The organism is Peribacillus asahii (assembly GCF_004006295.1).
Classification (GTDB): Bacteria; Bacillota; Bacilli; order Bacillales; family DSM-1321; genus Peribacillus; species Peribacillus asahii_A.
The window spans coordinates 4,285,858-4,401,200 of the sequence record NZ_CP026095.1 but is presented as its reverse complement, the minus strand read 5'-3'; the positions used below and the strand labels follow the sequence as shown (position 1 = coordinate 4,401,200).

118 protein-coding genes, 1 tRNA gene, 1 other RNA gene, 3 pseudogenes and 1 riboswitch (2 of these 124 only partly in view) are annotated in these 115,343 nt (G+C 39.0%); of the genes and pseudogenes, 101 read left to right on the top strand and 22 right to left on the bottom strand.

Annotated features, from left to right (window positions below; all coding sequences use genetic code 11):
* The 4 genes from BAOM_RS21760 to hpf all read left to right on the top strand — a co-directional run.
* On the top strand, nucleotides 1–226 hold the 3' end of the coding sequence (locus BAOM_RS21760; protein WP_127762084.1) for a flagellar hook-associated protein 2. The gene continues 1,319 nt to the left of window position 1, outside the view; only the last 226 of its 1,545 coding nucleotides appear in the window; its start codon lies off the left edge, out of view; it ends in the stop codon at nucleotides 224–226.
* A gap of 26 nt (nucleotides 227–252) precedes the next feature.
* Nucleotides 253–654: a flagellar export chaperone FliS gene (gene fliS / locus BAOM_RS21755; RefSeq protein WP_127762684.1), complete on the top strand. Its 402-nt coding sequence runs from the start codon at nucleotides 253–255 to the stop codon at nucleotides 652–654.
* Complete coding sequence (locus tag BAOM_RS21750; protein ID WP_127762083.1) at nucleotides 654–998, top strand: flagellar protein FliT; 345 nt, start codon at nucleotides 654–656, stop codon at nucleotides 996–998. Before fliS ends, BAOM_RS21750 begins: the two co-directional genes overlap by 1 nt.
* 248 nt (nucleotides 999–1,246) lie before the next feature.
* On the top strand, nucleotides 1,247–1,792 hold the full coding sequence (gene hpf / locus BAOM_RS21745; protein WP_127762082.1) for a ribosome hibernation-promoting factor, HPF/YfiA family: 546 nt from the start codon (nucleotides 1,247–1,249) through the stop codon (nucleotides 1,790–1,792).
* Nucleotides 1,793–1,905: 113 nt separating this feature from the next.
* Here the strand turns inward: hpf and BAOM_RS21740 are convergent, their stop codons facing one another.
* On the bottom strand, nucleotides 1,906–2,403 hold the full coding sequence (locus BAOM_RS21740) for a L,D-transpeptidase family protein (protein WP_127762081.1): 498 nt from the start codon (nucleotides 2,401–2,403) through the stop codon (nucleotides 1,906–1,908).
* Between the two features lie 406 nt (nucleotides 2,404–2,809).
* On the opposite strand from BAOM_RS21740, the gene BAOM_RS21735 reads away from it, so the two are divergent.
* Nucleotides 2,810–2,935 carry an anti-repressor SinI family protein gene (locus tag BAOM_RS21735; protein ID WP_127762080.1) on the top strand — a complete coding sequence of 42 codons (126 nt, stop codon included), beginning with the start codon at nucleotides 2,810–2,812 and terminating at the stop codon, nucleotides 2,933–2,935.
* A gap of 67 nt (nucleotides 2,936–3,002) precedes the next feature.
* Here BAOM_RS21735 and BAOM_RS21730 read toward each other — a convergent pair whose 3' ends face one another.
* Entirely contained in the window at nucleotides 3,003–3,326 is a 324-nt protein-coding gene (locus tag BAOM_RS21730) for a helix-turn-helix domain-containing protein (protein ID WP_127762683.1), read from the bottom strand.
* A gap of 290 nt (nucleotides 3,327–3,616) precedes the next feature.
* On the opposite strand from BAOM_RS21730, the gene secA reads away from it, so the two are divergent.
* The 22 genes and pseudogenes from secA to BAOM_RS21620 all read left to right on the top strand — a co-directional run bounded on the left by secA (nucleotide 3,617) and on the right by BAOM_RS21620 (nucleotide 29,009).
* Complete coding sequence (secA, locus tag BAOM_RS21725) at nucleotides 3,617–6,127, top strand: preprotein translocase subunit SecA (protein WP_127762079.1); 2,511 nt, start codon at nucleotides 3,617–3,619, stop codon at nucleotides 6,125–6,127.
* Nucleotides 6,128–6,374: 247 nt separating this feature from the next.
* A protein-coding gene (gene prfB / locus BAOM_RS21720; protein WP_127762078.1) for a peptide chain release factor 2 occupies nucleotides 6,375–7,473 on the top strand; the annotation gives its coding sequence in 2 pieces (ribosomal slippage) (nucleotides 6,375–6,446 and nucleotides 6,448–7,473; 1,098 coding nt in all).
* 244 nt (nucleotides 7,474–7,717) lie between these two features.
* The gene (locus tag BAOM_RS21715; RefSeq protein ID WP_127762077.1) at nucleotides 7,718–8,581 is read left to right on the top strand and encodes a YitT family protein; all 864 of its coding nucleotides are present in this window, start codon (nucleotides 7,718–7,720) and stop codon (nucleotides 8,579–8,581) included.
* A 50-nt stretch (nucleotides 8,582–8,631) separates the two neighbouring features.
* Nucleotides 8,632–8,952 carry a cytochrome c551 gene (cccB, locus tag BAOM_RS21710; RefSeq protein ID WP_127762076.1) on the top strand — a complete coding sequence of 107 codons (321 nt, stop codon included), beginning with the start codon at nucleotides 8,632–8,634 and terminating at the stop codon, nucleotides 8,950–8,952.
* A 209-nt stretch (nucleotides 8,953–9,161) separates the two neighbouring features.
* Nucleotides 9,162–9,848: a cell division ATP-binding protein FtsE gene (ftsE, locus tag BAOM_RS21705; RefSeq protein ID WP_127762075.1), complete on the top strand. Its 687-nt coding sequence runs from the start codon at nucleotides 9,162–9,164 to the stop codon at nucleotides 9,846–9,848.
* Entirely contained in the window at nucleotides 9,838–10,731 is an 894-nt protein-coding gene (gene ftsX, locus BAOM_RS21700) for a permease-like cell division protein FtsX (RefSeq protein WP_127762074.1), read from the top strand. The genes ftsE and ftsX overlap by 11 nt, the downstream gene beginning before the upstream one ends.
* A 61-nt stretch (nucleotides 10,732–10,792) precedes the next feature.
* Nucleotides 10,793–12,097, top strand: coding sequence for a murein hydrolase activator EnvC family protein (locus BAOM_RS21695; protein WP_127762073.1), 1,305 nt, complete (start codon nucleotides 10,793–10,795; stop codon nucleotides 12,095–12,097).
* A 169-nt stretch (nucleotides 12,098–12,266) separates the two neighbouring features.
* On the top strand, nucleotides 12,267–13,172 hold the full coding sequence (locus BAOM_RS21690; protein ID WP_127762072.1) for a nuclease-related domain-containing protein: 906 nt from the start codon (nucleotides 12,267–12,269) through the stop codon (nucleotides 13,170–13,172).
* A 530-nt stretch (nucleotides 13,173–13,702) separates the two neighbouring features.
* Complete coding sequence (locus BAOM_RS21685) at nucleotides 13,703–15,148, top strand: S41 family peptidase (RefSeq protein WP_127762071.1); 1,446 nt, start codon at nucleotides 13,703–13,705, stop codon at nucleotides 15,146–15,148.
* Between the two features lie 205 nt (nucleotides 15,149–15,353).
* Entirely contained in the window at nucleotides 15,354–16,541 is a 1,188-nt protein-coding gene (locus BAOM_RS21680; protein ID WP_127762070.1) for a PDZ domain-containing protein, read from the top strand.
* Nucleotides 16,542–16,700: 159 nt separating this feature from the next.
* Complete coding sequence (locus BAOM_RS21675) at nucleotides 16,701–16,970, top strand: iron-sulfur cluster biosynthesis family protein (protein WP_127762069.1); 270 nt, start codon at nucleotides 16,701–16,703, stop codon at nucleotides 16,968–16,970.
* A gap of 200 nt (nucleotides 16,971–17,170) precedes the next feature.
* Complete coding sequence (locus tag BAOM_RS21670) at nucleotides 17,171–17,971, top strand: IclR family transcriptional regulator (RefSeq protein ID WP_127762068.1); 801 nt, start codon at nucleotides 17,171–17,173, stop codon at nucleotides 17,969–17,971.
* Nucleotides 17,972–18,001: 30 nt separating this feature from the next.
* Nucleotides 18,002–18,886 (top strand): acetaldehyde dehydrogenase (acetylating), encoded by an 885-nt coding sequence (locus BAOM_RS21665; RefSeq protein ID WP_127762067.1) that lies wholly within the window; start codon nucleotides 18,002–18,004, stop codon nucleotides 18,884–18,886.
* A gap of 25 nt (nucleotides 18,887–18,911) precedes the next feature.
* A complete protein-coding gene (gene dmpG / locus BAOM_RS21660) occupies nucleotides 18,912–19,934 on the top strand; it encodes a 4-hydroxy-2-oxovalerate aldolase (RefSeq protein WP_127762066.1) in 1,023 nt (340 codons plus the stop codon).
* Nucleotides 19,935–20,181: 247 nt separating this feature from the next.
* Nucleotides 20,182–22,038 (top strand): V4R domain-containing protein, encoded by a 1,857-nt coding sequence (locus tag BAOM_RS21655; RefSeq protein WP_127762065.1) that lies wholly within the window; start codon nucleotides 20,182–20,184, stop codon nucleotides 22,036–22,038.
* A gap of 289 nt (nucleotides 22,039–22,327) precedes the next feature.
* Nucleotides 22,328–23,515 carry an acyl-CoA dehydrogenase family protein gene (locus BAOM_RS21650; protein ID WP_127762064.1) on the top strand — a complete coding sequence of 396 codons (1,188 nt, stop codon included), beginning with the start codon at nucleotides 22,328–22,330 and terminating at the stop codon, nucleotides 23,513–23,515.
* A gap of 42 nt (nucleotides 23,516–23,557) precedes the next feature.
* Entirely contained in the window at nucleotides 23,558–24,031 is a 474-nt protein-coding gene (locus tag BAOM_RS21645) for a flavin reductase family protein (RefSeq protein ID WP_127762063.1), read from the top strand.
* A 43-nt stretch (nucleotides 24,032–24,074) separates the two neighbouring features.
* Nucleotides 24,075–24,902 carry an FAD synthetase family protein gene (locus BAOM_RS21640; protein WP_127762062.1) on the top strand — a complete coding sequence of 276 codons (828 nt, stop codon included), beginning with the start codon at nucleotides 24,075–24,077 and terminating at the stop codon, nucleotides 24,900–24,902.
* 39 nt (nucleotides 24,903–24,941) lie between these two features.
* Entirely contained in the window at nucleotides 24,942–25,874 is a 933-nt protein-coding gene (locus BAOM_RS21635) for a DODA-type extradiol aromatic ring-opening family dioxygenase (protein WP_127762061.1), read from the top strand.
* A 17-nt stretch (nucleotides 25,875–25,891) separates the two neighbouring features.
* Nucleotides 25,892–26,743 (top strand): alpha/beta fold hydrolase, encoded by an 852-nt coding sequence (locus BAOM_RS21630; RefSeq protein WP_127762060.1) that lies wholly within the window; start codon nucleotides 25,892–25,894, stop codon nucleotides 26,741–26,743.
* 59 nt (nucleotides 26,744–26,802) lie between these two features.
* Nucleotides 26,803–27,582, top strand: a pseudogene (locus tag BAOM_RS21625) (2-keto-4-pentenoate hydratase).
* Between the two features lie 125 nt (nucleotides 27,583–27,707).
* The gene (locus tag BAOM_RS21620; protein WP_164853307.1) at nucleotides 27,708–29,009 is read left to right on the top strand and encodes an MFS transporter; all 1,302 of its coding nucleotides are present in this window, start codon (nucleotides 27,708–27,710) and stop codon (nucleotides 29,007–29,009) included.
* 184 nt (nucleotides 29,010–29,193) lie between these two features.
* On the opposite strand, the gene BAOM_RS21615 is transcribed toward BAOM_RS21620, so the two are convergent.
* Nucleotides 29,194–30,855: an N-acetylmuramoyl-L-alanine amidase family protein gene (locus BAOM_RS21615; protein WP_127762058.1), complete on the bottom strand. Its 1,662-nt coding sequence runs from the start codon at nucleotides 30,853–30,855 to the stop codon at nucleotides 29,194–29,196.
* A gap of 536 nt (nucleotides 30,856–31,391) precedes the next feature.
* Here BAOM_RS21615 and BAOM_RS21610 point away from each other — a divergent pair.
* The 10 genes from BAOM_RS21610 (at nucleotide 31,392) to BAOM_RS21565 (ending at nucleotide 42,841) form a co-directional block, all read left to right on the top strand.
* Nucleotides 31,392–31,625, top strand: coding sequence for a CsbA family protein (locus BAOM_RS21610; RefSeq protein WP_127762057.1), 234 nt, complete (start codon nucleotides 31,392–31,394; stop codon nucleotides 31,623–31,625).
* Between the two features lie 121 nt (nucleotides 31,626–31,746).
* Entirely contained in the window at nucleotides 31,747–32,385 is a 639-nt protein-coding gene (locus BAOM_RS21605; protein ID WP_127762056.1) for a DUF6944 family repetitive protein, read from the top strand.
* Between the two features lie 203 nt (nucleotides 32,386–32,588).
* Nucleotides 32,589–34,574: an excinuclease ABC subunit UvrB gene (gene uvrB, locus BAOM_RS21600; RefSeq protein WP_127762055.1), complete on the top strand. Its 1,986-nt coding sequence runs from the start codon at nucleotides 32,589–32,591 to the stop codon at nucleotides 34,572–34,574.
* A gap of 7 nt (nucleotides 34,575–34,581) precedes the next feature.
* On the top strand, nucleotides 34,582–37,452 hold the full coding sequence (uvrA, locus tag BAOM_RS21595; RefSeq protein ID WP_127762054.1) for an excinuclease ABC subunit UvrA: 2,871 nt from the start codon (nucleotides 34,582–34,584) through the stop codon (nucleotides 37,450–37,452).
* 148 nt (nucleotides 37,453–37,600) lie between these two features.
* Nucleotides 37,601–38,707, top strand: a complete 1,107-nt coding sequence (locus BAOM_RS21590; protein WP_127762053.1) for a DUF4097 family beta strand repeat-containing protein — start codon at nucleotides 37,601–37,603, stop codon at nucleotides 38,705–38,707.
* Nucleotides 38,708–38,952: 245 nt separating this feature from the next.
* Nucleotides 38,953–39,888 carry an HPr(Ser) kinase/phosphatase gene (hprK, locus tag BAOM_RS21585; protein WP_127762052.1) on the top strand — a complete coding sequence of 312 codons (936 nt, stop codon included), beginning with the start codon at nucleotides 38,953–38,955 and terminating at the stop codon, nucleotides 39,886–39,888.
* Nucleotides 39,889–39,907: 19 nt separating this feature from the next.
* Nucleotides 39,908–40,720, top strand: coding sequence for a prolipoprotein diacylglyceryl transferase (lgt, locus tag BAOM_RS21580; RefSeq protein ID WP_127762051.1), 813 nt, complete (start codon nucleotides 39,908–39,910; stop codon nucleotides 40,718–40,720).
* A gap of 24 nt (nucleotides 40,721–40,744) precedes the next feature.
* Nucleotides 40,745–41,692, top strand: a complete 948-nt coding sequence (locus BAOM_RS21575) for a nucleoside recognition domain-containing protein (RefSeq protein ID WP_127762050.1) — start codon at nucleotides 40,745–40,747, stop codon at nucleotides 41,690–41,692.
* Nucleotides 41,682–42,335, top strand: coding sequence for a pyrophosphatase PpaX (gene ppaX / locus BAOM_RS21570; RefSeq protein ID WP_127762049.1), 654 nt, complete (start codon nucleotides 41,682–41,684; stop codon nucleotides 42,333–42,335). Before BAOM_RS21575 ends, ppaX begins: the two co-directional genes overlap by 11 nt.
* Nucleotides 42,332–42,841: an acyltransferase gene (locus BAOM_RS21565; RefSeq protein WP_127762048.1), complete on the top strand. Its 510-nt coding sequence runs from the start codon at nucleotides 42,332–42,334 to the stop codon at nucleotides 42,839–42,841. The genes ppaX and BAOM_RS21565 overlap by 4 nt, the downstream gene beginning before the upstream one ends.
* A 45-nt stretch (nucleotides 42,842–42,886) precedes the next feature.
* On the opposite strand, the gene BAOM_RS24660 is transcribed toward BAOM_RS21565, so the two are convergent.
* The 3 genes from BAOM_RS24660 to BAOM_RS21555 all read right to left on the bottom strand — a co-directional run bounded on the left by BAOM_RS24660 (nucleotide 42,887) and on the right by BAOM_RS21555 (nucleotide 44,769).
* A complete protein-coding gene (locus BAOM_RS24660; RefSeq protein WP_164853306.1) occupies nucleotides 42,887–43,030 on the bottom strand; it encodes a hypothetical protein in 144 nt (47 codons plus the stop codon).
* A 101-nt stretch (nucleotides 43,031–43,131) separates the two neighbouring features.
* Nucleotides 43,132–43,752, bottom strand: coding sequence for a class D sortase (locus tag BAOM_RS21560; protein ID WP_127762047.1), 621 nt, complete (start codon nucleotides 43,750–43,752; stop codon nucleotides 43,132–43,134).
* Nucleotides 43,753–43,755: 3 nt separating this feature from the next.
* A complete protein-coding gene (locus BAOM_RS21555) occupies nucleotides 43,756–44,769 on the bottom strand; it encodes a processed acidic surface protein (RefSeq protein WP_127762046.1) in 1,014 nt (337 codons plus the stop codon).
* A gap of 377 nt (nucleotides 44,770–45,146) precedes the next feature.
* On the opposite strand from BAOM_RS21555, the gene BAOM_RS21550 reads away from it, so the two are divergent.
* The 15 genes from BAOM_RS21550 to BAOM_RS21480 all read left to right on the top strand — a co-directional run bounded on the left by BAOM_RS21550 (nucleotide 45,147) and on the right by BAOM_RS21480 (nucleotide 58,906).
* Entirely contained in the window at nucleotides 45,147–46,331 is a 1,185-nt protein-coding gene (locus BAOM_RS21550; protein WP_127762045.1) for an ATP phosphoribosyltransferase regulatory subunit, read from the top strand.
* Nucleotides 46,324–46,950 (top strand): ATP phosphoribosyltransferase, encoded by a 627-nt coding sequence (gene hisG, locus BAOM_RS21545; RefSeq protein ID WP_119117679.1) that lies wholly within the window; start codon nucleotides 46,324–46,326, stop codon nucleotides 46,948–46,950. Before BAOM_RS21550 ends, hisG begins: the two co-directional genes overlap by 8 nt.
* A 30-nt stretch (nucleotides 46,951–46,980) precedes the next feature.
* A complete protein-coding gene (hisD, locus tag BAOM_RS21540) occupies nucleotides 46,981–48,246 on the top strand; it encodes a histidinol dehydrogenase (RefSeq protein ID WP_127762044.1) in 1,266 nt (421 codons plus the stop codon).
* 103 nt (nucleotides 48,247–48,349) lie between these two features.
* Nucleotides 48,350–48,937, top strand: coding sequence for an imidazoleglycerol-phosphate dehydratase HisB (gene hisB, locus BAOM_RS21535; protein ID WP_119117681.1), 588 nt, complete (start codon nucleotides 48,350–48,352; stop codon nucleotides 48,935–48,937).
* Nucleotides 48,938–49,567 (top strand): imidazole glycerol phosphate synthase subunit HisH, encoded by a 630-nt coding sequence (gene hisH / locus BAOM_RS21530; protein ID WP_127762043.1) that lies wholly within the window; start codon nucleotides 48,938–48,940, stop codon nucleotides 49,565–49,567. It begins immediately after the preceding gene.
* Complete coding sequence (gene hisA, locus BAOM_RS21525; protein ID WP_127762042.1) at nucleotides 49,564–50,298, top strand: 1-(5-phosphoribosyl)-5-[(5-phosphoribosylamino)methylideneamino]imidazole-4-carboxamide isomerase; 735 nt, start codon at nucleotides 49,564–49,566, stop codon at nucleotides 50,296–50,298. Before hisH ends, hisA begins: the two co-directional genes overlap by 4 nt.
* A 1-nt stretch (nucleotide 50,299) precedes the next feature.
* The gene (gene hisF / locus BAOM_RS21520) at nucleotides 50,300–51,058 is read left to right on the top strand and encodes an imidazole glycerol phosphate synthase subunit HisF (RefSeq protein WP_127762041.1); all 759 of its coding nucleotides are present in this window, start codon (nucleotides 50,300–50,302) and stop codon (nucleotides 51,056–51,058) included.
* Complete coding sequence (hisIE, locus tag BAOM_RS21515) at nucleotides 51,055–51,699, top strand: bifunctional phosphoribosyl-AMP cyclohydrolase/phosphoribosyl-ATP diphosphatase HisIE (protein ID WP_127762040.1); 645 nt, start codon at nucleotides 51,055–51,057, stop codon at nucleotides 51,697–51,699. The genes hisF and hisIE overlap by 4 nt, the downstream gene beginning before the upstream one ends.
* A gap of 302 nt (nucleotides 51,700–52,001) precedes the next feature.
* Nucleotides 52,002–53,504 (top strand): tetratricopeptide repeat protein, encoded by a 1,503-nt coding sequence (locus tag BAOM_RS21510; RefSeq protein ID WP_127762039.1) that lies wholly within the window; start codon nucleotides 52,002–52,004, stop codon nucleotides 53,502–53,504.
* Between the two features lie 97 nt (nucleotides 53,505–53,601).
* The gene (gene trxB / locus BAOM_RS21505; RefSeq protein ID WP_127762038.1) at nucleotides 53,602–54,552 is read left to right on the top strand and encodes a thioredoxin-disulfide reductase; all 951 of its coding nucleotides are present in this window, start codon (nucleotides 53,602–53,604) and stop codon (nucleotides 54,550–54,552) included.
* 599 nt (nucleotides 54,553–55,151) lie between these two features.
* Nucleotides 55,152–55,610 carry an NUDIX hydrolase gene (locus BAOM_RS21500; RefSeq protein WP_127762037.1) on the top strand — a complete coding sequence of 153 codons (459 nt, stop codon included), beginning with the start codon at nucleotides 55,152–55,154 and terminating at the stop codon, nucleotides 55,608–55,610.
* Between the two features lie 34 nt (nucleotides 55,611–55,644).
* Nucleotides 55,645–56,556, top strand: coding sequence for an RNase adapter RapZ (gene rapZ, locus BAOM_RS21495; RefSeq protein ID WP_257467475.1), 912 nt, complete (start codon nucleotides 55,645–55,647; stop codon nucleotides 56,554–56,556).
* Nucleotides 56,531–57,496, top strand: coding sequence for a gluconeogenesis factor YvcK family protein (locus tag BAOM_RS21490; RefSeq protein WP_127762036.1), 966 nt, complete (start codon nucleotides 56,531–56,533; stop codon nucleotides 57,494–57,496). The genes rapZ and BAOM_RS21490 overlap by 26 nt, the downstream gene beginning before the upstream one ends.
* A 177-nt stretch (nucleotides 57,497–57,673) precedes the next feature.
* The gene (whiA, locus tag BAOM_RS21485) at nucleotides 57,674–58,627 is read left to right on the top strand and encodes a DNA-binding protein WhiA (protein ID WP_127762035.1); all 954 of its coding nucleotides are present in this window, start codon (nucleotides 57,674–57,676) and stop codon (nucleotides 58,625–58,627) included.
* A gap of 21 nt (nucleotides 58,628–58,648) precedes the next feature.
* Nucleotides 58,649–58,906: an HPr family phosphocarrier protein gene (locus tag BAOM_RS21480; protein WP_127762034.1), complete on the top strand. Its 258-nt coding sequence runs from the start codon at nucleotides 58,649–58,651 to the stop codon at nucleotides 58,904–58,906.
* Between the two features lie 110 nt (nucleotides 58,907–59,016).
* On the opposite strand, the gene clpP is transcribed toward BAOM_RS21480, so the two are convergent.
* Nucleotides 59,017–59,622, bottom strand: coding sequence for an ATP-dependent Clp endopeptidase proteolytic subunit ClpP (gene clpP / locus BAOM_RS21475; protein WP_127762033.1), 606 nt, complete (start codon nucleotides 59,620–59,622; stop codon nucleotides 59,017–59,019).
* A 292-nt stretch (nucleotides 59,623–59,914) separates the two neighbouring features.
* Here clpP and BAOM_RS21470 point away from each other — a divergent pair.
* The 3 genes from BAOM_RS21470 (at nucleotide 59,915) to BAOM_RS21460 (ending at nucleotide 62,077) form a co-directional block, all read left to right on the top strand.
* Nucleotides 59,915–59,986 (top strand) — tRNA-Arg (locus tag BAOM_RS21470).
* 144 nt (nucleotides 59,987–60,130) lie between these two features.
* Nucleotides 60,131–61,096, top strand: coding sequence for a tyrosine-type recombinase/integrase (locus tag BAOM_RS21465; protein WP_127762032.1), 966 nt, complete (start codon nucleotides 60,131–60,133; stop codon nucleotides 61,094–61,096).
* A 177-nt stretch (nucleotides 61,097–61,273) separates the two neighbouring features.
* Nucleotides 61,274–62,077 (top strand): helix-turn-helix domain-containing protein, encoded by an 804-nt coding sequence (locus BAOM_RS21460; protein ID WP_127762031.1) that lies wholly within the window; start codon nucleotides 61,274–61,276, stop codon nucleotides 62,075–62,077.
* A 153-nt stretch (nucleotides 62,078–62,230) separates the two neighbouring features.
* Here the strand turns inward: BAOM_RS21460 and BAOM_RS21455 are convergent, their stop codons facing one another.
* From BAOM_RS21455 to BAOM_RS21445, 4 genes are all read right to left on the bottom strand, one after another.
* Nucleotides 62,231–62,746 (bottom strand): hypothetical protein, encoded by a 516-nt coding sequence (locus BAOM_RS21455; protein ID WP_127762030.1) that lies wholly within the window; start codon nucleotides 62,744–62,746, stop codon nucleotides 62,231–62,233.
* Between the two features lie 4 nt (nucleotides 62,747–62,750).
* The gene (locus BAOM_RS24655; RefSeq protein WP_164853106.1) at nucleotides 62,751–62,909 is read right to left on the bottom strand and encodes a hypothetical protein; all 159 of its coding nucleotides are present in this window, start codon (nucleotides 62,907–62,909) and stop codon (nucleotides 62,751–62,753) included.
* Nucleotides 62,910–63,025: 116 nt separating this feature from the next.
* A complete protein-coding gene (locus BAOM_RS21450; protein WP_127762029.1) occupies nucleotides 63,026–63,307 on the bottom strand; it encodes a hypothetical protein in 282 nt (93 codons plus the stop codon).
* Between the two features lie 1,069 nt (nucleotides 63,308–64,376).
* Complete coding sequence (locus tag BAOM_RS21445) at nucleotides 64,377–64,607, bottom strand: helix-turn-helix domain-containing protein (protein ID WP_127762028.1); 231 nt, start codon at nucleotides 64,605–64,607, stop codon at nucleotides 64,377–64,379.
* A gap of 436 nt (nucleotides 64,608–65,043) precedes the next feature.
* Between BAOM_RS21445 and BAOM_RS21440 the strand changes: the two genes are divergently transcribed.
* The 3 genes from BAOM_RS21440 to BAOM_RS21430 are packed head-to-tail and all read left to right on the top strand — an operon-like array spanning nucleotide 65,044 to nucleotide 67,123.
* Nucleotides 65,044–66,177, top strand: coding sequence for an FtsK/SpoIIIE domain-containing protein (locus BAOM_RS21440; RefSeq protein ID WP_306821281.1), 1,134 nt, complete (start codon nucleotides 65,044–65,046; stop codon nucleotides 66,175–66,177).
* A complete protein-coding gene (locus BAOM_RS21435) occupies nucleotides 66,104–66,694 on the top strand; it encodes a replication-relaxation family protein (protein ID WP_127762026.1) in 591 nt (196 codons plus the stop codon). Before BAOM_RS21440 ends, BAOM_RS21435 begins: the two co-directional genes overlap by 74 nt.
* 15 nt (nucleotides 66,695–66,709) lie before the next feature.
* A complete protein-coding gene (locus BAOM_RS21430; protein ID WP_127762025.1) occupies nucleotides 66,710–67,123 on the top strand; it encodes a hypothetical protein in 414 nt (137 codons plus the stop codon).
* 19 nt (nucleotides 67,124–67,142) lie between these two features.
* Here the strand turns inward: BAOM_RS21430 and BAOM_RS21425 are convergent, their stop codons facing one another.
* Nucleotides 67,143–67,358: a helix-turn-helix domain-containing protein gene (locus BAOM_RS21425; protein ID WP_127762024.1), complete on the bottom strand. Its 216-nt coding sequence runs from the start codon at nucleotides 67,356–67,358 to the stop codon at nucleotides 67,143–67,145.
* 160 nt (nucleotides 67,359–67,518) lie between these two features.
* On the opposite strand from BAOM_RS21425, the gene BAOM_RS21420 reads away from it, so the two are divergent.
* From BAOM_RS21420 to BAOM_RS21360, 14 genes are all read left to right on the top strand, one after another.
* Nucleotides 67,519–67,713 (top strand): hypothetical protein, encoded by a 195-nt coding sequence (locus BAOM_RS21420; protein WP_257467474.1) that lies wholly within the window; start codon nucleotides 67,519–67,521, stop codon nucleotides 67,711–67,713.
* Nucleotides 67,710–68,000, top strand: a complete 291-nt coding sequence (locus BAOM_RS21415; RefSeq protein ID WP_127762023.1) for a hypothetical protein — start codon at nucleotides 67,710–67,712, stop codon at nucleotides 67,998–68,000. Before BAOM_RS21420 ends, BAOM_RS21415 begins: the two co-directional genes overlap by 4 nt.
* A gap of 573 nt (nucleotides 68,001–68,573) precedes the next feature.
* The gene (locus BAOM_RS21410) at nucleotides 68,574–69,425 is read left to right on the top strand and encodes a ParB/RepB/Spo0J family partition protein (protein ID WP_257467720.1); all 852 of its coding nucleotides are present in this window, start codon (nucleotides 68,574–68,576) and stop codon (nucleotides 69,423–69,425) included.
* Between the two features lie 9 nt (nucleotides 69,426–69,434).
* The gene (locus BAOM_RS21405; protein ID WP_127762021.1) at nucleotides 69,435–69,872 is read left to right on the top strand and encodes a helix-turn-helix domain-containing protein; all 438 of its coding nucleotides are present in this window, start codon (nucleotides 69,435–69,437) and stop codon (nucleotides 69,870–69,872) included.
* A gap of 230 nt (nucleotides 69,873–70,102) precedes the next feature.
* Nucleotides 70,103–70,957, top strand: coding sequence for a hypothetical protein (locus BAOM_RS21400; protein ID WP_127762020.1), 855 nt, complete (start codon nucleotides 70,103–70,105; stop codon nucleotides 70,955–70,957).
* A gap of 66 nt (nucleotides 70,958–71,023) precedes the next feature.
* Nucleotides 71,024–71,242: a helix-turn-helix domain-containing protein gene (locus BAOM_RS21395; protein ID WP_127762019.1), complete on the top strand. Its 219-nt coding sequence runs from the start codon at nucleotides 71,024–71,026 to the stop codon at nucleotides 71,240–71,242.
* A gap of 92 nt (nucleotides 71,243–71,334) precedes the next feature.
* Nucleotides 71,335–71,481: a hypothetical protein gene (locus BAOM_RS24650; RefSeq protein WP_164853304.1), complete on the top strand. Its 147-nt coding sequence runs from the start codon at nucleotides 71,335–71,337 to the stop codon at nucleotides 71,479–71,481.
* A gap of 205 nt (nucleotides 71,482–71,686) precedes the next feature.
* Complete coding sequence (locus tag BAOM_RS21390; RefSeq protein WP_164853303.1) at nucleotides 71,687–72,076, top strand: HNH endonuclease; 390 nt, start codon at nucleotides 71,687–71,689, stop codon at nucleotides 72,074–72,076.
* Between the two features lie 59 nt (nucleotides 72,077–72,135).
* Entirely contained in the window at nucleotides 72,136–72,582 is a 447-nt protein-coding gene (locus BAOM_RS21385; RefSeq protein WP_127762017.1) for a hypothetical protein, read from the top strand.
* Nucleotides 72,566–73,189 carry a hypothetical protein gene (locus BAOM_RS21380; RefSeq protein WP_127762016.1) on the top strand — a complete coding sequence of 208 codons (624 nt, stop codon included), beginning with the start codon at nucleotides 72,566–72,568 and terminating at the stop codon, nucleotides 73,187–73,189. The genes BAOM_RS21385 and BAOM_RS21380 overlap by 17 nt, the downstream gene beginning before the upstream one ends.
* Complete coding sequence (locus BAOM_RS21375; protein ID WP_127762015.1) at nucleotides 73,182–73,637, top strand: hypothetical protein; 456 nt, start codon at nucleotides 73,182–73,184, stop codon at nucleotides 73,635–73,637. Before BAOM_RS21380 ends, BAOM_RS21375 begins: the two co-directional genes overlap by 8 nt.
* A 14-nt stretch (nucleotides 73,638–73,651) precedes the next feature.
* Nucleotides 73,652–74,044 (top strand): hypothetical protein, encoded by a 393-nt coding sequence (locus BAOM_RS21370; RefSeq protein WP_127762014.1) that lies wholly within the window; start codon nucleotides 73,652–73,654, stop codon nucleotides 74,042–74,044.
* Nucleotides 74,031–74,561 carry a hypothetical protein gene (locus BAOM_RS21365; RefSeq protein WP_127762013.1) on the top strand — a complete coding sequence of 177 codons (531 nt, stop codon included), beginning with the start codon at nucleotides 74,031–74,033 and terminating at the stop codon, nucleotides 74,559–74,561. The genes BAOM_RS21370 and BAOM_RS21365 overlap by 14 nt, the downstream gene beginning before the upstream one ends.
* The gene (locus BAOM_RS21360) at nucleotides 74,540–74,983 is read left to right on the top strand and encodes a phBC6A51 family helix-turn-helix protein (protein WP_127762012.1); all 444 of its coding nucleotides are present in this window, start codon (nucleotides 74,540–74,542) and stop codon (nucleotides 74,981–74,983) included. The genes BAOM_RS21365 and BAOM_RS21360 overlap by 22 nt, the downstream gene beginning before the upstream one ends.
* A gap of 223 nt (nucleotides 74,984–75,206) precedes the next feature.
* Here the strand turns inward: BAOM_RS21360 and BAOM_RS21355 are convergent, their stop codons facing one another.
* Nucleotides 75,207–75,887: a hypothetical protein gene (locus BAOM_RS21355; RefSeq protein WP_127762011.1), complete on the bottom strand. Its 681-nt coding sequence runs from the start codon at nucleotides 75,885–75,887 to the stop codon at nucleotides 75,207–75,209.
* A gap of 455 nt (nucleotides 75,888–76,342) precedes the next feature.
* On the opposite strand from BAOM_RS21355, the gene BAOM_RS21350 reads away from it, so the two are divergent.
* From BAOM_RS21350 to BAOM_RS21295, 11 genes are all read left to right on the top strand, one after another.
* Nucleotides 76,343–76,960: a hypothetical protein gene (locus BAOM_RS21350; protein ID WP_127762010.1), complete on the top strand. Its 618-nt coding sequence runs from the start codon at nucleotides 76,343–76,345 to the stop codon at nucleotides 76,958–76,960.
* A gap of 815 nt (nucleotides 76,961–77,775) precedes the next feature.
* The gene (rpoN, locus tag BAOM_RS21340) at nucleotides 77,776–79,098 is read left to right on the top strand and encodes an RNA polymerase factor sigma-54 (protein ID WP_252283593.1); all 1,323 of its coding nucleotides are present in this window, start codon (nucleotides 77,776–77,778) and stop codon (nucleotides 79,096–79,098) included.
* Between the two features lie 21 nt (nucleotides 79,099–79,119).
* Nucleotides 79,120–79,356, top strand: a complete 237-nt coding sequence (locus BAOM_RS21335) for a glutaredoxin family protein (protein WP_127762680.1) — start codon at nucleotides 79,120–79,122, stop codon at nucleotides 79,354–79,356.
* A gap of 141 nt (nucleotides 79,357–79,497) precedes the next feature.
* On the top strand, nucleotides 79,498–80,520 hold the full coding sequence (locus tag BAOM_RS21330) for a sugar-binding transcriptional regulator (RefSeq protein ID WP_127762008.1): 1,023 nt from the start codon (nucleotides 79,498–79,500) through the stop codon (nucleotides 80,518–80,520).
* A 35-nt stretch (nucleotides 80,521–80,555) separates the two neighbouring features.
* Nucleotides 80,556–81,563: a type I glyceraldehyde-3-phosphate dehydrogenase gene (gene gap, locus BAOM_RS21325; protein ID WP_127762007.1), complete on the top strand. Its 1,008-nt coding sequence runs from the start codon at nucleotides 80,556–80,558 to the stop codon at nucleotides 81,561–81,563.
* A gap of 347 nt (nucleotides 81,564–81,910) precedes the next feature.
* A complete protein-coding gene (locus BAOM_RS21320) occupies nucleotides 81,911–83,095 on the top strand; it encodes a phosphoglycerate kinase (protein WP_127762006.1) in 1,185 nt (394 codons plus the stop codon).
* A 33-nt stretch (nucleotides 83,096–83,128) separates the two neighbouring features.
* Nucleotides 83,129–83,890: a triose-phosphate isomerase gene (gene tpiA / locus BAOM_RS21315; RefSeq protein ID WP_127762005.1), complete on the top strand. Its 762-nt coding sequence runs from the start codon at nucleotides 83,129–83,131 to the stop codon at nucleotides 83,888–83,890.
* Complete coding sequence (gpmI, locus tag BAOM_RS21310; protein WP_127762004.1) at nucleotides 83,883–85,418, top strand: 2,3-bisphosphoglycerate-independent phosphoglycerate mutase; 1,536 nt, start codon at nucleotides 83,883–83,885, stop codon at nucleotides 85,416–85,418. The genes tpiA and gpmI overlap by 8 nt, the downstream gene beginning before the upstream one ends.
* Nucleotides 85,419–85,445: 27 nt before the next feature.
* Nucleotides 85,446–86,741, top strand: coding sequence for a phosphopyruvate hydratase (gene eno, locus BAOM_RS21305; protein WP_127762003.1), 1,296 nt, complete (start codon nucleotides 85,446–85,448; stop codon nucleotides 86,739–86,741).
* Between the two features lie 371 nt (nucleotides 86,742–87,112).
* On the top strand, nucleotides 87,113–87,376 hold the full coding sequence (locus tag BAOM_RS21300) for a CD3324 family protein (protein WP_127762002.1): 264 nt from the start codon (nucleotides 87,113–87,115) through the stop codon (nucleotides 87,374–87,376).
* A 158-nt stretch (nucleotides 87,377–87,534) separates the two neighbouring features.
* Nucleotides 87,535–88,185 (top strand): FusB/FusC family EF-G-binding protein, encoded by a 651-nt coding sequence (locus BAOM_RS21295; RefSeq protein WP_127762001.1) that lies wholly within the window; start codon nucleotides 87,535–87,537, stop codon nucleotides 88,183–88,185.
* Nucleotides 88,186–88,226: 41 nt separating this feature from the next.
* On the opposite strand, the gene BAOM_RS21290 is transcribed toward BAOM_RS21295, so the two are convergent.
* The 3 genes from BAOM_RS21290 to BAOM_RS21280 all read right to left on the bottom strand — a co-directional run bounded on the left by BAOM_RS21290 (nucleotide 88,227) and on the right by BAOM_RS21280 (nucleotide 91,217).
* Nucleotides 88,227–89,678 carry a DHA2 family efflux MFS transporter permease subunit gene (locus BAOM_RS21290; RefSeq protein WP_127762000.1) on the bottom strand — a complete coding sequence of 484 codons (1,452 nt, stop codon included), beginning with the start codon at nucleotides 89,676–89,678 and terminating at the stop codon, nucleotides 88,227–88,229.
* A gap of 160 nt (nucleotides 89,679–89,838) precedes the next feature.
* Nucleotides 89,839–90,645 (bottom strand): M15 family metallopeptidase, encoded by an 807-nt coding sequence (locus BAOM_RS21285; RefSeq protein WP_127761999.1) that lies wholly within the window; start codon nucleotides 90,643–90,645, stop codon nucleotides 89,839–89,841.
* A 23-nt stretch (nucleotides 90,646–90,668) separates the two neighbouring features.
* Entirely contained in the window at nucleotides 90,669–91,217 is a 549-nt protein-coding gene (locus BAOM_RS21280) for a hypothetical protein (protein ID WP_127761998.1), read from the bottom strand.
* A gap of 316 nt (nucleotides 91,218–91,533) precedes the next feature.
* Here BAOM_RS21280 and secG point away from each other — a divergent pair, with 316 nt between their 5' ends.
* The 5 genes from secG to ssrA all read left to right on the top strand — a co-directional run bounded on the left by secG (nucleotide 91,534) and on the right by ssrA (nucleotide 96,152).
* Complete coding sequence (secG, locus tag BAOM_RS21275) at nucleotides 91,534–91,764, top strand: preprotein translocase subunit SecG (RefSeq protein ID WP_127761997.1); 231 nt, start codon at nucleotides 91,534–91,536, stop codon at nucleotides 91,762–91,764.
* Nucleotides 91,765–92,023: 259 nt separating this feature from the next.
* A complete protein-coding gene (locus BAOM_RS21270) occupies nucleotides 92,024–92,770 on the top strand; it encodes an alpha/beta hydrolase (protein ID WP_127761996.1) in 747 nt (248 codons plus the stop codon).
* Between the two features lie 32 nt (nucleotides 92,771–92,802).
* Nucleotides 92,803–95,160 (top strand): ribonuclease R, encoded by a 2,358-nt coding sequence (gene rnr, locus BAOM_RS21265; RefSeq protein WP_127761995.1) that lies wholly within the window; start codon nucleotides 92,803–92,805, stop codon nucleotides 95,158–95,160.
* 50 nt (nucleotides 95,161–95,210) lie between these two features.
* Entirely contained in the window at nucleotides 95,211–95,678 is a 468-nt protein-coding gene (smpB, locus tag BAOM_RS21260; RefSeq protein WP_127761994.1) for an SsrA-binding protein SmpB, read from the top strand.
* 135 nt (nucleotides 95,679–95,813) lie between these two features.
* Nucleotides 95,814–96,152: a transfer-messenger RNA gene (ssrA, locus tag BAOM_RS21255) on the top strand.
* Nucleotides 96,153–96,604: 452 nt separating this feature from the next.
* Here the strand turns inward: ssrA and BAOM_RS21250 are convergent.
* A complete protein-coding gene (locus BAOM_RS21250; protein ID WP_127761993.1) occupies nucleotides 96,605–97,012 on the bottom strand; it encodes an LAGLIDADG family homing endonuclease in 408 nt (135 codons plus the stop codon).
* 720 nt (nucleotides 97,013–97,732) lie between these two features.
* On the opposite strand from BAOM_RS21250, the gene BAOM_RS21245 reads away from it, so the two are divergent.
* Nucleotides 97,733–98,119 carry a sporulation protein gene (locus tag BAOM_RS21245; protein WP_252282704.1) on the top strand — a complete coding sequence of 129 codons (387 nt, stop codon included), beginning with the start codon at nucleotides 97,733–97,735 and terminating at the stop codon, nucleotides 98,117–98,119.
* 63 nt (nucleotides 98,120–98,182) lie between these two features.
* Here the strand turns inward: BAOM_RS21245 and BAOM_RS21240 are convergent, their stop codons facing one another.
* Nucleotides 98,183–98,953, bottom strand: a complete 771-nt coding sequence (locus BAOM_RS21240; RefSeq protein ID WP_252282703.1) for a serine/threonine-protein kinase — start codon at nucleotides 98,951–98,953, stop codon at nucleotides 98,183–98,185.
* 304 nt (nucleotides 98,954–99,257) lie between these two features.
* Entirely contained in the window at nucleotides 99,258–101,141 is a 1,884-nt protein-coding gene (locus BAOM_RS21230; RefSeq protein ID WP_127761992.1) for an N-acetylmuramoyl-L-alanine amidase, read from the bottom strand.
* A 307-nt stretch (nucleotides 101,142–101,448) separates the two neighbouring features.
* Between BAOM_RS21230 and BAOM_RS21225 the strand changes: the two genes are divergently transcribed.
* The 7 genes from BAOM_RS21225 to BAOM_RS21195 all read left to right on the top strand — a co-directional run bounded on the left by BAOM_RS21225 (nucleotide 101,449) and on the right by BAOM_RS21195 (nucleotide 108,021).
* Complete coding sequence (locus BAOM_RS21225; protein WP_127761991.1) at nucleotides 101,449–101,904, top strand: hypothetical protein; 456 nt, start codon at nucleotides 101,449–101,451, stop codon at nucleotides 101,902–101,904.
* 23 nt (nucleotides 101,905–101,927) lie between these two features.
* Nucleotides 101,928–102,224, top strand: a complete 297-nt coding sequence (locus tag BAOM_RS21220) for a hypothetical protein (protein WP_127761990.1) — start codon at nucleotides 101,928–101,930, stop codon at nucleotides 102,222–102,224.
* Nucleotides 102,225–103,508 carry a glutathionylspermidine synthase family protein gene (locus BAOM_RS21215; protein ID WP_127761989.1) on the top strand — a complete coding sequence of 428 codons (1,284 nt, stop codon included), beginning with the start codon at nucleotides 102,225–102,227 and terminating at the stop codon, nucleotides 103,506–103,508. It begins immediately after the preceding gene.
* A gap of 2 nt (nucleotides 103,509–103,510) precedes the next feature.
* Nucleotides 103,511–103,924: a DUF350 domain-containing protein gene (locus BAOM_RS21210; RefSeq protein WP_127761988.1), complete on the top strand. Its 414-nt coding sequence runs from the start codon at nucleotides 103,511–103,513 to the stop codon at nucleotides 103,922–103,924.
* A 666-nt stretch (nucleotides 103,925–104,590) separates the two neighbouring features.
* Entirely contained in the window at nucleotides 104,591–105,022 is a 432-nt protein-coding gene (locus tag BAOM_RS21205) for a helical membrane plugin domain-containing protein (protein ID WP_127761987.1), read from the top strand.
* 42 nt (nucleotides 105,023–105,064) lie between these two features.
* Nucleotides 105,065–106,246 (top strand): NAD(P)/FAD-dependent oxidoreductase, encoded by a 1,182-nt coding sequence (locus tag BAOM_RS21200; RefSeq protein ID WP_127761986.1) that lies wholly within the window; start codon nucleotides 105,065–105,067, stop codon nucleotides 106,244–106,246.
* Between the two features lie 371 nt (nucleotides 106,247–106,617).
* Nucleotides 106,618–108,021 (top strand): polysaccharide deacetylase family protein, encoded by a 1,404-nt coding sequence (locus tag BAOM_RS21195; protein WP_127761985.1) that lies wholly within the window; start codon nucleotides 106,618–106,620, stop codon nucleotides 108,019–108,021.
* A 185-nt stretch (nucleotides 108,022–108,206) separates the two neighbouring features.
* On the opposite strand, the gene BAOM_RS21190 is transcribed toward BAOM_RS21195, so the two are convergent.
* The 3 genes and pseudogenes from BAOM_RS21190 to BAOM_RS21180 form a co-directional block, all read right to left on the bottom strand.
* Nucleotides 108,207–108,632: a MarR family winged helix-turn-helix transcriptional regulator gene (locus tag BAOM_RS21190; protein ID WP_127761984.1), complete on the bottom strand. Its 426-nt coding sequence runs from the start codon at nucleotides 108,630–108,632 to the stop codon at nucleotides 108,207–108,209.
* A 199-nt stretch (nucleotides 108,633–108,831) separates the two neighbouring features.
* Nucleotides 108,832–109,565 (bottom strand): annotated as a pseudogene (locus tag BAOM_RS21185) (SDR family NAD(P)-dependent oxidoreductase).
* A 13-nt stretch (nucleotides 109,566–109,578) separates the two neighbouring features.
* Nucleotides 109,579–110,091, bottom strand: a pseudogene (locus BAOM_RS21180) (SDR family NAD(P)-dependent oxidoreductase); the annotation flags it as partial.
* Between the two features lie 74 nt (nucleotides 110,092–110,165).
* A riboswitch (cobalamin riboswitch) is annotated at nucleotides 110,166–110,377 on the top strand.
* Nucleotides 110,378–110,556: 179 nt separating this feature from the next.
* Here BAOM_RS21180 and BAOM_RS21175 point away from each other — a divergent pair.
* The 5 genes in view from BAOM_RS21175 to BAOM_RS21155 are tightly spaced (at most 14 nt apart) and all read left to right on the top strand, a layout consistent with a single transcriptional unit that may run on beyond the window.
* On the top strand, nucleotides 110,557–112,116 hold the full coding sequence (locus tag BAOM_RS21175; RefSeq protein ID WP_127761983.1) for an ABC transporter substrate-binding protein: 1,560 nt from the start codon (nucleotides 110,557–110,559) through the stop codon (nucleotides 112,114–112,116).
* 5 nt (nucleotides 112,117–112,121) lie between these two features.
* Entirely contained in the window at nucleotides 112,122–113,051 is a 930-nt protein-coding gene (gene nikB, locus BAOM_RS21170) for a nickel ABC transporter permease (RefSeq protein WP_127761982.1), read from the top strand.
* Between the two features lie 14 nt (nucleotides 113,052–113,065).
* Entirely contained in the window at nucleotides 113,066–113,893 is an 828-nt protein-coding gene (nikC, locus tag BAOM_RS21165; RefSeq protein ID WP_127761981.1) for a nickel transporter permease, read from the top strand.
* A gap of 1 nt (nucleotide 113,894) precedes the next feature.
* Entirely contained in the window at nucleotides 113,895–114,611 is a 717-nt protein-coding gene (locus BAOM_RS21160) for an ATP-binding cassette domain-containing protein (RefSeq protein ID WP_127761980.1), read from the top strand.
* Nucleotides 114,608–115,343, top strand: partial view of an ABC transporter ATP-binding protein gene (locus tag BAOM_RS21155; protein ID WP_127761979.1) — the 5' portion only. Its footprint extends 50 nt past the window's final position; only the first 736 of its 786 coding nucleotides appear in the window; it begins with the start codon at nucleotides 114,608–114,610; the stop codon falls past the right edge of the window. The genes BAOM_RS21160 and BAOM_RS21155 overlap by 4 nt, the downstream gene beginning before the upstream one ends.

Here is a 115,343-nt window from a genome sequence, read left to right as displayed (position 1 = left end):
TAGTGCTGGAATGAAAACTATTAGTGAAAAGGCCGGAAGTGCTTCATCAGTTAATAGTTCTTTTACATTAGGAAAATTGTTAAATGAATATGATAAAAAGATTGATAGTTTTAATGATCGTCTAACTGCACTTGAAACACGATACTATAAACAATTTACAGCAATGGAGACAGCTATTAATAAAGCCAACAGCCAAAGTGCTTCATTAATGCAATATTTTAGTTAAGGAAAGTAAGAAAGGATGAAATGATGATGGCTATGAATAATCCATATCAATCGTATCAACAAAATGCAGTGAACACAGCATCGCCAGGAGAGCTGACATTAATGCTTTATAATGGATGCTTAAAGTTCATTATATTGGCCAAAAAGGCAATCGGTGATGGAAATGTAGAAGTGAAAAATACAAATTTAATCAAGGCGCAAAATATCATTCATGAATTGATGGTTACGTTAAATATGGACGTGAACGTTTCGAAGCAGCTAATGGTGATGTATGATTACTTGCATCGTCAACTAGTTGAAGCGAATATTAAAAGTGATTTGGCTATTTTAGAGGAAGTAGAAGGCTTTGTTACAGAATTTCGTGATACATGGAAGGAAGCGATTCAATTGAATCGTCAAAGTCAATTTACGACGAGCGGACAAGCTTAATGGAAGCTCTTCAAACGTTTTATGAAGCAACAAATGAGTTAATCCAAGTGTTGCAGCAAGGTGAAGGAGATCGGGATGTTCGAATTGAACAGATACAGGCTTTACTCAATCAGCGAGACGAACTGTTAAAGTCTATTCAACCGCCATTTTCTGAACCCGAACAAGCATTAGGTAAGCAGCTTGTCCAACTGAATCAACAAGTAGAACAGTTGCTGCAAAAGCAGAAACGAGAGATTCAACAAGATATGAAGAAGCTTAGTCTTCAGAAGAAATCGAATCAGAAATATACGAATCCCTATGAATCTCTTGCAACAGATGGCGTGTTTTACGATAAACGAAATTAATAAGGTAGATTATGACCGCTTGAACTCCAAGCGGTCTTCTTTCAAAAAAAACAATCGTTCACAGTCTTTTCATTATTACTTTTCAGAAAATTCTGCTATAATAAAGATAGAGAAAGATACAACTCTTTCTCACCGGTTCCGATTCACTTTCCACTCATTCGATGTAAATTTTTCTCGAATTTTAGAGGAATTTGGAAGCGGTCCATAGAATGTTAATGTATAGTCTTAATTTAAGGAGGACTCACTTTATGAATTACAACGTACGCGGTGAAAACATTGAGGTAACTCCAGCAATTCGAGAATACGTAGAGAAGAAAGTTGGCAAGCTAGAGCGTTATTTTAATAGCACTCCAGATGCTAATGTATCGGTCAATTTAAGAGTGAATCCAGATCATACATCTAAAGTAGAAGTGACAATTCCAATGTCGAATTTGGTTCTTCGGGCCGAAGAAGAAAATGCTGATATGTATGCAGCCATTGATTTAATTAATGATAAGCTTGAACGCCAAATTCGTAAACATAAAACAAAAGTAAACCGTAGATTCCGTTCAAATGGATCACCAGCAGAACTATTTGCTGTAGGGCTTGAATCAACTGTTGCAACGGAAGAGGAAGAAATCGAAGTTGTACGTAATAAACGTTTTGACTTGAAACCGATGGACAGTGAAGAAGCGATTTTGCAAATGAATTTGCTAGGTCACAATTTCTTCGTTTATACAAACGCTGATACAAATGCAACAAATGTTGTGTATCGTCGTAAAGATGGCCGTTACGGATTGATTGAAACGAAATAAATAGACTTGACGAAAAAAGCCGCTGACATTCAGCGGTTTTTTTATGTCGTTTTAAAAAAAGTCACAGCGACTTTTCGAGTTGTGGATATTATGTGTATAAATCTGTTGATAACTTAACTTTGAATCATCACTCTAGTTCCGTTTGGGATTTGTCTGGCTAGTTCGAGTACGTCTTTGTTATGCATCCGAATGCATCCTTTTGATACGGCTTTTCCAATGGAGGAGGGATCATTGGTACCGTGAATGCCATAGCCTGCTTTGGACAAGGAAAGCCACATGACTCCATATGGGCCGCCTGGATTGGGCTCGCGGTTCACAACGACAAATTGGCCGACGGGTGTTGCCGATAGCATTTTGCCAACTGCAATCGGGTAGGTTTTGATAAGTTGATTTTGACGAAATAGTTGTAGTGTGCGTTTATTTTTTGACACAACTAGGTGAAAAGGAATCGTATTAGGATCTGGCAGGCCGGGGATAAGGATGCGCTGTCCTGGCATGATGAGATTCATATTTGTGATTTGCGGATTAGCCGCCACTAGCTGGGCAAAAGGAACACGATAATCCCTGACGATGGATGCCAGCGTTTCACCATATTTTACGATATGGAACATAATCGGTCATTCCTTCCTTCTTTTTTTATCATATATATTAAGGAGAATGCCTATTTGTGTAGAAAGTCCTTAATACTGTGAAAATAGGAAAAAGGTGATTTTTATTCTTAAAAAAGAACAAAAGTCGCCTTTTTATTGCATGAAATGAAGATATCCCCTTTTTTTCTTATGATAAACGGCGCGGAAATTGGTAAAAGAATAGGAAAGTTGCAAAGAGTGTCGATGAAAAATTGGTAATTTTCGCAGATTAGCGACAGCAAATGGCTCGATGAAAAAGAATGAATCTATTATAATAGGCTTATTCGATTATCCTTTAGTAGTTAAACAGGTCTACTTGTTAAAATCAATATAGTTTAGTAGTTAGATCCTAAAACCTAATATACAAGAAGTAGTTTAGGAGGGTGCCATGAGTGAGCGAACGCTAGATCTAGAATGGGTGGAATTAATAATGGAGGCCCTTAATAAAGGCATAACGAAAGAAGACATTCTCCTTTTTTTAACGAGTTATAAAGAACAAGAAGCGATTGAATAGACGGACCCGGACGCAAATGGATTTGGAAATGAACGATTTATGCTCCGGGTTTTTTCTATAAAGCCAATTATTTTTCTTGTTTACTTCTCCATTGATTAAACTCAATGAATTCTCTAAATTGTTGTTTAGATACACCTGACTTCATCGCTTCTTCAACGATTTTGAGCCATTCGGAATCAAGGCTTTCTCTGTTCGGTTTATCAAAAAGGAGCGCATCAATGGGGACATCGAGAACGGCAGCGATTTTTTCGAGAAATTGAATAGAGGGGTTCGTTTGTAAATTTCTTTCGAGCGAGCTTAAGTAGGATTTCGCAACTCCCGCTTTTTCTGCCAGTTCAGTCATTGATATTTTCTTTTCCTGACGAAGTTTTTTCACTCGTGCACCGATTATCATTTAACCACATCCTGAGACATTTTCTACTTTATTAGTAAGTATATCCATACATTAGTTGAATAGGTGTTTTAGCATCGCGTCTGTTTCTATGTATAACTATTTACTTTCCATTTTACAGGGTCTAGTTCGTTTAGCCAATGTTTTTGTGAGAAATATGAGAGTTCCTTGTTATAGTGGTATGAAGTTGTACGAGTAGGGTAGAAGTGGTAAGATAAATGAGAATATTCTTTTTGATGATGAGTTTCTTCCTACTATATATATTTTTATAACAAGAGGAGCGTTTTTGAATGCTTAATATATTGAATAAAGTATTTGATCCGAATAAGCGTGAAGTGAAGCGTTTAGAGAAAACGGCTGATCAAATTGAGGCGTTAGCCGATCAGATGGCAGCCCTGACGGATGAGCAGTTGCGCGGGAAAACGGACGAATTTAAAGAGCGTTACCAAAAGGGTGAAGCAGTCGATGATTTGCTTGTTGAGGCCTTTGCTGCCATTCGTGAAGGTGCGAAGCGAGCTTTAGGCATGTTTCCTTTCCGCGTTCAGTTAATGGGGGGAGCAGCCCTTCATGATGGAAACATCTCTGAGATGAAGACAGGGGAAGGGAAAACGTTAACCTCCACATTGCCGGTTTACTTAAATGCGCTGACAGGGAAAGGTGTTCATGTTGTCACAGTCAATGAATACTTGGCAGAGCGTGATGCGACGGAAATGGGAAAGCTATTTGAATTTATGGGCTTAACGGTCGGTTTGAACTTAAATAGCCTGTCTAAAGAAGAGAAACGAGCTGCTTATGATGCAGATATTACGTATAGTACGAACAATGAATTAGGCTTTGATTATTTACGAGATAACATGGTTCTTTATAAGGAACAAATGGTACAGCGACCATTGCATTATGCGGTAATTGATGAGGTCGATTCGATTTTAATTGATGAAGCACGAACACCGTTAATTATTTCAGGTTCGGCTCAGAAATCGACACAATTATATATGCAAGCCAATGCTTTTGTTCGAACGCTGCAACAGGACTTACATTACACATATGATGAAAAAACAAAAGGTGTTCAGTTAACGGAAGAAGGAATTAACCGTGCGGAAAAAGGATTTAATATTGATAACTTATTCGATATTAACCATGTAGCGCTGAATCACCATATTAATCAAGCATTAAAAGCACATGCGTCGATGCATAACGATGTGGATTATGTTGTTCAAGACGGTGAAGTTGTCATCGTTGACCAATTCACAGGACGTTTAATGAAAGGGCGTCGTTATAGCGATGGACTTCACCAAGCGATTGAGGCGAAGGAAGGGCTGGAGATTCAAAATGAAAGCATGACGCTTGCGACGATTACGTTCCAAAACTACTTCCGTATGTATGAAAAGCTATCAGGTATGACAGGTACAGCGAAAACGGAAGAAGAGGAATTCCGCAATATTTATAATATGAATGTTATTGCGATTCCAACGAATCGTGACGTCATTCGAGATGACCGTGCGGATTTAATTTATGCGTCGATGGATGGAAAATTCCGAGCAGTTGTTGAAGATATCGCAGAACGTAATCAAAAAGGACAGCCTGTTCTTGTTGGTACGGTAGCGATTGAAACGTCTGAGATTATTTCGAAATATTTGGCAAAAAAAGGCATTCATCATGATGTGCTAAATGCGAAAAATCATGAGCGTGAAGCGGAAATTATTGCGAATGCAGGTAATCGAGGCGCGGTGACGATCGCCACGAATATGGCAGGACGCGGAACAGACATTAAGCTTGGTGAGGGCGTGAAGGAGCTTGGCGGTCTTGCGGTTATTGGTACGGAACGTCATGAAAGCCGCCGGATTGATAATCAGCTGCGTGGACGTTCTGGTCGTCAAGGAGATCCAGGTGTGACTCAATTTTATCTTTCTATGGAAGATGAATTGATGCGTCGTTTCGGCTCCGATAATATGAAAAATATGATGGCACGTCTTGGTATGGATGATTCACAGCCGATTCAAAGTAAAATGGTTTCAAAAGCTGTTGAGTCTGCGCAAAAACGAGTAGAAGGAAATAACTTTGATGCACGTAAGCAATTATTGCAATATGATGATGTGTTACGTCAGCAACGTGAAATCATTTATAAGCAACGTTTCGATGTGTTAGAAAGTGAAAACCTTCGTGAAATTGTTGAACAAATGATGGAGGCTTCTATTAAGCGAACTATCTCGTCATTTGCGCCAATGGGTGACGAGGAAGGCTTTAATACGTCAGGTTTAATCGATTATGTGAACGGCAACCTTTTAAATGAAGGTACTGTAACGATTGATGATGTAAGCGGCAAAGATGAAGAAGAGTTATTTGAGCTTATTTTTAATAAAGTAAAAGAGCGCTATAATGAGAAAGAAGAAGAGCTTTCTTCTGAGCAAATGCGTGAGTTTGAAAAAGTTATCGTGCTTCGTGCAGTAGATAGTAAATGGATGGATCACATTGATGCGATGGATCAATTGCGCCAAGGCATTCATTTACGTGCTTATGGACAAAATGATCCGCTCCGTGAATATCAGCACGAAGGGTTTGCGATGTTTGAGAATATGGTTGCTGCGATGGAAGATGAAGTGGCAAAATATATTATGAAAGCGGAAATTCGCAATAACCTAGAGCGTAAAGAAGTGATGAAAGGGCAAGCGGTGAATCCGAAAGAGGAAGGCGGCAAGGCGAAGAAGCAGCCCGCTCGTAAGCAGGATGAAGTAGGACGCAATACACCATGCCCGTGTGGTAGTGGAAAGAAATATAAAAACTGTCATGGCACTTTAGGCTAAGATAGATAGAAAAGGGGGAACGAATATCGGTTCCTCTTTTCATGTTTTGTTGTCTAGCTCCAGCGCCTAGCCCCTCGAGTCGCTTCAATCCAGCCGATGAAGTCAAAGAGCGACTTCACCTTCTGGCTTTCCAGCGCTTGTCGGGGCTGACCAAGGCGCTTGCGCTTTTCTCATGTTTTGTTTGCTTATAGAACATTTTTTGCATATAGTTTAGAAGGATGATTAACATATTTATGAGGTGAAAGAAATGGAATTAGCGGAAATTAGAAATACCCTTGAAAAAACAGCTCAGCGATTAGCGGACTTTAGGGGGTCTCTTTGACTTAGATGAAAAAGAGGCACGAATCGCACAGCTAGAAAATGAAATGACGCATCCTGATTTTTGGAATGATCAGCAGAAAGCGCAAACGGTTATCAATGAAGCGAATGCTTTGAAAGATTCTGTAAATCAGTTAACGGAAATGACAGAAACATATGAAAACCTTGATTTAACGTATGAGTTAGTGAAGGAAGAAAGCGATGCGGAATTACAGGCAGAGCTGGAAGAAGAGATTGTTGCTCTTTCTCAAAAAATGAATGATTTTGAACTTCAGCTTTTATTAAGCGAAGAATATGATAAAAACAATGCTATTCTTGAATTGCATCCTGGTGCGGGTGGTACAGAGTCACAAGATTGGGGCTCTATGCTGCTTCGTATGTACACAAGATGGGCTGAGAAAAAAGGCTTTAAAGTAGAAACGTTAGATTATTTACCAGGTGATGAAGCGGGCATTAAGAGTGTCACGTTGCTCATTAAAGGTCATAATGCCTATGGCTATTTAAAAGCAGAAAAAGGGGTACATCGTTTAGTTCGAATTTCTCCATTCGATTCATCAGGTCGTCGCCATACCTCTTTCGTTTCTTGTGAAGTAATGCCGGAATTCGATGAGAATATTGAAATTGAAGTTCGTACAGAAGATTTGAAAATTGATACGTACCGTGCAACAGGTGCTGGTGGTCAGCACATTAATACGACGGACTCAGCGGTGCGGATTACGCATATCCCAACCGGTGTAGTTGTAACGTGTCAATCAGAGCGTTCACAAATCAAAAACCGTGCTCAAGCGATGAATATGTTGAAAGCGAAGTTATACCAACGTGAATTAGAGCAGCAACAAGCTGAATTAGATGAAATTCGTGGGGAACAAAAGGAAATTGGCTGGGGAAGCCAAATTCGTTCTTACGTCTTCCATCCATATTCAATGGTTAAAGACCACCGTACGTCAACGGAAACAGGAAATGTTCAAGCGGTTATGGACGGAGAACTTGACTTGTTTATTGATTCTTACTTACGTTCAAAATTATAATTTTTGTGAAGAGTGTCCAATTTGGATGCTCTTTTTTTATTTAGCGAGATTAGGTCTTGAATTGGTGAGATTATCTTTAAAATTGGCGAGATTATTGTAAAGGCACCGAGGTAGCTCCACTCTTTAACACTTTATCACGCTGTCATTTACCGAGAGGAGAGCGGATGTTATACTACTTTCGGTCAAATACTAACTTATAATGAAAATTATAGCTAAAGGTTGGTAGTATAAGGAGGAATTTGTTGTGAGAAAGCGACGTCGAGAGCCGCAGCATCCGGTCATCGAAAAGGTTTTAGAATACATATTTATTTTAATTGGTTCGGCGTTAATTGCGATTGCTTTTAATGTGTTTTTGTTACCGAATCAAATTGCATCAGGTGGAGTTAGTGGGATTAGTACCATTTTTGCAGCGACGTTTGGGTTTGAGCCCGCGTATGTGCAATGGGCGTTCAATATCCCGTTGTTTATTGCTGGATTAATTTTTTTAGGGATGCAATTTGGTGTAAAAACACTGATTGGTACGCTTTTTTTGCCGTTTATTGTGTTTATGACACGAAACTGGGAGCCGTGGACGAATGATGCTTTGCTCGGTTCTATTTGTGGAGGAATTCTTGTTGGGTGCGGTTTAGGTATTGTTTTTCTTGGCAAGGCCTCAACAGGAGGAACGGACGTAGCTGCGCAAATTGTTCATAAATATACGCATTTATCGTTAGGGATGTGTGTCGCCATCATAGATGGACTGATTGTACTAAGTGCTGCATTTGTGTTCGATATTGAAAAGGGTTTGTATGCGTTAATTAGCTTGTATGCGACGGGCAAAACGATTGACCTTGTACAAATTGGCTTTAATCGCTCTAAGCTTGCCTTGATTATTACGAATAGAGAACCTGAAGTGAGGAAGGCTATATTACATGAGTTGGACCGTGGTGTTACAAGGCTTTCTGGTCAAGGTGGATATACGGATGATGCACGACCGATTTTAATGTGTGTCGTCGATCAGTCCGAATTCACGAAACTGAAACAATTGGTCAAACTAGTTGATGCTAAAGCGTTTGTCATTGTAACGGATGCTTCTGAAGTACTTGGCGAGGGTTTTAAACGTGTATAAAGTTGCTATAATAGGATTTGGGTAAAATATACTCGGGAGGGGGATTATTCATGAAAAAGAAAATACTCGCTTTATTAATGGGAACATCACTCGTACTAGCTGCTTGCGGAGGTGGAAATGATGAAGGCGCTGAAACAACAGATACAGCAGGTACTGGAGACGCTGCTAAGTTGTATGAAAATAAATGTTCTGCTTGTCATGGGGGTGATTTAGTAAGCGGTTCAGGCCCGGACTTAGATAGAATTGGTTCTAAATTATCACAAGAAGATATTGAGAAAGTGATTTTAGAAGGGCAGGGAGCTATGCCGAAAGGCTTATTAGATGAAAATGACGCAGCTAAAGTAGCGGAATGGTTAGCGGAGAAAAAGTAAGAACAACGATTATTTTTAAAAAAATAGTTCAAAAGCACCTGTTTGAGGTGCTTTTTTTGTGTTCCAAATGAAACCAAATTGTAATATATTTATTCTTAAATTGTCAAAGTTTGATGTTATAATGGTGTCTGTGAGTAAAAAGAAGGTAGTTTCTTGTTGTTTTTTGTCGAAGGAAGATAGAATTTAAAAACTAATTAGGTGGTTTTTATATGATAGAAATGAAAGATGTGTCTAAGACATATCCCAATGGCGTAGTAGCTGCCAATGGAATTAATGTGAAAATTGCAAAAGGTGAGTTTGTTTATGTAGTCGGTCCAAGTGGAGCCGGTAAATCAACATTTATTAAAATGATGTACTGCGAAGAGAAGCCTTCAAAAGGGAATATTATCGTTAATGGGATTAGCCTTCCAAGTATTCGCAACTCGAAAGTCCCTCTATTTCGCCGTAATATCGGCATGGTATTCCAAGATTTTAAATTATTAGAGAAGTATACGGTTTATGAGAATGTAGCTTTCGCTATGGAAGTAATCGAAACCAATCCTGCTGACATTAAACCAAGAGTAATGGAAGTATTGGACCTTGTTGGACTGAAGCATAAGGCCAGAATGAAGCCAACCGAACTTTCAGGTGGAGAACAGCAGCGTGTCGCGATTGCCCGTTCGATTGTGAATGATCCTAAAGTGGTTATTGCCGATGAACCGACAGGAAATCTAGATCCAGAAACATCATGGGATATTATGAACATATTTGAAGAGATTAATCGACGTGGTACGACGCTTGTCATGGCGACACATAATAAAGACATCGTGAACAATATCAAACATCGCGTTATTGCGATTGAAGGCGGCCGCATTGTTCGAGATGAGCAGCGAGGAGAGTACGGATATGAGAATTAGTACGTTAGGTCGTCATTTCCGTGAAAGCTTTAAAAACATTGCGCGTAATGGCTGGATGACCTTTGCATCGATTAGTGCTGTAACGGTCACGTTGTTATTAGTCGGTGTTTTCTTAGTGATTATGATGAATTTAAATCATATTGCGGACAATGTGCAGAATGATGTTGAAATTAAAGCGTTTTTGGACAATGCAGCGGACGATGCTGATCGAGTTTCGATTGAAAAGGATTTGAAAAAGATTTCTGGTGTGGATACGGTCGTGTTTTCTCCGAGGGATAAAGAGTTAGATAATTTAATTGATGATCTCGGTGAAAACGGTGATGTGTTTAAACCGTTTGAACAAGATAACCCGCTTCGTGATGCGTATATTATTAAAACGAAAACGCCAGAAGATGTGGTTAAAGTCGCGAAAAAAATTGAAAAAATTGAGCTTGTTCAAAGCGTGAACTATGGTCAAGGTTTTGTAGAAAATTTATTTAGCTTTGTAGATATTGCTCGAAATATAGGGATTGTATTAATTGCTGGATTGCTATTCACAGCTATGTTCTTAATCTCTAATACCATTAAGATTACGATTGTTGCGAGAAGTAAAGAAATTGAGATTATGAGACTCGTAGGAGCAACGAATTCATTTATTCGTTGGCCGTTCTTCCTTGAAGGATTATGGTTAGGTGTTTTCGGTTCTATTGTACCGATAGCGTTAATTTCCATTTTTTATTCTCAATTATATACATGGGCTATGCCGCAATTTACGATTAAATATTTAGAAATGCTGCCGACTGGTACATTTATTCTCCAAGTTTCTACGGTTTTACTGTTACTCGGAGCGATAATTGGTATGTGGGGAAGCTTAATGTCTGTTAGAAAGTTTTTGAAAGTATAAGCAAATGATTAACCTTCTCCTTGAAGCTCAGATTTTTGGAGAAGAAAGGAGAATGTAAGAAATGAAGAAGAAAATGATAGCATTGAACGCAGCTCTTGTATTGGGAGTGAGCAGTATATTTACAGCTCCAGCAGCTTATGCTGAATCTCTTTCGGATTTACATGAAAAGAAAAAGAGCATTCAAGATGAGCGTTCTGATATAAAAGTAGATATTAAGGATACGGAAGCAGAAATTGATAAATTGGAAGCTCAGCAGCTAACCGTTGAGGAACAGCTGGAAGACCTTGTGAAAAACTTAGAAGAAACAGCAAGTAAAATTGAGCAAAAAAATAATCAAATTGCTGAAACAAAAGCAGAAATCGAAGCGTTAAAAGCAGAGATTATTGTGTTGAAAGATCGAATTGCAAAACGAAATGAAGTATTGAAAGACCGAGCTGTTTCTTTCCAAGAATCAGGCGGCGATGTGAATTATTTAGAAGTAATCTTTGGTTCATCTAGCTTTAGTGACTTCCTTGATCGTGTGAATGCGGTAGCCACAATTGCTGAAGCAGACCGCGATATTTTAATACAACATGAGCAGGATAAAAAAGAGTTAGAAACAAAGCAAAAAGCAGTAGAAGACAAATTAGCCAGCTTAGAATCGATGAAGGCTGAGTTAGTAAAATTGGAAGAGAAGCAAAAGAAGCAAAAGCAGCAAAAAGAAGCACTTCAGAAAAAGCTGAAGCACAAACATGAAGAAGCAGAAGAGTATAAAGTAGGTCTTGAGGAAGAAGCAGCGAACCTTGCTGCACAGGAATCGGCGATTAAAAAGGCGATTGAACTAGAAAAGTCACGTTTAGCAGAAGCTGAATCGGCTCGTAAAAGAGCAGCAGAAGAAGCGAAGCAGCAAGCAAGTAGTTCATCAGCAGCATCATCGTCACCATCTTCGTCTTCATCATCAGCTGCTGTAAAAGAGGCTCCTGTTTCATCAGGCAGTTTCACGCGACCATCTGCAGGTGTTGTCACATCTCAAATGGGGCCGCGCTGGAACAAGCAGCATGCTGGAATTGATATTGCCGCAAGTGGAAATGTTTCAATTGTTGCAGCCGCAGATGGAGTCGTGAGCCGCTCTTATTACTCAGATTCTTATGGAAATGTTATCTTTATTTCTCATTCGATTGGCGGCCAGTTATATACGACGGTTTATGCGCATCTAAACTCTCGTCAAGCAAGTGCTGGACAAGTTGTATCAAAGGGTCAACAAATTGGTATTATGGGGAATACGGGTCATTCTTACGGACAGCATTTACACTTTGAGGTACATAAAGGACCATGGAATGTGTCAAAATCCAATGCCGTTAATCCATTAAACTATGTTTCTTATTAATTGATAAAAAACGGAGCTGTCTCATAAGCTCCTAAAATAAAGCAGGTGGAGGAAAACCCTCCACCTGCTTTTTTATGTTTTCCGTTAGTTCTTTTTTAAACTTATGACTTTTAACAAAATATTCATTAAAATAAATGTAGAATTTCAAAACCAAGAAAGGATGTGGGTTATGGCGTATAAATCTCGTACTAAGTCATCTCGATTACTAATTCTGAAGTCGTTAAATATTCGTATGAATCTTTCTGACAATGAGAGTCAGCAATATTTCAACCTTGAAAAGGGCTATGAAGGGGAGGGGATTTTTGATACATTCACAGAAAAGCTGCAGTGCGAATGCTTGATATTAAATGATCTGCTGCTCAAAATGAATGGCAGCCTATTTCAAATTGACTCACTTATTATTACGTCAGAAGCCATTTACTTTTACGAAGTGAAAAATTATGAAGGGGACTATTATTATGAATCTGACCGAATATATAAGAACCCGAAATTTGAAATTATTAATCCAATCAACCAATTGAGTAGAAGCGAATCCTTGTTACGCCAGTTACTCCACAATCTTGGATTTAATCTCCCTATTAATGCTTCAGTTGTTTTTATCAATCCGGAATTTACCCTATACCAATCACCTCTCAACAAGCCATTTATTTTCCCGACACAGGTTAATCGTTATTTAAACAAACTAAATAAGATATCTTTAAAACTAAATGAAAAGCACAAAATGCTAGCCGACAAATTAGTTGAGCTGCATATTGAAGATTCCCCTTTTCAACAGCTACCACCTTATGATTATGATCAGTTACGAAAGGGAATGACATGTGTAAAGTGTGATTCATTTGCAATTTATGTCCAGGGACACAAATGTATTTGTAAAGGATGTGGCCATAAAGAATTGGCTGAAACAACTATAATGCAAAGTGTGGAGGAACTTAAGCTTCTTTTTCCTAAACAAAAAATTACCACAAATCTAATCTATGATTGGTGTAAAGTAGTGAAGTCTAAAAAGAGGATAAGGAGGATTCTAGAGAAAAACTATAAAAAAGTGGGAGTTCATCAGTGGTCCTTTTATCAATAAAAGTAGAATGATAATTATCTACTTTCTAAATTAAAACTTTATTGGGGGATATTCTTTAATGTCCCCCTAGATAGTGTCCTTCATGACTTGGATGAAGGGCTTTTTGTTTGTTTAAATGCAGGATGATGTCCTTCAAAGCTCGGATGAAGGCCATTTGGTGTGTGGAAAGGCAGGGAAAAGTCCTTCATAACGCAGATGAAGGCCATTTGGTGTGTGGGAATGGAGGGAAAAGTCCTTCATGCCCCGAATGAAGGCCATTTCGCGTGTGGAAATGCAGGGAAAAGTCCTTCATGAAGCAGATGAAGGCCATTTGGTGTGTGGGAAGGCAGGAAAAAGTCCTTCATCCCCCGGTTGAAGGCCAGTTTGTCCACCTAAACGGAGAGGCTGTCCCGAAATTCATTCTTCATGAGCCTTCTTTTTGTAATAGATAGGTAATCAGCTTCAGAGCTTTCGCTTTTCTAAATATCATCATATTTCTCCTAATTTACTCATATAGTGAAGTACATTACAGAGTAGAAAAGGTGAATAGGATGACTAAAAAATGGGTGCTTCCGTTAGTGATTGTCGTCTCGCTATTGATGGGGTTTTCTGGTGGTTTATATTGGACAAGTTTTCAAAAGGATAGCGGGCAGCAGAGCAAGCGAATGGGAAATGAAGTAGAGGAATGGGATAAAATCGAACAAGCTTATCACTTAATTTTGAATCAATATGTGGAGAAAGTAGAGAGTGATCAATTAATTGAAGGTGCGATTCAAGGGATGGTTTCCACCTTAAAGGATCCGTATTCCGTTTATATGAACAAAGAGATGTCCCAACAATTCAATGAAACGCTCGATTCATCCTTTGAGGGAATTGGTACAGAAATTGGAATGGAAGAGGGGAGAATTATTATTGTCTCTCCTTATAAAGATTCCCCAGCCGAAAAAGCAGGTTTAAAGCCAAAAGATGAAATTGTAAAAGTAGATGGAGAAAGCGTAGAAGGGTTAGATTTATATGAAACTCGTTTGAAGATTCGTGGAGAAAAAGGCACCGTTGTGAAACTTGAAGTTAAACGTGAGGGGATTAATAAACCGATTGAATTTAGTATTGAACGGGCAGAAATTCCGCTGGATACGGTTTTTTCCTCTATAAAAGAAGAAGCAGGCAAGAAAGTCGGTTATATTGAATTAACGACCTTCTCGGAAAATACGGCAAAGGATTTTAAAGAGCAATTGAGCAAGTTAGAGCAAGCAGGGATGGAAGGACTTGTCATTGATGTACGCGGTAATCCAGGCGGCTTGCTTTCTAGTGTTCAAGCCATTTTAGAAGAATTTATTACAAAAGAAAAACCTTTCCTGCAAATTGCCGAGCGATCTGGAAACACAGAATCTTTTTACACAAAGCTAACAAAGGAAAAGGGTTATCCGATTGTCGTATTAACGGATGGAGGAAGTGCTTCAGCATCGGAAATTTTAGCAGGAGCTCTGAAAGAGGCTGGAGGCTATCCGCTGGTTGGAGAGAAAACATTTGGTAAGGGAACAGTTCAGCAAGCAGTGAAGATGGGAGATGGCAGCAATCTTAAGCTGACCCTATACAAATGGTTAACACCAGAAGGAAACTGGATTCACAAAAAAGGAATTGAGCCGACCATTCAAGTACAGCAGCCTCGCTTTTTCAATGTCCATCCTTTAACGGTTGAAAAAACATTGGAACGGGATATGACGGATGAACAAATTCAATATGCTCAAGCGATGTTAAAAGGGCTAGGCTTTGAAACAGGACGAGAAGACGGCTATTTTGATGTACAAACAGAAGTGGCCATTAAAGCCTTTCAGAAAGTGAAAAAATTGAACGTAACTGGAAAGCTTGACCGCGAAACTGCCTCAAAGTTAGAATCCAGTATTTTGGAAAAGATTCAAGATGAAAAGAATGATGTGCAGCTAAGGACAGCGGTTAAATATGTAGTCAGTCCATCGTTTAGCCGAATTAATGAGTAGCTACTATGTCATGTATCTAAAGACTTTGAAAGGTAATACAACTTCTGACTCAGGCGTGCGTGACCACGGTCTCGCACGCCTTTTAACAGTGTCTTATTATCTAAAAAAGAGATTCTTCATCTAATCTTTCAATTAATGAATCCGACCCTCCACCGGCTACTGTATTTTTGGTAGAATAAGAGATAGCAAAGGTGGTGGAGATTTAATGACAGACTGGCTGATTGCGTGCTTAGTTGGATTAGGAGAACTCTTTTTAAATCCATTGTTTTATTTGTCTCTGATATTATGCTGGTGGATTGGATCTCAACGTGTGAAGCAAGAACGGCGCAATTTTAATACGAAAATTTTGGATAGCTCTCATGAATGGCAGGGCTTGTTGCCGCAAGGACTTCTATGGGGTCTGATTCTTTCGATTATTACGCTTGGGACAGGGCTGGCCATCCCAATAGCAGCTATGATTATTCTAACAGCTGTTACGCTAGTACTGGCGTTGACGTTCCAGTTCCGTTTCTTATCGCCAGCTTACACGCTTTCGTTGACATTTTTTATCGTATTTTTCATTTATCAACAAAACGTGCAGCTTCCGGTATGGAATGAGTATTTTGAACAGCTAGAGAAGGCTATCTATCCAACATTGGCTATTTTGCTTGGGCTTTTGTTAATTGCTGAAGGGTTTATTATTCAGCGAAATGGTGCCAAAGTTATGACACCGCAGTTCACTGTTTCTAAGCGGGGACAAACAATTGGATTATATGCATCACGCAGAATTTGGTTGCTTCCGATGTTTGTTTTTATTCCCGGCGGGGAACTTTCTGCACCGTTTACGTGGTATCCAATCTTTTCAATTGGTGAAGCACAGATTGCGCCAATTGTCCTTCCAGTCATCATTGGTTTTACCCAGAACGTGCAAGGAACGATTCCAGAACAAGCGGTCAGGGCTCATGGAAAGCAAGTTGTCTCTTTAGGTTTCTTTATGACAGTACTTGCGCTTCTAAGCTATTGGTATCCAGTGCTCGCAATTGTGACGGCCATCCTTGCGTTAGCAGGGCGTGAACTAATCTATTATCTACAGAAAACGGCTGATGACAAACGTCCATTTTACTTCTCGCAAAGTGCAAAGGGTGTTAAGATTCTTGGAGTTATCCCGCACACTCCAGCGGACAAAATGGGTCTTGAAAAAGGAGAAATCATCTCCAAAATTAATGGTGTTGTCGTAAAAACAGAAGCGCAGCTCTACCAAGCTCTGCAAAAGAATCGGGCTCACTGTAAGCTTGAAGTGATTGGGAACAATGGAGAGATGCGTCTTGTACAACGAGCGTTATTTGAAGGAGAGCATTATGAACTTGGGTTGTTGTTTGTTGAAAGTCAACTGAAGGACCTTCAAGTAATGTGATTGTGATTTTTCATAATGGATTAGAATAGGTCGTTTTAAAAAATGGTTTTGTTAATGAATATTGTTGATTTAGAAAATTTTTGGCTTAGGCGTTTGAAAATGTGGTTTCACACGCCTTTTAGCTCTGCTGAAAGGTAAAATGAGCATAGGGGTGATTTCGTGTTTACTATAACACAATCAGCAAAAACAGAACTGCAGAACAGGTTAAAATTAACAGATTCAAATAAACTAATTCGGCTCCAAATGCGTAAGAGTTGTTTCATGAAACTGAAATTGACTTTTGAAGAATCTATCCAGACAAATGATACTGAATTTGTTATGAATGGAATGCATTTTATTATAGACAAAGGTGAGCACCATTATTTCAATAATAAACAAATAGATTTTATACCAGATCAGACTGGTTTTAAACAATTTGAAGTTATATAATATTGGATCAAAAATCATTTTTGGCTTATATCTGTTATGATATAGGCCTTTTTATCGTTTATAAGGCTTCGGATAGTTAATATATAGTATAAATTATCAGAATATATTGACACGAGTTATAAATAAGGGTTACTATAATAACATCCAATGGGTAAATTACGAACGTCATTCGACAATGACGAACATAGAGGGGGATGAGAGTGGCTGAACGTCTTATTCAATCGATTGAAAGGGCTGCTGATGTCCTAGAATTGTTCATGGTTTCAAATCCAGAACTAAGTATTAAAGAAATAAGTCAAAAACTAAACTTATCAAAAAGTACGGTTCATGGGATTATCAAGACTTTAGAACATAGGGGTTACCTTCAACAAAACCCAGATGATTTGAAGTATAAGTTGGGGATCAAACTCTTCGAATTGGGGAATTTTGTGGGGGAACAGCTTGATATTGGAAAAGTTGCTAGACCAATTATTGGGAATCTAGTGGATGAACTTAATGAAACCGTTCATTTAGTTATACGACAGCAAGACGAAGTGATTTATATTGAAAAAGTGGAAGGAGCGAGAGCCCTTACCATCTATTCACATGTAGGAAAAAGAGCTCCGGTTCATTGTACAGGTGTTGGTAAGGTGATTCTGGCTTACCAAAGCGAAAATGAAATAGATAGGGTTTTATCATCTGCTGCGTTGGAAGCGTATACAAAGTATACAATGACGAATATAACGGATATAAAAAATCATTTACAGTCAATACGGGAGAAGGGCTATGCCATTGATGATGAAGAGATCGAATTAGGGCTCAAATGTGTAGCCGCTCCAATATTTAATCATCAAGGAAAAGTAATCGCTTCCATTAGTTGTGCCGCACCTAAAATGAGGTTTGACGAAGTGCGGATGCCAGAAGTAATAATGAAAATTAAAAGAGCTGCATCTGAAATTTCAAGTTGTTTAGGTTATAGGGAAGGAAATAATCCAATAGAAACGGGTTTAGAGAGTTTTTAAAATATATTTATAGTTTAGGGGGAGAATATTTTGTCAAAAGTAAAGGTTGCTATTCTTGGCTCAGGAAATATAGGTACAGATCTTATGATAAAACTAGGACGCTCTGAAGTTTTAGAGCTGACGACTGTTATTGGGATTGATCCACATTCGGACGGGTTACGTCGTGCGAGAGAATTAGGTTATGTGGCTATTGATAAGGGAATCGATGGATTTCTCGAAACACCAGAATTGGCTGATATTATCTTTGATGCAACATCCGCCAAGGCTCATCTCTACAATGCAAAAGTGTTAAAAGAAGCAGGGAAAAAAGTGATTGATATGACTCCTGCTGCTGTAGGTCCATATGTGTGTGCAGCAGTGAACATTGAAGAGCATTTAGATAAGGATAATATCAATTTAATTACTTGTGGCGGTCAAGCGACAATCCCGATGGTCCATGCAGTAAACCGAGTAAGTCCAGTTGAATATGCTGAGATCGTTGCAACAATCTCAAGTCTTAGCGCAGGACCTGGAACTCGTGCAAATATCGATGAGTTTACTGAAACTACTTCACGTGCGATTGAAGTAGTTGGAGGTGCTAAAAAAGGAAAGGCAATTATTATCTTGAATCCTGCAGAACCACCGATTCTTATGCGTGATACAGTTTATACTCTTGTAGAAGAAGGAAAAATGGACGAAGAAGCAATTAAGCAATCAATTGAAGAAATGACGAAAGTTGTTCAATCATATGTTCCTGGCTATCGTGTTCGTACAGAGCCAATCTTTGACGGAAATAAAGTAACGATTTTCCTTGAAGTAGAAGGTGCCGGAGATTACTTACCTAAATATTCAGGAAATCTTGATATTATGACAGCGGCGGGCGTGAAAATAGCAGAAGAATTCGCAAAAAACTTATTAACGAAAGAAACAGTTTGAGCTGTAGAAAGGGGTATAACACACAATGACAACTAAAAAAGATATCCTTATCACTGAGGTAGCGTTGCGAGATGGAAGCCATGCGATTTCTCATCAATACACGGTAGAGCAAGTACGTAAAGTTGCAAAAGCATTGAATGACGCAAATGTCCCTTATATCGAAGTATCACACGGAGATGGATTAGCTGGATCGTCTTTACAGTACGGTTTATCAAGGACAAACGAAATGGAATTAATCGAAGCAGCAGTTTCTGTTGCTGATAAATCAAAAATTGCTGTTTTATTATTACCAGGTATCGGTACCCTGCATGAATTAAAAGAGGCAGCCAATTTAGGTGCAAAAATGGCTCGTATTGCAACTCATGTAACCGAGGCAGATGTCGCTCCACAACATATTGCTTATGCAAAAGAACTCGGAATGGAAACGGTCGGATTTTTAATGATGGCCCATATGGCACCGGTCGAAAAATTAGTAGAGCAGGCAAAATTAATGGAAAGCTATGGAGCAGATAATGTATATGTTGTTGATTCAGCGGGTTATCTCCTTCCAGACCAAGTTCGTGAACGTATTCGTGCGCTTAAACAATCTGTAGGCATTAACATAGGTTTCCATGGTCATAATAATTTATCTCTTGCAATGGCAAACACACTTGCTGCAATCGAAGAAGGAGCTACTCGTATTGATGGCAGTGTTCGCTGCTTAGGAGCAGGTGCTGGTAATACACAAACAGAAGTACTTGTAGCCGTTCTTGAACGGATGGGAATTCAAACAGGGGTAGATTTATATAAAATGATGGATTTGGCAGAAGACATTGTGGCTCCGATTTTGCAAACGCCTCAAGAAATTACAAAAGATAGTCTTACTCTAGGGTATGCTGGGGTATACTCAAGCTTTGCTCTTCATGCGAAACGCGCAGCTGAAAGATTTAATATCGATTCACGCGATATTTTAATTGAATTAGGAAAACGTAAAGTAGTTGGCGGCCAAGAGGATATGATCTTGGATGTAGCAGCAGAAATTGCTCAAGCGAAGCGTACTTTAGTATAATAAAATAGCTGACATTGGAATGAGAGAGTCACTCTTCTCTCATTCTTTTCTTTATTTTAAAGGATAGGAAAATATAAATTTTTGGTACTTAGCTTTTTGTCTAGTTTCGTACGCTATCGACTCTAATGCTAAACAACAGCCTTCCAGCTGTCTCGTCTTATGCTTGTCGCCGATAGGCAGGCGCCTTGTGCTTTTATTAGTAAGCGCTTTCTTTTATAATGCTAATTAATGAGAGGGAGAGATTCATATGAAAATCCAGATTGCCGAACAGGGTAATAGTTTTGAGATAGTAGAGTGTGAGCGTAAAATTGTTTATCCATCATCAGCATTTGGCATCATTCGTGAGCATCTCGTCCGAAATATTGGCACCAAACGTGCAAAGAGCTTTTTGTTTCATTTTGGTTGGGAGATGGGGGCGCATGATGGCAAAGAAGCAATGAAAAGTGATGCACCGTTAAAAGAGTTAATAAAAAGTGGTCCACTGCTGCATATTGAAAACGGCCATATTCGTGGATTCCGCCATGAGTGTCAAGTTGATTTTGATGAATCGCAAAAGGTGAAAAATGTATTAGGACAAGGAGCTTGGCTCGGCTCTTATGAAGGTGAAGAGCATCTTAAGCAATCTGGTGTTTCTGATAAACCGGTTTGTCATACGTTAATTGGCTATGCAAGCGGGTTTATGTCGACGATCTTTGGCCAGCCGCTTCTTGCAAAAGAATTGACTTGCATTGCACAAGGGCATGACGAATGTCAATGGGTGGTAAAAACGAAAGAAGAATGGGCCCATGACATGCCGGAAGAACTTGAACTTTACAATGAAACGCCTATTGTAAACGAACTGAAATACACGTACGACCAGTTGTTAGAGCAAAAAAACTTCATAACACAACTGTCGGATTTTCAAAAGAATATGACTGAAGAAGTAATCAATGGTCAGTATTTGCAAAAGATTGTAGACATGATGTATGAAACAATGCAGATTCCAGTGATTGTAGAAAGTATAGACGCTCGCACTATCGTGCATTCTGGATTGTCTGAAGAACAGTATTTGGAATTAAAAGAAGATATGGATCAATATATAGATCAGTATATGTCCAAAGAGCTTCTACAATTTCGCAAAAAGATGATTCAAACTAATCGACAAAAGCGGCTTTTGACACCTGTACTTGTTCAAAGAGAAATATTAGGATGGTGCTCGCTAATCTATGAAGCAGAGGACGGTTACAGTCGTCAGGAAAAAGATTATCTGTTTTTAGATCGTTTTGCCAATGCTGTTTCGCTTGTTTTGTTAAATGAAAAAACAAAATTTGAATCATTTGAACGCATGAAAGGTAACTTTTTAGAAGAGATTTTAGAAGGGAAATTTACAGCAGATGAAATCATAAAAAGAGGTCGCTACGCTGGACTTAATCTTGCTCAACCTTACTATATAGTAGTGCTGTCATATAAAAAAAAGAACTGTTCAATTGAGGAAGATTATTTATTTCAAGAGCAATTTTATGAAGCATCGTTCAGTTATTTCCACGACAAAAAGCAAACGATATTGGCAGGACATCGTGACCAGAAAATTGTTTGTTTTATCCCAAAAAAAGCAGTCTCATCATCCATTGAAGAAGAGATGAATGACTTCTATCATTTTTTAAATAAAAAATACCCACAAGAACATTTTAAAATTGGCATCAGCAATCTTGCTGATAACCCATCAAATGCATTCAAGTCTTATGAAGAGGCGCTTGTTGCTTTACGTTTAACAACGAAAAAACCGGTTGTACCGTTTCGCTCACTCGGTATTATTGGTATTCTAATCAATTCTCAAAATATCAACAGTATTCGTTCTGTAGCCAAACAGGAGCTTGGTTCATTATATAATATAGAAGATCCGAAAGCGGTTGAACTGCTAAAAACCCTCTATTTTTTTCTACTGAATGGTGGGAAATTAGAACAGACGATGAGTGATTTGGCTTTGTCGATGAGTGGATTGCGACATCGTATTCAAAAGATTGAAGGGATTCTTGACAAAGACCTTCGAGATTCAAACGAAGCTCATCAATTGTTATTGCTTATTAAATCGTTAATTGTCACTGACGAATTGCCAATTCTATAGCAAGCGAGATCAGCTATCATTAGCTGGTCTTTTTTATATGAAAAAGTTTAATTTTGATGGTTCTGGTTATAGGCCATAGAGGATCTTTGATGTATACAGAGCAATAAATGTCTGAATAAATTCAATTTAAGGACAATTATTGCTCTAGTTTGAATGTTGTTTCTTAACTACAATTAAATTAGATAAATGAGGAGGGGAAAACTCCTTAAATAGGAAATGAAAGCGATAACAAAATTGATACACTCATTCTTCTAGTTTTAAAAAATACGTAAAAAGAGGTGCAAATAACATGGGATCTCAAACATTAGATAATAAAAATATGACGTTTGAACAGCTTTTAGAAGGGGCAGAAAAAATCGGTCGTTTAGCAGAACAGGAAGCTAAAACAGCAGAAGAAAATGCAACTATTTCTGAAAACGTTATCAATTTGATGAAAGAAACGCAAATTTCAAAGTTAATGCTTCCAAAAAAATATGGCTTTCCACAAGTTGATTTCGCTGAATTTTCAAAAATTATTCGCAAGGTTGCCAATTACAATATTTCTGCAGCTTGGCTAACATTTCTTTACCCATTACACAATTCGCTGCCAGCTTATCTTCCAGAAGTTGAAGGAGAAAAAATTATACAAGATGGCGGTTTAATCTGTGACGTCTTCGCAGCAGTTGGAAAAGCGGAGCCTGATGGTGATGGTGGTGTTCGCGTAAATGGAAAATGGAATTTTGCAAGTGGAGTTCTTTACAGTGATTGGATCGGCCTAGGCGTTATGATGGAATTCCCTGATAGCACAAAACCTGAAATCTGCATGCCAATGTTCCATAAATCAGAAGTGGGAATTGTGAAAAACTGGGATACATTCGGATTACGTGGATCAGGTAGTAACCAAGTAGTTGTCGATAATGTGTACATTCCATTCGAACGGATTATTCGTTTAGAACAAATTGATAAAGTGAGCCGTCCACCGATGGAAGAGTATGATCACGATTATCCATACTATGATGTTCCTTACTTCCCAGCTTTCTATGTTGGCTTCCCAAGCATTGCGCTCGGCGGTGCGGAACGAATCTTACAAGAATTTAAGACGCAAACAGAAAAGCGTATCCGACTTGTCGATGGTGTACGTGAAAGCGAATCACCAAGAAGCCAACGTGTTATCGCTGAAATGACAACAGAATTTCATGTAGCTGAAGCGTTGATGGATAAATATATTCAGTTACTTGATGATAGTAAGAAATTAGGTATAGAGGTACCACGTTCAGAATTCTTCGCTATTCGGACAAAAATTATTAAAACCTGTACAGATATCGCTTATCGTTCTCTTTTAACTTTAGGCGGAGGTGCACTGTACAAAGGTGGTGCAATGGAATTGTTCTTCCGTGACCTTATGGCAGTAGCGACACATAAAACGTCTCTATATGAAGATTCTGTTGCAGCCTATGGTAAAGAATTATTTGGATTTGAAGGCGGCGTTCGAGGATAATAGCCGCTTAACTATAAACAATTTTTATGGAGGTATAAAATCATGGATGATCGTCAATTTCGTACAGCAATGGGTAGATTCGCCACAGGAGTAACGGTAATAGCCACGGAAGTAGAAGGGGAAGCTCACGGCATGACAGCCAATGCCTTTATGTCTGTTTCGCTTGATCCGAAGCTTGTTGTCATCTCCATTGGTGAAAAAGCCAAAATTTTAAATAAAATCAAAGAAAGCGGCATCTTTACTGTCAATATTTTAGCTGCTGACCAACAAGAAATGTCGATGATTTTTGCAGGACAGATTAAAGATCGTCAAGTAGAATTCGGTCGATTAGACAATAAACCAGTTTTACCTGGTGCTATTGCACAAGTTGCTTGTGAAGTATCAGCGGAACATGTTGAAGGGGATCATACCCTGTTTATCGGGAAAGTAACGGATATTCACTTAGAAGAAAAGGAACCTCTTATTTTCTTCAATGGAAAATACCGTTCTCTTGAAGAACAGCCAGCTGTTTTATAAGAAAGTAAAAGAAAGTAAAAGAAAGTAAAAGAAAGGAGATCGTATGGAGACTATTCATATTAACCGGAAAAATTTGCACAATTGGCAAAAGCAATCAGTACCTACAGTAGTGGCTCTTGGATATTTTGATGGACTTCATAAAGGACATTGTCACGTGATAGAAACCGCTCGTTTAAAAGCGAAAGAATATGGATTACCACTATCGGTAATGAGCTTTAGTCCTCATCCCAAAATCGTGCTGTCAAATGGAAAAGAACAAGTACATTGTCTAATGCCGCTCAGTGAAAAAGAAGAAAAGATGAAGACGCTAGGCGCTGATAACTTCTATCTTGTGAAATTTGACAAGGAATTTGCATCACTTTCTCCTGAAAGATTTGTTGAAGAGTATCTGGTTAATCTTGGGGTTGTCCATGCGGTAGCCGGCTTTGACTTTTCCTACGGATCTTTTGGAGCAGGAAATTTAGACAGATTAAAGCAAGATTCAAAAGGGAAAATTGACGTAACAAAAGTGCAGAAAGTCAGTTGTAGAGGAGAGAAAATTAGCTCTACTTGTATTCGAAAACGTATCTTAGCTGGAAACGTCGAAGAATTGCCTGACTTCCTAGGCCATTTATATGAAGTGAAATGTAACTGGAACGGTTTTTTACTTCAGCCTCAGCCGCATTATACAATACCGGCCCCGGGGATTTATGAAGTCATATTAAAAAGGGAAACTAAAGAACTGATCGGACAGTTATACGTAACAGATGACGGTTTGTTGCAATTTGCCCAAAATATTCCGAATCAAATGAAGGGCACTTTGACAATTGTATGGAAGAAACGTATTTCAGTAACACCTTCCTATAAATTAGAAAAAGTGATGAACAATTAATAGACATTATCAAAGTTAATTGAGAAGGAGAGGACCGACATGGCAGAAATTATAGCAGGTGTGGCAATGTCACACAGTCCGATGATTATGACAAATCCGGAAGCAGGCGGCGAGAAAGGAAAACGTTTCATCTCAACTGCAAATGAAATGAACAAATGGCTGAAAGAAAAGGGCGCAGATGTCTTAATTCTTGTGTCCGATGATCACTTCAACAGCTATTTTTATGATCATATGCCTTCCTTCACAATCGGAATCGGTGAATGTGAAGGGTGGGGAGACTGGAAGCTTCCAAAATATAAAATGCCAGTTCAGACAGATTTGGCCAAACATATTCTTAATACAGGTTTAGAAAATAATTTAGATTTTGCTTTCTCGATGAAAATGAAGGTTGACCATGGTCATACACAGTCTATTTACTTCTTAAATGAGGACCTAGAAGTGCCTGTTGTTCCAATCGCAGTGAACACAGCTGCACCGCCGCTACCGACAATGGACCGTTGCTTCCAATTGGGAGAGGTGTTACGTAAAGCGATTGACTCATGGGATTCAGATAAGAAGGTAGCTCTTGTAGCTTCAGGTGGAATTTCCCACTGGGTTCCAATTCCAAAAATCGAGAGCGAAAAGCCAGAAGATCAGCAATTGATTCATGTGTTGAAAAACGGACGTCAAGAAATCGAGCAGTTGGATGAGTATTTGACAGCCCGTGAAACTCGAGTGACCAGCCTTGTATCCGGTCCGGTAAATGAAGAATGGGATCGTGAGTTTTTAAGACTCGTAGAATCGGGCGACTCTTCTGCACTTCGTAACTGGAACTCGGATTTTATTGAAGAAAACGGTGGCAACGGTGGTCACGAAATTCGAAACTGGCTTGTTTTACTTGGTGCATTGCAAGACTTTAAAACAAATGTTGCTTTCTATGAACCGATTCCGGAATGGGTAACCGGGATGGCGATTGTACAATTTCAACGATAATTAAGGAGGAAACATTGATGACAATTTGGACTGAATTTCAAGATGTTGAATTTAAACTTTACTATTTAGATGCAGCGGGTATTAAAACACGTGTATTAGAAGCAGGTGAAGGAGAGCCGTTAGTTTTACTTCATGGTACAGGCGGTCACATTGAGGCTTATGCACGGAACATCCGCGGACTTAGCAAACATTTCCGAGTCATTTGTATTGACATGCTAGGACATGGTTACACAGAGAAACCAGATCACCCATATGGCATTGATTCTTACAGCGACCACTTACTTGGTGTTCTTCAAGCACTTAATTTAAAGAAAGCACATATTTCCGGTGAATCACTTGGTGGATGGGTTGCAGCGTGGTTTGCGGCATATCATCCAGAATATGTCCTTTCTCTAGTATTGAATACTCCTGGGAACGTAAATAATAAACCTGAAGTAATGGCGCGTTTGAAAGAATCAACAATCAAAGCGGTGATTGAAGCGAACTATGAAAATGTAAAAACACGTTTGGAATGGCTCATGTACGATAAGAGTCAAGTGACGGATGAGTTAATCGAAGCTCGTTACAAAATTTATACACAGCCAGAATATCAAAAATCAGTTTATAACATCGTATATCTGCAGGATCCGGAAGCACGTCAACAATACACGTGGGATCCATCATGGTGTGGAAAAATTAATGTACCGACATTGTTAGCTTGGACAGACCATGATCCAACATCAACTGTCGAAGAGGCAAAACCAATTCAAGATATGATTCCGAATAGCGAATTAACGGTAATTGAAGGAGCAGGACATTGGCCTCAATGGGAGAAAGTTGAAGATTTTAACAATACAATCATCAATTTTATCCTTCAAACGGTAAAGTAACTTGAACAAGAGAGGCATCGTATTTTTTACAGAAAGGGGTTTTGTCATTGAGTAGTCAGATAGCAAACCGTATTGATGAAGCGTACAAGCATTTGCTTAAAGCTGAAACAGAACAGCAGTCGGTTGCACCTTTAACTCAATCATATCCAGATTTGACCATTGATGAAGCATATCGTGTTCAATTAAAAATGATTGATCAAAAAGTGCGCAGCGGTCAACGAATTGTTGGAAAGAAAATTGGCCTAACATCTGTGGCGATGCAAGAGCTGCTTGGAGTAGACTAACCAGATTATGGTCATTTATTGGATAGTATGGATATGACTGGAAATGAAAGTATTCCAATGACGGGGCTATTTGAACCTAAAGTAGAAGGTGAAATTGCTTTTGTATTAAAAAAAGATTTGCAGGGTCCATCAGTAACGATTGAAGACGTATTAGCTGCAACCGATTATGTTGTTCCTTCCTTGGAAGTGGTTGATAGCAGAATTAGCAACTGGAAAATCAAACTGACAGATACAGTGGCTGACAATGCATCAAGTGGACTATTTGTATTAGGTAAAGAACATTTTTCAATTAAAGATGTGGATTTAACGAAAGTGGAAATGTGTCTTTATAAAAATGGCGAACTAATCAATAAAGGAACCGGTTTAGATGTACTTGGGCATCCTGCAGCATGTGTTGCTTGGTTGGCTAATAAATTGTATGAATATGGCGTGACGTTAAAAGCAAATGAAGTAATCCTATCGGGAGCTTTATCCGCAGCGGTTATTGCCGAAGCTGGAGACCGTTTCAAAGCAGAGTTTACAAACTTAGGGACAGTTGAAGCATCCTTCTCTTAAAGTAACGAAAGAATAAGGAATAAAGCAAGTTTCTTCCTTATTCTTTCGCGTCTTTTTCCTTGTTTTGCAAGCGTTTTCAAAGGTAATTAGTAAAATAATCATTTCATTTGGATGGAGGGAGTAAAGTGAATCAAAAGGAAGTGAAGAATCAGAGAATTTCTAAAAAAGCATGGGTAATCATTCTTTTATTATTTTTGCTCACTGTTATCAGTAATGCCGATAAAGCGATTATTGGTTTCGCATCAGTTCCGATTATGGACGAGTTGGGTCTATCAGCAGAACAATGGGGGATGGTCGGCAGTGTGTTTTTCTTACTTTACTCCGTTTCAGCAATCCTAGTCGGTGGTTTAGCGGATCGGTTTGGCACACGAATAGTGATTGCCTGTATGGCTGCTGTTTGGGCGATTGTGCAGTTCTCAACCATTTTTGTTAGCAGCTTTGCGTTTCTATTAATCACACGGATTATTTTAGGTGCAGGTGAGGGTCCGGCTTACTCACTGGCAATGACCGCTGCTTCAAAATGGCTGCCTAAAGAAAGACTTGGTATTGGTTTAACGTTAGTATCCGTTGGAGGACCACTTGGAGTAGCAATATCAGCCCCTATTTTAATGCATCTTATTAATAATTATGGCTGGCGCTCTGCTTTTATTGCGACTGGAATTGTTGGTGCCATTTGGATCGTATTTTGGTTATTCACAGTAACAAAGAAAGATGATGTAAAATCAGCAGAGACAATAAAGGTTGCTAATGCATCTTCAAGTTTACCAGCAACTAAATTCTCATCTGCATTGCTATCTAAAAATTTTATCTTAATCGCTCTATGTGGATTTGCCACTTATTGGTCATTTACCATTGGTCTTAACTGGCTCCCTAACTATTTGGAAAATATCCGTCAATTAAGTGAAGATCAATTAAAGATTGTAGTAGCTTTACCTTGGATTCTTATCACAATATCTCAGATTGTATTTTCTAGCCTTTCTGATCGTATTTACTATAAAACCAAAAATGTGGTCAAGGGACGAGTGTTTATTCTTGGACCTGTCATGGTGGCAGGAGCAGTTAGTTACTTTTTGGGAACCATAGTTAGCTCTAATTTCATGGCAATTGTTCTACTATCCCTTGGATTAACGTTTGGATGTATCACATTAGTTCTTGGACCTACAATTCTAGTAGATATAGTGTCCAAACAACACCAAGGTAAAATTCAAGGCTGGTTTATGGCATTCACTTCATTGGGTGGTATCGCTGGACCATACGTAACAGGTTATCTTATTGAAAACGCATCAAATCCAGCTTCAGGGTTTCATTATTCTTTCCAAATGTGTGCGTTAGTTCTTCTTATTTCTGGAGGGCTATTGTGGATTGCTGTACGCCCAAAGAAATTTGCATCAAATGAGTTATCAACTAATAAGGTAAATGTTCAGTAAGGTGTTGACTTTACTTTGAAAGAAATAAGGCGTTTGAAGACTCTAAACCAGGAGTAACGATTAAGCCTATTCTAAAAATTAATTAAATGATTTTATTTCTTTAGTTTTCAGGAATGAAAAAAAGCTTTGGGAGAGTCATCCAAAGCTTTTTATAGTTATCAGTCCAAAATCAACAGTATAGTCTTTAAAATAAATCAAAGTATGCTTTTAGTCCATTTGTGATTCCAACAGCGGCATCATTTTGAAATTCAGTTGTTGAAATAATCTCTTCTTCATTTGGATTAGAAATGAATCCTAGTTCTACTAAAAGCGATGCGCCGTCATTTGTACGTACGACTTGGAAGTTTCCTGTTTTTGAACCGCGATTTTTTAAACCTGTACTTTTAATTAATTCCTCTTGAACGATTTCAGCTAATTCTTTTTCATTCATGTACGTCGTCCAATAGAACGTATCAATGCCGTTGGCTGTTTTGTCGGCGCTTGAGTTAAAGTGAATGCTAATGAATACATCTGCATTATTCTTTTTACTAATTTGTACTCGTTCTGATAGAGTTGGATAGGTATCTCCCGTTCTTGTCATCACGACTTTAGCTCCAGCTGCTTCTAGTTTTGCTTGGACCTTTTTCGCAGTAGCGAGTGTTAAATCTTTTTCTCTATGCTCACTTCCAATAGCGCCAGGATCTTGAGCTCCATGGCCTGGATCAAGCACGATAACTTTGTTTTTTAATCCTTTTGTCCACTTTTTATTAGATACATAGGCAAGAGAAACCCAACCGGTTACATTATTAGAAGTAACGACTTGTCCCCAATCTCCACTTGTTTGTTTTAATGTTAAAGCATCCCCGCGAGAAGCTGTTTCTAAAATGGCAGATGAGGAACTTGCTGATTTACGAACGTTTAACGTTTCCGATATAACATAGCGCATATTGCTATTTGAAACCGTCTCAGCACTTGCTGTGACTTTTGGTTTTGTTGTAGATAAGTATTTCATCGAAACCCAACCGGTTACGCCGGAAGCCGTTTTAATTTTTGCCCAATCCCCTGATTTTGAGTAGTAAGTAACAGCTGCTCCTTTTTTAATGGCTGTAAGCACTTTAGCTGAAGTATTGCCAGCTGTTCTAACATTTAATGAATTCGACGTCACGTAATACGTTTTTGTTACGACAGGCTTTGTTTTCGATAAGTATGTAAGCGAAGCCCAGCCTATCGTTCCTGAGCTCGTTTTTACTTTTGCCCAGTTACCAGACTTTGAGTAGTAGGTAACAGCATCGCCCTTTTTAATAGTTTCTAAGATTTTTGCTTTAGTAGTGCCGGATTGGCGAATATTTAACGTATCAGAAGTCACATAATATGTAGTTGTAGAGGCTGTTGTAGCTGCTGCTTTTGTGCTGGAAATATTCTTTTTTGTAACCCAGCCTGTCTTTTTATTCGATGATACATAGACTTGAAGCCAGCTGCCTTTAGTCGCTTTCATTTGCACAGAGGTACCTTTTTTTAGGGTAGCTAAAGATGTGCTGTTAGAGCTGTTCGATTTGTATAGTTTTAATGTAGTAGAGGTTACATATCCTATTTCATTTATGTATGTAGTAGAAATCCAGCCCGTTTTTGAGCCATATTTAATTTGAGACCAGCTGCTTTGTTGTTTCGTAATCGTTACAATCTTCCCTTTTTTCAAGGTGCCGATTGTTTTGGAACTAGTCGATGCTTTTTCGCGAACATTGAGAGTGTTTGCAGTAACGATGCCTTCCTTACTCGCTGCAGAAACAAAATGGCTTTCGATGGAAGAAGAGAAGGTGGCAAAAAATACAAAGGTAGCTACGAGTATTGTCATTACTTTACTTTTCATAAAGCTTTCCTCCTGTGATTTTTGATGGGGTAATACGAGACTTTATATATATTTAATAGTCTTATTTTTAACCCTTTTTACTATTAAAATAGAAAATTATCTCAGTAATTATAGTACATTATACGACAGTGTAATGGTAGTTCTTTCAATGCGTTTGTGTCAAATTAGGAAATTATGAGTAGTAATTTGTATGAAATAGGGATTTTGTAGAGTTTTTTCAATGTTGTGAAGGATGGAGTATTTTGAATACTAATGAGGAAAAAATAAAAAACGAGCGGAAGACATATTGACAAATAGATGAGGACATCCTATGGAAAATAATTAGAGTGTTTGATAAGAAGAGAAAGTAAGTTTCTATTTTACGAGTTTTTGTTAATCAACAGTGTTTTACCACAGAGGCTTCACTTAATAAGTGTATATTTTATGATTAAACGTTATAATGAATTCATTTAGGAAGCTATTTGTAAAGATTGTCAAAGAGAATGACTTTCACTAAACTAAGAAATAATGCCCTTTATGATAAGGAGATGGACAATATGATTACGAAATTTCTTGCTGCGCTTTTTTTGCCTTGTCTTCTTGTAATGTTATTTACAAGGGTTACGTATAACCATGTTGTAGGATTAGTTTTAACGGTGGCATTAATTGCAGCATCCGCATATAAAGGCTATACGCATACATGGCCTCTCATTGTGATCGATGCGTTTTCGTTAACGCTAGGTTTTTATTTATCATCGAAAATGATGAAGAGAACATCGAAAAGCGCCTGAGCAGGTGCTTTTTTTAGCTTATTTAAATCTCCTCCCGCGATTCATAGATAATGAAGCTTATGTACCAAATACAGGTTCATGAATAACATAAGGTAACTTCTTACGAAGGAGCATGTCGAATATGATTACTCATGGAGAAGATCTCCTTGTTGCAGGAGCATGGATACTCGGTTTTGGGGCGCTTGTTGATGCAGTCGGGCAAACCCGACAAACTTTTACAAGCAGCAATCTTGGTAAAGATTTAATTATAAAAGGAAATGGAATTGAAGCTTTTGGCAATTCATTGCAAGCTATTGGCAGAACTAAGCTGTTAAGACCAGAGAGCGGTCTAGCGGAACTATATACGATTTTTGGTGCCTGGGTTGAAGCTGCTGGTAATACTACAAATGCAGTTGGCGTAGATATGGAACTGAATGTTTCAGAAGAAGGAGGAGCAAAAGTAGATGCTCTCGGCAGTGGAATTCAAGGTCTGGGTGCCGCTTTTGAAGCAGTAGGTGCATTTCTTGAAGAGGATTCATCATTTAGGTCCCTTGCGATTACGGGAAATAGTTTTATTTCTTTAGGTTCTTTTTTAGGAGCAGTTGGCAAGATTTTTATTTTAAACGATAAACATATAATTGGAGAGCGCATTTTATTGGTTGGAAGCTGGATTCTAGCTATTGGTTCATTTATATTAATTCGTGCCATTACTCTTGAAGTGGAGTCCGATTTATCTTCAGAAACGGAAAGTGATACTTTGTCTCCTTATTCCTATCATTAACAGTATAGATAGGTTATATGACATGGTTGATAGTTGGCTCATTTTAGTGAAACTGTGGTTTCGCTAAAATGAGCCAACTATCGTTATATTAATATTATAGCTAAAAAGTAAGAATGGACGTTCGCTTTTGTTGGTTTGTAGATGGTCAGTTGTGGTAGAATGTGTATATATGAGATAAAACGGTTACGTAGGAGGCAATGTTAGTGAAGGATGTTTTTGAGTTAGTCTCTAAATATTCTCCTCAAGGAGATCAGCCTGCAGCGATTCAAAAGATTGTGGAGGGCATTAATGAGGGCAAAAGGTATCAAACATTGCTTGGTGCAACGGGAACAGGGAAGACGTTTACGGTATCTAATGTCATTAAAGAAGTGAATAAACCGACACTTGTGATTGCTCATAATAAAACATTAGCAGGGCAGCTTTATAGTGAGTTTAAAGAGTTTTTCCCGAATAATGCTGTTGAATATTTTGTTAGTTACTATGATTATTATCAGCCAGAAGCGTATGTGCCTTCGACAGATACATTTATTGAAAAAGATGCGAGTATTAACGATGAGATTGATAAATTGCGGCATTCGGCGACATCATCATTGTTTGAACGGGACGATGTCATTATTATTGCGAGTGTTTCTTGTATTTATGGTTTAGGTTCTCCTGAAGAGTATCGCGAAATGGTCGTATCATTGCGCACAGGAATGGAAATTGATCGAAATGCATTGCTTCATAAGCTTGTCGATATTCAGTATGAACGAAATGACATTCAGTTCACAAGGGGAACGTTTCGGGTACGAGGCGATGTTGTTGAGATTTTTCCGGCTTCACGTGACGAACAATGTGTTCGAGTGGAGTTTTTTGGTGACGAAATTGATCGAATTCGAGAAGTAGACGCATTAACGGGCGAAATTACAGGGGAACGAGAGCACATCGCTATTTTTCCAGCGTCCCACTTCGTTACTCGTGAAGAAAAGATGCGCATAGCGATTGAGAATATTGAGAAAGAATTAGAAGAACGTTTGAAGGAGTTACGTGACAATGATCAACTGCTTGAGGCACAGCGTCTAGAGCAGAGAACGCGCTACGACTTGGAAATGATGAGGGAAATGGGCTTCTGTTCCGGGATTGAGAATTATTCACGTCATTTAACCCTTCGTCCAGCGGGGGCAACACCTTATACGTTATTGGATTATTTTCCAAAGGATTTTCTGCTTGTTGTCGATGAATCACATGTGACATTGCCGCAAGTTCGCGGAATGTTTAATGGGGACCAAGCGCGTAAGCAAGTGCTAGTGGATCATGGATTTCGATTGCCATCAGCGAAGGACAATCGACCTTTGCGTTTTGAAGAGTTTGAAGAGAAAGTAAGTCAGGCTGTTTTTGTTTCAGCGACGCCGGGTCCATTCGAATTGGAGCATACGCCAGAGATGGTCGAACAAATCATTCGTCCTACCGGCCTGCTTGACCCGCTTATTGATGTACGACCAATTGAAGGTCAGATTGATGACTTGATTGATGAAATTCAAGAGCGGATTCGGAAGAATGAACGCGTCTTAATTACAACCTTAACGAAAAAAATGTCCGAAGACTTAACCGATTATTTAAAAGAAATCGGCATTAAAGTGCAATATTTACATTCAGAAGTGAAAACGTTAGAACGAATTGAAATTATTCGCGAGCTTCGTATGGGGAAATACGATGTGTTAGTCGGAATTAACTTGCTTCGAGAAGGTTTGGACATTCCAGAGGTGTCGTTAGTAGCCATATTAGATGCTGATAAAGAAGGCTTCCTTCGTTCGGAGCGGTCGCTCATTCAAACGATTGGGCGGGCAGCACGAAATGCAAATGGGCATGTAATTATGTACGCCGATCGTATGACAAATTCAATGGAGCTAGCCATCGAAGAGACAAAGCGTCGTCGTGAAATTCAAGAACGTTATAATGAAGAACACGGAATTGTCCCGCAAACGATTCAAAAAGAAATTCGTGATGTCATTCGCGCAACGCATGTAGCAGAAGAATCAGAAACTTATCAAGAAAAACCTGCACCAAACTATGCAAAATTATCGAAGAAAGAGCGCGAAAAAGTGATGCAGCAATTAGAATTAGATATGAAAGAAGCGGCTAAGGCGTTAGACTTTGAACGAGCAGCCGAACTTCGTGATTTATTACTAGAGTTAAAAGCGGAAGGATGACGAGAGTATGGCAATGGATAAGATTGTAATAAAAGGTGCCAGAGCCAATAATTTAAAAAATATTGATGTGACGATTCCAAGAGATCAACTAGTGGTTATTACAGGATTATCAGGGTCTGGTAAGTCGTCCTTAGCTTTTGATACGATTTATGCAGAAGGACAAAGACGGTATGTAGAGTCTCTTTCCGCTTATGCACGCCAGTTTTTAGGGCAAATGGATAAGCCGGATGTCGATTCAATTGAAGGATTATCACCAGCTATTTCCATTGATCAAAAAACCACCAGTCGAAATCCCCGGTCAACAGTCGGAACAGTAACAGAAATCTATGACTATTTACGACTGTTGTTTGCTAGAGTAGGGCGGCCTACTTGTCCGACTCATCACATTGAAATTAGTTCACAAACAATTGAACAAATGGTCGATCGGATTTTAGAATATCCGGAGCGGACAAAGCTTCAAGTGTTAGCGCCCATCGTTTCTGGACGAAAAGGGATGCACACGAAGCTATTAGAAGATATAAAAAAACAAGGCTATGTTCGCGTGAGAATTGATGGGGACATGTATGATTTAAGCGAGGACATTAGTCTTGAAAAAAATAAAAAGCATTCCATTGAAGTGATTGTTGACCGAATTGTCATTAAAGAGGACATTGCGTCGCGTTTAGCCGATTCGCTTGAAAGTGCGCTTAAATTAGGTGACGGAAAAGTCATCATTGATGTGATCGGAGAGGAAGAATTACTGTTTAGTGAGCATCATGCTTGCCCGCATTGTGGTTTTTCGATTGAAGAGCTGGAACCGCGTATGTTTTCATTTAACAGTCCATTTGGGGCTTGTCCTGATTGTGATGGCTTAGGAGCTACATTAGAAGTGGACCGTGACTTAGTCATTCCAAATCCAGAGCTAACTCTGCGTCAACATGCTATTGCGCCTTGGGAGCCAACGAGCTCGCAATATTATCCGCAACTGCTTGAAGCGGTTGCTAAACATTACAATATCGATTTAGATACTCCGGTCAAAGATATATCAGAAGAACAAATGGAAAAGGTATTAATGGGTTCAGGTTCAGACAAAATCTATTTCCGCTATGAAAATGATTACGGTCGAATGCAAGAAGGGCATATTCAGTTCGAAGGTGTATTGAAAAATATTGCCCGTCGTCATAAGGAAACGAACTCCGATTATATTCGTGAGCAAATGGAAAAATACATGTCCACACGTGCTTGCTCAAGCTGTAAAGGAAATAGATTGAAGAAAGAAAGCTTGGCCGTCCTTATTCAAGGCAAACATATTAGTGACACAACTTCATTATCCATTGAAGAGTCACTTGAATTTTTTGAGCACTTACAACTTACGGAAAAAGAAGCAGCGATTGCAAAATTAATTTTACGTGAAATTCAAGAACGACTCACTTTCTTAGCGAATGTTGGATTAGATTACTTAACGTTAAGTCGAGCGGCTGGTACATTATCCGGCGGAGAAGCACAGCGAATTCGTTTAGCGACACAAATTGGTTCGCGTCTAACAGGTGTACTGTATATTTTGGATGAACCGTCGATTGGTTTACATCAACGAGATAATGATCGGTTGATTGCAACGCTAAGAAATATGAAGGAAATTGGAAATACATTGATTGTTGTCGAGCATGATGAAGATACGATGCTTGCTGCCGATTATTTAATTGATGTCGGTCCTGGAGCCGGTACTCATGGCGGGCAAATTGTTTCAGCTGGTAAACCAGAAGAAATTATGAAAGATGAAAAATCCTTAACCGGTCAATATTTATCAGGGAAGAAATTTATTCCGCTTCCTTTAGAACGTCGTAAAAGTGATGGACGTTTTATTGAGGTAAAAGGTGCGAAGGAAAATAATTTAAAAAACGTCAATGTAAAGATTCCACTTGGGATGTTTGTAGCGGTAACAGGCGTATCTGGCTCCGGAAAAAGTACGTTAGTAAATGAAATTGTTCATAAAGAATTAGCGCAAAAATTAAATCGCTCCAAAGTGAAGCCTGGTGCATTCCGAGAATTAAAGGGAATTGAACAGTTGGATAAAGTCATCGATATTGATCAATCACCAATCGGTCGAACGCCAAGATCGAATCCAGCCACTTATACAGGCGTATTTGATGATATTCGTGATGTGTTTGCGGCAACGAACGAAGCAAAAATTCGAGGGTATAAAAAAGGGCGCTTTAGTTTTAATGTAAAAGGTGGTCGCTGTGAAGCGTGTCGCGGCGATGGAATTATTAAAATTGAAATGCACTTTTTACCGGATGTTTATGTACCTTGTGAAGTGTGTCACGGGAAACGGTATAACCGTGAAACACTTGAAGTGCGTTATAAGGGGAAAAATATTTCTGATATTTTAAATATGACAGTAGAAGATGCACTTGTCTTTTTTGAAAATATCCCGAAAATTAAACGGAAAATACAAACGCTTTATGATGTAGGGTTAGGTTATCTTAAACTTGGTCAGCCAGCGACTACTTTATCTGGCGGAGAAGCGCAGCGGGTGAAATTGGCATCGGAACTTCACCGTCGTTCAACAGGACGCTCTTTCTATATATTAGATGAGCCAACGACAGGTCTTCATGTGGATGATATTGCCCGACTTCTTATTGTGCTCCAACGCTTAGTGGAAAATGGTGATACAGTTTTAGTTATCGAGCATAATTTAGATATTATTAAGGCGGCTGATTATTTAATCGATTTAGGTCCTGAAGGCGGCGATAAAGGCGGAACGATTGTCGGCTATGGAACGCCGGAAGAAATTTGTCAAATTCCTGAATCGTACACAGGGAAATATTTGCAGCCTATACTTACAAGAGATCGAAGTCGAATGGAAAAGAGAATTGAGGAAAGAGAACAATTTGTGTAAAAAGGCAGGCCATTTTGGCTTGCTTTTTTTGTGGAATTTTTATTCAATACCGATTATTTCCGAGGAAATCGTCGAATGGAAGAAACATGAAACCTTTTAACCATCTGGGCGTATGTATAGAGTATAAAGCAGAAAGTGGGGAGTAGCGATGCAGGAAGAAAAGAAAAGAATTCTTCAACTCGTTCAAGATGGCAAAATCACCGCGGAAGAAGCGTTAACTATTTTAGAGGCATTAGATAAAGCCGGGAAAGAAAGTGAACAGAAAGAGCAAGTGTTAAAAAATGAATTGTCAACAGAAGTAATTGAGGCGAAGAAGCAATATCAAGATGACGCTCATGATACATTTAAGAAAAATATTCAATCATCGAAAGAGAAAATTTTCGAATTTGTTGAAAGTGCTTTTCAAAAAATTAAAGATACAGATTTAGATTTTAATTTTGGGAAATCATTTACTGTTTCTCATATCTTTCAGCATGATGAAAAGGTCATTCAAGACTTAGATGTGGATATCGCAAATGGGAAAATAAAAATGATTGCCTGGGATCACCATGATGTGCGTGTAGAGTGTGAAGCAAAGGTGTACCGCGTGGATGACCAGGATCAAGCGCGTGAAGCCTTCTTAAACGAAGTGATATTTGCCATCGAAGATGGAACGCTGAAATTTTACTTACAAGAAAAGGGCATTAAAGCAGATGTACTCATTTATGTCCCGCAAAAAGAATATAAGCAGCTTCGGATTAGGATGTTTAATGGAGGAGTAGCCGCAGAATCCTTAGCTGCAGAAGAAGTCAAAGTCAAATCAGCGAATGGATCGATTTCAATGGATAGCGTCAGAGGGGAGAATTGTGAATTAGAAACAGGAAATGGTACGATTACGATTCAAGCGTCTCGCTTTGACAAGGTTGAAGCTGAAACGCTGAATGGGGCGATTGAAGCTGGAGGACACTTTAAAAAGGTGGATGTACAGACCTTTAACGGGCAAATTATTTGTCGGAATGACAATGAAGAAAGTGATTCTTTATATGCTAAATCGATTACAGGGAAGATTCAGCTGTCTGTAGCTTCGGGAGCTGCTGTATCAGGGGAGTTAAAATCGAATTTAGGTGGTTTTAATGTCAATCTAGAAGGAATCAAAATTGTAGAAGAAAAAAGCGATGTAATTCAGAAAGTATTAAAGTTTCAAACCGTGTATGATCAAACGCCGGTTTTGCATATTTTTGCAGATACGAAGACCGGTGCAATCTCAGTTTCATAATGATAATAAGGAGGCTTGTCGAATTCGGCAAGCCTCCTTATTATGGAAGGCTGTGTTAAATAATATGGTTGATTAAGTGAGCTAAAAATCCACAGCGTTCTATAAAAAATCCATATAAAAAAAATCACACCGATTTAGAAAATATTTGCTTATAAAAACGCATTGTTTGGATATTGCCGGAAAAATGCTAAAATGGAATGAGCATTGAGTCAAAAAATTTTACTCCAAAAAGGAGGGCAACCTAGATGGCTAAAGTTCGTATAAAAGATGTAATCGATGCGTTTAACCTTGAGCTTGTTAGTGGTGAAGAAGGAGTTAACCGACCGATTTTGACAAGCGACTTATCTCGTCCGGGACTTGAGATTGCGGGTTTTTTTGATTATTATCCAGCTGAGCGTGTCCAATTATTAGGGCGGACAGAAGTGTCTTTTTTTACACGACTTAATGAAGCGGAGCGTAAACATCGTATGGAAGAGCTTTGTCGTGACTCGACACCAGGGATTATTATTACGCGTGGTCAGATTGTGCCGGAAGAATTAATCGAAGCTTCTGAACGAGAGTCGGTTCCAGTTATGCTGTCAAATATGAAAACAACACGGCTGTACAGTCGCTTAACAAACTTCTTGGAAAGCAGGTTAGCTCCAACAACAGCTGTGCATGGTGTGTTAGTAGACATTTATGGCGTAGGTGTTCTTATTACAGGGAAAAGTGGTGTTGGAAAAAGTGAGACAGCACTTGAATTAGTGAAGAGGGGACATCGCCTAGTGGCAGATGACTGTGTAGAGATTCGGCAAGAAGATCAAGATACGCTTGTTGGAAATGCTCCAGAACTCATTGAGCATTTGCTTGAAATCCGTGGATTAGGCATTATTAATGTGATGACACTGTTTGGAGCAGGAGCTGTTCGCAGTAATAAAAAAATCTCGATTGTTATTCACCTGGAGCTTTGGGAGAAAAACAAGCAATATGACCGAGTTGGGTTAGATGAAGAAACCATGAAAATTATTGATACAGAAATTACAAAATTAACAGTACCTGTCCGACCTGGTCGAAATTTATCGGTCATTATTGAAGTGGCAGCGATGAATTATCGTTTAAAACGAATGGGAGTAAATGCTGCTGAGCAGTTTTCAGATCGTTTGAATCATGCGATTGCAGAAGCAGATCATGATGATTTTTAAGTAGAAAAGAGGGAGATAAATGGAACAAGATATTCAACCGATTGGCCGTGTGGCGCTTGATTTAGGTGTGCTCCAAATTAATTGGTACGGCCTTATTATTGGGATTGGTGTGTTACTCGGCCTTGTGCTTGCTATTCGAGAAGCAGAGCGAAGAGGATTACATAAAGAGTTATTTGTTGATTTAATTTTATTTGCGGTGCCTATTGCCATCATTTGTGCACGCATCTACTATGTCATTTTCCAATGGGATTACTATTCGCAGTATCCAGGTGAGATTATTAAAATATGGAATGGTGGTATTGCGATTCATGGTGCGTTAATTGGTTCTGTGTTAACAGCGATTGTTTTTGCGAAGGTTAAAAAAGTTTCTTTTTGGAAAATTGCTGATATTGCAGCACCGAGTTTATTGCTTGGACAGGCAATTGGCCGGTGGGGAAATTTCATTAACCAGGAGGCACATGGCGGAGAAGTCACAAGAGCTTTTTTAGAAAATCTGCATTTGCCACAATTTATTATTAATCAAATGTATATTAACGGTGCTTATTATCATCCAACCTTCTTATATGAGTCATTGTGGAATTTACTTGGTGTAGTGATTCTTTTATTACTAAGAAAAGTAAATTTACGCCGCGGTGAAATTTTCTTAGCTTATTTATTCTGGTACTCAGTCGGTCGTTTCTTTATCGAAGGATTGCGTACGGATAGTTTAATGTTAACAGAATCGCTTCGAATGGCACAGATTCTTTCATTAACTCTTATTGTTGTGGCGGTTGCTTTATTCGTCTATCGTCGATTTAGCGGGATGGCGAAGCAGCGATATTTAGATGCTTAGGATGAGAGAAAAGGAGAGAGGGTTATGTACGGGGAGTCAGTGAAGAAGGGATTCATGGTTGGGTTAAAGACAACATGGACGTTAGGAAAAGTTATTTTTCCAGTTACGTTAATTGTGACCATTCTTCAATATACTCCGATTTTGCCATGGGTGATTGATTTAATTAGTCCATTCATGGCGTTGCTCGGTTTATCTGGAGATGCGGCCATTCCGCTTGTTCTCGGAAATTTTCTTAATTTATATGCCGGGATTGCGGGGATTTTGACGCTCGATTTGACGGTAAAAGAAGTATTTATTATTGCCGTTATGCTTTCTTTTTCGCATAACTTGCTGATTGAGACGGGTGTTGCGATGAAAGTAGGCGTGAAGCTGTGGGTGATTTTGACGGTGCGACTTGGATTAGCTTTGCTAGCTGCGGTGATGATTAACCTCTTATGGGATGGGGGATCAGAAATGGCGCAGTATGGGTTTGTCAGTCAACAAACTGCTGAAATTACAGGTGTGTGGGCCATTGTCTCTCATGGTATCGTGAAGGCGCTGCTAGGGATTGTTCAACTTGCGCTCATTGTCATTCCATTGATGGTCATTATTCAAATTATGAAAGATAAAAAATGGCTGGAAGCTTTTTCACGAATGCTTGGGCCGGTTATGAAGGTATTAGGCATGAAGGAGAATGCAGCGCTGCCATTTGCAACCGGTTTAACAATCGGGCTTGCTTACGGGGCAGGGGTCATGATTCAAGCTGCTAAAGAAGAAGGTGTGTCGAAAAAAGATATGACATTAGCTTTTATCTTTTTAGTAGCATGTCATGCCGTAGTAGAAGACACGTTAATCTTTATTCCATTAGGGATTCCTGTTCTGCCTCTATTAATCATTCGGTTAGTAACGGCAATTGTCCTGACAATCGCCGTAGGATATATATGGAATCGCTATGAAAGTGTGCAAAGAAAGGGAGCTGTGTATGAGCAGTAATATTTCTACTTTATTATTCGATTTAGATGGAACTTTAATTAATACAAATGAATTAATTATTGCTTCTTTTACGGAAACACTCAATCATTACTATCCAGGACAGTATAAACGGGAAGATATTCTCCCATTTATTGGTCCGTCTTTAATAGAGACTTTTTCATCCATTAACCCGGAGCTTGCGGAGGAAATGATAGCTTTTTACCGCAAGCATAATTGGGAGCACCATGACTTGCTTGTGACGCAGTTTGATGGCGTATACGAGACGATAGAAAGCTTGTTTCAAAGCAAGTATAAGCTGGCCATCGTTACGACAAAAAAACGAGATATCGTTGAAAGAGGACTCAAGTTAAGCAGATTAGATCAGTTCTTCGATGTAGTCGTGACGATGGATGATATCGAAAAGCCTAAACCAGATCCGGAGCCGCTTTTAAAGGCGTTGAATGCTCTTGGTTCAGATCCAGCTGAGGCGATGATGATTGGAGATAATTATCACGATATTCTCGGTGGAAAAAATGCAGGGACGAAGACGGCCGGTGTAGCGTGGTCGTTGAAGGGAACTGAGTTTCTACAAACGTATCATCCGGATTATATACTAAATTATATGTCAGATTTAATCGATATTTTACAAGGGAAGACGGTATGAGAAGAACGGTCCGCTATCCAGTCGAAGGATCTAATTCGCTTTGGCAAGTGTATAAGACCGTGTCCTTTTGGAAAGTTGTTAAGTGCTTTATCATCATTCAAATTGCTCGTATTACACCCTTTATGTCTGTGAAGAATTGGATGTATCGAACATTCCTGCATATGAAAATCGGCAAGCAAACGTCCTTTGCGCTGATGGTCATGCCTGATACGATGTTTCCTGAAAAAATATCGGTCGGGAATAATTCCATTATTGGATATAATACGACCATTCTTGCCCATGAGTATTTAATTCACGAATATCGTTTAGGGGATGTTGTCATTGGTGATGAGGTGATGATTGGAGCAAACTCCACGATTCTTCCAGGTGTAATCATTGGAGATGGTGCGATTGTTTCTGCAGGGTCCCTTGTTCATAAAGATGTGCCAGCGGGTGCTTTAGTCGGTGGAAATCCAATGCGCGTCATTTATACGAAGGAAGAAATGGAAGAGAGAGCGCGAAACTAAATGATTGTAATAGAACTTATTCCCCATTAGGAGGGTAAGTTCTTTTTAGTGTAGTTTTTTAAAGATATCAGATAGGCCGCTTTTAATTTGGGCTAATATCTTTTCAATAGAGACATCTTCATCTGCCGTTGCAGATTCATAGGTTTGTCTTAATAGACGAAAGAAATGTTCTTGCTGTTGTTTATCCATAATTGATTGAGCCCCCTGAATCTTAGCTTTTGAATGTTACCTTACAGTTTGGTCCCCTTTATATTGTGAAAATAGGCTGTGATTTCTCACAGCCTATTTCTCTATTTCGATACTTCAGTTTTTACTAAATCTGCAATTAACACGTATCGTTCAGGCGCATTACCAATATATGAAAAAGGATAGCAGGTGGTGACCGTTAAGGTTGCCTTCGGTTTAGGAACAATGACGGTACGGTCATCCGCATCTACAATTCGCACTTTTCGTACTTTAAATGTGAATGTACCTGCTTCTGTGTTTGTAATAAGTAAATCGCCTTTTCCTACTTCGCCTAGCTTTCGAAATACAGTATCGCGGTGTCCTGATAGTACGGAATTGTCTGTTTCACCAGGCAGCACCGAACCTGCATAATGCCCAACACCTTTCTCCAATTCATCTTCATCGGTTCCATGATAAATGGGCAAAGTGCTGTCTAATTTAGGAATGTAAAGATCTCCTATCATATCTCCTTTTTCAGGCCGAGTAGGATATAATTCCTTTTGTTCTGTTACTTCGCTCTTTTCTTGAGCAGCCGTAACAGAAGCCTCTTTTTTATCCCCTTTATCATAACTTTTTAGCAAGGGATAAGCATTCGTTGCTGCGAAATATACGCCTATAAATAACAGACAGATTGCTAAGAATAGGCTGATTCTTTTCTTTCGTTTGGAATGCCTATTGTTTTTCATAGATTAGTTCATTCTCGCTTTTCTGAATAAAACAAATGCTAAGCCAACAAGTAAAAGTCCTAGAATTGTGTTCATGGCATAATTACCTGCCGTGTTAGGTAGTAAGCCGCCTTTAACGGTTTTTGGGACAGTTTTGTTCGCGTTAGCTTCTGATTTTATTTCTTTAATGACTTCAGGCGTCTCTTTCAAGCTTTGGGCTGTCTCTTTAATCAAATCACTGCCAAACATCTCACTAGTTACAATCAAATCTAGCAGCAGGTTTCCATTTAAATCATGGATGGCAATTAGTAAACTAGCATCCGGTAATTCTTCCATGCTATACAGTTCCTGTATGGAAATTGGGGTTGTCACACCATCTTTGATTAAGGCAAATTTAAATTGAACTTGAAGTAAGTCTTGTACATCATTATAGATAGAGAATAATTCTGCTATCTGTTCAACCGTCAGATCATCTAATGTTTCGAATTGTTCAAACTGTAACATACGGTCAGATAAAGCCATTAATTGATCTTCAAATCCAGGTTGTTCAAAAATCGGTTCTAGATATGTGAATAAGCGTTCTAACTCTTCCTCATGTATATCAAATTCAGCAAGACCGTCTAACAATTCAGCCGAGTCTATATCACCCATGTCTTGGTCGAAAAGAATGAGCAGTTCGATATCAGAGACGAAATAAAAGGAATCAAGAATCGTTTCTCCTTCTTCCATTTCTCCGTATTCAATGAGTAAAGCCGTTAACTCTTCTTCTGTCATGTCATATTCATGTAGTAAATCTTCTAGGGTAGCTGGAGTTAAAGCAGGCCCTAACATATCACGAAGTTCATCAATAGAAGAAAATTCTTCTAATTCGACACCGTAGTAGTCTAAGTACTCTTCCAATTCTGTTTGTGTCATATTTACTTCAGTTAAATAGTCCTCTAAGTCTTGTTGACTAAGAGAGGCAGCAGCGTATCCAGGACTGCTTGTTAGTGTAAAAAACAGTACTGTTGCTAGAATAATGGATAAAAATTTCTGCATGTTCTTCCTCCTAAGTTATATTACCTAATTAGCTATCAAATTAAAATTATAGTTCTTAACAGTTTTAGTTGTAAGCGGTAAATGTTTCAAATGTGAAATGGGTGAATAGTCCTGATAAGGGTGAGCTTGTTAGTTCAGATATAAAAAGTCCTTCATTAAGAAAAGGAAAAAGGAGTTTGCACTTGACTGTTCACAGGGGCAGGAGTACACTACATATAACTTCACTTTGTTACCATATTAGCGAACTAAAGGATTTTTGCTTTTTTATTATAATAATTGTGATAATTTATAGGATTCTGTCCAGTTTTTTGATACTATTTATAAATTAAAGAAATATATGGTAAAAAATATTCATTATATTAAAAGGATGTGCAGTCGTGACAAAGCCATTTATGTTTGAAAAACCGTTAGGCATGAGAGATACGCTGCCGGAGCTTTATGAAACAAAAGCAGCGGTCCGAAATAAAATGAGTGATGAAATTAAGAAATGGGGCTATCAATTTATTGAAACTCCAGCTTTAGAATATTATGAAACGATTGGTGAGGCATCAGCGATTTTAGATCAACAATTGTTTAAGTTACTGGATCAGCAAGGGCATACACTTGTTCTTCGCCCAGATATGACGACACCGATTGCGCGTGTTGCGGCATCTAAGTTATTAAATCAAAGAATTCCATTGCGCTTAGCGTATTCTGCAAATGTGTATCGAGCACAGCAGCGCGAAGGTGGACGTCCCGCTGAGTTTGAACAAATGGGCATTGAATGCATTGGCAACAAGTCGACTAGTGCTGACGCAGAAATGATTGCTTTAATGGCTGACGTGTTAAAAGCGGCAGGATTAGAGAAATTTAAGATTACGATTGGGCATATCGGATTTGTTCAAGAGTTGTTCCTAAGTATTTTAGGAAATGAAGAAAGAGCAGCGGTACTACGTAAATTTTTATACGAAAAAAATTATGTAGGCTATCGTGAGCATGTGAAATCTTTAACGCTTTCTTCTATTGATAAGCAACGATTAATTGAATTTATTTCCCTTCGAGGCGGAGAAAACACGTTAACAAAAGCACTTGACCTATTAGAAGGAGAGCATGGTCGTGAGCAGCTTTCTGAGCTGCAAGAATTGGCAGTTCAATTAAAAGAATTTGGTGTTGATCAATATGTAAGCTTGGATTTAACACTTGTCAGTCATATGAGCTACTATACAGGAACGTTATTTGAAGTATATGCAGGCGGGGTTGGTTCACCAATTGGAAACGGGGGCCGCTACGATAACCTTCTTGATAAATTCGGATGGGATGCATCGGCAACAGGATTCGGCATTCGCATGGATCGTTTGGTGGAAGCGATTGGTGAAATACAGGAAGCGGACGTACCAGAATGTATTTTATTTAGCCCAGAGCGTCGTAAAGAAGCGTTAGACTTTGCTAAGCATAAGCGTGCGGAAGGCATTATGGTAACGATTCAAGATATTAATGCAGTAGAAAATGTAGATGCTTATACAAGAACGTTTTCAGATGTACATTTATTTGTAGGGAATGGAGGGAGAGTAAGCAATGAGTAGCTTTTTAACAATTGCAATGCCAAAAGGAAGAATTTTTGAAGAGGCTGCAGAGATGTTGCGTAAAGCAGGCTTTCGTCTTCCTCCTGAATTCGATGATTCACGTAAATTAATTATTGAAGTCGAAGAGGAAAATTTACGTTTTATATTAGCGAAGCCAATGGATGTTGTGACATATGTTGAGCATGGAGTAGCGGATCTTGGAATTGCCGGGAAAGATGTAATGCTTGAAGAAGAACGCGATGTGTATGAGCTTCTAGATTTAAAAATTAGTGCCTGTTACTTAGCGGTGGCAGGGCTCCCAAATACAAAAATTAGCGATATTGCGCCAAAGATTGCGAGTAAATATCCGAATGTTGCTTCAAGCTATTTCCGTGAACAAGGTGAGCAAGTCGAAATTATTAAGTTAAATGGTTCAATTGAATTGGCGCCATTAATCGGCTTGGCAGAGCGAATTGTTGATATTGTGTCAACGGGGCAAACTTTAAAGGAAAATGGGCTTGTTGAATATGCACGAATTGCGGATGTTACATCACGATTAGTAGCGAACCCTGTAAGCTATCGAATTAAAGAAGAGCGGATTACGGAAATTGTCGACCGGTTAGCAGAAATTATCGAATAAGTGATTGGATTTTTTAAATGAGGTGAGCGTATGAAAATTGAACGATTAACAAAAGACCTTTCCTTGAAGCGCTCGGTTGACTCGGGGACCGAGGATCAAAGAAAAGCCGTTCAAGATATTATTAATGATGTGAGAAAAAACGGAGATGCGGCTGTATCTCAATACACAGAAAAATTTGACGGTGTACAAGTTAAGGAATTACTTGTTTCCGAAGCAGAATTAGAAGCTGCTGTCGCAACTTTACCAGATCAACAGCTGGCGATTATACAAGAAGCGGCAGATAATATTCGAAAGTTCCACGAGAAACAAACGCGTAATTCGTGGATGACGACAGATGAAACAGGAACGATGCTGGGACAAAAAATGACGCCCCTTGATGCGGTTGGTGTCTACGTTCCTGGTGGTACAGCTGCTTATCCATCCTCTGTATTAATGAATATTATGCCGGCTAAAGTAGCGGGTGTAAAACGAATTGTCATGGTTTCTCCTCCAGGGAAAGATGGTTCATTATCTGCGCCTGTATTAGCGGCAGCCAAAATTGCTGGTGTAACAGAAATTTATAAAGTTGGTGGCGCTCAAGCGATTGCGGCACTTGCTTATGGAACCGAAACGATTGCTAAAGTCGATAAAATTGTCGGACCAGGGAATATTTATGTAGCGCTTGCTAAACGAGAAGTGTTTGGTGATGTAGCGATTGATATGATTGCAGGACCTAGTGAAATTGCGGTTTTAGCAGATGAAACAGCGGTTGCTGCGGAAGTTGCAGCTGACCTTTTATCACAAGCAGAGCATGATGCTCGTGCATGCAGTGTACTTATTACGACTTCGCCTGAATTAGCCGAAGAAGTGGCAAGTGAAGTGGAAAAGCAGCTTGCTTTGCTGCCTCGTCGTGATATTGCCGCAGCTTCTATTGCTGATTACGGTCGAATTGTTGTATGTGACAGCTTAAATGAAGCCATTGATGCTGTAAATGAATTAGCACCGGAACATTTAGAAATTATAACGCGTGATGCGATGGAAGTCATGGCACAGATTCGACATGCTGGAGCGATTTTTATCGGTCGTTTTAGCTCGGAACCTGTCGGAGATTATTTTGCTGGACCGAACCATGTATTACCGACAAATGGAACAGCTCGTTTTTCTAGTCCATTGAATGTTGATGATTTTCAAAAAAAATCAAGCATCATTATGTACAGTGAAACAGCTTTTCGACAAAATGCTGAAAAAATTGCTACGTTTGCACGAATGGAAGGTCTTGAAGCACACGCTCGTGCCATTGAAGCTCGTAAAAAATAAGAGAAGTTCAAGGTCAGCGCTGGCCTTGAACTAGATACTAAATATCGAAAATATACTTTCTTACCTTATATATAGATACGATTGGACAGAAGGAGGGTTTATAATGGAGCGTTCTGCAAGTATTGAACGAAAAACGAATGAGACGAATATTAAGTTGGACTTTTCAGTTGATGGAGAAGGAAAAGCTTCGATTGAAACAGCTGTTCCATTTATGACACATATGTTAGATCTGTTTACGAAACACGGAAAATTTGATATGACAATCGATGCAAAAGGGGATACAGAAATCGATGATCATCACACAACAGAAGATATTGGGATTTGTCTAGGGCAAGCTCTTTCACAAGCTCTTGGTGATAAACGCGGGATTAAGCGTTATGGAAATGCGTTTGTTCCAATGGATGAAGCTCTTGCACAAGTTGTTATTGATTTAAGTAATCGTCCTGCTTTTGAAATTCGTGCGGATTTTCCTTCACAAAAAGTAGGTACATTTGATACGGAATTAATTCATGAATTTTTATGGAAATTTGCCCTTGAAGCACGAATGAATTTACACGTCATCGTGCACTATGGTCACAATACACATCACATTATTGAAGCAATTTTTAAAGCGTTAGGAAGAGCTTTAGATGAAGCAACAATGATTGATCCGCGTGTCAAAGGAATTCCTTCAACGAAAGGGATGTTATAAATGATTGGTATTATTGATTATGGGATGGGAAATTTATTTTCCGTTACGAAAGGATTGGAACGTCTTGAAGCACAGTCCTTTATTTCAAATAATCCGGAAGAGTTAGCGAAAGCAAGCGGACTGATTCTGCCAGGTGTAGGTTCATTTCGTGACGCAATGAATTTGTTAAAAGAAACAGGGCTAGATACGTTTGTTAAACAATATGTGGCGAATGGCGGTTATTTATTAGGAATTTGCCTTGGCATGCAGCTATTGTTTGATGAGAGCGAAGAAAATGGTCCAGCAGAAGGCCTATCGTTGATTCCTGGGAAAGTTGTTCGTTTTACTGGAGAGGACAATGGTGAGAAGTATAAAGTGCCTCACATGGGTTGGAACCGCCTTTCTTTTAATCAATCTTCACCATTATTAAAAGGGTTAGAAGAAGACTATGTGTACTTTGTTCATTCTTATTATGCACAGACGGATGCAAGCTTTGTTACAGCTTCAGCCGATTATCATGTGGCAGTTCCCGCGATTGTGGGCAGCGGCAATGTGTTCGGGATGCAGTTTCACCCAGAAAAGAGCGGACAAATGGGGATGTCGTTATTAAGAAATTATTTGGCGTTAGTGGAAGGGAAGGATCAGGCATGAGCGAGTTCAAGATTTATCCAGCCATTGATATGCGCGGTGGCAAATGTGTACGTTTAATTCAAGGAGATTATAATCAAGAAACGGTTTATGGCGATTCTCCTTTTGATATGGCGAAAAACTTTGCAGACCAAGGAGCAGAGTGGATACATATGGTGGACCTTGATGGGGCTAAAGAGGGCAGCCGTATTAATGATGCGTATGTGATTCAAGCAGCGAAAGAATTAGGAGCAAAAATTCAAATCGGCGGCGGTATTCGGACGGAAGCGGATATTGCTACGTATCTTGATAACGGAGTCGAGCGTGTTATTTTAGGAAGTACAGCGGTTTCGGACCCTGCTTTTACAAAAGACATGATTCGTAAGTATGGAAAGCATATTGCCATTGGAATTGATGCAAAAGATGGCCTTGTTGCAACGCATGGCTGGCTTCAAACATCTGAAACATTAGCGATTGAACTTGGAAAAGCATTAGCGGATGCTGGTGCCGAAACATTTATTGTAACGGATATTGCAACAGACGGCATGTTGTCTGGTCCGAATGTACAAGGTGTTGTGGCGATGGCAGAAGCGACAGGAAAAGGGGTTATTGCTTCTGGCGGGATTAGTTCATTGGATGACTTGGCGGCTCTTCAAAACTATGAAAAGAGTGGTATTATCGGTGCCATTATCGGAAAAGCAATTTATACGAATCGCTTTACAGTAAAAGAAGCACTAGAAAAGGTGCGTGGTTAACATGCTCACAAAACGTATTATTCCATGTTTGGATGTGAAAGATGGACGCGTTGTAAAAGGAGTTCAATTCGTGTCGTTACGCGATGCTGGGGACCCGGTTGAATTGGCTGCTTTTTACGATCAAGAAGGAGCCGATGAGCTTGTTTTTCTTGATATTTCTGCTTCACATGAAGGACGTGAAACGATGGTTGATGTCGTTCGTTCAGTAGCAGGAAGCTTAGCCATTCCTTTTACCGTTGGCGGCGGGATTAACTCGTTGGCTGATATGAAGAAAATTTTACGTGCCGGTGCGGATAAAGTATCGCTGAATACAGCGGCTGTTGTTCGTCCTGACCTAATTAATGAAGGCTCTGATTATTTTGGGGCGCAATGTATCGTTGTGGCGATTGATGCTCGCTATGATGAAGAGCTTGGTTCATGGCGCGTCTATACCCATGGCGGTCGAACGGCGACCGATTGGGAAGTTGTTGCTTGGGCGAAGGAAGCGGTAAGCCGCGGGGCTGGCGAAATTTTATTAACGAGCATGGATTGTGACGGTGAGAAGCAGGGCTTTAATATCGCTTTAACAAAAGCGGTAAGTGAGGCGGTCTCTGTTCCTGTTATTGCTTCAGGCGGAGCAGGGAACGCGGAGCATTTCCAAGAAGCGTTTGAAGAAGGAAAAGCGGATGCTGCTTTAGCCGCTTCTATTTTCCATTACAAAGAAACATCCGTTAAAGAAGTAAAGTCGTTTTTGAAGGAACAAGGAGTCGTTGTACGATGAAAATCGAAAGCATTAAATTCGATGAAAAAGGGCTTGTACCAGCCATTGTTCAAGATGCCAATACAAAAGAAGTGTTGACACTTGCTTATATGAACAAAGAGTCTTTACAATTATCAATGGAAAAGGGGGAAACGGTGTTCTTTAGCCGTTCTCGCCAAGAGCTTTGGCATAAAGGGGCTACAAGTGGCAATACACAAAAGATTGTGGATATAACATTTGATTGTGATCAAGATGCATTAGTTGTACGCGTTATTCCAAATGGTCCGGCGTGTCATACTGGTACAACAAGCTGCTTTACGAAAACAATCTACCAAGACAAAGGGGCGAACAACATGGCTAATCAAGATGCTGCATTTTTATTTGAACTAGAAGAATTAATTGGAAAACGAAAAGAACAAATGCCTGAGGGTTCATACACAACGTATTTATTTACAGAGGGCGTAGATAAAATTTTGAAAAAAGTCGGTGAAGAAGCAGCGGAAGTTATTATCGCAGCGAAGAACCGTGATGCAGAAGAACTGAAATGGGAAAGTGCAGATTTACTATATCACTTACTAGTTTTACTTCAAGAACAAGAGCTTCCATTGCAAGAAGTGTTAGCTGTATTAAAAGAAAGACATGCATCAAAAGAAGAGAAGTAATAAGCAGGGGGGCTGCTCTGAAAGTCATAAAAAATGGCTTTCGGGGCAGCCCTTCCGTATATTTAAATTTAATCAAACGTTTGATTAAATGAAAAAAATCAATAAACACAAGGGTTTAACTGCTTTACACTCTATAGAAATTTTATAAAAAAGACACGTGATTATTCATGCAATCATGCACAAACCTGCTACAATAGATATATCTGTGAATTTTCTAGTTCCTGTTATTTATTTACTGGTTCGGCAAATAATCAGCATTATGATATACTACTGTAGTTAACAACTTGTGGATGGAGGATTACATGAGTAAAGACGCTAAACTAGGACAGCCGGCGAAAGTATTGTCCTTTTACCCGACTGGGGAATATTACTTCACTAAGGGATTAAAAGCATATCACAAACGTGAATTATATAAAGCAAAAAAATATTTGGAGAGAGCGCTTGAGCTTGAACCAGGAGAGCCAATGATTGCGTGTCAGTTGGCTATTACATGTACGGAAATTGGCGAATACAATTACTCGAATAATCTTCTTGAAAATATTCTAAACGTGCTGGATCCTTATATGACTGAATGTCATTACTTCTTAGCCAATAACTATGCGCATCTGGGTATGTTTGAAGAGGCGTATCGTCATGCTAATGCGTATCTTGATAAAGAAGAACACGGTGAATTTAGTGAAGAGGCTGAGGATCTTCTTGAACTCATTATGTTCGAAACAGATGAAACGGAAGAAAGCTTGTTTAGTCAAGATGGACTCATTATGAAGCAAGAAAAAGCACGTGAATATTTAGAAGCGGGAAATTTTCCGAAAGCGATTGAAGTACTAAAGAACATGATTGAAGAGTATGAAGATTACTGGTCTGCTTATAATAATCTAGCGCTGGCCTATTTTTATTTAGGGCAAATCGATGAGGCGTATGCCACCTTAGAAGAAGTGTTAGAAAAGAGTCCAGGAAATTTGCATGCCCTTTGTAATTTGGCTGTGTTCCATCATTACCAGCAGGATGAAGTGAAGCTGGGAGAGTTAGTCAATACATTAGCGAAGGTTCGTCCAATTTTAATCGAGCACCGTTTTAAATTAGGTGCAACTTTTGCGTTAATTGGAAAGTATTCATTAGCGTACAAATGGTTAAAGCAGCTGCAAAAGAAAGGATTTGAAGGCGACGCCTCTTTTTATTTTTGGTTAGCTACGTCTGCATACCATTTAGGGCATGAACTGACTGCTCATAAGGCTTGGAAAAAAGTCGTGGAAATAAATCCTGATAAAGAGGGAATGGAGCCTTGGAGCGAATCCAATGTAGCGATTGCTGGCTTTGAACATCATTTGCCATCTATTTTAAAACGTTTAGAAAGCGAACATATTGAAGAAAGATTGTTTGCGATTTTTCTTGTAAAGCATTCAAAGCATAAACAAAGCTTAGTGAAAAATAAGTTATTTATAAAAAATACAGCTTTTACATCCTTAGAAAAGAGCTATGCTGATTGTGTAAAAGATATCAATAAAGAGCGAGAGCTGACGGTCATTGATTTTGCGGATCGAACAGCGGATTTACTGTATCAGCATTTTAAGCCGATTAAATTGACTGAAGCGGGAATTTACTTACTATGGTTTTCCGTATTTGTGGAAGCGGTGAAAGTACAGCATAAATTTAATAATCCTGCTGGCTGGGCGGCTGCTCTTGAGTATGTGTGGTATCAGATTCGTGATGAGAAAAAAAGCCAGGCAGCAATTGCCGAGAAGCACTTTATTTCCGTTTCTACCATTTCGAAGTACATTAAGCTTGTTCAATCTTTCTTAAACTGAGCAAATATTTGGACTGATGATTATTTGTTATATAGGATAATAGATAGGAAATACTATCGTTAATTAATTGGTTGGAAAGTCAGAAGGAGTGAACAATGTGACAGAAGAAAAAATTTATGATGTAGTAATTATTGGGGCTGGTCCAGCTGGAATGACTGCTGCTGTTTATACATCTCGTGCGAATCTTTCTACATTAATGCTAGAGCGTGGAATGCCAGGCGGACAAATGGCAAACACAGAGGAAGTGGAAAACTATCCAGGATTTGAAACAATTCTTGGACCAGAGCTTTCTACCAAAATGTTTGAACATGCTAAGAAGTTTGGTGCTGAATACGCTTATGGTGATGTAAAAGAAATCATCGATGGCGAAGAATATAAAACAATTATTGCTGGTTCAAAAGAATACAAAGCGCGTTCCATCATTATTTCTTCAGGTGCTGAGTACAAAAAAATCGGTGTTCCCGGTGAGAAAGAATTAGGCGGACGAGGCGTATCTTATTGTGCCGTATGTGATGGTGCATTCTTTAAAGGAAAAGAATTATTTGTAATTGGGGGCGGAGACTCAGCTGTTGAAGAAGGTGTGTATTTAACTCGCTTTGCTTCAAAAGTAACGATTGTTCACCGTCGCGATGAGCTTCGTGCTCAAAAAATTCTGCAAGATCGTGCTTTTGCGAATGAAAAAGTTGATTTCATTTGGAATACGACATTGAAACAAATTAATGAAAAAGATGGCAAAGTAGGTAGTGTAACGCTTGTATCTACTGTTGATGGCACAGAGACAGAACATCCAGCAGATGGTGTCTTCGTTTACATTGGTATGCTGCCATTAACGAAGCCGTTTGAAAACCTAGGTATTACAAATGAAACAGGTTATATCGAAACGAATGAACGAATGGAGACAAAAGTAGCTGGAATCTTTGCTGCTGGAGATGTTCGTGAAAAAACATTGCGTCAAATCGTAACAGCTACAGGAGACGGAAGTATTGCTGCTCAATCTGTTCAACATTATGTAGAAGAGCTAAAAGAAAAGTTACAAATAAAAGCATAAATGTTTCACTGGAAAAATTTAATCATATCGTCATTCTGTTTTAACTAAGCTGTAACACAGCTGAAATAAAGTTTAGGTATAGTAAGGGTAAGTAATTGACCCCCTTTTATAAGTAAACACGTTGTTGCACAGATCATTTTGGTCTGTGTCTTTTTTTGTGTGTAAGAAGAACGTCTGGAATTTTTTGATTTCCTTTAAGGCCTCGTCTAGTTCACCACCTCGGAGAATAGAGGATGTATCTGTCGGTTCTTTATGTTATATGGCTGTCGCGCTTCGCATCTTAAAATGACGGGCGTTGTTCATTGAGAGCTTATAGTAAAAAGAGTATAATAAAAAGATATAACATACATGAGTTTTGGCGAAAATAGACTTCTAAGAATCAGAAAGTATAAGATTTTCGAAACGCTTTGTTGTCTAGCTCCATCTTAGAGGCTCCGAGCCCTTCGAGGTACTTCGATTTAGCCGATAGAAAGTAAAAGAGTCGCTTCACATTTCGACTCGCAAGCAGCTGTTGGAGCTAATCAAGGCACTTACGCTTTTCTTATTACTATACAAATTCAGCCTGTTTAAGTTAGTAGAGGGCAATCGAGGTGATAAATATGCAACGTGTGACAAATTGTGTATTAATAAAAGATAATCAGATTTTGCTTTTGAAAAAACCTAGACGAGGTTGGTGGGTTGCTCCGGGAGGCAAGATGGAGCCTGGAGAATCCGTTCGAGATGCCTGTATTCGCGAATACCGAGAAGAAACAGGTGTGTATCTGAAAAATCCATCGATTAAAGGCATCTTTACTTTTATTATGAAGGATGGAGACAAAGTCCTGACAGAATGGATGATGTTCACATTCTATGCGACAGAATCAGATGGAATTAATAATGATGTGTGTGAAGAAGGGGAACTTCATTGGCATCCGATAGATGAGACGAAAGAACTTGCGATGGCAGAAGGAGATCATCATATTTTAGAATATATGATTCACGGTAAAGGCATTATTTATGGGACATTTACGTATACACCAGAATTTAAATTGCTTTCTTATCGATTGGATCCAGGTTGATTATAAAGAATGATTATAGGCGGGGGTGAAGAATTTGAACGAACTGAAGAATGAAACACAATTAGTCATTATTACAGGAATGTCTGGAGCAGGAAAAACTGTAGCGATTCAAAGCTTTGAGGATTTAGGCTTTTTTTGTATTGATAATTTACCACCTGCGTTATTGCCAAAATTTTTAGAGTTAATGAAGGACTCTAGGAATAAGATGAATAAAGTAGCGATTGTGATGGACTTGCGTGGACGTGAGTTTTTTGATTCCTTATTCGTTGCTTTAGATGATTTGTCGCAAACACCATGGGTCGTTCCACAAATTCTCTTTCTTGATGCTGACGATGCATCGTTAGTGCGAAGATATAAGGAGTCAAGAAGGACGCACCCACTTGCTCCACTTGATCGTCCTTTAGAAGGAATTAAGCTTGAACGTGATCTCTTAGATGAATTAAAGGGAAGAGCGCAGCTAATTTACAATACATCACAATTAAAGCCGCGTGAGTTAAGAGAAAAAATCACGATGGAATTTTCCACTAGTAAACAACCTGTATTTACAGTCAATGTGATGTCTTTCGGCTTTAAGCACGGTATCCCAATCGATGCTGATCTTGTATTTGACGTTCGCTTTTTACCGAATCCTCATTATATTGAACATATGCGACCACAAACAGGGTTGGAAGAAGAAGTATCGAATTATGTGCTCAAATGGAGTGAAACAAAGAAGTTTTTAGAAAAAGTAACTGATTTGCTTACGTTTATGCTGCCATATTATAAACGTGAAGGGAAGTCCCAGTTGATTATTGCAATCGGCTGTACCGGTGGTCAACATCGCTCTGTTGCGTTAACAGAATATCTTGCTAACTATTTCAAAAAAGATTACACAACGCAGATTTCTCACCGTGATATCGAGAAGCGTAAGGGGAAACAGGATGCCAAAAAAACAGAAGCAACCTAAAGTAGTAATTATTGGCGGCGGAACAGGGCTGCCGGTATTATTACGAGGGCTCAAAAAACATCCTGTCGATATTACAGCCATTGTGACAGTTGCCGATGATGGGGGAAGCTCCGGCCGACTTCGTGAGGAAATGGATATTCCGGCTCCTGGAGACATTCGGAATGTATTGGCTGCGATGTCAGATGTGGAGCCATTTATTGAAAAAATGTTTCAACATCGTTTTACTGAGAAAAATGAATTGTCTGGCCATTCTCTTGGGAATCTCATTTTGGCAGCTATGACTTCCCTAACGGGTGACTTTGTTCATGCGATTCAAGAAATGAGTAAGTTTTTGAATGTGCATGGAAAAGTTTTACCGGCTGCGAATCAAAGTGTTGTGTTACATGCAGAGATGGAGGATGGTTCGATTGTAAGCGGTGAATCGAAAATCCCTTTCTCAGGTAAGCGAATTAAGAGAGTATTTCTTACACCGGAACATATTAAACCACTAAGTGAAACGTTAACAGAAATTAAGCGGGCAGACTTAATTGTTATTGGACCGGGCAGCTTGTATACAAGTATTTTACCTAACTTGCTTGTTCCCGGAATTGGGGAGGCGATTGTAGAAGCCTCTGCGAAGAAAGTATATATTTGTAACTTAATGACACAAGCTGGCGAGACACTTGACTATACAGCAAGTGACCATGTGAAAGCGCTGTATAACCATGTTGGCTGTTCTTGTATTGATAGCATTTTAGTGAATAATGAAGAGGTTCCTCGCGAAGTTCAACAACGTTATGAAGAGGAATTCGCTAAGCCCGTTGTTTATGATGTGGATAGCTTAAAGAACATGGGGCTTGAAATTATTCAAGATCGGATTTTTAGTTATGAAGGACATGTGGTACGCCATGATACGAAAAAAGTAGCGGAGTTACTTTATCATATGATTGAAAAAAAGTAAGAAGCAGCGGGGAATGGTAAGCTGTAAATTGTCTAGCTCCAGCGGCTAGCTTGCTGTGAAAAACATAAGAGAGTCGCCAAAAGGCAAACAGTATTTGTGGGGACTCTTCCTATTTTTTTCACGAGCTGTTCGAACCGCCTACGCGTTTCTTCTTGTAATCGATTGGAGGTGAACAGGGTGTCTTTTGCTTCGGAAACAAAAAAAGAATTGACCACTTTAGAAAGCAAGGGCTGCTGCAGCAAAGCAGAACTCTGTGCGCTTATACGCATGAATGGATCTCTTTCATTTTCTAATCGAAAGTTAGTTATCGATATTCAAACAGAAAATGCAGCAATTGCTAGAAGAATTTATACGCTGCTTAAAAAGAGCTATGAAGTGCAAGTAGAATTGCTAGTTCGAAAAAAAATGAAGCTAAAAAAGAACAATGTATATATTGTAAGAATATCAGCTGGCGGACAAGAGATTTTAACGGATTTAGAGATTTTAGGTGAAGGGTTTGAAATTCTTCACCATTTATCCGATAACATCATAGGTAAGAAATGTTGTAAGAGATCTTATTTAAGAGGTGCTTTTTTAGCTGGAGGGTCGGTCAATAATCCAGAAACGTCGTCGTATCATCTAGAGATTTTTTCACTTTATAAAGAGCATAATGATGCACTATGTGAGCTTATGAATATATTTGGATTAAAGGCCAAAACGTTAGAACGTAAAAAAGGGTATATTACGTATTTAAAAGAAGCCGAGAAGATTGCAGAATTTTTGAGCGTAGTCGGTGCGCATGCTGCTTTATTACGATTTGAAGATGTTCGTATTGTAAGAGATATGCGTAATTCGGTGAACCGGCTTGTTAACTGTGAAACCGCCAATTTAAATAAAACGATTGGAGCTTCTTTACGACAAGTGGAAAACATTCGGTATATTGAAGAGACGGTTGGCTTAAGTGTGCTGCCAGATAAGCTTAGAGAAATTGCAGAGTTAAGAGTCGCTTATCAAGATGTGACATTAAAGGAATTAGGTGAGATGGTATCAGGCGGGAACATTAGTAAGTCAGGTATTAATCATCGGTTAAGAAAGATTGACGAAATTGCAGATAAACTTCGTGGAGGAGAAGCATTGTCGGCGAAGAAATAAAGGGGATAGGAGGAAGATGGGATGGTGGAAAAACAAATAGAAGTACAATTGAAAACAGGATTGCAAGCTCGTCCAGCCGCTCTTTTTGTTCAGGAAGCAAACCGTTTTAATTCAGACGTCTATTTGGAGAAAGACGGTAGGAAAGTAAATGCTAAAAGCATTATGGGATTAATGAGTCTTGCTATTAGCTCCGGTGTATCGGTGAAGGTTATTGCTGATGGGAAAGATGAGCAAGAAGCGTTAGAATCGCTCGTCCAGTTTATTCAACAAGAAGGATAATACATCGAAAAAAAGCGTCCTATAATAGGACGCTTTTTTCGATAAGATAAAAGAAAATGTAATATAATATGCTTTAGTGTCTAGCCTCAGACACCTTACATTTTTCTTACTTAAGATTCTTTTTTCTCTTCTAGTACATTGCGAGTAATAACTTTATCGATTAAGCCGTATTCAAGTGCTCGTTCAGCTGTCATGAAGTTATCGCGCTCTGTGTCTCGTTGAAGAGTTTCTAACGATTGACCAGTGCGGTCGGCTAAAATTTGGTTTAATTTTTCTTTTAAGAAAAGGATGCGACGAGCAGCAATTTCGATTTCTGTTGCTTGACCTTGTGCACCGCCAAGTGGTTGGTGAATCATAACTTCACTGTTTGGAAGAGCGAAACGTTTTCCTTTTTCACCCGCTGCAAGTAAGAAAGCACCCATGGAAGCAGCCATTCCGATACATACAGTTGATACATTTGGTTTAATGTATTGCATTGTATCGTAAATTGCCATACCAGATGTAATACTTCCACCAGGGCTATTAATGTATAGAGTAATATCTTTCTCTGGATTTTCTGCCTCTAGGAATAATAGTTGAGCAACAATAGAGTTGGATACATTATCATCAATTGCGCTTCCTAGCATAATAATCCGGTCTTTTAATAAGCGAGAATAAATATCGTAGGCACGTTCCCCACGGTTTGTTTGTTCGATAACTGTAGGAATTAAGTTCATGTTTAGTTCCTCCTTTGATTAAGAAAGTGGTTAAATTTGTTTATGTATGTATGATACACTTTTTGGTCAATTTAGGTCAAACAAAACAAACTTATTTATGTATATATTTGTTCGACATTTTTCTAGTGACTCCTCCCAAAGGTTTGGATTTTACCTCTTCTTTGTTGCAATTTTTAATTAACCGTGAAAGTACTTTATCCATCATATCCAAACGTGGCAAATTTAAACCATAAATTCACTTGCAAACATACCATATCTAGCCTATAATGAACTGTATTAAAAAAATGATTTTGCCCTCGTGGTGCAACGGATAGCACGTGAGATTCCGGTTCTTAAGATGTGGGTTCGATTCCTGCCGAGGGCGTCCAATAATGTCAGTGTTTGCGGTGCCTCTGCGCTATTTTATTAGCGTGGGGGTGCCGTTTTTATTTGCGCTATTTCCTTCAAAAAACACCGCGAAAAATACTACGCATACTATAGCCGACCTTTAAAAGGGGGCTTTACCACAATGAAACGCAGAAATACCGTTACCAAAGCAAGCGCTAGGCTTGTTCTTCAAGCAGAGACCACCAATCAAATAAAACCTTATCACGAAGCTGTTGCGGAATTTATAAAGCATTGCCAAATTAAAGGGTTATCTTCGCATACCGTCGACTTCTATGTCAAGGAGTTAAAGCAGACCCGTCGAGCCTTTGCGGAAATAGATGCACCGTTGCATAACTTGCGTCAATTCCAAACGCATCATATCGAGCAGCTTATTGAACATCACCAAGCCTTAGGACGAGCAGTGAGTACGATTAATTCACGGCTTCGAGCAAGTCGCACATTCTTTTCATTCTGTCTGCGAAAAGAGTACGTTACAGCCAATCCACATGATGGCGTTAATCAGTTAAAGGCACGCCATGAAGTTGGCCCAACGTTTACCAAGCGACAACTTAAAAAGTTACTTGATGCGCCTGATCTAACAACTTTTATAGGACTACGCGACCTAACTATTATGTTAACGCTGGCTCATACCGGCATAAGGCTCACTGAATTAACGTCATTATGCGTACAGGACGTCAGTTTTGATGGGAAAGGATCAATTACAGTACAGCGCGCTAAGAACCGTTATGCCCGTAGAATCCCCCTTACAGACCGTTTAAAGACCGTTCTACATGCTTATATGGAAGAACGTGGCGTGCTAGATACGGATGCCTTATTTATTAGCGTAGAGAATAAGCCATTTCACGCAAGAAGTATACAAGACAGAATGCGACACTATGGCATGCAGACGGGGGTCAGCAAGGAAGTAGCAGTAAGTCCGCACGCCTTTCGTAGAACATTCTGCCGTTTGAAGGTAGAGGCTGGTACTAATATTTTCGTATTGCAACGCTTAACAGGGCATCAGTCATTAGAAATATTAAGGCGGTATGTAGAGATATATGGAAGAGATTTAGAGGAAGCCATCGAGCAAGGTTTCGACGGTATTTAAAACAAAAAAAGAAGCGCCAAGCTACTCGTAATAGCTGGACGCCCGATGTTACAACAATATTAACAAAAGTATATCGCGAAAAAAGCCGAATTGCAAGGCTTGTTCCTGCATGCGCTTCAAACCGAACATACTTTCGTTTTTTAGGGCCAGGCGCTTCCGTGAGGGGAGCCGTTAACAATGCACTATTTATCGCAGTATCAGACATTCGAAAATAAGCAGCAATTAAACGAATCTATATATCAGCACATCAAGCGTAACAGCTACGAACTAAACGACACTGATCGTGCCACCCTTAAAGCAATCGCTCGTTATGCAGTTAAGTTTGCAGGCGCGGTGCACTTAAAGGCGGCCACTATCGCTGAGCTAATCGGTAAAAGTGAGAAAACAGCACGCCGAGTCCTTGCGAAATTAGCCAACTTGGGCATCGTTAGAAAAGTACCTACTACGCGAAAAGTGAACGGAGGCAAGGGCGCTAATATTATTCAAATACTTCCGTTTGTCCAGTCGAGCGTGTCCAATCGTGAGCAAGCGGACAAGCTTACGGAGAGTAAGGCTGAGGCAATGAAAAGCGAAAATGAACCATCGGATTCTATTAAGCTTTTAAAAAAATCTTTTAAAAATACGTATCCTGCGGAAAAGTCCGTTGATTTACAACCGAGAAAAGTTTCGACTCCTTACAGTCAATTCCACGATATGGTGAGCAACTTCATTAAGGATCAGAAATTAACTAACCGCCTGTACGGTATTTACTTGGCACAAACTAAGAGCCTGCGCAATTGCTATGAGCCATCCGAGCTACTTGCGGAAGCTATAGAGGCTATTAAGGTAACGTTCCAGGCAACTAAACGTAAGCAATTGCGTAACCTTTGCGGCTACTATTCAGGCACACTTCGTAAGCTATTAGACGGTCTATACCATGAGACAATGCAGGAACTGTACGATGATAGCGATAATGTGCCGGCTTGGTTGTGCGGTTGGTGAGGAGAGAGTAATATCCGTATATTCACGTCTATTCTGTCGGCAATGCTTGCCGGGGGAGAGCCTTGCGAAAAAGTAGGAGTGCGCTTAATTGCTCAAAACTAAACACCGTATGTTTTTATTGGATTTGTTAAAGATTAAATGGCTCAACGGTCTTTATAACCCCAACGAGACTTCCAATTCAAGAACGGTTGCTAGTAAACGACCTTGCAGTTCTGCGATTTGAAGTTGGATGGTACTTATTTGAATAGCAAAAAACGAAATAAATGCTATTACAACTTCTTCTGGAATGTCACCTTCATCTTCGTTGACTAAAAGATCTATTAGAGTAGAGAACCCAACAACTGCAACGGCGAATTGAAATTGCAAGTTTCGAAGTTGTCTACCTATTTCACGGATATCCCTTACAAGCCTTCTTTGGTCAGGTGTCAAAACGGGTGCCGCAGGAGTTGCTGCTGGAGGAGCGGCAACTTCGAAAAATACACCCTCATCTGAAATGAAACCTTGAGTCCCTCGATTTCCGTTTCGTGGTAATTGCTGCATTAATCGTTCGGCTCTTCTCAAAAGCTCCCTGATATCACTAATTTCTTCTTGGATTTGCTCACTTGCAGACTCAAATCTTTCAAGTAAGTCATTAAGACTTCTACGATGGTGTTTATCACGTTTACCCACTTTTTCATGCCCCCTCTTCTACGTTTATTCCTAGTAGTTGTTCCGCTAATCGTTCGTTCCTGCTGATTAGTTTTTCTATAGATTCAAATGCTTCTTCGATTTGGCTTACTTCACTCTTAATCTTTTTAACTAATTCCTTTTGGGATTTGTCGCGTTTACCCATTCTCAACATCAACTCCATTGATTAAATTATTCTCGCTTACAAACTGAAACAGGATGTCTAACGCAAATATCCTGTTGCTACGCTAACGCTTGTCCACTCTTTTACACTTTAATCTTTTAGCTTTCTTCGTCGTCGTCATCATCTTCAGCAAAAGCAAAGAGTATCAAGATAAAGAAAGCGAGTAGGGCAAGGAATAGAGTTCTAGTAGGAAGATTAACTTGAGGATCATTCGCAACATTTAGCAGAGCATTAGGGTTCGTTACATCAACATTAGGTAATGTTTCAGAAGCAACATTTCGTAAAGCATTAAAAACAGCGAGTTGGTTATTTTCTTTTTCAATAAAACGTTCAAATCTTTCTTGCGCCTTTTTAAAATCTTCTTTTGCTTTTTTTGACATAGTGATCCGCCTTTCAATTGGGTTTTTAGTAAAAAAGAGTAGAAATCTTCTTTGACTGCTTTTATTTTATGTTCAAAGTGGACAAGCGGTTCTATGTAATACATCTAAAAGTAGACAAAATAAGCAAAGTATCTGAATGCTTTCAACGGTGTTATTTAACGAAAAAAAGACTGACTTGTTACAGTCAATCTTTAAAAGAGAATATGAGGTGGAACAACTATGTAGTATATTGTATGCAGTAAGCGAGACAAGCGTTAAAGATATTTGTTTTTTATAGCAATAGTTACAGACACGTAAGTGGAAGTTGCCTGCACCTAATCTTTAGCAATTCGTATGCAAGGCGCCTAGTTTACGTCTATTCCGAGTTATGCCGAAATAGCGTCTATTTTCGGGGCTAATACCGTTTCACCTGCACGGTGCGCCTACCATGCGTCCACCTCTGAAATCTCCAGGGTTCATGCTGTATTGTGCGTGAAACCCAAGTTTTAAGCGATTTAGTAGTGGCTACTAACAAAATTCATGCGTTCAATTACACAGGGATAGTGCCGATTGTTACCGTTCATACTAAAGAAAACCACAAAATACTGAGGTGGATTTTATGTTTGATTGGATTTATGATCATTTGATAAACAGTGTGTTTTTCCTTGTAGCAGTGTTCGGTATATTGATAGCCCTACCAATTATGTATCTTAAGAAATCAAAGTAGTTAGAATGTCCCCTAAAGAAAACATATATCGGCGAGAGTACGGTTAATTTCAACTACGCATATAACGGAGATTATATGCTGAGTTAAGGTGATTAGCTGCGTTTAACTCGTCGTATAATGTATGAGATAACGCCAGTTATTCGTTGGATTGATTGCGTTTAACTCGTCGTATAATTTAGAGCGCTTATAAAAGAACGTTAATGAACGCAAGGAAGTTCGTCGAGTGGCAGACGACTGCTCCTATTGCTCCGACCCTCCAAGCCCCTATCTCCGAACCGGCGCAACTGGACTCCACTCAATCTAAATACTATTCACGATTCCTCAAGGTAAAAATTCGCGCAATATTTTTTGAAATCCGCAGGGTTACACGTCAAAGAAATCCTCGCTGCGTGCGTTTGGGTCCACTTCTCTAATCGCCTTCATTATCTTTTTAATCGTTGCCAGTGTCGGAGAGTAGTCTTTATCTGACGCAATCTTGCTTATGGTATTACGACTTATCTTCGTTTTAGTAGCCAGCCATTCCTGCGTTATTCCTCTATTATCAAGCCAGCGCCCGACTTTTGAGCGTGGTTTACCTCCGAATAGTCCAAACATATTAATCACTCCTTTACCCTCTGTTATGGACAGACCCTGCGAAATATATACTAGCTCACTTTGAAAGTTTTCAAACAAAAGTTGGAAAGTTGTACAAGCGGGGCTGCATAAGTTATTCCTAACACGATTCCTTTCGCTATTCCGAATAGGTACTCCGAATAAAATACCGGCCTGGAATTGCAAACGGAATCTAAAAGTCTAGTGTTATCAATGGCTACGGCTCGTATTTCGCATTCCTTTTAATAGGGACTATTCTCCGAATAAAAAGGGTGGTGATGCGCTAATGTTGTTTGAAGTTTTATCGTCGGCAGTTGTTGGTGGTGTAGTCGGCTTTGCTTCTCTGACAGTGAACGGAGCAACTAACGATGGTAGGAAAATAGCTCGAATTTGTGCTAATGCGGGCCTAAACGTAAAAGAAGGCGGAAAAATAAAGTCGATGCAGCTATTACGTAAAAGTAAGCGCGAGTGGGGCGTGGAATACGCTTATAGGATTCCGTTAGGGCTATCGTTTAACGACTATGAGAAGCGCCTAGACGCCTTACAGGACGGTTTGAACGGCAAGAGATACGTAGACGTTAAGACCTTTTTACAGGGGATTAGAACGCTTAATATGCGTGATTTAAAGGCTTTGCTGACGCAAAAGAAGGCGGTAAAAAAGGAAGTCGAGCTGGCTTATGATGGTGTGCTAATTGTAAAGGTTTATGAGCAGTCAATGCCGGACTATTTTGAATATGACAACGCCATAGTTGAGCGGTTAAAAGGTTGGGAGATTCCTGTCGGAGTTACTAGAACGGAATTAATAAAGCATGATTTCGACAGAAATGCACACCTCATCGTTGCAGGAACGTCAGGCGGAGGAAAATCGGTGTTCTTGAAGAACGTTATAACGACGTTAGTTGCAAGGAAAACGAAAGATACTAACCTCTTTCTTATCGACTTAAAAGGCGGCTTAGCATTGAATAGATTTCGCAATTTGGAGCAAGTGAAAGGCTTTGCGAAAAACCCTGCCGAAGCCCTTACGATATTAACGGAAGCTCAGGCGAAAATGAATGAACGAATCGAATATCTACTCGATCACGGCTATGAAGATGTTATCGAGGCAGGTTTCCCGGAAAGATTCTTTGTTGTCATTGATGAAGCCGCAGACATTTCCGACAGTAAAGAGTGCCAGGCGATTATTAAAGACATTGCTCGAAGAGGACGCGGGGCTGGCTTCCAATTAATCTATTGCACACAATATGCAACGAACGAGACAATCAGCCCGCAAGTACGCCAAAATTGTTCGGCTCAGGTTTGTTTCCGACTAAAAACCGCCATTGCGAGCCGTGCCGTATTAGATGAAGATGGGGCGGAATCATTGCCATTAATTAAAGGGCGTGCCATTTATCGTACGGATGTAAAGACGATTGTACAAACGCCGTTAATTGAAAACAAATTCATTGATGAAACGATAAAGCCTAACATTATTATTCGTGCGCGAAAGGAAGGCGAGGAGTGTGACGACAACAGTATCAAAGGAACAGCGCCAAGAAAACATACTCTTATCATTGAAGAAATTGGGCTTTCTTAGTAGGTCGCAGATACAAAAATTACATCGGCTTGGCGGTGAGAGAAATGCAAATCGTGTTTTGAAGGAGATGTCGGAGTATCTTTGTTCTTTTCGACAGAATGAAAATATTTACTACTTGAGCAAGGAAGGGCGCGAGCGTGTCGGCTGCGAAAGGGTTTTAAAGAAAACGCTGCAAGCTAATCATTATCTGATGCGGAATGACCTTTATATTGCGTGTGGATGCCCTTCAAACTGGAAAGCGGAAGTCAAACTCGAAATTCCTGCCGTTGTTAACGTGATCGCTGATGCGTTATTCATAAGGGATGATGTTTATTATATTATCGAAATCGACCACGTTCAAAAGATGTCCGTCAATCGCGAAAAGGTGAAGAAGTATAGGAAGTTGCTTGAATTAAACGTATTTAAAAAGCCTCCGGTGTTTCTGTGGATGACGACGACCGAGTATAGACGTAGGGAGCTTATGAAGCTGTGCGAGGGTATGAATGCGAAGGTTTACTTAAAGACGGACTTCAAATAACGAGGAGTGGTCAGCATGTTCAAAAGCAAAACGGAAGCTATGTCGGTTAAGGAATTTATGAATCGAGACCGGAGCCATGCGAAACCTAAGCGGAAAGGTACAGCGAAAAGGGTCGCAAAGGTTGCTGTAGTGGTTGGAATAACGGCGTTGAGCATTGGTTTCGGGGACGTATCTTTTGTGGCTGCCAGCGCAATCGACGGAGCTATAACCGAGAAAGTCGTAGCTGCCTTTAATCCGTTAATTGAGCTAGTAAAAGCGCTATCCTATCCGATTGGGTTAACGATGATGCTCGGTGGCGGCGTGTATATTATGATTGGCAACAGCGAAAAGGGAATCGGAATGATACAGAAAGCCGGATTAGGTTACATCCTTATACAGATGCTTCCGTTGCTGATGGATCTGCTAGTCGAAATTGCGAAAAGTTTATAGAACGTAAAAAGGGCGCCGATTATTCAGCGTCCATTTTTAATTCCATTAAATCCGATAGATTCGAGATTTCTAGCGCTTCAGCAATTTTTGCAATAGCGGTTTTAGGTATCCGTTCTACTTTATTGTTAGATAACTCGCTAATCGTTCTTTGTGTCAAACCTGTCATTTCAGCGAGTTCCTTCTGTTCCATTCCACGTTCTGCCAGTATTTCTTTCAATTTAATTACGATTACCATAATACATTCCCCCATCTAATTTTATATGTACAGTATACATTTCAAAAATTAATTCCACAAAACGTAATTTAAATCGTTAACAATTACGTTAAACGGAATTAGAATATGAATATAAATTCCGTTAGACGGAATTTAAAAATTAACGAAAGGAGCTGTGTGAATGATTCAGATTTCGTACACAAAAACGATAGTAGGCTGGTGGAATATCAGAAAGGCTGGCGAGGATAGTTTCGTTAACCTTTCGCCGGACAAGTTCGAGGCGTTAGGATTAGGAGTTAGTGAAAAGGCTCGCTTAGGCTGTGGAGAAATTAGCACAGAACAAGCAGCGCGATTATTTGGGGCGGCAGTAGCGTGAAGGTTTATGTACTAGCAACGGGTGATCCCGATTGGCAAAACATTATGGCTGACTACAAACCATTTGGTGGTGGTTGGGTAGTGGCGGTAAACGAAGAGTATTTATCGTTCTACAAGTTAACAGGTAAGCTGGCGGATGGCACGCCGGTACTCGACATTGGCACATGCGAAAGGTTCGATGTTTATTGGCGGCACGGACTGAACGAGCCGGACTTCGATTGGTTGATTGGCGCAACCTTTATTGAAGCGATAGAAAAATTGAAACGCCCGTCGATGCGGCAACATTGACGAGCTAGGATAGTTTCAAGCTAGCATTTGGCGGTGCTAGTTAAGTAGTCAAGGAGGCGATCCTTTGGCGGGGATCGCTTTTTTTTATTATAACGAATGGAACATTTGTTCGCAAGTTTTCGACGAAAAAAAGTTTTACGAAATGCTCCGAACTGATGGCGGAATTTTCGTAAGTATTAATATAAGGCAAAAAAAGTTTCGTCAAAGTGAACCACGAGCTCGATTGGCTGGCGAATATCTTAGGTGAGGCGGAAAAAGTTTTGAAAATACTCCGAACTGGTGTCGTGATTTACGACAAGTAGGTATAAGCGAAATTTTTTCGTCAAAAGTGTCCGCAGTTGGGTCACAATTTACGAACTTAAAGGTAGCGGATAAATTTTTTTTCGAACGTTCTAAACACGTTCAATCCGTTGTGGCTCGTAGGTTTTGAGCGAATAGGGCTAGCTGTTGGTGAATTTTGTTTGTCCCAATTTAAGGGGGACGGATGGGTACTCAATATTAGAAGGGTAAAAATGTGGGCAACCACGATTAAATAAAATGGGGATTTCAAATTTAACGAGGGAGGTGTCCCGTATGGACAAAATACAAATCGACGAAATACAAGTTGCACATTATCAAGTTTGGCCTGAAATGGCTATAGAAACATTCGAGCATTTGGTTGCTGATATTAAGAAAAACGGTATCACATATCCGATTATTCTTGATGAAAAACTCACGGTGCTAGACGGCCATCATCGACTTAAAGCCGCAAAGCAGGCTGGACTTTCATCTATCGCCTGTATTATTCGCAAAGGGCTTACCGAGGAAGAAAAACTCGAAATAGCCCATAAGACTAACGCAACGACTCGCGCATTAACTAAAGCAGACAAGATGAAACGAGCAATCGAATTACGAGAGGAAAGACGGTCTTTACGGCAGATTGCTGTATGGCTTGGCGTTGGTAAATCTACTGTCGAAAGGTGGCTGCGAGGTGTCCCAAACGGGACAAGTACAGTAATTGGCGATGACGGTAAAGTATATCCGTCGAAGAAACCAAAGGCCAGTCAAAATGCACCCACTCAAGATTATGCCGTTGAGCTGCATCAATTAATTAACGAGAAAGACTCCGAAATATACAAGTTAAAAGAGGAGATTCAAAAGTTAGCACTCGACAACAGCCTGAAAGAAGCGGAAATAAAACGATTGGTCCGAGAGAAGAAGGCGGAGGATACAGTCCGTTCATTCTTCAAAGGCGGCTTCGATAATGGCTTGAAAGTGTTTGCTGCCATCGTTGGTCTAAATGAGGATGCTTCTGTTGCTGATATTAACCGAGCCTTTCGAAAAGCAAGAGGTAAAGCGCACCCAGACACCGGCGGTAATGATTGGATTTCGCAAAGATATAACGTCAGCTACGATCTTTTTAAAAAATTATACCAAGTAGGATAGGGAGGAATCATGATGACAAGAAAAGTATTTAACAAGCGCACACCGGCGGAAGGTGGGAAGAACTTCATTGCATTACCTAATGATGCGTGTCACTACGTACACCACGAAAAGATGAGTGCGGACAAACTGTTTTTGTATGCGTTAATTATCGACTATTACAACTTGGAAGAAGGTTTCGCTTTTCCAAGTATTGAAACATTGGCGGTAGCTTACGGAAAGGCTCCGGACACCACAAGTAAGCATATAGACGATTTGAAAGCAGTGGGGCTTATTGATTTTCCGTATAAAGGGCGTTATGTTCCACTAATTCCTCTTAGTGCAACCGAGTTTTATGCCGAGTTTCCGGAAGCATTTACGAACTATCAGACGGCTTTTAGAAGATGTGAGACACGTAAAGCTGACTCACGTGAACGAGCAAGACTGTGGAGAGAGAAATACGCGGATTAACAAGCATTCGTACACCTAATTGAACAGATATTAAGAGCGCTAGTTATGGGTTAACTAGACTTACTTAACGAGATTTAATAACAAGATTTAAAAAGATTGCAGCTTCGCTTTCGCTTGCTGCAGCTAATATGCGTAACAGTATACATTCTCGTAGGAAAAGAATTTAAGAGAATAACAAAGATATATTCGTACACCTAATTGACCGCGTAACAGATAAGGAGGGAATCACGGTGACAAAATCTCGTAAGCAGGGCGGCGGCCAGGATTTGCGAACGCCTCAGGAAATGGACGTCCAAAAAGCATTAACCGTATTTTGGTACAAGTATTACACCCAACCCTTAACGACAGAGCAACGTATTGAATTAGCTGATCAGTTTATCGCTGATTGGCTAGATTCCAGCAAGGTGAAAACGGATAAGCCATTCATTCGACATCCTGCAACGAGATTAAGGGAGTACGGACGAGTTCATACGGTTGCTGATGTGCTGGCAGACTTTATTATGCGTGTTGATCAAGTGGTAGAACGTTCGGAAGAATATCCGGTTATTAATCAAGATGCTTCGGTAAACTCTGCAAAGGAACGAAAGGAAAAGGAGCGTTCAATATTTTACGAGTACGAAGAGGATAACATGGAGGAAGGGGACGTATTGCCGCCTTATTCCGTGAAGGTAAGTAGTATTGTATTAGATAATTCGATTGAGGATGAACTATTTGCAGAAACGGCTCCGAGCGTTAAAAAGTTCCAGGCGGAATTGCGTAAGGTTAAGCATTACAAGGAGTTTTTCGCTACTAGCTTTGCTGAGGAGTACGGCTACGATAGAAAAGATACATTACGTAAAATCAAGAGGCTCGATTTATCGCGAGTAAGAGAGTGTAAAATTTGCGGAAGTGCTTTCTATGCGCACGATTTTCGTAGGTATGTTTGCGATATTCAGCGAGGGATTAAGGTGCATAAATTTAAAGGGAAACCGCCTGTCTATGAGGTTACAAAGGAATCAGCTTGCGAGTTAGAAAGGGATAGAATACAGGCTAAAGAACGCTATAAAACAAGGGATTTAGACGAGAAAAACTCCACTATAATATAGAAAGAACACTGGCGCGCGGTGTTCATCTTTTATTTTGGCCATTACGGATAAAAAGGAGGAATAGCGATGAATAAGGAATTATTTAAGGCAATCCGTCACGATAAAGGGCTAACACAAAAATCGTACGGAGAGCGTTTAGGTATAACGGGAAATACAGTTTCTAAAATTGAGCGAGGAGAAGCGCGCATAACGGACCGAATCCGAATAGCAGTAGCGCAACAATTTCCTATAACGCATGATTTTTTAGAAACCTATGAAGCTGCGGAAAAGCTAAAATCCTTTTAATTTTTAGTTGTTATCTAAAAAAGGCAATAAGTCACCATTATGAAAATCACTTTGATTAAAGTATAAAGCAATAGAAGCGAGGTGTCAACTGAGTGAACGAGCCGAATCGAGTCGAGCTACTTATAAGCTATCTTGGCGTGCTAGCTGAGGTCAGCCGAAGCAGTAATGTCAAAGTATTCTCTGAAATTCAACGCACAATCGACGCAATTGAATCTGAATTGAAAAAAGGGAGCGAATGAACGAATGAATGAAAAACAACCACAAACTCTTGTTTGTCGTGTTTGCCAAGTAGAAAAACCTTCTAGTGAATTTAGGCGTCAGAGTCACTTAAAGCGCGGTGTAGATAACGAATGTAATGATTGTCGTAAAAAACGACGCCAAACAAACGGTGAATACCTACTCGAACGAACCCGAAAATACCAAAAGCGAAAAGGTGATGCAGTTATGCAAATCACGGTCGAACAGCTCGAAAGTTTGCTGACGAATCATTCTTGCTGTTATTGCAGTGAGCCATTAACGAATGAAAATGCAACAGTGGACCATGTGTTTTCCCTTTCGCAATCCTATGGAGGGGTCAATATCATCGAAAATTTAACGCAATCCTGCCGAAGTTGTAACGGTTCAAAGGGCAAGGACCATGTAGCCGACTTTTATCGTCGGTCTGATAAGTTCACGCCTGCACTTTGGACATCCTTTGTCCGTAGCTATACCGAGAGATTGATAGGGCGTAAGGTTACTGATATTGAAGTCGAGCAAATGAAACGCAACCTAATGGATGAAGCCGACGAGTTGCGTAGGAATGCAGAACGAAAGGAGCTGGTAGCGAATGAGTAGGAATTTGGAGGAGGAGAAACCATGACAGTGTTCTTTTTAAAGTTTTATAGGAAAAGACGGTGCAAATTGTGACGTATTTAATCGTTACTAATGTTGAGCGAGTAGATGTCACGGACTTCATTGTCGCGAATATTTACGACGATACAGGGCAGTTAATCGACCAAACAATTCAACTATTTAAAGGCTATAAGGCCGCCATAGACTTAATAAGAAGCGAAATGTACGTAATAAACCAGCCACATTTTGAAGTATGGACGAGCGACAAGCAGCTATATGTTGACTTGCTCGCCGTTCCTGGAGTTGCCGTTTCGTTAAAGCACAGCGACCAAACCCAAGACACCAGGCGAGCAATTAAGCAGGAAGCAGACCTTTTACGAGAGATTTACGAATTAGTACCGGTTGAACCACTGCCAAAGCTACCGAAGTGGCGCAAGTGGCTTTATAGCAAGCTATTAAAAATTACGCAATTAATCGGAGGTAATGGGAAATATGACAATCAAATTTAAAAAATTAGAGCAATTTATCGAACAGAAAGCAGCTATGGAGCAAGTCTTTAATGAAATGACGGATCGCGAGGAGAAAGCAAAGGAAGCCTATGACACAATAGTCGCGGAGTATGAGGGGACCATTTCGCGAGCCGCAATCGAGGGTAAGGACTTAACGGCAGAACTGGACAAACTCGACGAGGAAATCAGTAAGGCAAAGGCGGCACTTGAACGCCGAGCAAAGGAACGTCAAATCTATTCAGCTACGCGACCACTTGAAAAAATTAAGTCTGAGGACGTTGTGGAATCGTTTAATAAAGAAGTAATTCCGGCATTTAGAGCCAAGCGCTTTGACGACGTGCTGAAACGCGTATTAAAAGCAAAATCCGAGTATGCCGAAGCTGTTTTAGACTATAAAGCAGCCGTGCGCGAGTTCGAGGAGCTTCGTTCAGAGGCGCGTAGTGAGTTATCGGATCATTACTATTACAAATTATCGAATGTAGACTTACGGACACGCCCGGAAGTTGAAAAGTATTTTATTACACAAAACGACCTCTTTGATTTACGCGGCGGCAATCCTTTACGCAGCTTACAATACGTTAAAACGGAGGAATTGACTAATGACTAATTACAAACATCTCGCAAACCTGGACGAATTACGATTAATGGCCGGAGGCAATCCGACGAAAATGGCTCAATATGATGTTAAGAAGCGCGAGCTCGAACAAATAAAAGCCAAGCACTTTAACGAGGAGCATCCGTTTGTGGACGGCTTTAATGAGTCGTACTTGTCCGAGCTTAAATCATATGCAGAAGCTAACCCGGACGATGAAAGCGCACAAGTTCGCTATGCCTTACAAAAAGAACGTTTTACAGTGCGTGAAGCGAGTAAAAACGCACACATCGACATAAGGGTAGCGAAGTCCAACCTACTGCAGAAAGTTCAGGAAGGAAACGTAACTGAGGCGGATGTAAAAGCAGCTTGGACATTTGCAAAGAAGAATAGCAGCGTTGAGAATCGCGTGCTGTATTCCAAGATTAAAAGGATGGTAGAAAGCGCGGAACAGGCTGAATAAGGGGGGATTCGAACGTGAAAACGCTTGAAGAAATGCGAAAATTTGTCGCAGAGTATAAGGCTGAGCATGGCAAGTTTAGGCCTCGTATTCCTACTACGGAAGCACATCGAGCAACACTTGAGTGGATTGGCGAGACAGTTCGCGCCGTTCTTATCCGATATGCCAAGCTCGTTCATGATAGCGGTCAGGTGCCGGACATCGAAACAGCTAAACTCGAAGCCTATATTTCGGAGCTAGAGGAGATAGTTTGGACTGACAATTACAACGTTAGTGGTCACGCTAGGGTTTTAAGTTGGGCATTAGCGATGGTTATTAATCGCCATAAAACTACTGCACCGCAATTAGTACGTAATATTTACATGGTTTTAGATTCTACGAAAGGAGGCGTTGGTAATGCTTTCAGATAAGGGTTTTATGATTGTTGACGGTATCGACCTTAATGCGATTGAAATACCGGAAGGCAAGCCGCAAGTCCCCAACGCACTAGCTGCGATACTTTACGAGCAAGCCTTGCCAGTTAAGGCCATATTAGCGAAATATGCAAAGCTAACATTTGATGCGGGGCAGGTACTCGATATAGACAATAGTAAGCTCACGGACTATAAAACGATGCTAAAGGTTGCTAGTTACGCAGATAATGCAACCCTACTCGAATTATCGGCATTTGCATTGCATGAGGCTATTCAAACCGTGCGAAATCGAGCCGAATATGATGCTAGTTTTTTGTCGCGCAGGCTATATGAGTGGCTTTCTATGGCCGAGAATCACGCTTGTTTAACTGACATATTTTACGATGGAACACCGGAAGAAAGAGCAGAACAACTAGCGTTATATGAACAACTTAAAAGTGATGCCGAGCTTACGGCAAAACTATCACAACAATACAAAGGGGAGCTTGAAGAATGGGAAACGAAATTACGTTAAGTGAATTGAAGGCGTTGCTCACAACACAACAACTGCAGGCTGCTGACACGTTAGTTGCAAACGATTATGCCCAAAAGGAAAAGCGTTCATATGAGGAAATTGCAGAAGAACTCGGCATAAGTGTACGCACATTGTATAAATGGCGCCAAAATCAAGCGTTTATCAAATACTGCGCTTTTATTAGTGACACTAAGTTGGATTCATTTCGTTCACTTGCTGATGCACAATTAATCAGATTAATAGAGGGAACGAGCAACAACGGTAATGCATCTGTCAAATCATTGGAGTTGTACTATAAATTGGCCGGTAAGCTAGTTGATCGTCGTGAAGTTGTGTCAGCTGCAGAAGTTAACAAGCGTACGCGAATCTCTGACGACGAGCTGCAAAAAGGATTAGACGAATTGAACGATATGTTGAATTAAGTATTACGTGTGATGACCGCGGCCTTTTGTCATAGGGTTGACGTGGGGCATAATGAAATACCTTCGATTTTGAGCCGACAGGTTTCCAGCCTGTCAGCTCTTTTTTTATTTATCTAAATGAGTTTCCATCTCAATAAGCCGCAAGCAATGCATTAAATCCTAATAACCTAAGATAGTTTTAGAAAGGGGGTACATTTTTATAGGAAAATTTATTAGTAATGTTTTATTTTCTACCAACAAAATAATTTTCAAAATATTTTAAATCTGGCGTGAAAACGAAAAATATATTCTTTGTCTTATTTTTATAAGTGGCGGTAACTAGCAAATATCTCGATTTCCTATATTCTGGGAAGTATGCTCCATCATATCCGTTTTTAACTGTTCTAGTATATAAATGTTTTAATTTTCCGTATTTTTCTATTCTATACATCTTATATACAACTTGGTTTTTAAGTTTATAGTCACCTAATGATATTTCATATTTATTTTTAGTTTGTAAGGAAACAGTAATGGGTTTTCCTATATAATGAGTATCAATAATATTTTGGCTAGATGGACTTTTTATATCATTAACAGAATTATCAATTTTGAATTTTACTTTTTGTCTTTCAACTGTAGAAGTTGAGAGACTATAAGTTATCATGTATTCTCCATCTTTTCTAATGTTTGCATGACCTATAGTTGAACTTTCTCTACATTCACCTATTAAGTTTATGTATTCTCCGTTATGTTTACGATAAAATTGATAACACACCTCAGTATTTTTCATACCAGTAATAGTATAGAGTACAACACCTTTTACTACTCTTAAATCCAAATTAGGTGAACTCGCCAAAGCATTTTTATCCACAATTGAGAGTAATATTATCACCGCTAACAGACTACTTATTATCTTTTTTAACACTGTATTTTCTCCATTTCTATTTTTATTTATTTCCTCTACTTTATAACTTTCAAACCCTAAGTAAATTAAAGGTACACTTACTCTAAATAATGGTAATTTTCATATTGGTACTTCATGGTACAAAACTACCAACCTTATTTTATGGTACTTTTCGACTAATAGTCAATAAAATCAAGAAGGGGATAACGTGAATAAGAGAAATTGATTGTATTCGGCAATATTACATCGTTAGCACAGCTTAGCTACACGTCAAAAGGTTTGGAAAGTGATTACGTGAGCCTGGCGAACTTGATCGTAAGCTAATGGACAAAGTGATTAAAGAAATCGAAGAGGCAAGTCGAGAAGGTGCTTAATATGACGTGGGGATGTCCTTCACCGGATGCCTCTCTCTTTTTGTTGTATATATATATTGGTAACAAAGTAAAATAATAGGAAAATAGACGGAGGCATGTACGATGAGAAAAGTTATATATTCGGCGGCACTGGTGGCGTTATTGCTTGCGGGCTGTGGGAACGAAGAAAAGACGGAGGCACAACCGGAGGCCAAGCCGAAAGTGGAGGAAACGGTAGCAAAAGAGGCGAAGCCGGTCGATGACGAAGAGGCGCTTAAAGCCGCAACGGAAACGGTTGAAGAGGATCACTTCATCAAATATCGCGGCGCTGAATGGCAAGGCGAGTACGATAATGGAGGCCTTACGTTTAAGATTCACGGCGTGTCCGTAACGAACGACATCGGTAAAGCGTATAACGTGCAGGCTAATCCGGGCCACAAAGCGGTGCAGATTTGGTTTGAACTCGAAAATACGACCGCCGATAAGAAGTACGAAGTCTATCCCGACCAAGCAACGCTAGTCACGTCAACAGGCGAGCAAGTTAAGCCGGATCCGTTCTTAACGAATCATAAAATTGCGGGCGAGGTGTACGAGGGAGTTACGAAGGAAGGCGACATTATATTCGCATTAGAAAATACGGAGGATGTTGCGGACATTGAATCGGTGAAGCTTGTATTTAACGCTTATTCCGAAAATGGGGAAAATGCGAAAGAGTTCGAGGTCGATTTACAGTTGAAATAAGCGCCTATTATGGGCGCTTTTTACGTGTTTGAGAAACGGCCGACAGCGCAGATAACTTCTATTTCGCGAAGGATTGGTCGTTCGATGCAAATTTAGCTCCTGTGTTTTCGATTGACTCTGCGTTATTTTATCGTTGACATAATCGGATAATTTCTATACTATACAAGTAACATAGATTTCGGCTACTTAATAAGTATTGCGAGATGGTTTACGGGAAACAGCCGTGAACACTGATGTTATAACGTTTACCCTCGAACGCATCAAAAGGTGGTGCAACGGATAGCACGTGAGATTCCGGTTCTTAAGATGTGGGTTCGATTCCTGCCGAGGGCGTCCAAAAGCTTTCTCCTTCATAAAGTGAAGGAGGGGGCTTTTTTTTATTTTGCAGAGCAATTACCTACTATTTATTCACGTAGCCATTCCTTTACTCTACCTCTTAATTTGAAAGATTCATAAAGTGAAACTTTCCCCCCCACTGATGGTTAGCCACGTCCTGCGGTTACTAAGATTTCCGCTTCGCTTCAATCAAGTGACCGTACGAAACTGATTGGTGAAAGCCTACCAATCGGACCTTTACGGGCCGTTATTTCTCGCCTATCTTCTTTGTTTCCTCATGAGTTTTAGGGTAGATTCTGACTGCCTACTAAGTGCGGGATAAATTTTTTAGCATGCATTCGTCAATCTTTGTCGTAAATGTATGATTGCAACATATAGTGAATAAAAACAAATAAAAAGGTAAGCGTTTTCAAGGAAAAGTGTATGTTATTTTTTTCTAATATTGTAAAATAGAGTTGGGGAGGGATTTGCAAGTGAATATGAAAGCCGGATTGTTTCAACAGCAAACGTTAAAAATGGCAATGACTCAAGAGTTAACTCAATCGATAGCCCTTTTACAATATTCGACGCAGGAGCTTTCTGCCTTTTTAGAAAATAAAATGATGGAGAATCCTTTATTATCCGTTGATGAGCCTTCATCTACAATTTTTCATCAAGGAATGGATCGAAAAAAACGAAAACGGACGAAGAAAGATTATGATTCCGATTACTGGATTGAGCAAGCAAGTGAGGACCATCCTTCGCTTGAAGCCCATCTTCTATCACAAGTAAATCTTCAAAAATTAACGAAAGAAGAGCAGAGAGCCTTCAATCTTCTTATTCAAAACTTAGATGAAAATGGTTATTTACGTGTTCAACTAGATGACTTATGTACCCCTTCTATTACCTTTGATGCGTTACAAAACAGTCTGGAGTTACTCCAACAGCTTGAACCGCATGGTGTGGGGGCAAGAAACCTTCAAGAATGTTTATGGATTCAAGCCTATGCAGATGCTAGAGAGCCATTAGCCGAAATGATTTTACAAGACTACTTTCTTGAATTTGCTAATAAACGATGGAAAGAGCTTAGTAAGCAATTAGGTGTATCTTTACAAGACATTCAAAGAGTGTTTGATTATATTCAAACATTTAATCCACGACCAGCTTCATACTTTCACCAAGAAAAATCGACATATATTGTGCCGGACGTCATTGTTGAAGTTCGTGACGGCCAATTATTTATCGGCGATCTAGATGGCAATACACCAAAGTTAAGTGTTGATAAACAATATTTTCATAGAATGAAACAGCATCAAGATAAACAGGTTAAGCAATTTGTTCAAGAGAAATGGCAGGAGTATCAATGGATTTCACGCGGAATTCAACAGCGTAAGGAAACCATTTTACGAGTCATGCGCTGTATTGTGGAAAAACAACCAAAATGCTTTTATCATGGGCTAGAATACGTACAACCAATGACGATGAGGGATGTAGCCGATGAGTTAGAAATTCACGAATCGACAGTCAGTCGTGCAGTAAAAGGAAAATACGTACAGACTCCATTTGGCACGATTGATATGCGCACGTTTTTCTCTACTTCTCTTTCATCGACCGATTATGGAAAAGATATTTCGGGACTGCAGGCTAAGAATCTATTAGCCGCTGCAATTAAGACAGAGAATAAGAAAAAGCCGCTTTCGGATCAAGACCTTGTTGAGTTATTACAAAAAGAACATGGTCTTGTATTAGCGCGGCGAACGGTGGGAAAATATCGTGAACAATTAGGAATCCCATCGTCGTCGAAACGGAAACGCTTTGATTAAAAAGGATGATGGTAATTGGCGGTGAATGTATTTCAATTATATAGTCGAAAGAAATGTTCTTTATGTGATCAAGCAAAGCTCGTACTCGAAGAAATAAAGACGGAGATTGGAATTTTATATGAAGAAATTGATATTGACTGCAGTGATGAATTAACCGAGCGGTATGGAATGATGATCCCGGTTGTGCAATGGCAAGGGGAAATAGTTCAGTATGGTCATGTATGGAAAGATGAATTGCTACAGAGAATAAAAAGATAATTTTTTAATTAATATTTGAAGAACGATTATAATCCTGCTAGAATAACATTATAGCAGGAATATTTTTTTGGTGTTCGTGGGACAATAAAGTCATGTGCGGGACGTATAATGTCCCTTTGGTCTAGATAGGAGTTTATACGAATGCAAATATTATTAGACATACAGAGAAAATTATTACCTGATCTCGTAGAAACGATGCAAAAACGCTACAACATTCTTCGGTATGTGAAGGCTATGGAGCCTGTAGGACGCCGAAGTCTTGCTAATCATCTGCAATTGACAGAGCGAACGCTTCGAAGTGAAGTTGACTTTTTAAAAAATCAGAATCTTCTTGAAGTTCATAGTTCAGGAATGAATCTTTCTCAAGAAGGGCAGGAGCTTCTTGAACAATTAGAGGGGATTATGCGAGAAGTAATGGGGATAAATATATTGGAACAAAGGTTACGGGAGATGCTTCAAATTGAGGAAGTCATTATTGTGTCCGGCAATTGTGATGAGTCACCGTGGGTGAAAAAAGAATTAGCAAAAGCGTGTGCAGCTCGGATGAAGCATGAATGGAAAAATCGAAGGACCATTGCTATTACGGGAGGCTCGACAATGGCTGCTGTGGCAGATTCTCTTGTTTCGGATGAATATAGCAAAGGAGTTACCTTTGTCCCCGCACGCGGTGGAGTCGGTGAGATGTCTCAAAATCAAGCTAATACGATTGTTGAAAAAATGGCACAAAAAGTTCACGCTTCATACAAAGTTCTCTATGTTCCAGACCAATTAAGTGATGAAGTTTATGCTTCCTTGATGAAGGAGCCGTCCATGAAAGAAGTGATTTCGACGATTAAGTCAGCAGAGATGGTCATTCATGGAATTGGAGAAGCGTTGGTAATGGCGGAAAGAAGAAAGTCTGAGCCAAGTGTTCTAACGCAATTAGTGGAACAAAAGGCGGTTGGTGAGGCATTTGGCTATTACTTTAGTGAAAGTGGAGAAGTTGTTCACAAAGTGTTGACAGTCGGTCTACAGCTAGAGGATCTTACTCCTGAAAAGAAAGTGATTGCAGTTGCAGGGGGGGAAAAGAAAGCGAAGGCCATTCGGAGCTATATAAGGGGGACACATGCTACAACTGTTCTTATTACAGATGAAGCTGCAGCCCGGGAACTAATCTCTGATTAAAAAAAGCTAAGACGAACTTTAAGGAGGAATTTATAATGACAGTAAAAGTTGGAATTAATGGATTTGGACGTATTGGACGTGTCGCATTTCGTGCAGCATTAGCAAACCAAAATATTGAAATTGTAGCGATTAACGACTTAACAGATGCCAATATGTTGGCTCATCTGTTGAAGTATGACTCTGTTCATGGAACACTTGACGAACAAGTATCAGTCGATGGCGAGTATCTAATTGTCGGTAGTCATAAGACAAAGGTGTTAGCAGAACGTAATCCAGCGTCATTACCGTGGAAGGAATTGGGTGTTGATGTTGTTATCGAATCAACAGGCCGCTTTACAAAACGAGAAGATGCAGCGAAACATTTAGAAGCTGGAGCGAAAAAAGTTATTATTTCAGCACCTGGAACAGATGAGGATATTACGATCGTTATGGGAGTCAATGAAGAACAATATGATGCAGCGAGTCATCACGTTCTTTCTAACGCATCTTGTACTACAAACTGCTTGGCACCATTTGCGAAAGTGTTACACAATCAGTTCGGAATTAAGCGCGGTATGATGACAACTATTCATTCATATACAAACGACCAACAAGTGCTCGACCTTCCTCATAAAGATTATCGAAGAGCGCGCGCAGCAGCAGAGAATATGATTCCTACTTCGACAGGAGCTGCGAAAGCTGTTGCTTTAGTTTTACCTGAATTAAAAGGAAAGTTAAATGGGATGGCTGTACGTGTACCTACACCGAATGTGTCGATTGTAGACCTTGTTGTGGAACTTGAAAAAGATGTAACAGCTGAAGAAGTAAATGCAGCATTGAAAGCAGCATCTGAAGGGGAGTTAAAAGGAATTCTTAATTATAGCGAATTGCCATTAGTATCTGGTGATTATAATGGAAGTCCTGCTTCTTCTACAATCGATGCTTTATCAACAATGGCATTGGAAGGTAATTTAGTTAAAGTACTATCTTGGTATGACAATGAAACAGGCTATTCTCATCGAATTCTTGATTTAATTGACTATATAGCGTCTAAAGGGTTATAAAGTGAAGCGTCACACTCTCTTAATTAATGATTAGTTGAATTTACGGGCAATCCCCCTCTTCATAATTTTGAGGAGGGGGATTGCCCGTTTATTGTGTTGTAAGAGAAGAGTTTTTAAAAAAATCTCACTTTTGTGAGATTTTTTTAAAACTCCACTAAAAAAATAATAAGGAAAATGATATCATAGATAGGGTTGTGCAGTTATAGCCGTGATAACCTGTTTTTGGATAAAACAAAGCAAACAGATTATACTGAAAAAGAGAACAGGGAGAGTCAGGATTCATCGGCATCTCCCTTTTTGACAGATAAATAAAAAGACGGACCAATTTTAAGGAGGTTCTTTACACTATGAATAAAAAGTCGATTAAAGATGTAGAGCTGAAAGGGAAACGTGTGTTTTGTCGGGTGGATTTTAACGTTCCGATGCAAGATGGACAAGTTTCAGATGATACAAGAATTAAAGCAGCGTTGCCAACGATTTCTTATTTAGTCGAACAAGGGGCAAAAGTGATTCTAGCTAGCCATCTCGGTCGTCCAAAAGGTCAAGTAGTGGAAGAACTACGTTTAACACCAGTTGCCAAGCGATTAAGTGAATTATTAGATAAAGAAGTACATAAAGTGGACGAAGCATATGGGGAGGCCGTATTAGCTGAAGTCAATAAGCTAGAAGAAGGCGGTCTTTTATTATTAGAAAATGTTCGTTTTTATCCTGGTGAAGAAAAGAATGATCCGGAGTTAGCGAAAGCATTTGCCGAGTTAGCAGATGTGTATGTTAACGATGCGTTTGGAGCAGCCCACCGTGCCCATGCATCAACAGAAGGAATTGCCCATTACCTACCAGCTGTTTCCGGCTTGTTAATGCAAAAAGAATTAGAGGTATTAGGTAATGCTTTAGCGAATCCTGAGCGTCCATTCACAGCGATTATTGGTGGCGCAAAAGTAAAGGATAAAATTGATGTAATTGAAAACCTGCTTGAAAAAGTAGATCATTTAATCATTGGCGGTGGATTAGCTTTTACTTTCGTTAAAGCACAAGGCTATGAAATTGGTACATCTCTTCTTGAAGAAGATAAAATAGAACTGGCGAAATCCTTTATTGCGGCTGCAGAAGCAAAAGGTGTAAAGATGCATATGCCGATTGATGCTGTTATAGCACCAAAATTCGCTGCAGATGCAGAAGCGACAGCTGTGAATATTGATAGCATCCCAGCAGACCAAATGGCACTTGATATCGGTCCGAAAACGAGCGAACTATATGCGAATATTATTAAAGAATCGAAGCTTGTTATTTGGAACGGTCCAATGGGTGTATTTGAATTTGATAAATTTGCAAATGGTACAAAAACAGTCGCTCAAGCTTTAGCGGACTCAACTGATACATATAGTGTAGTTGGCGGTGGTGATTCGGCAGCTGCAGCTGAAAAGTTTGGCTTGGCTGAAAAAATGTCGCATATTTCAACAGGCGGCGGCGCATCTCTTGAATTTATGGAAGGGAAACAACTGCCGGGTGTTGTTGCGTTAAACGATAAATAAAAGCTCGTATAATAGAATGAAGGGATGGAGGAAATGCGTAAACCGATTATTGCAGGAAATTGGAAAATGCATAAAACGCTTTTAGAAGCAACATCTTTTGTAAAAGAAATTGGTCAGCAAGTACCAGCATCTAATGAAGTGGACACGGTTGTTTGTGCTCCAGCTCTTTTTCTTGGTCAGCTTGTTCAAGCATCCGAAAAAACAGATGTTAAAATTGGCGCTCAAAATATGCACTTTGAAGAAAGCGGTGCCTTTACGGGGGAAATTAGCCCTGCGGCATTAGCTGATCTTGATGTGGCTTATGTTATTTTAGGTCATTCAGAGCGCCGTGAGCTGTTTAATGAAACAGATGAAGCAGTAAATAAAAAGGTACATGCGGCTTTTAAGCATGGACTAACCCCGATTGTTTGCTGCGGTGAAACACTTGAGCAGCGTGAAGCGGGACAAACGTTTGATTTTGTTGGCGGCCAAATTGAAAAAGCTCTTGAAGGATTAACAGAAGAGCAAGTGAAGCAAACTGTGATTGCGTATGAGCCAATTTGGGCGATTGGAACGGGTAAATCTTCATCAGCGGAAGATGCGAATGAAGTATGTGCTCATATTCGTGCGGTTGTAGCGAAGCAAACAACGCAATCAACAGCGGAAGAAGTCCGTATTCAATACGGCGGAAGTGTGAAGCCGGAGAATATTAAAGAATATATGGCGCAACCTGATATTGATGGTGCGTTAGTTGGTGGAGCAAGTTTGAAAACGGCTTCTTTCTTACAATTATTGGAGGCGGGACGTTATGAGTAAGGCACCAGTTGCGTTAATTATTTTGGACGGCTTTGGATGCCGTCCTGAACAAAAGGGAAACGCAGTTTTTCATGCGAAAAAACCGAATTTTGATCGTTATGGGGGACAATATCCTCATTCACATTTAACGGCAAGCGGGGAAGCGGTTGGCTTACCTCAAGGACAAATGGGGAATTCAGAAGTTGGTCATTTAAATATCGGTGCAGGTCGAATTGTTTACCAAAGTTTAACACGAGTGAATATTGCGATTCGGGATGGGGAGTTTGCTCAGAACCAAACATTCCTTGATGCAATCAATCATGCTAAGGAAAAAGGTACAAGCCTTCACCTAATGGGGTTACTTTCAGACGGTGGTGTTCATAGCCATATTGATCATATGTATGCGTTGTTAAAGCTTGCTGCTAAAGAAGGCTTGAAGAATGTATACGTTCATGGTTTTTTAGATGGCCGCGATGTTGGTCCACAAACAGCAAAAGGCTATATTGAAGCAGCAGAAGCAACAATGAAGGAAATTGGCGTAGGTCAATTTGCGACGATTTCTGGACGTTATTATTCTATGGACCGCGATAAGCGTTGGGAGCGCGTAGAGAAATCTTACCGCTCTATGGTGTATGGTGAAGGTCCGACTTATACATCAGCACTTGAGTGTGTAAACGACTCTTATGCGAATGGAATTTATGATGAGTTCGTTCTCCCATCCGTTGTGACGGACGCAGAAGGCAAGCCGGTTGCTACGATTCAAAGTGATGATTCGGTTATTTTCTATAATTTCCGTCCAGACCGTGCCATCCAAATTTCAAACACGTTTACAAATGAAGATTTCCGTTCATTTGATCGCGGGGACAAGCATCCGAAGTATCTTCATTTCGTTTGCTTAACGCACTTTTCAGAAACAGTAGATGGATATGTTGCTTTTAAGCCAACAAATCTTGATAATACATTAGGGGAAGTTCTTTCGCAAAACGGCTTAACGCAGCTGCGTATTGCCGAAACGGAAAAATATCCACATGTTACGTTCTTTATGAGCGGTGGACGTGAAGATAAATTCCCAGGTGAAGAAAGAATTTTGATTGCTTCACCAAAGGTTGCTACATATGATTTGAAACCAGAAATGAGTGCTTATGAAGTGACCGATGCATTAGTGGAGCAAATTGAAAATGATCGTTTTGATGCGATTATTTTAAACTTTGCTAACCCTGATATGGTCGGACATTCTGGTATGCTTGAGCCAACTGTAAAAGCTATTGAAACAGTTGATGAATGTCTAGGTCGCGTTGTTGATTTAATCGTATCTAAAGGCGGGACAGCGATTATTACAGCTGACCATGGAAATGCTGACGAAGTGATAACATTAGAAGGTAATCCAATGACCGCTCATACGACAAATCCAGTGCCTATTATTGTGACGAAAAATGAGGTAACATTAAGAAATGATGGTATTTTAGGTGATTTAGCTCCAACAATGTTACATTTGCTTGGTGTTGAAAAACCTGTTGAGATGACAGGGAAATCCCTAATCACTATATAATTACGAACAAAAAAGGAGAGATTTATTATGCCATATATCCAACATGTCTATGCACGTGAAGTATTAGATTCTCGTGGAAACCCAACAGTAGAAGTAGAAGTAGGAACAGAATCAGGATTTTTCGGACGTGCAATCGTGCCATCGGGTGCTTCAACTGGTGAATATGAAGCAGTAGAACTTCGTGACGGAGATAAATCTCGTTACCTTGGAAAAGGTGTTCAAAAAGCAGTTGATAACGTAAATGAAATTATCGCTGAAGCTATCATGGGCTTCGATGTAACAGATCAAGTAGGCATTGACCGTGCGATGATTGCTTTAGACGGTACAGAAAATAAAGGGAAATTAGGAGCAAATGCAATCCTTGGTGTATCTATGGCGGCAGCTCATGCAGCTGCTCAATTTGCTGAGCTACCATTATACCGTTACCTTGGCGGATTCAATGCGAAGCAATTACCAACTCCAATGATGAACATCATTAACGGTGGATCACATGCAGATAATAACGTAGACTTCCAAGAATTCATGATTCTTCCAACAGGGGCTCCTACATTTAAAGAAGCAATCCGTACAGGTGCGGAAGTATTCCATGCATTAAAATCAGTTCTTGCTTCTAAAGGTTTAAACACAGCAGTTGGTGATGAGGGTGGATTCGCTCCAAACCTTGGCTCTAACCGTGAAGCGCTTGAAGTAATTATCGAAGCAATCGAAAAAGCTGGCTATAAAGCAGGCGAAGATGTTTACTTAGGACTAGATGTTGCTTCTTCTGAGTTCTACAACAAGGAAACAGGTAAATATGATCTTGTTGGTGAAGGACGTACAGGTTTAACATCTGAAGAAATGATTGCTTTCTACGAAGAATTGGTAAATGAATTCCCAATCATCTCTATCGAAGACGGTTTAGATGAAAATGACTGGGAAGGTCACAAATTACTAACAGAGCGCATTGGTGACCGCGTTCAATTAGTAGGCGATGACTTATTCGTAACAAATACGAAAAAACTAGCTCAAGGTATTGAGCAAGGCGTAGGAAACGCAATCCTAATCAAAGTAAACCAAATTGGTACATTAACAGAAACATTTGAAGCAATCGAAATGGCGAAACGCGCTGGTTACACAGCGGTTGTTTCTCACCGTTCTGGTGAATCAGAAGATACAACAATCGCTGATATCGCTGTTGCAACAAATGCTGGTCAAATTAAAACAGGTTCTATGTCTCGTACAGACCGTATCGCAAAATACAACCAACTTCTTCGCATCGAAGACGAGCTTGGCGATTTAGCGGTATACGATGGTCTTAAATCTTTCTACAACATCAAACGCTAATTTTGACATAGTAAAAAGCCCACCAAGGTTGGCTAAGTTGTGTCGTACAACGTTTATGGCTTGAAACCTCCTATTTATGTGTGAGTAATCCGCATTAATAGGAGGTTTTTTTCGATAAAAAGTAAACAAGATGCAAGAAACTGTCATTTACTTTATAATAATATCAATTATAGGGAGGTGGAGAAAATGGCAAACAGGATAAGCTTGCCAGAATCTGCAGCGACTCATGCAAAGCCTAGTATTGGGAAGGCGATTCTTTGCATGGGGCGGACTTTTAATTAAACGAATATCGCCCAAGTAAGCATAGATTCATTTCTAATATACGGCTTTGCACCTTATTTTCATTTTTAAAAAATAAGGAGCTGGCAGAAATGAAATATGTAAAAGCGACGGCTGTTTTACCGGAAGCGCTTATTAATGAAATTCAAAAATATGTTCAAGGAGCAACGATTTATATTCCAAAACCAGAAGCAGCTCATCAGAAATGGGGGACGCGTTCTGGAAGCAGAAAGTGGATTGATGATCGAAATACTCATATTAGAAGGGCCTTTCAAAACGGGTCAAAGATTGATCAATTAGCTGAGGAATATTGTCTCTCCGTAGAAACAATTAAGAAGATTGTATATTCTAAATAAGAGTGGTCAGCACTGAGGATCTTTCGTCTAGATAATCAGTGCTTTTTCTAATATGCCGAATTTGTTTCTTACTCATTTTCTACATTGAATAAAAAAAGTGAATCTTTTAAAGTAAAAGCTAGATAAGATTATTTTTTTAATAAGTAGGAGTGATAAAGATGGAGCCGTTTATAAGAAGTGACCAATATAACTTTATCCGCAGGCAAACGCAGATTTTAATAAATGGTCATGCAACTGCTAATGATATACATGTTTTGACTACATTAAAGACACTTGCAAAAGAAAAAGTATTTGGTTTGTTTGAAGAGATAAGTGAGGAACAAGAACAGTTGCTCATTCCAATTATGGATGTGAAAGATAATGAAGGAGCCGAGGCTTTTCTTTTACAAGTGGAACCGTATGTGATTCCTTTTCAAACGATAACGGAGCAAACGATAAAGAAATTGTTTCCGAAAGCAAAGAAGCTAAAGGTCCCTGGATTAGAAACTGTGAATTTAAAGGAAACTTCATATGTAAGTTGGTATGATAAAGGATCAAATAGAAAGTATATAATAGCTCGACATAATCATAAGCTGAAAGGTCTACAAGGAACCTTTACGAGTTTAAATAAAAAAGGCATTTGCACATTATGTAATGCCCATGAGAAAGTAGGGATGTTTATGTCTGAAGCAAAAGGCAAAGGGGGAGAACAAGGCACATTTATTAAAAGAGGGAATTATATTTGTGAAGATAGTCAGAAATGTAATTATAACCTCATCACATTAGATAAATTACATGATTTTATCGAGCGATTGAATGAAACAATATAGTTATCTGGATATCCAAACAAAAAAACTAACTCGGAAGGGAGTTAGTTTTTTTGTTCAACGTTTACACGTTTAATAAACAAGGCACATATGAGCCCAATCACGGAGACGATTAGAGCGAATACAAAGGCATCTTGAATACCTGCGTTTAAAGAGTTAACAGCATTTAATGGATCATTAGGGTTTGTCACGTTACTCATATAGCTTTTCTGACCAGCTGACATAATGGTTATAGCAACTGCTGTACCAATTGCTCCTGCTACTTGTTGGAGCGTATTCATAATGGCTGTACCATCTGGATAAAATTGTGGCGGCAGCTGATTTAAACCATTTGTTTGAGCAGGCATCATGATCATGGAAACACCAATCATTAAGAAAATATGTAGAGCAACAACAAAAGTAATGGCTGTATCCATGGAAACGCTGCTGAACAACCAAAGAACAATAGTTACAATGACCATCCCAGGAATAACCAACCATCTCGGACCATATTTATCAAACAAACGTCCCATAACAGGTGACATGAACCCGTTGAGAATACCGCCTGGTAATAAAACGAGTCCGGCAGCAAAGGCAGATAGCGCCAACCCGCTTTGTAAATAGAGCGGCAGCATAATCATGGAGGACAGAATCGTCATCATTCCAATAAAGAGGAGGATGACACCTAATGTAAACATTGGAAATTTAAAGGCACGTAAATTCATCATCGGTTGCTGCATCGATAATTGTCGAATAGTAAACAAAATAAGCGCAATGATTCCGACAAGTAAAGCGATGATTACTTTTGAACTGCCCCAGCCTTCTCCTTCTCCTGAGACACTAAAGCCATAAACGACTCCGCCAAAGCCAAATGTGGATAAGATAATCGATACTATATCAATTTTTGGTTTTGTGATCGTTGACACATTTTCCATAAACATAATTCCGCATATAAGGGAAAGGGCGAAAAATGGAAGGGCCAGCCAGAAAATCCAATGCCAGCTAAGGTTTGCAATAACCAATCCTGAAATCGTTGGACCGATGGCAGGTGCAAACATAATGACGAGACCGATAAGCCCCATAATAGACCCTCTTTTATGAATTGGGAAAATCAGTAAAATCGTATTAAACATTAAAGGTAAAAGCAGTGCTGTACCAATGGCTTGAATAACACGAGCTACTAATAAAATCTCGAAGCTTGGCGCAAGAGCGGCAATAAGCGTTCCGATAATGGAGAAAATGAGTGATGTAATAAAGAGCTGTCTCGTTGTGAACCATTGAAGTAGAAGTCCTGATACAGGAACTAATATACCGAGTGTTAATAAATAGCCTGTTGTTAACCATTGAACGGTTGAAGGTTGAATGGCGAAAATTTGAATTAAGTCGTTCAGTGCGATATTTAGCGCAGTTTCACTGAATAAACCGATAAATCCAGCAATTAAAAACGATAGTAAAATCGGAAAGGTTCTATACTGCCTCTCCTCTTGTTGAGTCTTTTCTTGCGTTTGTGCTTGCATGATATTCCCCTCTCAAAAAATAGATGAAACAGTTAAGAATAACTGTGTATTCCCCGTTATTTCTCTAATGAAATTCCTCGAATATTTTTAGCCTATGTTAAGCTACTCGATAATAACATAAAAAGTGCCTAATAAACGGATTAGGCACTTTTTTTGCGTATTATTTTTTTGTTGCTTCTGTATCAACAGGTACAGCATTATAATATTCTTCTAATGTAATACCACTTTCAAAAATTTCTGTTGCTGCTTCTATCCCCAGATAACGTAAGTGCCAAGGTTCATATTTATAGCCTGTAATATGTTCTTTTCCCTCTGGGTAGCGGATAATAAAACCGTATTCATGTCCATGTTTCGCCAGCCATTCTGCCTCTGCCGTATCCCCAAAACAATCTTGCGCGGCACAGGCCCCATCAGCCGTTGTGACATCGATAGCCAATCCTGTTTCATGTTCGCTTGTTCCTGGAAGGGCACTGTATGTTTTTGCATTCTCTAGGCCGTCGCGTTTTACATAGTTGTTAAAAAGTGATACTTGGGTTTCGTGAGAACGATAGGCGGAAACACCGGCTAAATGTACGTTTTGTTTTTTAGCGGCTCTGAACATTTTTTCTAAAGCTTTTGCTGCTTCCGCTCGCATCATTCTTTTTTCAATTTTTTCTTTAAAAATAAAGTCTACTTTCGGATAAATGAGATCAGCAGGTTTATAATCTTCCGGCAGGCTATATTCTTTATTCACAAGAACAGCGATATTTTCAGGTTCGGCTAACGTGTACAGCCCTGCTTGAGCGGGTTTGGCGGATTCGTCGACTGCCACCTCACGTATTTCTTCGGGCTCTTCCTGCTGTTGTACAGCTGGCTCTTTTTGTTCTTTTTCTTGAGAAATATGTTGATTATCTTGCTGCGTAAATGAACAACCTGAAATGAATAACAAGGAAGATAGGGCGGTTGCTGTAATTGCTGGTTTTAACATGAGTAAGACTCCTTCATTTGTACTTATCGAAACCAATATTCGCGCTGTAGTTCTTTTTGATACTTATCAAGGAATAATCCAATCCAAATAACCATTAATAAAATGGGATAATCATCACGAACAACAGCATCGATAATAGGTGCCGACCAAAAATGCTCTAAAAAACGGTTAGCAGGAAATTGACTAAATGTTTCATATAGGACGATGCCTTGAAGTGAGAGCCAAAGAATCGTTAACGTATTTGTTCCAAATCCAATAACAGCCGCAATTAAACTTAATACGACGGCAATGAGTCCGAAAAGTAATATACGAAAATCAGCTTGGAAAAAGTCAATAGGGCTATTGGATAAACCGTTGTAAATAATAGCTGTAAAATAAATAGTCGTTGTAACATAGGCTGCAAATAGCAATAATCGATTTCCTTGATATTTTGCAAGCAAAAGCAAAATAGGGGAAAGGACGATTAGTAACATGCTGACGATATTGCTGCCGCTTGTCCACAAAGCATAGCTAGCTATACCAGATAAAATGATAGCTAGAAAATCGAGAAATCGCAATATATTTTGTAGCATAAACGCCACCTCTTTCTAGATCTTATAGAAATTATCTCAAAGTTTAGGTAGAAAAGAAATGAAGATTCAATTTTTTTACTTTAAGGCATCGGATTTTGGAACTGTTCCTAGTTTATTCATGAACGTTCCAAGGTGCTTTCGCTTTTCTGATTGTCTAGCGCCAGCACCTAGCTCGCTGTGAAAAAGATAAGAGTCACCGAAAGGCAAAGAACGCCTTTTCGGGCCTCTTCCTATTTTCTTCACGAGCTGCCCAAGGTGCTTTCGCTTTTCTTTTGAATATGGTAAAGTAAAAGTAATGTCTTGGAGGTGTTCATGCATGCATGCTTTATTAGTGACACTTTTAGTAATCGTTTGTATCGCATTGATTGCTTGTGTATTACTGCAGTCAGGGAAAAGCGCAGGTCTATCTGGTGCTATTTCCGGTGGTGCAGAACAATTATTCGGTAAACAAAAAGCGCGTGGCTTAGATTTAGTTCTACATAGAGCGACAGTTGTATTATCTGTTATTTTCTTTGCTTTAACGTTGCTAATCGCTTATTTTGAATAAACGAATATTAAAGAGGTCTAGCTAATGAAGCTAGGCTTTTTTCTATGTTTTTTTTAAAAGTACAGGCTTTGTTCTAACTAAACGTATAAAGTTTCGTTCCTCTTTGGTGTCCAGTTTCAGCTAAAAGACACTCGCCTTGCGCTTTTATGACTTTAACAGGTATAGTTGAGAAGTAATGAATGAAAAATTTAGTACAATAAGAATATTTTCCCCTATTTATGAAGAGATATAAACGTTTCGTGTAAAAGGAGTTTTTGGAATGAAAATTAGATTGCCGCAGCCCTTTACATTTGAAGGCGGGAAACGTGCTGTATTATTGCTGCATGGATTCACTGGGAATTCATCTGATGTTCGAATGCTTGGCCGTTTTTTAGAGCAACGAGGTTATACTTGTCACGCACCGCATTATAAAGGTCACGCTGTCCCACCAGAAGAGTTAGTCACAACAGGTCCTGTGGATTGGTGGAAAGATGTAATAACGGGCTATGATTTTTTGAAACAGAAAGGTTATGAGGAAATTGCCGTAGCAGGGCTGTCTCTTGGAGGCGTATTTTCTCTTAAATTAGGATATACTGTCCCTATTAAGGGTATTGTAACAATGTGTGCACCAATGTATATAAAAAGCGAAGAAATCATGTATGAAGGTGTTTTGCAATACGCTCGTAATTTTAAAAAACATGAGGGAAAAGAGCCGGAGCAAATCGAATTAGAAATGAAGAAGTTTTTAGAAACACCGATGAATACGTTACAAGCGTTGCAGCAATTAATTACGGATGTGCGGAATCATGTGGATCATATTTATGCGCCAACTTTTGTTGTTCAAGGGCGGCATGATGCGATGATTAATATAGATAGTGCCAATATTATCTATGATTCTGTACAATCTTCAATGAAAGAACTAAAGTGGTATGAGGAATCAGGCCATGTCATTACGCTAGATAAGGAACGTGCACAATTGCATGAAGATATCTTTTCATTTTTAGAAAGTTTAGATTGGAATGAGTAAAAATATACCCTAATGTAAGGAGGGTTTTGAATATGGAAGAACAAATCGATCAACATATCGAGCGGCTTTTATCTTATATGAAAGAAGAGGCATATAAGCCGTTAACTGTTCAAGAGCTAGAAGAAGCTCTAGGGATTGAAGATTCAGCAGATTTTAAGAACTTTGTGAAGGCGCTTGTCAAAATGGAAGAAAAGGGTCTTGTCATTCGGACGAGAAGCAATCGCTATGGCCTGCCGCAAAAAATGAATTTAATTCGAGGGAAGTTGTCTGGGCACGCGAAGGGATTTGCTTTTGTTACACCTGAAGATGAACCGGGTGCAGATGATATTTTCATTCCACCAAATGAAACAAAGAGCGCGATGCACGGCGATACTGTTATGGTTCGGGTTTCTACGGAAACAAGCGGTTCAAGACGAGAAGGAACCGTGATTCGAATTCTTGAACGGGGCGTAACGGAGATTGTCGGTACGTATTCTGAAAGTAAACATTTTGGATTTGTCATCCCAGATGATAAAAAGATTGCAAGCGATATCTTTATTCCAAAACAAGTAAATGGCGGAGCTATTGAGGGACATAAAGTAGTTGTAAAATTAACTTCTTATCCTGAAGGGCGTACAAGTGCAGAAGGAGAAGTCATTCAAATTCTTGGCCATAAAAATGACCCAGGTGTGGACATTTTATCCGTGATTCATAAGCATGGTTTGCCATTAGAGTTTCCTCAGGAAGTGATGGACCAAGCGAATGCTGTGCCAGATACTATTGCGGAAAGTGAAATCGGCAATCGCCGTGATTTACGAAATGACGTGATTGTAACGATTGATGGTGCTGATGCGAAAGATTTGGATGATGCCGTTACGGTTACGAAGCTCGATAATGGCAATTACAAGCTTGGCGTTCATATTGCCGATGTTAGTCATTATGTAACAGAAGGTTCACCTATTGATCGAGAAGCGTTAGAAAGAGGGACAAGTGTTTATTTAGTAGACCGAGTGATCCCGATGATTCCACATCGTTTATCAAATGGGATTTGTTCTTTGAATCCAAAAGTCGATCGTTTTACTTTATCATGTGAAATGGAAATTACACCTGAAGGGGAAGTCATACAGCACGAAATTTTTGAAAGTGTAATTAAAACGACAGAACGAATGACGTATAGCGATGTGAATAAAATTTTATTAGATCAAGATGAAGAATTGCTTGCGCGTTATGAGCCGATTATTCCGATGTTCCAAGAAATGGAGAAGCTTGCTGAGATTCTGCGTCGTAAACGGATGAATCGCGGAGCCATTGACTTTGATTTTAAAGAAGCAAAAGTGCTCGTTGATGAAGAAGGGCATCCATCGGACGTTGTGCTACGCGAACGCTCTGTAGCAGAACGATTAATCGAAGAGTTTATGTTAGCAGCGAATGAGACAGTAGCAGAACATTTCCACTGGTTAGATGTTCCGTTTATTTATCGAATTCATGAAGATCCAAAGCCAGAGAAGTTACAACGCTTCTTCGAATTCATTACAAACTTTGGTTACCTTGTTCGTGGATCAGCGAATGAAGTGCATCCACGGGCTTTACAAGAAATTATTGAAGCGGTGGAAGGCAAGCCGGAAGAAATGGTCATTTCTACTGTCATGCTTCGTTCGATGCAGCAAGCGAAATATGACCCGGAAAGCTTAGGTCACTTTGGTCTTTCTACGGAATTCTATACACATTTCACATCGCCAATTCGCCGTTATCCAGATTTAATTGTGCACCGTCTTATTCGCACGTATTTAATTGAAGGCAAATTGGACCCTGCTACACAAGAAAAATGGGATTCCTTGCTGCCTGATATTGCAGATCATACATCTAAGCGGGAGCGTCGCGCTGTAGATGCTGAGCGCGAAACAGATGAGCTGAAAAAAGCAGAATATATGCTTGATAAAATTGGCGAAGAGTATGATGGAATTATTAGTTCTGTTACGAATTTTGGTATGTTTGTGGAGTTGCCAAACACAATTGAAGGGCTTGTTCATGTAAGCTATATGACTGATGATTATTATCGCTTTGACGAACGTCAACTAGCGATGGTAGGGGAACGAACAGGAAAAGTGTTCCGAATTGGGGATGAAATTTCGATTCGGGTTAGCAATGTAAATAAAGAAGAGCGTGCAGTTGATTTTGAAATTATCGGTATGAAAGTGAGTCGTCCACGTCCATCTTCTGGTGAGAAACGCGTATTTAAAGCAAATGCAGGAGAGAAAAAGCGCGGCCGCGGCGGACGAAATGGTCGTGATGAAGGACGTGGAGGCCGGAACTCTGAACGTTCCTCGTCTGAACGAAAACCGAAAAAGAAGAAAAAGTTTTATGAAAATGCGCCGTCTGCTAAGCGCAAGAAAAAACCAAAAAAGAGATAATGTATGAGAGAGGATGAGTCATCATCCTCTCTAAAGAAGGGGAGAGTAAGATGCCAAAGGGAATGGGCAAGCAACTAGCACAAAATAAAAAAGCGTATCATGATTATTTTATTGAAGATACGTTTGAAGCTGGTATTGTGCTTCAAGGAACAGAAATTAAATCGATTCGAGCAGGCAAAGCGAATCTAAAGGATTCCTTTGCGAAAATTGAACGCGGGGAATTATATTTGCACAACATGCATGTCAGTCCGTATGAGCAAGGAAATCGTTATAATCATGATCCATTGCGAACGAGAAAGCTATTGCTTCATCGCAAGGAAATTAATAAACTAATTGGTGAAACGAAAGAAACAGGTTATACGATTGTTCCGTTAAAATTATATTTAAAAAACGGTTTTGCTAAAATATTAATTGGGCTTGGTAAAGGGAAGAAGCAATACGATAAGCGTGATGACTTGAAGAAAAAAGAAGCAAAACGTGATATCGAACGAGCTTTCCGCGAACGTCAAAAGATGTAGGTTTTTTACAATAACTTACAATTGATTTTTTGAAGAAACATGCTATAATTATTCTTGTAACGATGACAACTGAATAACACAGCAAACAATGCTTGCTATTCATTCTCGTACGCTCCATTCTTATACTGGGGACGTTACGGATTCGACAGGGATAGTTCGAGCTTAGGTTGCGAGTCGAGGGGATCGGCCTCGTTAAAACGTCAAAGCCTATAACTGGCAAACAAAACAACAACTTAGCTTTCGCTGCTTAATAACAGTCGATAGCTGTTCCTCCCTCCATTGCCCATGTGGTAGGGTCAGGGACTCACTCTAAGTGGGCTACGCCGGATTCCACCGTCTGAGGATGAAGGAAGAGAACAATCAGACTAGCTGCTCAGACGCCTGTCGACAGGCAAATGAGTAAGTGAAACATGAATATGTCGACTACACTCGTAGAAGCTTAAGTGCCGTTATGTCTGGACGTGGGTTCGATTAGTAAATAGTCGCCTTGTATGGTAACATGCAAGTGAAAATCTGGCTTTATCGGTGAAACCTACCTCGCATTTATTGCGATAAGGCAATGCCGAGCGGTATGTGGAGCAATCCAACAGCCGTGTATCGACTTATAGGCTACCATTTGAAAATGGTAGTACTAGGATGCGGAATACTACTTCTGTTTAGTAAATTTATATTTCGCATAATACGCCAGAGGACCTGAATAATTAATTACAGGTTCAAGATATAGTCAGTGCCATGACGAAAGCATGGAATAGCACGTCCCACCGTCTCCACCAAATACATATTTGGTGGTTTTTATTTTGTGTTTACTTAATGGTAAATTAAGAACCTACCTCAATGTTTTGAAGAAACAAGGAATATGAAGGCGGGAGATGATTTCCATTCACTTTATCGCATAGTTTCAAAAAAACTATAGGCCAGGTTTTACATTATATTTGAAAGAATAACTCTTCAAATGATAGTTTAGCTTTTAATAATTCTGGACTATATTTTCCATTCCTCAGAGTTACCTTTTCATAGTGTTCTAATATCCATAAAGAGCGTTTTCTCTTTTTATCGACTCTTAAATAGGGAGAAATATGTTTTAAAATAAACATGACATTTTCTTTCTTCTTTATCGTTAATGTAAAGGAATCTTTATGCCGGTCGGGCTTGTAATTCTTTTTGTTATTGATTGTACCACCGGTTAAAGATTGGAGATAAATTAATAGTTCTTTGTCAGTTGAAGCAACTGTGATACATGGCCGACGGTGTTCACCTTCATGCATTCTAGTCAATGTAATGGAACCCTCTCCATCTATAATTCCTGCTATATATGCTGCTTCCCACTTTTCTATGTTATATTCCTCCCTTCAATTTAATAAATATAAAAAAAGAATGTATGTTTGTATCTATTGTATTAAAGTTAGGTTGTAATTTCAATTGTTTGGAAATTGAGTGGTGCATATTTATTCTATATGTAACATCAAGATCTTTACCTCTGAATTCTAAAGAGGAAAGAAATATTTCTGGAATTTTTATAGGAATCTTGATTACCTTACCCTCTTTTTTATTTATAGATATAAACAAGGTTAAAGTTTTTTGACATTCTGATAGAGTTTATTTATAATATTTTAAAATAGTTGAATACTTCTTCTTAAGGGGAGTAGCTTTTACAACAAAGTCGTCATTACGGAGTGTATCATTCCCGGCTTTGTCGGCAACATAACGTTGTTAGCCAGACCTTTTGCCTACTGGTAAAGGTCTTTATATGTGTATTTTAAACCTTTACCATCTACTGGTGAGGGTTTTTTGTTTTATCCCAAACTTAACGGGCAGTAAGACCCAGTCTCAAGCTTATGAGAAAACAAAGAAGATAGGTGAGGAGAAGTTTCCTAGCTGTTTAAAAATAAGAAAAGGTTGGGGAATGCATCAAATAAAAACATGAAAATCTCATTCTATAAGCTAATGGGCTAATAACAAGCTTAGCTTTTGAAGGATAAGGAAAAGTATAAAGATATTTGAAAAGCTTACGACAAAAAAATTACAGTTATATAAATAATTCAGGAGGGTGTTCATTGATATTAAGGAAAAGCATGGCTCTATTAGGAATAGGTTCAGCAAGAATCGATTTGATTTTGCAAAAGGAAGCGCATAGACCTGGTGAGGTCGTTTATGGGTATTTTTCTATCAACGGAGGAAGCATTGAACAAAAGTTAAAGAGAATAGATTGTAATCTCGTATTGACTGATAAAGCTGCAGGTATTGAAAAAGTAATAGATACTAAAATCATTTTGACTTCCAAGCTGGTTAATTCTGAGGAACTATATACCCTTCCATTTACTTTCCGGATTCCAGCGTCTATTGGTGCTTCAACAGATGAAATATCTTATCGCTTTCAAACAAAGCTGCACTTTAATGAAGGTGTAACCAGCCAAGATCAGGATATCATTCAAATCCTGTAGTTCACATAGATAAAATCCAAAAGTCATGGATAAGAGGGCCCGCTTCAAAGTTGTGGGCCCTCTTTACAGTGGAAGTGCTTCATAAGCCGTCCGAGTATCCGGGAATGCTTGTTGGATTAGAAGTAAACGTTCTATATAATGCTGTACATAGAGAGGCAACTGCAGTTCTTCCTGCCAGCATCGTTCCTTTTTATCATGAGGCGTGTAATTGGAATATAGTAAATACAGTAAGAAATGTCCGATATAGTAAAGGTCGCTAATATAATTTTCTACTTTTTTCGGATTTTTTATCGTATCGATGTTTATACTCTCTTTCATATAACAAGCTAAGCCAAAATCAATGACATATAGTTTATTATGATGCAGGAGGATGTTTGGGATACGTAAATCGCGATGAACAATTCCGTGATCATGAATCGTTAGTACAATTTCAAATAATTGTTTGACGAGTGTTAATGATTCATGGACGGAGAATGTTTGTCCTTTATTAAAAATAAGATGTTCAAACGTCTGGCCTTCAATAAAATCCATCATATAAAATGGAAGGCCTTTAACAAAGCCTTCCTCTTTGATAGTGGGCAAGTTCGGATGCATTTCCTTTTGGAGAAACGCAATTTCTTGCTTAAAGTTATTTTTTGTTGAGGCTTTATTTTTATGCTTAGCACGCAGTCGTTTTAAAACATACTTCTCATTAGTGAGCTTATGCTGAAGTAAATAAGCGACTCCAAAGGATCCGATCCCTAAGGTGTCTAAAAATTCGTACTTATTACTTTGGTTGATGTGGTCGATAAATAATCGATTGTATTTAATTTCATAAAGGTGTTGAAACATCATTCTCATAAGCCTTCATAATCAACTGCTTGAAAAGCTGCGAGAACTAAAAAAGCCCTTTTTATGTCCTTTTTTGTAATGTTTATGACCATAATAATTTTGTTTACTTGAATAGTGCTTTCTACGAGAGCTGCTTGAATAGTATCTTTTATGTTTAGAACTGCTTCCGCTATTTAAGAGTGATTTAATGATTTTCTTTAAAATAAGAATCGCCTCCTTTAGTTATCAAGTATAAAAAAGTCATTTTCTCATTGCAACAATAAGTAATTCTCTATTTTGTGAATAAAAAAATCCCCTATATAGGGGATCAATCAAAGTATTTTTCGAGACCTTTATAAATTCCGATTGCTGATTTGTATTGGTAGGTTTCTGTAGAAACTTTTTTTCTTTCTGTTGCATTGGAAAGGAAGCCTAACTCTACTAATATAGCAGGTTTTTTATTTTCACGGATAACATGGAAGTTTCCTGTCTTCACACCTCGGTTACTTAAGCCTGTTTGTTTAACGACTTCACCCTGAACATACTGAGCAAGCGTTTTCTCGTTAACATTTGTTGCCCAATAGAAAGTTTCAATTCCTTTTGCACTTGAACTTGAGCTTGCATTGTAATGAAGACTAACAAATGCATCTGCCTTATTGTTGTGGCTAATAGCTACTCGCTGTGAAAGTGTTAAGTACGTATCAGTTGAACGTGTCATAACTACTTTTGCTCCCGCCTTTTTAAGTAAGGTTTGAAGCTGTTTCGCCGTTTGAAGGGTCAGATTCTTTTCAATATAATAGGCTCCTGGATCTTTTCCACCGTGGCCTGCATCAATGACAATGACTCGATTCTCTAATCCTTGAGAAGGCTTAGTTTTGGTTAAATAGGATAGGGACGCCCAGCCCATAATACCGGAACTCGTTTCGATTCTACCCCAGTTTCCTTTCGTTTCGAATAAGGTCACGGCTTGTCCTTTTTTGACGGCTGTTACTATGCCGTAGCTTGTGCCTGCACCCTCACGAATGTTTAAGGAAGATGCTCCGTATACATAATAAGTCGTTCCCTTTTCTTCCATATCACTTTTTTTAATATAACCTTTGGTAGCGACACCACTTATGTAAACAGTAGCTTCATACCACTCAGAGGTGAACGTTTTATACTTTAAAGTGGAACCTGAAGAATAGGACCTTAACTTTTTAGAACTAGTAGAAGCTTTTGCATATACAGATATTGTAGTTGGTGCGACACCACTTAGCGATTCCTGCGGTGTTACCCTGTTTTCTACATCTTTCGTTCTAATATAACCTGTAACAGCTGTACCGGAGGAATAAACCGTTGCTTCATACCAGTCGGAAGCGAATGTCCGATATTTTAAAACAGAACCTTGAGCATAAGACTTTAAGGTTTTTGAATTCGTTGTTGCTTTTGAATAAATAGCAAGCGTGTTAGTGGCAATCCCTGTTAAGCTCGTTTGCTTAGAATCGATTGTTTCCACATCGTCTTTTTTGATGAATGCTGTTGTTGCTACACCATTTACATAAATCTTGAAAATATACCAATCGTTATTGAATGATGCATATTCTAAGATACTTCCTTCTGGGTAGCTTTTCAGTACATCGGCATTGTCCTCCGCTTGTGCATAGACCTTGGTAGAATCTTGTACAACTAACCCGCGCATCGTTGGAGCTGGAGCTTTAATCGTTGATAGCGCCTGTTCGGCTGTGACTTCGCTTTCTGTTTGCTGTTCGACTGCTGCTTCACTTTCTATCTGTTGTTCAACTGCTAGTGCTTTTGTTTTTGTTTCTGAACTAGTTATTTCAGGTGTAGGTGTTTCTTCAAGAGCACTGTCTAAAGGTTCCTCATTCATTTTTGTATCTGTTGAATCTGGATCCGCTGTCTCGGGTACAGAAATCAATGAATTTTGGATATACCCCGTTATGTTCTCATCCGTGAGTGGATTGGTAAGGCTTATGTATGTATAGCTTGTTCCTGTATGTAGTACATAAACTTCTGATTGATTTGGGATAGAAGTTAAAATCTCACTGTTTGCTGTCTCTTCTTTTAAAACGGGGACCAGTTCTTCGTTTTCCGACAAGACGATGGCCTTCTCAGAACTGCTCTGAATGGTTTCTGCATGGCTTAGCATGGGGAAGCCTGAACAAATCAACATGAAAGTGAGTACGCAGATGAGAATTTTTGTGTAGTTTGTCATGATGCCCTCCTAACTTTGTAATATTTGAGAGAATAATATTCTCCAACGAGTATAGTAACATATTAGGTTGTGACAAATTGACTAGAAAATGTTAACTAAACCAAGGAAATATTAGGGTTTAAACGATTTTGTGACTAATGTTACGATTATATTAAATTTTAGATATATTGTTTTTACGATAATGTTTCATAGGTATTTTACAAAAAATAGATAGTATTTCTTATATTGATTATGTGAATATTCCAGTAAAATAAAAGTCGAATTATAAATGAAACGTAAGGTAGATACATAGAAGAAGGGGAGTTGCATGGAGTTTCAATCTGTTATTTTAGAGTATCGGCTGCAAAAGGGACCTGAGCAATTTGTACCGATTTATCATTATCCAGGTATTGACCTAGAACAAATTCTGGCAAGAAGAGAATGTGAATTTTTCGTTAAAGAAGGGGTTACATATAAACAGCTTTCCTCCGCCATCGAAAATGATTTGTTTGTCATTTATGTGGAAGTGTATGAAGAGGGACTAATAGAAAAAGAGGAGGATTCGAAGCAGGGAATCAAGCTTGAGGTTCGTGAGTTGAACGCAAGGAAGAACCATCCACTTATTACGTCTAAATATATGACCAATCATCTAGATGTGTTAAGTGTAATTGGCAGTGTATATACATATGATTACGGTAAGGAATGGGAGCGAGATTCAGCAGAGATTGATGAAGACCGGAAAGTGTATGTGTTATATGTAACACCAACTGGCTATACGATGTGAACATGGGGAGAGGAGTATAGAAATTGAAAAAAACAAAGAAAATGATGACAGGAGTATTAACGGCGGCGCTTGCTGCCTCTTTGGCCGCTTGCGGGGAAGATCGTCCGCCTGAACCGACTGGATATGATTGTGATGATTGGGACTGGGATAAGAAGACGGGAACATATTACTGTGATGATGATAGTTCCTCGCACTCAGGTGGTTACTATCACAACGGGACTGTTTATTCAAATAAAAAAGCATTAAAAACCAGTTATTCTTATCAATCCTATGTAAAGTCAGGGATTGGAAGTGGGACAAAAGGTGGATTTGGAGGGTAAATGAGTACGTTTCATGATGAAAGGAAGCAGTTTTATGAACAAATCGACGGGTTTTGGTCTGATTTATATGGCATGGAATACGCTTTGTGGGATGTGAAAAAGGAAACATCAGAAACGATTGGACGCATCCGAACAGCGGCGGAGCGAATCGGCCATATTTTTTATAAAACGGCTCCATTGCTAAGGAATTTAGATGATGAGACATTCCTTCAACTTGGATTTCCTCCTGAATCTTTTACGTATATTCGTTTACAGACCCTTCCTTTTGAAAGTGTTATCGCCCGCCTTGATTTAGTGGTGACGGAACAAGATGTAAAACTGCTTGAGATGAATGCAGATACACCGACTTTTATTATGGAGACATTTAATATAAATGAAAAAGTGTGCAAAGCGTTTCAGCTTAAAAATCCGAATGAGGCGTGTGAGGATAAGCTTCGAGAAGCGCTTCAGAAGGCTATTAAAGCAGCTGTTGGCTTTCTTGGAAAGAGAAAAACTCCTCATATTGTTTTTGCTTCCCATGGAGACCACGCAGAAGACCGCTTAACAACTATGTATTTACAGCAATTGAGTGGCTTTAATAGCCGTTTTACAAGTCTTGATCGATTAAGAGTTGTACCGGAAGCAATTAAGGAGAATGGAGAAGTTGTAGTAGAACGCGGACTGTACGATGACCAAGGTGAAAAAATAGATGTATTGTATCGTCAGACGTATCCACTTGAACATCTAATCGAAGATGAAGACCCTTTAACGAAAGAAAAAGTAGGACAATTTTTAATGAAGCTTGTGGAAGAAAAAGAGTTGGCTGTTATCAATCCTCCTTCCGCTTTTTTGTTGCAATCAAAAGCTATTATGGCTCTTATTTGGGGATTACATGAAGTGAGACATTCTTTTTATACAGAGGAAGAACATCAATGGATTTCGACCTATTTTTTGCCTACTTATATGGATGAGGACTGGTTTTGGCAGCAAAAGGTGAACTATGTAAAGAAACCGTCTTTCGGTCGTGAAGGAGACACGGTTGAAATTTATGGAGGCACAGGTCAAAAACTGGACGAAGATCAGCATAAAACATATAAAGATTCAGTGCCGGTTTATCAGCAGTTTATCGAGCTTCCTAAAACAGTTGTACAAACAGAACAAGGAGAGAAGCAAGTACATTATATGTACGGTTGCTTCTATATAAATGGTCAGGTCAGTTCGATTGGCATTCGTGCTGGGAGACAGATTACAGATAATGAATCATATTTCTTGCCAATCGGCTTAGATAAAGAGGAGGAAAAATAGAGATGGATTTTATATCTTCGGATAGCTTTTTAAATTTTTTAGCTTATGTGGGGACAGGATTTGTTTTAATTGTACTTGGATTAATCGCATTTGCGCTGACGACGAAGTTTTCAGAATGGCAATTAATTAAAGAAGGGAATCTTGCGGTTGCTTTAAAGCTATGGGGAAAAGTCATTGGTTTAGGGATTACGCTCTATACAGTGTGGGGAAGCAGTGTGAATGTAGTGGATGCTTTTTTATGGGGCTTGATTGGAATCGCGACACAAGTGGTAGCTTATTTAATCATTGAATATATTTTAACACCGAAAACAAATCTAGCGAAAAAGGTAGAGGAAGGAAACACAGCTGTCGGTTTTAGCTTATTTGCAGTCGGTATTACAGTTGGTCTAATTGTAGCGGGAAGCTTGACGTATTAATGGAAGAAGTAAAGGACGGCTCAGAAGGAAAATGAGTCGTCTTTTCTTACATTTATCACGTCTAGAATTTTTAAGGCTAGAATATGGTTGAGTAAAAAATTAACAACCTTATTTAACAGATTCATTTTAAAGCACATGGTTACATCATGTATGAATTATGTTATACTGTCATTGTCTGGATTCGTTTTAATTGCTGGAATAGTTTGTGATGTTATTCACATGTTGTTTAATGGGAAGGAAACATAGGAATAACGACCAAGTAGCCACATATTGAGTAGGTATTTGTCGCATACTTATTTTAAAAGAAAGTCGTGCATTTTAATGCGTCGCATTCTGTGTTAAGATAGGTATTGTCGCGAATCGCACGTTGGATTTTTTTCTATGAAGAAAATCTCAGCTAATAAACGCAGCTCTTGTTTATGGAGGTTTATTAGCGGATGTTTTTAATTTTATTAATCCAGTTAAAGGAATTTTTTTATATCTACTTTTGAGGTTTTCAATAATTATATAGCAGGATATAATGAGAAGAGTCACTGGTATTGGTACGTTTAAAGACATTTAAAAGGTTTTATTTTTTTGTGTAAAGTTTTACAAAGTTTCCTAAACTTATATGAGTTAAGAAAATGCAAAATTAAGCAATATGCTTATTGTAAAGGAGAATTGGATATGTCAGAAACAAGCACTCAACAAAAGTCTGAAGCATTGACAGCGAGCCAAGAACAACTGGATGTACTAGATCAGCTATTAAAACCTGAGGTACAAGAATCACTGACTACTTTAGTAGAACAATTGCCGAAATTGACTGAATTAGTAAACATTTTAACAAAGTCTTACGATCTTGCTCAATCGGTTGCCACGGATGAAGTATTAAAAAGCGATACGGTTAGTGCAATTACAGAAATCGTAGAACCAGTTACACACTCTGTAAAAGGTCTTGCTGCGACTGCTATTGAAGCAAAAGATCGTGCAGATGCAAATCAGGACGTAATCGGTTTATTCGGTATTTTAAAAATGCTTAAAGATCCACAAGCACAAAAGTTGTTCCGTTTTGCAAACGCTTTTCTTCAAATTACAGCAGAAAAAAATAGCCAAAAATAATAGTTTGTTTCACATTTAATTCGTAAGGACGGAGGATTAACTATGTCAAAACATATCGTCATCTTAGGTGCAGGTTATGGCGGAGTACTTTCTGCTTTAACTGTTCGTAAATATTTAAACAAGGATGAAGCTCAAGTTACAGTGGTGAACCAATTCCCAACTCACCAAATCATCACAGAATTACATCGTCTTGCAGGTGGAACTATTAAAGAACAAGCTGTTGCTGTGCCTTTAGAAAAGCTTTTCAAAGGAAAAGATATTAACCTTAAAATTTCTAAAGTTGAATCATTCAACGTAGACAAAAAAGAAGTAAAACTTGCTGATGGTTCTATCTTAACTTACGATGCCCTTGTTGTTGGTTTAGGAAGTCAAACTGGATTCTTCGGTATCCCAGGACTTGAAGAAAACAGCCTAGTATTAAAATCTGTAGCAGATGCTAATAAAATTTACAATCATATCGAAGGTCGCATTCGTGAATATGCGAAAACGAAAAATGAAGCAGATGCAACTATCGTAATCGGCGGTGGCGGATTAACAGGTGTTGAATTAGTTGGTGAAATCGTTGATAACTTCCCGAAAATTGCGAAACAATATGGCGTAGACTTCAGCGATTTGAAAATCAAGCTTGTAGAAGCTGGTCCTAAAATTCTTCCAGTTCTACCTGATAACTTAATCGAACGCGCAACAGCAAGCTTAGAAGCACGTGGTGTTGAATTCTTAACAGGTCTTCCTGTAACAGGTGTTAAAGGAAATGAGATTTCATTAAAAGACGGTCAAACAATCGTCGCTAACACGCTTGTTTGGACAGGTGGCGTAGCAGCACTTCCAATCGTTGGTGAATCAGGTCTTGAAGTGGACCGTGGAAGAGCAACCGTTAATGAATTCCTTCAATCTAAATCACATAACGACGTATTTGTTGTTGGTGACAGCGCTGTTGCTTTCCCAGAAGAAGGCGGTCGTCCGTACGCACCAACTGCACAAAACGCTTGGCAAATGGGTGAACTTGTTGGATTCAACTTGTTTGCATACTTCGCAGGCCAAAAAATGGATAAGTTTAATCCTGTAAACTCAGGTACACTTGCAAGTCTTGGACGCAAAGATGGTGTTGCGACAATCGGAGCTAACAACACTCCACTTAAAGGTCTTCCGGCAACATTGATGAAAGAAGCAAGTAACATTCGTTACATGTCTCACATTAAAGCGTTGTATACTTACGCCTATTAATTTGGAGATATGTTAAGATAATCACAATCCCTATTTCGATTTTTTGGAATAGGGGTTTTTATTGTTCATAAGTTTTATAAAAAAATCCAGCTATATTGCGATTTAGGTTCATATAATAATGATGAATAAAGGGTACACCTATATATTTGCTAACATTCTATTTTTCTCGTTGTTTTTCGTCAATTTCTTGATAATTATTTACTTTGCCATTGCTAAAAACATCAATACTGGTAAAATCAGAGAGAGGAAGATTTCTTGCCTTCGTGCAATCTAAATTGCTGCATACAAAACTTTTTATATAACTAGCGCTTGAGAGAACTGATATTTTAATGTGTTTATTTATTAGAATTATATAAGGGGAAGAGTAACAAATGGAAAGAAAGAGAAAACTGAATTATAAGAGGGTCTTTATTGCGCTAATCGGTTGTTGTATGTTAATAGGAATAGCTAGTTATTTGATTAATTCAAAGGCTCAAGCGGTAAAAAGTATGGATAACAAATATTCGGATGTAGAGATGAAAATGTTACTCAAAGATAGTACATATGGAGGTTATTCGGTTAGTTATCCATTCTTCGAAATGAACATAATTGATGAAACGTTGAAAAATTATGTAACAGAGAGAATTTCTCAATACGAGAAAGAGTTGAGTGGGAAAAATTCCTCACAAAAGGAAACTTCCGAGTTAAGTATTACTTATGATATCGTCCATTATAGTAAACAAACAGTGACGATTGTGTTTGAAGAATATAAGCAAATTGATAAACAGGATGGTTATATAGACCTACAGACGTTTAACTTCGATATTCCACTACAAAAGTCCCTTTCATTGGAGGATATTTTTAAGGAAAAATCAGATTACTTATCTATATTATCTACTATTTCTTATGCACAACTAAAGAAAAATCAAGACATTGCTGCTTCAATGCATACTTTAAAAGACGGAACTAAGCCGATAAAAGAGAATTTTCGTCATTTTAGTATATTAGAAGATACAATCGTGTTGTATTTCAGACCTAATCAAGTTGCTCCTGATCATTTAGGCGTACAAACAATTGCTATTAAAAAGAACGTCTTTAAAAATGATCTTCTGGATACATATCAAAATAATAAGGCTAATAAAAATAAAATTAAAGAAATTCAGCCGCCAAATGCTGTGGCAGAGCTTCCTAAAAGAGAAATGAATATTGATCCAAATAAAAAAGTCATTGCTCTTACATTTGACGATGGCCCGAATACAAGTACGACTACGACCATTTTAAAGGCATTAAAAAAATACGATAGCCATGCGACATTTTTTGTGCTGGGAAGTCGAGTGAAATATTATCCGGATATGATTACAGAGATGTTAGAGGGTGGAAATGAGGTAGGAAACCATTCATGGGACCATCCACAATTAACAAGGTTAAATAAGAAGCAAGTGACAAGTCAAATTGAAGAAACCCAATCTATTATTAAAAAAGTGAGTGGATATGAACCCATCCATATGCGCCCGCCATATGGAGCAACAAATAAAAAAATTACTAAGTATTTTAAGAAAATGGATGTAATCTTATGGGATATTGATCCAGAGGATTGGGAAGTTCGTAATAAAGATAAGATTGTAAAACGAGTAATGGCTCAAGCAGAGGATGGAAAAGTTGTTCTCATGCACGATATTTATCAATCAAGTGCAGAGGCTGCTGTTGAAATTATTAAACGACTTAATAAGCAAGGCTATCAATTAGTAACGATTTCGGAATTACAGGAAATCCAGAAATTAAGAAAAGCAGATTAGTATAATCTAAATTAGTTTTCTGCTAGGATTACATCTCATTTAGTTAGCAGAATGATTTTTAGCTTCTGCTCATAGGAAAACAATGTCTTGTACGAGCGAGGGGCCTTCCTATACCAGTTTAACAACTTGAATATATATAGTAAAAAGCATATGCTTGGTCTTACATGAGAACAAGCATATGTTTTTTATTTTTCCAGCGAGTGGTTAAGCTTCTCATAGATAGTTAATAGTTGTTGTCGCTCTTCTTCTGATAATGTTTCGAATAAATTTGTGCGTAATGTCTTTCCTGTTTCATGTGCTATCTGAACCATTTCAACGCCCTTATTTGTAATCGCTAAATAAATAATTCTTCGGTCCTCATCATCAACAACTCGTGTGGCCAATTCTTTTTGTACGAGTTTTTCAGATAAGTGAGTTAAAGAGGGAGGAGTTAATCCTAAAGCTCTTGCGATATCTGATGGCCGGCTTTTTCCATTTTCTTTAAGATAATTTAGTACGAGAATATGGGAAATCCCTAGGTTCTCTTTGAACATTTTATTCCATTTAATAATCATATTATTCGTTAATTGATCCATCATATGAATCAATTCAAAGATTGTTTGTTTTGTCATCTCTTATCACCCCTTTCTTTTATTTAATGGCTCTGTTATAGGTCGTTGTATAATCAACAATATTGTTTAACAAAGCCTATTTAATAGGAAAAGCCCCTTTGTATTTAAGGGGTCTATTACGATACTTGACATCCAGTAAAGCTCCCTGTCGAAACAGGAAGTGCATGCGGAAAAGGTTCGTACGACCATATAATTAATTTTATTGAGCAGAAAAGCCGCCGTCAATAATTAATTCTGACCAGTGATATAAGACGATTTATCAGGTGCTAAAAATAATGCTGCATTTGCAATATCTTCCGGATGACCTAATCGTTGAAGGGGAGTTGCTTGAACTAAACGGTTTAGAAGTTCTTTTGATGTTTCTAACGATTTTGTCATAGGTGTTTCAATAATTCCAGGGAATAGGGCGTTTACACGTATTCCTTGATAACCAAAAGTTGTTGCAGCTGCCTTAGATACAGCACGTACTGCACCTTTAGACGCTGAGTAATGATTAAAGCCTTGACCGATTTGAGCTGTATAAGAAGAGATATTAATGATTGAGCCTTTCCTTTGCGCTGCCATATAAGGAGTAACATGTTTCATGCCGGCAAATGGACCAAATCCATTAATGTCCATCATTTTTTCCCAATCATTAATGTCAATCTCTTGGTAAGGTTTTTCTGAAGAAATCCCTGCGTTGTTCACGAGAATATCAATTTTCCCGAAACGTTCGTTTACTTCTTTCGTTAAAGCTTCCCAATCAGCCTCCGAAGCTACATTTAATTTCATTCCATACACATTTTCTTTTTGACTTGCTTTTTCCAGTGCAGCTTCGTTAATATCAGCGGCAATGACGATTGCCCCTTCTTGGCTGAATAAATCAACCATGCGTTCTCCAATACCTGATGCTCCACCTGTTATAATAGCCACTTTATTATCTAATCTTCCCATGCTAAATTCCTCCTTAACGTAATTTAATAGTACCGCCATCTACCATAAGTGTTTGTCCAGTCATATAATCTGAATCGCTGCCGGCTAAGAAAACAGCTACTCGACCGATATCTTATTCTGGGTCACCAAGACGACGAAGCGGAATTTTGTTAATCATTGCATCGTATAATGTTGGATCATTTTCACGCCATTGTTGAACGCCCGGAGTAAGCGCAATAGGTGAGATTAAATTGACGTTAATTCCATCTGGGCCCCATTCGTTTGCGGCAACACGAGAAATTCCGCGGATCGCTTCTTTTGCGGCTGCATAAGAAGTTTGTGTAGGTTGTCCATCAATTCCGGCACCTGAAGCAAAGTTAATCACTTTACCTTTAGATTTCTTTAATTCAGGGTAAGCAGCCTGCATAAAATGGAATGTAGGATAGAATCCAGTTCCGAAAGAAAGATTAAAATGTTCCATTGTTGTTTCATTGAAAAGCATCTGTCTTGATACATGTGCATTATTAACTAGAATGTCTAGTTTTCCATTGACAATCGTTAATTATATAACTATTATTTTTAATTAGAATATAAGTGTTTGAAATAACAGAATGTTAAAAATTTCATATGTAGAAAATAGGTGCACAATGAAGCTTTAGGAAGTTTCGTTTGCTTAATAGGGAAGTCGGTTTAATTCCGACACGGACCCGCCACTGTGTAGGGAAACAGTATGATATGCTGTGAGCTTTCAGAAAAACCACTGGGGTAACACCTGGGAAGGATTGAGAGTGAATGCCCTGAGTCAGGAGACCTACCTATTTGAACATCACTGTTAGACCTACGGGATTTTTAGGGAGGTGGTTAGTGTGCTGATAATCACAAGTCTGTACGTATATCATCTATGGATGATTATAGGTGTAGATTCCCTATTTTTATCATTAAAAGCATTTCTGACCTCTTTATATAGTCAGAAATGCTTTTTTGTTTTTAATCATTTTATAGGGGGAAGAACATGTTGAAGAATTGGAATAGGAAACGAAACTTAGGATTATGGATGGTTCTTGCTTTATGCTTTCTAGCACTTATAGGATGTGCTGGAAATGATGAAACATCAACAGACAAAGGTACTAATGAAGAAGATTCAAACCAAAAAGCAACCTTAGCTTTTTCGTGGAGTCCAGCAAGCCTTGACCCACATGGTAGTGATAGCTGGGAAGTTATGCGCTCTGGAACAGCGGAAACATTAATTAAATTAAATGAAGAATTGGAGCCTACAACTTGGCTGGCAAAATCATGGAAACAAGAAAATGACACAACATGGTTATTTCAATTGCAAAAAAATGTAAGTTTTCATAATGGGAAAGTAATGGATGCTACAAGCGTAAAAGACTCATTACAGCGTTCTATCGATAAAAACCCAAAAGCGAAAGATTTATTACAAATTAAATCGATGGAAGCCGTGTCAGATACTGAGTTGAAAATTGAAACTACACAACCGAATGCGGCTTTAATTGCGCATTTAGCTGACCCAGCAACAATCATCGTAGATGTAGCAACAATTAATGATAAAGATAGCTATCCTGCCTTTACAGGGGCATTTAAAATTAAACAATTTAATCAAGATCAATCACTTATTGTTGAACGATATGAAGATTATTGGGGCGAGAAAGCATTATTATCTGAAGTGACAATTAAATTTATTTCTGATGCTAATACGCGACTAATGGCTTTACAATCTGGAGATGTAGACGGGGCAACCGATATTTCTGTTGATCATATTGATGTTTTAGAGAAGAATAAAAAATTTGAAGTGTTAACCGCTACATCATTAAGAACACATATGCTGATGTACAATATGGAATCTCCTCTATTTAAAGAGTTAGCATTGAGGAAAGTGGTTGATATGTTGATTCCACGTGAAGAGATTGTGAATTCAGTCATGAAAGGACAAGGGTCTGTAGCCCATAGTACATTTTCTCCTGTCTTGCCATTTGGCAAAGTGGAAAATAAAGAAGAAACAGAATCTGTTAATCAGTTAATGCAGCAAGAAGGTTGGAAGAAAAATTCTGAGGGCATGTGGGAAAAAGAAGGAAAGACATTTGAAGCGACATTATTAACGTTTCCACAGCGTCCAGAATTAACAGTAATGGCAGAAGTAATTCAAAATAAATTATTAGCTGAAGGAATGAAAATCAATATTCGTCAAGTAGAGAATATTGATGATACATTAGCGAATGAGGATTGGGATTTATCAATGTACAGCATGTTAACAGCACATACAGGTGACCCACAATACTTCTTAGAAATATTTTATCAATCTAATAGTGAATCAAATGTGAGTAAGTATGTGTCTCTTTCGGTTGATAAAATGATTAATCAGTTAAGTCAAACAACGGATTTGGAGAAGCGCAATCAATTAGCTATTCAAATACAAGAGGAAATTAATAAAGATATTCCACAGTCATTTATTGTTTTCCCGAATACGGTATTTGCTGTTAGAGACGGTTTAAAAGGATTTGTTGCTCATCCGATTGAGTATTACTATAATCATTCACAAATTGATGTGGAATAGTGTAGATGATTAAGTTTTTCATAGAACATTTGATTCAATTAGTTTTTGTTGTTTTTTGCGTCGCTACGCTTACTTTTTTACTACTAAGAGTATCGCCTGGAGACCCGGCTACGATTATGTTAAAAGTGAATGATGTTCCTGCATCAAAAGAAGCACTAGACTCATTACGCTCGGAGCTAGGATTAACAGAATCTATAGGGAGTCAATATGTCCAATGGATCAAGGAGGTTTTCACTGGGCAATGGGGAAACTCCTATGTTTCTAAAGAGCCCGTCGTTGATGAACTATTCGAAAGGTTACCGGCTACTTTAGAACTAGCGTGTGCTGGTTTATTGATTATGCTAGTGATTACTCTCAGTTTAGGAATTTCAACAGCTATCTATTCAGCAGGGATATTAGATAGAATCGGCAGACTTATGGCTCTTTTCGGGTCTGCGGTTCCTTCTTTTTGGTTAGGATTTCTATTCATTTATTTATTTTCTGTGCAATATGGCTGGCTTCCTTCTATGGGAAATGGCACTTGGCAGCATCTCGTGTTACCAGCGCTAACACTGGGGTTAGGATTAGGAACCGTGTATGCTCGAGTGTTACGGACAAGTATGTTGGATATGATGAACCAAAATTTTGTGAAAGCGGCTAGAGCAAGGGGCATGTCCAAGAGACGAATATTAGTTTTTCAAGTGCTCAAGCATGCTTTTTTACCAATTGTGACGATGATAGGGACAAGTTTTGCTTTTATGCTAGGTGGAAGTATTATTGTAGAATCTATTTTCTCATGGCCAGGTCTAGGACGATATATTATTGAGTCAATTAATATGCGAGATTATCCAGTTATTCAAGGGTATGTTATTTTTGCATCTATTCTATTTGTTTGTATTCATACGGTTGTAGATTTTATTTATGTTCTAGTAGATCCGCGCTTAAGGGTTAGTTAGAAGGGAATGTATTCATGCAAAAGATGTTATATCGATTAGATATAAACGTAATAGTAGGAAGCGGGGTGCTTATACTAATCCTTTTTATTGGAATCTTTGCTCCTTGGATTGCTCCTCACGACCCTGTAAATGTAAATTTAGCTAATAGATTATCTTCTCCAAGTTGGATGTATCCATTTGGTACGGATCATTTAGGACGTTGTATATTATCAAGGGTTATTTACGGAGCTAGAATAAGTATGACAGCTGCTTTTCTTATTATTATTTTTACTTTAATAATTAGTATTCCAATTGGGCTAGTAACAGGATATGTACGTGGTCGAACAGATCATATTTTTATGCGAGTAATTGATAGTATGCTAGCTATTCCTGATATTGTTCTCACAATTGCAATTGTTGGTGTCCTAGGACCTGGATTTATTAATATGATTATTGCGATCATAATCGTTCGTTGGGCAAACTATGTTCGCTTTATTAGGAGTCTGGTGATTAAGATTTGTAAAGAGGACTATCTATTATCGGCGCGCATGTCAGGAAATTCACATCGGCGTATTATGCAACGTTATATTCTTCCGCAAATCTTTGTATCTGTTCTTGTTTTTAGTGCATTGGATATGGGGAAAATCGTGCTGGCTATTGCGGGACTTTCTTTTTTAGGGTTAGGAATCCAACCTCCAACACCTGAATGGGGAGCGATGTTACATGATGCAACGTCTTATTTTCAAATTGCTCCACATGTGATGATTTTTCCGGGGATGGCTATTTTATTTTTCGTATTAGCATGTCAATTAATTAGCGACAGATTTAGAAAATTAGATTCTACTACTCTTAAAGAGGTGTAAGATGAAGAAGAATATAGATCCCTTACTAAGTATCGAACATGTAAAAATTTCTTGTCAGAATGAAGGAAAGTGGGAAACGATTGTCGATGATATGTCGTTTCAATTATTTAGGGGGGAAATGCTTGCTATTACCGGTCCAAGCGGCTGTGGAAAAAGTTTAACTGCACATGCAATAGTTGGACTTTTGGAGAAAGGCTGTCGTGTGACGCATGGGCAAATAATATATAGGGATGAAAATATTATAGACTATGATGAAAGACGTCTCCAACAGCTTCGTCGTGATGAAATTGGTTTATTAATTCAACATTCTTTAAATGGGTTAAATCCTATTCAAACTGTGAAAAGACAAATGGTAGAAGCATTAAGGCATAAGAAGTGGAACAAAAAAAGTATAGAAACATCTTTACACTCGTTATTAAATCAAGTCGGTTTCTCAGATCCAGAGCACATTTTATCTCTATATCCTTTTGAATTAAGTGGAGGAATGCGACAGCGGGTACTATTAGCGATGATGTTAAGCTTGCAGCCAAAGATATTTATTGCAGATGAACCAACGACTGCTCTTGATGTGATCAATCGTGAAAAGGTTTTAACGTTGCTTAAGCAGCTGCAACAGGAATTAAAATTGACGATTTTACTTATTTCTCATGATGAGAAAAGTGTTAAGAAATATGCCGACCGTGTGGTTCAAATGGACCGAGGAGGAGTTCTCCTTTGACCCTTCTTGAGTTATGTAATGTTACTAAAGAATACTCTGTCAGATCAAGAAAATTATCGTGGTTTAGAAGAAAGAAGCATTTTACAGCTGTTAATCAGGTTAATTTAACATTGTCTAAAGGAGAATGCTTGGGGATTGTTGGTGAAAGCGGCAGCGGAAAAAGTACGATAGCCAAATTGATTATGAAAATAGAATCTGTCACTTCGGGGCAGGTTTTACTTGATGGAAAATTAATTAATAGCAATCAAATAAAGGATATTCAGTTGTATAAGCGGTTACAAATGGTATTACAAGATTCATCTTCATCTTTGCATCCAAAGATGAACGTACAGGAAATTTTAACTGAACCGCTGCGCAACTATTTTTCTAAAAACAAAGAATGGAGAACTCAATGTATACAATTGCTTGAGTTAGTTAATTTGGATGCTTCCTATTTAATAAGATATCCTCACCAATTAAGCGGTGGACAAAAGCAACGAGTTTGTATTGCAAAAGCTTTAGCTGTGAAACCAGACATTATTATTTTTGATGAATCAATAGCCAGTCTAGATTCTACTTCACAAACTTCTATTATACGTATGTTAAAACGAATTCAAAAGCAAGAACAATTATCTTACTTATTTATCACTCATGATTTACAATCAACGAAGGAACTGTGTGATCGAGTAGCAGTTATGTATCAAGGAGAGATTATTGAAACATTTCATCTTTTGGATGTTGGGCAGTTAAAAC

What these genes read in the sequence shown, in the direction of transcription:
- BAOM_RS21285 (WP_127761999.1), bottom strand. Translation starts at nt 90,645, where the DNA reads ATGTTAAAACCAGCAATTACAGCAACCGCCCTATCTTCCTTGTTATTC.
- dmpG (WP_127762066.1), top strand. Translation starts at nt 18,912, where the DNA reads ATGACAACTAAAAAAGATATCCTTATCACTGAGGTAGCGTTGCGAGAT.
- BAOM_RS21215 (WP_127761989.1), top strand. Translation starts at nt 102,225, where the DNA reads ATGAGTACGTTTCATGATGAAAGGAAGCAGTTTTATGAACAAATCGAC.
- BAOM_RS21360 (WP_127762012.1), top strand. Translation starts at nt 74,540, where the DNA reads ATGGGAAACGAAATTACGTTAAGTGAATTGAAGGCGTTGCTCACAACA.
- hpf (WP_127762082.1), top strand. Translation starts at nt 1,247, where the DNA reads ATGAATTACAACGTACGCGGTGAAAACATTGAGGTAACTCCAGCAATT.
- BAOM_RS21680 (WP_127762070.1), top strand. Translation starts at nt 15,354, where the DNA reads ATGACAGACTGGCTGATTGCGTGCTTAGTTGGATTAGGAGAACTCTTT.
- BAOM_RS21565 (WP_127762048.1), top strand. Translation starts at nt 42,332, where the DNA reads ATGAGAAGAACGGTCCGCTATCCAGTCGAAGGATCTAATTCGCTTTGG.
- BAOM_RS21395 (WP_127762019.1), top strand. Translation starts at nt 71,024, where the DNA reads ATGAATAAGGAATTATTTAAGGCAATCCGTCACGATAAAGGGCTAACA.
- BAOM_RS21685 (WP_127762071.1), top strand. Translation starts at nt 13,703, where the DNA reads ATGACTAAAAAATGGGTGCTTCCGTTAGTGATTGTCGTCTCGCTATTG.
- BAOM_RS21440 (WP_306821281.1), top strand. Translation starts at nt 65,044, where the DNA reads ATGCAGCTATTACGTAAAAGTAAGCGCGAGTGGGGCGTGGAATACGCT.
- BAOM_RS21205 (WP_127761987.1), top strand. Translation starts at nt 104,591, where the DNA reads ATGTCAGAAACAAGCACTCAACAAAAGTCTGAAGCATTGACAGCGAGC.
- BAOM_RS21210 (WP_127761988.1), top strand. Translation starts at nt 103,511, where the DNA reads ATGGATTTTATATCTTCGGATAGCTTTTTAAATTTTTTAGCTTATGTG.
- cccB (WP_127762076.1), top strand. Translation starts at nt 8,632, where the DNA reads ATGAAAAAGAAAATACTCGCTTTATTAATGGGAACATCACTCGTACTA.
- nikC (WP_127761981.1), top strand. Translation starts at nt 113,066, where the DNA reads ATGCAAAAGATGTTATATCGATTAGATATAAACGTAATAGTAGGAAGC.
- fliS (WP_127762684.1), top strand. Translation starts at nt 253, where the DNA reads ATGGCTATGAATAATCCATATCAATCGTATCAACAAAATGCAGTGAAC.
- BAOM_RS21500 (WP_127762037.1), top strand. Translation starts at nt 55,152, where the DNA reads ATGCAACGTGTGACAAATTGTGTATTAATAAAAGATAATCAGATTTTG.
- BAOM_RS21375 (WP_127762015.1), top strand. Translation starts at nt 73,182, where the DNA reads ATGACTAATTACAAACATCTCGCAAACCTGGACGAATTACGATTAATG.
- BAOM_RS21160 (WP_127761980.1), top strand. Translation starts at nt 113,895, where the DNA reads ATGAAGAAGAATATAGATCCCTTACTAAGTATCGAACATGTAAAAATT.
- BAOM_RS21460 (WP_127762031.1), top strand. Translation starts at nt 61,274, where the DNA reads ATGCACTATTTATCGCAGTATCAGACATTCGAAAATAAGCAGCAATTA.
- BAOM_RS21490 (WP_127762036.1), top strand. Translation starts at nt 56,531, where the DNA reads ATGCCAAAAAAACAGAAGCAACCTAAAGTAGTAATTATTGGCGGCGGA.
- BAOM_RS21390 (WP_164853303.1), top strand. Translation starts at nt 71,687, where the DNA reads ATGCAAATCACGGTCGAACAGCTCGAAAGTTTGCTGACGAATCATTCT.
- BAOM_RS21420 (WP_257467474.1), top strand. Translation starts at nt 67,519, where the DNA reads ATGATTCAGATTTCGTACACAAAAACGATAGTAGGCTGGTGGAATATC.
- nikB (WP_127761982.1), top strand. Translation starts at nt 112,122, where the DNA reads ATGATTAAGTTTTTCATAGAACATTTGATTCAATTAGTTTTTGTTGTT.
- lgt (WP_127762051.1), top strand. Translation starts at nt 39,908, where the DNA reads ATGGAACAAGATATTCAACCGATTGGCCGTGTGGCGCTTGATTTAGGT.
- BAOM_RS21240 (WP_252282703.1), bottom strand. Translation starts at nt 98,953, where the DNA reads ATGATGTTTCAACACCTTTATGAAATTAAATACAATCGATTATTTATC.
- BAOM_RS21605 (WP_127762056.1), top strand. Translation starts at nt 31,747, where the DNA reads ATGATTACTCATGGAGAAGATCTCCTTGTTGCAGGAGCATGGATACTC.
- BAOM_RS21365 (WP_127762013.1), top strand. Translation starts at nt 74,031, where the DNA reads ATGCTTTCAGATAAGGGTTTTATGATTGTTGACGGTATCGACCTTAAT.
- gap (WP_127762007.1), top strand. Translation starts at nt 80,556, where the DNA reads ATGACAGTAAAAGTTGGAATTAATGGATTTGGACGTATTGGACGTGTC.
- BAOM_RS21200 (WP_127761986.1), top strand. Translation starts at nt 105,065, where the DNA reads ATGTCAAAACATATCGTCATCTTAGGTGCAGGTTATGGCGGAGTACTT.
- gpmI (WP_127762004.1), top strand. Translation starts at nt 83,883, where the DNA reads ATGAGTAAGGCACCAGTTGCGTTAATTATTTTGGACGGCTTTGGATGC.
- hisG (WP_119117679.1), top strand. Translation starts at nt 46,324, where the DNA reads ATGAGTAGCTTTTTAACAATTGCAATGCCAAAAGGAAGAATTTTTGAA.
- BAOM_RS21425 (WP_127762024.1), bottom strand. Translation starts at nt 67,358, where the DNA reads ATGGTAATCGTAATTAAATTGAAAGAAATACTGGCAGAACGTGGAATG.
- BAOM_RS21430 (WP_127762025.1), top strand. Translation starts at nt 66,710, where the DNA reads ATGTTCAAAAGCAAAACGGAAGCTATGTCGGTTAAGGAATTTATGAAT.
- BAOM_RS21175 (WP_127761983.1), top strand. Translation starts at nt 110,557, where the DNA reads ATGTTGAAGAATTGGAATAGGAAACGAAACTTAGGATTATGGATGGTT.
- hisA (WP_127762042.1), top strand. Translation starts at nt 49,564, where the DNA reads ATGAGCGAGTTCAAGATTTATCCAGCCATTGATATGCGCGGTGGCAAA.
- BAOM_RS21615 (WP_127762058.1), bottom strand. Translation starts at nt 30,855, where the DNA reads ATGAAAAGTAAAGTAATGACAATACTCGTAGCTACCTTTGTATTTTTT.
- BAOM_RS24660 (WP_164853306.1), bottom strand. Translation starts at nt 43,030, where the DNA reads ATGGATAAACAACAGCAAGAACATTTCTTTCGTCTATTAAGACAAACC.
- BAOM_RS21190 (WP_127761984.1), bottom strand. Translation starts at nt 108,632, where the DNA reads ATGACAAAACAAACAATCTTTGAATTGATTCATATGATGGATCAATTA.
- BAOM_RS21560 (WP_127762047.1), bottom strand. Translation starts at nt 43,752, where the DNA reads ATGAAAAACAATAGGCATTCCAAACGAAAGAAAAGAATCAGCCTATTC.
- BAOM_RS21750 (WP_127762083.1), top strand. Translation starts at nt 654, where the DNA reads ATGGAAGCTCTTCAAACGTTTTATGAAGCAACAAATGAGTTAATCCAA.
- BAOM_RS21695 (WP_127762073.1), top strand. Translation starts at nt 10,793, where the DNA reads ATGAAGAAGAAAATGATAGCATTGAACGCAGCTCTTGTATTGGGAGTG.
- secA (WP_127762079.1), top strand. Translation starts at nt 3,617, where the DNA reads ATGCTTAATATATTGAATAAAGTATTTGATCCGAATAAGCGTGAAGTG.
- BAOM_RS21280 (WP_127761998.1), bottom strand. Translation starts at nt 91,217, where the DNA reads ATGCTACAAAATATATTGCGATTTCTCGATTTTCTAGCTATCATTTTA.
- BAOM_RS21380 (WP_127762016.1), top strand. Translation starts at nt 72,566, where the DNA reads ATGACAATCAAATTTAAAAAATTAGAGCAATTTATCGAACAGAAAGCA.
- BAOM_RS21510 (WP_127762039.1), top strand. Translation starts at nt 52,002, where the DNA reads ATGAGTAAAGACGCTAAACTAGGACAGCCGGCGAAAGTATTGTCCTTT.
- hisB (WP_119117681.1), top strand. Translation starts at nt 48,350, where the DNA reads ATGGAGCGTTCTGCAAGTATTGAACGAAAAACGAATGAGACGAATATT.
- hprK (WP_127762052.1), top strand. Translation starts at nt 38,953, where the DNA reads ATGGCTAAAGTTCGTATAAAAGATGTAATCGATGCGTTTAACCTTGAG.
- ppaX (WP_127762049.1), top strand. Translation starts at nt 41,682, where the DNA reads ATGAGCAGTAATATTTCTACTTTATTATTCGATTTAGATGGAACTTTA.
- BAOM_RS21690 (WP_127762072.1), top strand. Translation starts at nt 12,267, where the DNA reads ATGGCGTATAAATCTCGTACTAAGTCATCTCGATTACTAATTCTGAAG.
- BAOM_RS21225 (WP_127761991.1), top strand. Translation starts at nt 101,449, where the DNA reads ATGGAGTTTCAATCTGTTATTTTAGAGTATCGGCTGCAAAAGGGACCT.
- ftsE (WP_127762075.1), top strand. Translation starts at nt 9,162, where the DNA reads ATGATAGAAATGAAAGATGTGTCTAAGACATATCCCAATGGCGTAGTA.
- BAOM_RS21450 (WP_127762029.1), bottom strand. Translation starts at nt 63,307, where the DNA reads ATGTCAAAAAAAGCAAAAGAAGATTTTAAAAAGGCGCAAGAAAGATTT.
- BAOM_RS21445 (WP_127762028.1), bottom strand. Translation starts at nt 64,607, where the DNA reads ATGTTTGGACTATTCGGAGGTAAACCACGCTCAAAAGTCGGGCGCTGG.
- hisD (WP_127762044.1), top strand. Translation starts at nt 46,981, where the DNA reads ATGAAAATTGAACGATTAACAAAAGACCTTTCCTTGAAGCGCTCGGTT.
- BAOM_RS21655 (WP_127762065.1), top strand. Translation starts at nt 20,182, where the DNA reads ATGAAAATCCAGATTGCCGAACAGGGTAATAGTTTTGAGATAGTAGAG.
- BAOM_RS21330 (WP_127762008.1), top strand. Translation starts at nt 79,498, where the DNA reads ATGCAAATATTATTAGACATACAGAGAAAATTATTACCTGATCTCGTA.
- hisH (WP_127762043.1), top strand. Translation starts at nt 48,938, where the DNA reads ATGATTGGTATTATTGATTATGGGATGGGAAATTTATTTTCCGTTACG.
- BAOM_RS21270 (WP_127761996.1), top strand. Translation starts at nt 92,024, where the DNA reads ATGAAAATTAGATTGCCGCAGCCCTTTACATTTGAAGGCGGGAAACGT.
- BAOM_RS21195 (WP_127761985.1), top strand. Translation starts at nt 106,618, where the DNA reads ATGGAAAGAAAGAGAAAACTGAATTATAAGAGGGTCTTTATTGCGCTA.
- BAOM_RS21410 (WP_257467720.1), top strand. Translation starts at nt 68,574, where the DNA reads ATGGACAAAATACAAATCGACGAAATACAAGTTGCACATTATCAAGTT.
- BAOM_RS21575 (WP_127762050.1), top strand. Translation starts at nt 40,745, where the DNA reads ATGTACGGGGAGTCAGTGAAGAAGGGATTCATGGTTGGGTTAAAGACA.
- BAOM_RS21320 (WP_127762006.1), top strand. Translation starts at nt 81,911, where the DNA reads ATGAATAAAAAGTCGATTAAAGATGTAGAGCTGAAAGGGAAACGTGTG.
- BAOM_RS21645 (WP_127762063.1), top strand. Translation starts at nt 23,558, where the DNA reads ATGGATGATCGTCAATTTCGTACAGCAATGGGTAGATTCGCCACAGGA.
- tpiA (WP_127762005.1), top strand. Translation starts at nt 83,129, where the DNA reads ATGCGTAAACCGATTATTGCAGGAAATTGGAAAATGCATAAAACGCTT.
- BAOM_RS24655 (WP_164853106.1), bottom strand. Translation starts at nt 62,909, where the DNA reads ATGGGTAAACGCGACAAATCCCAAAAGGAATTAGTTAAAAAGATTAAG.
- BAOM_RS21635 (WP_127762061.1), top strand. Translation starts at nt 24,942, where the DNA reads ATGGCAGAAATTATAGCAGGTGTGGCAATGTCACACAGTCCGATGATT.
- smpB (WP_127761994.1), top strand. Translation starts at nt 95,211, where the DNA reads ATGCCAAAGGGAATGGGCAAGCAACTAGCACAAAATAAAAAAGCGTAT.
- BAOM_RS21465 (WP_127762032.1), top strand. Translation starts at nt 60,131, where the DNA reads ATGAAACGCAGAAATACCGTTACCAAAGCAAGCGCTAGGCTTGTTCTT.
- rnr (WP_127761995.1), top strand. Translation starts at nt 92,803, where the DNA reads ATGGAAGAACAAATCGATCAACATATCGAGCGGCTTTTATCTTATATG.
- BAOM_RS21480 (WP_127762034.1), top strand. Translation starts at nt 58,649, where the DNA reads ATGGTGGAAAAACAAATAGAAGTACAATTGAAAACAGGATTGCAAGCT.
- BAOM_RS21295 (WP_127762001.1), top strand. Translation starts at nt 87,535, where the DNA reads ATGGAGCCGTTTATAAGAAGTGACCAATATAACTTTATCCGCAGGCAA.
- clpP (WP_127762033.1), bottom strand. Translation starts at nt 59,622, where the DNA reads ATGAACTTAATTCCTACAGTTATCGAACAAACAAACCGTGGGGAACGT.
- BAOM_RS21230 (WP_127761992.1), bottom strand. Translation starts at nt 101,141, where the DNA reads ATGACAAACTACACAAAAATTCTCATCTGCGTACTCACTTTCATGTTG.
- hisIE (WP_127762040.1), top strand. Translation starts at nt 51,055, where the DNA reads ATGAAAATCGAAAGCATTAAATTCGATGAAAAAGGGCTTGTACCAGCC.
- BAOM_RS21740 (WP_127762081.1), bottom strand. Translation starts at nt 2,403, where the DNA reads ATGTTCCATATCGTAAAATATGGTGAAACGCTGGCATCCATCGTCAGG.
- BAOM_RS21300 (WP_127762002.1), top strand. Translation starts at nt 87,113, where the DNA reads ATGAAATATGTAAAAGCGACGGCTGTTTTACCGGAAGCGCTTATTAAT.
- BAOM_RS21555 (WP_127762046.1), bottom strand. Translation starts at nt 44,769, where the DNA reads ATGCAGAAATTTTTATCCATTATTCTAGCAACAGTACTGTTTTTTACA.
- secG (WP_127761997.1), top strand. Translation starts at nt 91,534, where the DNA reads ATGCATGCTTTATTAGTGACACTTTTAGTAATCGTTTGTATCGCATTG.
- BAOM_RS21610 (WP_127762057.1), top strand. Translation starts at nt 31,392, where the DNA reads ATGATTACGAAATTTCTTGCTGCGCTTTTTTTGCCTTGTCTTCTTGTA.
- eno (WP_127762003.1), top strand. Translation starts at nt 85,446, where the DNA reads ATGCCATATATCCAACATGTCTATGCACGTGAAGTATTAGATTCTCGT.
- hisF (WP_127762041.1), top strand. Translation starts at nt 50,300, where the DNA reads ATGCTCACAAAACGTATTATTCCATGTTTGGATGTGAAAGATGGACGC.
- BAOM_RS21735 (WP_127762080.1), top strand. Translation starts at nt 2,810, where the DNA reads ATGAGTGAGCGAACGCTAGATCTAGAATGGGTGGAATTAATAATGGAG.
- BAOM_RS21630 (WP_127762060.1), top strand. Translation starts at nt 25,892, where the DNA reads ATGACAATTTGGACTGAATTTCAAGATGTTGAATTTAAACTTTACTAT.
- BAOM_RS21640 (WP_127762062.1), top strand. Translation starts at nt 24,075, where the DNA reads ATGGAGACTATTCATATTAACCGGAAAAATTTGCACAATTGGCAAAAG.
- rpoN (WP_252283593.1), top strand. Translation starts at nt 77,776, where the DNA reads ATGAAAGCCGGATTGTTTCAACAGCAAACGTTAAAAATGGCAATGACT.
- BAOM_RS21350 (WP_127762010.1), top strand. Translation starts at nt 76,343, where the DNA reads ATGAGAAAAGTTATATATTCGGCGGCACTGGTGGCGTTATTGCTTGCG.
- BAOM_RS21650 (WP_127762064.1), top strand. Translation starts at nt 22,328, where the DNA reads ATGGGATCTCAAACATTAGATAATAAAAATATGACGTTTGAACAGCTT.
- BAOM_RS21290 (WP_127762000.1), bottom strand. Translation starts at nt 89,678, where the DNA reads ATGCAAGCACAAACGCAAGAAAAGACTCAACAAGAGGAGAGGCAGTAT.
- BAOM_RS21405 (WP_127762021.1), top strand. Translation starts at nt 69,435, where the DNA reads ATGATGACAAGAAAAGTATTTAACAAGCGCACACCGGCGGAAGGTGGG.
- uvrA (WP_127762054.1), top strand. Translation starts at nt 34,582, where the DNA reads ATGGCAATGGATAAGATTGTAATAAAAGGTGCCAGAGCCAATAATTTA.
- BAOM_RS21590 (WP_127762053.1), top strand. Translation starts at nt 37,601, where the DNA reads ATGCAGGAAGAAAAGAAAAGAATTCTTCAACTCGTTCAAGATGGCAAA.
- ftsX (WP_127762074.1), top strand. Translation starts at nt 9,838, where the DNA reads ATGAGAATTAGTACGTTAGGTCGTCATTTCCGTGAAAGCTTTAAAAAC.